The organism is Bradyrhizobium genosp. SA-4 str. CB756, from assembly GCF_000473125.1.
In the GTDB taxonomy this organism is placed as follows: Bacteria; Pseudomonadota; Alphaproteobacteria; order Rhizobiales; family Xanthobacteraceae; genus Bradyrhizobium; species Bradyrhizobium arachidis.
This window is the reverse complement of record NZ_KI421499.1, coordinates 2,477,413-2,590,832: the sequence shown is the minus strand read 5'-3', so window position 1 is coordinate 2,590,832 and position 113,420 is coordinate 2,477,413. Positions and strand designations below refer to the sequence as shown.

General features: G+C 63.6%; 104 protein-coding genes, 1 tRNA gene and 1 pseudogene (2 of these 106 only partly in view). 47 read left to right on the top strand and 59 right to left on the bottom strand.

Features of this window, described 5'->3' with window-relative positions:
- Window positions 1-57, top strand: the 3' portion of a protein-coding gene (locus tag BRAGE_RS0112760; RefSeq protein WP_027559583.1) for an MFS transporter. 1,188 nt of this gene lie to the left of the window's left edge; only the last 57 of its 1,245 coding nucleotides appear in the window; the start codon falls outside the window, past its left edge; its stop codon occupies window positions 55-57.
- 174 nt (window positions 58-231) lie between these two features.
- Here BRAGE_RS0112760 and BRAGE_RS0112755 read toward each other — a convergent pair whose 3' ends face one another.
- Entirely contained in the window at window positions 232-1,491 is a 1,260-nt protein-coding gene (locus tag BRAGE_RS0112755; protein WP_027559584.1) for an adenylate/guanylate cyclase domain-containing protein, read from the bottom strand.
- A gap of 177 nt (window positions 1,492-1,668) precedes the next feature.
- Here BRAGE_RS0112755 and BRAGE_RS0112750 point away from each other — a divergent pair, with 177 nt between their 5' ends.
- The gene (locus BRAGE_RS0112750) at window positions 1,669-2,823 is read left to right on the top strand and encodes an MFS transporter (RefSeq protein ID WP_027559585.1); all 1,155 of its coding nucleotides are present in this window, start codon (window positions 1,669-1,671) and stop codon (window positions 2,821-2,823) included.
- On the opposite strand, the gene BRAGE_RS0112745 is transcribed toward BRAGE_RS0112750, so the two are convergent.
- The 3 genes from BRAGE_RS0112745 to dmeF all read right to left on the bottom strand — a co-directional run bounded on the left by BRAGE_RS0112745 (window position 2,820) and on the right by dmeF (window position 5,660).
- Window positions 2,820-3,698, bottom strand: a complete 879-nt coding sequence (locus BRAGE_RS0112745; RefSeq protein WP_027559586.1) for a DMT family transporter — start codon at window positions 3,696-3,698, stop codon at window positions 2,820-2,822. The two genes, BRAGE_RS0112750 and BRAGE_RS0112745, sit on opposite strands and share 4 nt — an antisense overlap.
- A gap of 84 nt (window positions 3,699-3,782) precedes the next feature.
- Entirely contained in the window at window positions 3,783-4,604 is an 822-nt protein-coding gene (locus tag BRAGE_RS0112740) for an N-acyl homoserine lactonase family protein (protein ID WP_027559587.1), read from the bottom strand.
- A gap of 90 nt (window positions 4,605-4,694) precedes the next feature.
- Window positions 4,695-5,660 carry a CDF family Co(II)/Ni(II) efflux transporter DmeF gene (gene dmeF / locus BRAGE_RS0112735; RefSeq protein ID WP_027559588.1) on the bottom strand — a complete coding sequence of 322 codons (966 nt, stop codon included), beginning with the start codon at window positions 5,658-5,660 and terminating at the stop codon, window positions 4,695-4,697.
- Window positions 5,661-5,858: 198 nt separating this feature from the next.
- On the opposite strand from dmeF, the gene BRAGE_RS0112730 reads away from it, so the two are divergent.
- From BRAGE_RS0112730 to BRAGE_RS54505, 4 genes are all read left to right on the top strand, one after another.
- Window positions 5,859-6,677, top strand: a complete 819-nt coding sequence (locus tag BRAGE_RS0112730; protein WP_027559589.1) for a chromate resistance protein ChrB domain-containing protein — start codon at window positions 5,859-5,861, stop codon at window positions 6,675-6,677.
- Window positions 6,677-8,062 (top strand): chromate efflux transporter, encoded by a 1,386-nt coding sequence (chrA, locus tag BRAGE_RS0112725; protein ID WP_027559590.1) that lies wholly within the window; start codon window positions 6,677-6,679, stop codon window positions 8,060-8,062. The genes BRAGE_RS0112730 and chrA overlap by 1 nt, the downstream gene beginning before the upstream one ends.
- A gap of 271 nt (window positions 8,063-8,333) precedes the next feature.
- Entirely contained in the window at window positions 8,334-9,674 is a 1,341-nt protein-coding gene (locus BRAGE_RS0112720; RefSeq protein ID WP_027559591.1) for a TAXI family TRAP transporter solute-binding subunit, read from the top strand.
- A 392-nt stretch (window positions 9,675-10,066) separates the two neighbouring features.
- On the top strand, window positions 10,067-10,552 hold the full coding sequence (locus BRAGE_RS54505; RefSeq protein WP_156950856.1) for a hypothetical protein: 486 nt from the start codon (window positions 10,067-10,069) through the stop codon (window positions 10,550-10,552).
- A 1,011-nt stretch (window positions 10,553-11,563) separates the two neighbouring features.
- Here the strand turns inward: BRAGE_RS54505 and BRAGE_RS0112710 are convergent.
- From BRAGE_RS0112710 to rpoZ, 14 genes are all read right to left on the bottom strand, one after another.
- Window positions 11,564-13,108, bottom strand: coding sequence for a GMC family oxidoreductase (locus BRAGE_RS0112710; RefSeq protein WP_027559593.1), 1,545 nt, complete (start codon window positions 13,106-13,108; stop codon window positions 11,564-11,566).
- Window positions 13,109-13,112: 4 nt separating this feature from the next.
- Window positions 13,113-13,301 carry a hypothetical protein gene (locus tag BRAGE_RS56790; protein WP_231164041.1) on the bottom strand — a complete coding sequence of 63 codons (189 nt, stop codon included), beginning with the start codon at window positions 13,299-13,301 and terminating at the stop codon, window positions 13,113-13,115.
- Window positions 13,301-14,659 carry an ABC transporter substrate-binding protein gene (locus BRAGE_RS48500; RefSeq protein ID WP_231164042.1) on the bottom strand — a complete coding sequence of 453 codons (1,359 nt, stop codon included), beginning with the start codon at window positions 14,657-14,659 and terminating at the stop codon, window positions 13,301-13,303. Before BRAGE_RS48500 ends, BRAGE_RS56790 begins: the two co-directional genes overlap by 1 nt.
- A 255-nt stretch (window positions 14,660-14,914) precedes the next feature.
- Window positions 14,915-17,173, bottom strand: coding sequence for a DNA topoisomerase IV subunit A (parC, locus tag BRAGE_RS0112700; protein WP_027559594.1), 2,259 nt, complete (start codon window positions 17,171-17,173; stop codon window positions 14,915-14,917).
- Between the two features lie 61 nt (window positions 17,174-17,234).
- Entirely contained in the window at window positions 17,235-17,510 is a 276-nt protein-coding gene (locus tag BRAGE_RS0112695; protein WP_027559595.1) for a hypothetical protein, read from the bottom strand.
- Window positions 17,511-17,612: 102 nt separating this feature from the next.
- Window positions 17,613-18,365 (bottom strand): DNA repair protein RecO, encoded by a 753-nt coding sequence (gene recO, locus BRAGE_RS0112690; protein ID WP_027559596.1) that lies wholly within the window; start codon window positions 18,363-18,365, stop codon window positions 17,613-17,615.
- Between the two features lie 138 nt (window positions 18,366-18,503).
- Window positions 18,504-18,884, bottom strand: coding sequence for a hypothetical protein (locus BRAGE_RS0112685; RefSeq protein WP_027559597.1), 381 nt, complete (start codon window positions 18,882-18,884; stop codon window positions 18,504-18,506).
- 21 nt (window positions 18,885-18,905) lie between these two features.
- Window positions 18,906-19,832 carry a GTPase Era gene (era, locus tag BRAGE_RS0112680; protein ID WP_027559598.1) on the bottom strand — a complete coding sequence of 309 codons (927 nt, stop codon included), beginning with the start codon at window positions 19,830-19,832 and terminating at the stop codon, window positions 18,906-18,908.
- The gene (gene rnc, locus BRAGE_RS0112675; RefSeq protein WP_027559599.1) at window positions 19,822-20,649 is read right to left on the bottom strand and encodes a ribonuclease III; all 828 of its coding nucleotides are present in this window, start codon (window positions 20,647-20,649) and stop codon (window positions 19,822-19,824) included. Before rnc ends, era begins: the two co-directional genes overlap by 11 nt.
- Window positions 20,646-21,419: a signal peptidase I gene (gene lepB, locus BRAGE_RS0112670; protein ID WP_027559600.1), complete on the bottom strand. Its 774-nt coding sequence runs from the start codon at window positions 21,417-21,419 to the stop codon at window positions 20,646-20,648. The genes rnc and lepB overlap by 4 nt, the downstream gene beginning before the upstream one ends.
- Window positions 21,420-21,667: 248 nt before the next feature.
- Entirely contained in the window at window positions 21,668-22,087 is a 420-nt protein-coding gene (acpS, locus tag BRAGE_RS0112665) for a holo-ACP synthase (protein WP_027559601.1), read from the bottom strand.
- Complete coding sequence (locus tag BRAGE_RS0112660) at window positions 22,084-22,836, bottom strand: pyridoxine 5'-phosphate synthase (RefSeq protein WP_027559602.1); 753 nt, start codon at window positions 22,834-22,836, stop codon at window positions 22,084-22,086. Before BRAGE_RS0112660 ends, acpS begins: the two co-directional genes overlap by 4 nt.
- 108 nt (window positions 22,837-22,944) lie before the next feature.
- Entirely contained in the window at window positions 22,945-25,230 is a 2,286-nt protein-coding gene (locus BRAGE_RS0112655) for a RelA/SpoT family protein (protein ID WP_027559603.1), read from the bottom strand.
- Window positions 25,231-25,437: 207 nt separating this feature from the next.
- Window positions 25,438-25,830 carry a DNA-directed RNA polymerase subunit omega gene (rpoZ, locus tag BRAGE_RS0112650; RefSeq protein WP_008133017.1) on the bottom strand — a complete coding sequence of 131 codons (393 nt, stop codon included), beginning with the start codon at window positions 25,828-25,830 and terminating at the stop codon, window positions 25,438-25,440.
- Window positions 25,831-26,158: 328 nt separating this feature from the next.
- Between rpoZ and BRAGE_RS0112645 the strand changes: the two genes are divergently transcribed.
- Both BRAGE_RS0112645 and BRAGE_RS0112640 read left to right on the top strand, forming a co-directional pair.
- A complete protein-coding gene (locus BRAGE_RS0112645; RefSeq protein WP_018644573.1) occupies window positions 26,159-26,806 on the top strand; it encodes an NYN domain-containing protein in 648 nt (215 codons plus the stop codon).
- Window positions 26,787-27,461 (top strand): uracil-DNA glycosylase, encoded by a 675-nt coding sequence (locus BRAGE_RS0112640; protein ID WP_027559604.1) that lies wholly within the window; start codon window positions 26,787-26,789, stop codon window positions 27,459-27,461. The genes BRAGE_RS0112645 and BRAGE_RS0112640 overlap by 20 nt, the downstream gene beginning before the upstream one ends.
- A gap of 3 nt (window positions 27,462-27,464) precedes the next feature.
- On the opposite strand, the gene BRAGE_RS0112635 is transcribed toward BRAGE_RS0112640, so the two are convergent.
- From BRAGE_RS0112635 to dapA, 4 genes are all read right to left on the bottom strand, one after another.
- Entirely contained in the window at window positions 27,465-28,046 is a 582-nt protein-coding gene (locus BRAGE_RS0112635; protein ID WP_027559605.1) for a peroxiredoxin, read from the bottom strand.
- Window positions 28,047-28,075: 29 nt separating this feature from the next.
- On the bottom strand, window positions 28,076-28,549 hold the full coding sequence (gene smpB, locus BRAGE_RS0112630; RefSeq protein ID WP_024341117.1) for an SsrA-binding protein SmpB: 474 nt from the start codon (window positions 28,547-28,549) through the stop codon (window positions 28,076-28,078).
- A 71-nt stretch (window positions 28,550-28,620) separates the two neighbouring features.
- On the bottom strand, window positions 28,621-29,034 hold the full coding sequence (mscL, locus tag BRAGE_RS0112625) for a large conductance mechanosensitive channel protein MscL (RefSeq protein WP_027559606.1): 414 nt from the start codon (window positions 29,032-29,034) through the stop codon (window positions 28,621-28,623).
- A gap of 54 nt (window positions 29,035-29,088) precedes the next feature.
- Window positions 29,089-29,979 (bottom strand): 4-hydroxy-tetrahydrodipicolinate synthase, encoded by an 891-nt coding sequence (gene dapA / locus BRAGE_RS0112620; protein WP_027559607.1) that lies wholly within the window; start codon window positions 29,977-29,979, stop codon window positions 29,089-29,091.
- 229 nt (window positions 29,980-30,208) lie between these two features.
- On the opposite strand from dapA, the gene BRAGE_RS0112615 reads away from it, so the two are divergent.
- Window positions 30,209-32,689: a lytic transglycosylase domain-containing protein gene (locus tag BRAGE_RS0112615; RefSeq protein WP_027559608.1), complete on the top strand. Its 2,481-nt coding sequence runs from the start codon at window positions 30,209-30,211 to the stop codon at window positions 32,687-32,689.
- Window positions 32,690-33,276: 587 nt separating this feature from the next.
- On the opposite strand, the gene BRAGE_RS0112605 is transcribed toward BRAGE_RS0112615, so the two are convergent.
- From BRAGE_RS0112605 to BRAGE_RS0112595, 4 genes are all read right to left on the bottom strand, one after another.
- On the bottom strand, window positions 33,277-34,875 hold the full coding sequence (locus BRAGE_RS0112605; RefSeq protein ID WP_027559609.1) for a porin: 1,599 nt from the start codon (window positions 34,873-34,875) through the stop codon (window positions 33,277-33,279).
- A 768-nt stretch (window positions 34,876-35,643) separates the two neighbouring features.
- Window positions 35,644-36,165, bottom strand: coding sequence for a hypothetical protein (locus tag BRAGE_RS51650; protein ID WP_231164043.1), 522 nt, complete (start codon window positions 36,163-36,165; stop codon window positions 35,644-35,646).
- Window positions 36,105-37,424, bottom strand: a complete 1,320-nt coding sequence (locus BRAGE_RS48495) for a tetratricopeptide repeat protein (protein ID WP_231164383.1) — start codon at window positions 37,422-37,424, stop codon at window positions 36,105-36,107. Before BRAGE_RS48495 ends, BRAGE_RS51650 begins: the two co-directional genes overlap by 61 nt.
- Window positions 37,393-38,079, bottom strand: a complete 687-nt coding sequence (locus BRAGE_RS0112595; RefSeq protein ID WP_027559610.1) for a tetratricopeptide repeat protein — start codon at window positions 38,077-38,079, stop codon at window positions 37,393-37,395. Before BRAGE_RS0112595 ends, BRAGE_RS48495 begins: the two co-directional genes overlap by 32 nt.
- A 580-nt stretch (window positions 38,080-38,659) precedes the next feature.
- Here BRAGE_RS0112595 and BRAGE_RS0112590 point away from each other — a divergent pair.
- Window positions 38,660-38,752: transfer RNA gene (locus BRAGE_RS0112590), tRNA-Ser, on the top strand.
- A gap of 134 nt (window positions 38,753-38,886) precedes the next feature.
- On the opposite strand, the gene BRAGE_RS0112585 is transcribed toward BRAGE_RS0112590, so the two are convergent.
- From BRAGE_RS0112585 to BRAGE_RS0112530, 10 genes are all read right to left on the bottom strand, one after another.
- Entirely contained in the window at window positions 38,887-39,108 is a 222-nt protein-coding gene (locus tag BRAGE_RS0112585) for a hypothetical protein (protein WP_028146272.1), read from the bottom strand.
- 93 nt (window positions 39,109-39,201) lie between these two features.
- A complete protein-coding gene (locus BRAGE_RS0112580) occupies window positions 39,202-39,468 on the bottom strand; it encodes a hypothetical protein (RefSeq protein ID WP_027559612.1) in 267 nt (88 codons plus the stop codon).
- 1,518 nt (window positions 39,469-40,986) lie between these two features.
- The gene (gene gatB / locus BRAGE_RS0112565) at window positions 40,987-42,471 is read right to left on the bottom strand and encodes an Asp-tRNA(Asn)/Glu-tRNA(Gln) amidotransferase subunit GatB (RefSeq protein ID WP_027559614.1); all 1,485 of its coding nucleotides are present in this window, start codon (window positions 42,469-42,471) and stop codon (window positions 40,987-40,989) included.
- Entirely contained in the window at window positions 42,468-43,352 is an 885-nt protein-coding gene (locus BRAGE_RS0112560) for an FkbM family methyltransferase (protein ID WP_027559615.1), read from the bottom strand. The genes gatB and BRAGE_RS0112560 overlap by 4 nt, the downstream gene beginning before the upstream one ends.
- Window positions 43,349-43,654, bottom strand: coding sequence for a hypothetical protein (locus tag BRAGE_RS0112555; RefSeq protein WP_027559616.1), 306 nt, complete (start codon window positions 43,652-43,654; stop codon window positions 43,349-43,351). Before BRAGE_RS0112555 ends, BRAGE_RS0112560 begins: the two co-directional genes overlap by 4 nt.
- Window positions 43,645-45,120 carry an Asp-tRNA(Asn)/Glu-tRNA(Gln) amidotransferase subunit GatA gene (gene gatA / locus BRAGE_RS0112550; protein ID WP_027559617.1) on the bottom strand — a complete coding sequence of 492 codons (1,476 nt, stop codon included), beginning with the start codon at window positions 45,118-45,120 and terminating at the stop codon, window positions 43,645-43,647. Before gatA ends, BRAGE_RS0112555 begins: the two co-directional genes overlap by 10 nt.
- Entirely contained in the window at window positions 45,117-45,329 is a 213-nt protein-coding gene (locus BRAGE_RS0112545; RefSeq protein ID WP_027559618.1) for a hypothetical protein, read from the bottom strand. Before BRAGE_RS0112545 ends, gatA begins: the two co-directional genes overlap by 4 nt.
- Before the next feature lie 78 nt (window positions 45,330-45,407).
- Window positions 45,408-45,695 carry an Asp-tRNA(Asn)/Glu-tRNA(Gln) amidotransferase subunit GatC gene (gene gatC, locus BRAGE_RS0112540; protein WP_007611211.1) on the bottom strand — a complete coding sequence of 96 codons (288 nt, stop codon included), beginning with the start codon at window positions 45,693-45,695 and terminating at the stop codon, window positions 45,408-45,410.
- 77 nt (window positions 45,696-45,772) lie between these two features.
- A complete protein-coding gene (locus BRAGE_RS0112535) occupies window positions 45,773-46,849 on the bottom strand; it encodes an NAD(P)H-dependent flavin oxidoreductase (RefSeq protein WP_027559619.1) in 1,077 nt (358 codons plus the stop codon).
- Between the two features lie 22 nt (window positions 46,850-46,871).
- A complete protein-coding gene (locus tag BRAGE_RS0112530; protein WP_027559620.1) occupies window positions 46,872-47,876 on the bottom strand; it encodes an NAD(P)H-dependent flavin oxidoreductase in 1,005 nt (334 codons plus the stop codon).
- A gap of 98 nt (window positions 47,877-47,974) precedes the next feature.
- Between BRAGE_RS0112530 and BRAGE_RS0112525 the strand changes: the two genes are divergently transcribed.
- Both BRAGE_RS0112525 and BRAGE_RS0112520 read left to right on the top strand, forming a co-directional pair.
- Entirely contained in the window at window positions 47,975-48,865 is an 891-nt protein-coding gene (locus BRAGE_RS0112525) for a LysR family transcriptional regulator (RefSeq protein ID WP_027559621.1), read from the top strand.
- A gap of 201 nt (window positions 48,866-49,066) precedes the next feature.
- The gene (locus BRAGE_RS0112520) at window positions 49,067-50,002 is read left to right on the top strand and encodes a cyclase family protein (RefSeq protein WP_027559622.1); all 936 of its coding nucleotides are present in this window, start codon (window positions 49,067-49,069) and stop codon (window positions 50,000-50,002) included.
- A gap of 79 nt (window positions 50,003-50,081) precedes the next feature.
- On the opposite strand, the gene BRAGE_RS0112515 is transcribed toward BRAGE_RS0112520, so the two are convergent.
- Complete coding sequence (locus BRAGE_RS0112515; protein ID WP_027559623.1) at window positions 50,082-50,297, bottom strand: hypothetical protein; 216 nt, start codon at window positions 50,295-50,297, stop codon at window positions 50,082-50,084.
- Window positions 50,298-50,344: 47 nt separating this feature from the next.
- Here BRAGE_RS0112515 and ruvX point away from each other — a divergent pair, with 47 nt between their 5' ends.
- Window positions 50,345-50,830 (top strand): Holliday junction resolvase RuvX, encoded by a 486-nt coding sequence (ruvX, locus tag BRAGE_RS0112510; RefSeq protein WP_027559624.1) that lies wholly within the window; start codon window positions 50,345-50,347, stop codon window positions 50,828-50,830.
- Window positions 50,831-50,834: 4 nt separating this feature from the next.
- The gene (locus BRAGE_RS0112505) at window positions 50,835-51,758 is read left to right on the top strand and encodes an AEC family transporter (protein ID WP_027559625.1); all 924 of its coding nucleotides are present in this window, start codon (window positions 50,835-50,837) and stop codon (window positions 51,756-51,758) included.
- On the opposite strand, the gene BRAGE_RS0112500 is transcribed toward BRAGE_RS0112505, so the two are convergent.
- The 3 genes from BRAGE_RS0112500 to BRAGE_RS0112490 form a co-directional block, all read right to left on the bottom strand.
- The gene (locus BRAGE_RS0112500) at window positions 51,755-52,519 is read right to left on the bottom strand and encodes a CPBP family intramembrane glutamic endopeptidase (protein WP_027559626.1); all 765 of its coding nucleotides are present in this window, start codon (window positions 52,517-52,519) and stop codon (window positions 51,755-51,757) included. The two genes, BRAGE_RS0112505 and BRAGE_RS0112500, sit on opposite strands and share 4 nt — an antisense overlap.
- A 91-nt stretch (window positions 52,520-52,610) precedes the next feature.
- A complete protein-coding gene (locus BRAGE_RS0112495; RefSeq protein ID WP_027559627.1) occupies window positions 52,611-54,254 on the bottom strand; it encodes an acyl-CoA dehydrogenase family protein in 1,644 nt (547 codons plus the stop codon).
- A gap of 20 nt (window positions 54,255-54,274) precedes the next feature.
- Window positions 54,275-55,033 carry a M15 family metallopeptidase gene (locus tag BRAGE_RS0112490; protein ID WP_027559628.1) on the bottom strand — a complete coding sequence of 253 codons (759 nt, stop codon included), beginning with the start codon at window positions 55,031-55,033 and terminating at the stop codon, window positions 54,275-54,277.
- Between the two features lie 180 nt (window positions 55,034-55,213).
- Between BRAGE_RS0112490 and BRAGE_RS0112485 the strand changes: the two genes are divergently transcribed.
- The 4 genes from BRAGE_RS0112485 to BRAGE_RS0112470 all read left to right on the top strand — a co-directional run bounded on the left by BRAGE_RS0112485 (window position 55,214) and on the right by BRAGE_RS0112470 (window position 59,529).
- On the top strand, window positions 55,214-56,161 hold the full coding sequence (locus BRAGE_RS0112485) for an aspartate carbamoyltransferase catalytic subunit (RefSeq protein WP_027559629.1): 948 nt from the start codon (window positions 55,214-55,216) through the stop codon (window positions 56,159-56,161).
- A 5-nt stretch (window positions 56,162-56,166) separates the two neighbouring features.
- Entirely contained in the window at window positions 56,167-57,468 is a 1,302-nt protein-coding gene (locus BRAGE_RS0112480; RefSeq protein ID WP_027559630.1) for a dihydroorotase, read from the top strand.
- A gap of 32 nt (window positions 57,469-57,500) precedes the next feature.
- On the top strand, window positions 57,501-58,097 hold the full coding sequence (gene plsY, locus BRAGE_RS0112475) for a glycerol-3-phosphate 1-O-acyltransferase PlsY (protein WP_027559631.1): 597 nt from the start codon (window positions 57,501-57,503) through the stop codon (window positions 58,095-58,097).
- Between the two features lie 232 nt (window positions 58,098-58,329).
- The gene (locus BRAGE_RS0112470) at window positions 58,330-59,529 is read left to right on the top strand and encodes a patatin-like phospholipase family protein (RefSeq protein WP_028146271.1); all 1,200 of its coding nucleotides are present in this window, start codon (window positions 58,330-58,332) and stop codon (window positions 59,527-59,529) included.
- On the opposite strand, the gene BRAGE_RS0112465 is transcribed toward BRAGE_RS0112470, so the two are convergent.
- Window positions 59,521-60,765 (bottom strand): amidase, encoded by a 1,245-nt coding sequence (locus BRAGE_RS0112465; RefSeq protein ID WP_027559633.1) that lies wholly within the window; start codon window positions 60,763-60,765, stop codon window positions 59,521-59,523. The genes BRAGE_RS0112470 and BRAGE_RS0112465 overlap by 9 nt on opposite strands.
- A 116-nt stretch (window positions 60,766-60,881) precedes the next feature.
- Between BRAGE_RS0112465 and dprA the strand changes: the two genes are divergently transcribed.
- Complete coding sequence (gene dprA, locus BRAGE_RS0112460) at window positions 60,882-62,000, top strand: DNA-processing protein DprA (RefSeq protein WP_028146270.1); 1,119 nt, start codon at window positions 60,882-60,884, stop codon at window positions 61,998-62,000.
- Here the strand turns inward: dprA and BRAGE_RS0112455 are convergent.
- Complete coding sequence (locus BRAGE_RS0112455; RefSeq protein ID WP_027559635.1) at window positions 61,997-62,410, bottom strand: winged helix-turn-helix transcriptional regulator; 414 nt, start codon at window positions 62,408-62,410, stop codon at window positions 61,997-61,999. The genes dprA and BRAGE_RS0112455 overlap by 4 nt on opposite strands.
- 83 nt (window positions 62,411-62,493) lie before the next feature.
- Between BRAGE_RS0112455 and BRAGE_RS0112450 the strand changes: the two genes are divergently transcribed.
- Window positions 62,494-63,102 carry an FMN-dependent NADH-azoreductase gene (locus tag BRAGE_RS0112450; RefSeq protein ID WP_027559636.1) on the top strand — a complete coding sequence of 203 codons (609 nt, stop codon included), beginning with the start codon at window positions 62,494-62,496 and terminating at the stop codon, window positions 63,100-63,102.
- Between the two features lie 55 nt (window positions 63,103-63,157).
- Here the strand turns inward: BRAGE_RS0112450 and BRAGE_RS0112445 are convergent, their stop codons facing one another.
- Both BRAGE_RS0112445 and BRAGE_RS0112440 read right to left on the bottom strand, forming a co-directional pair.
- Complete coding sequence (locus BRAGE_RS0112445; RefSeq protein WP_027559637.1) at window positions 63,158-63,340, bottom strand: hypothetical protein; 183 nt, start codon at window positions 63,338-63,340, stop codon at window positions 63,158-63,160.
- Between the two features lie 176 nt (window positions 63,341-63,516).
- Window positions 63,517-64,290 (bottom strand): glucose 1-dehydrogenase, encoded by a 774-nt coding sequence (locus tag BRAGE_RS0112440; protein ID WP_027559638.1) that lies wholly within the window; start codon window positions 64,288-64,290, stop codon window positions 63,517-63,519.
- Between the two features lie 122 nt (window positions 64,291-64,412).
- Between BRAGE_RS0112440 and BRAGE_RS0112435 the strand changes: the two genes are divergently transcribed.
- On the top strand, window positions 64,413-64,880 hold the full coding sequence (locus BRAGE_RS0112435) for a winged helix-turn-helix transcriptional regulator (RefSeq protein WP_027559639.1): 468 nt from the start codon (window positions 64,413-64,415) through the stop codon (window positions 64,878-64,880).
- Between the two features lie 108 nt (window positions 64,881-64,988).
- Window positions 64,989-65,543 carry a flavodoxin family protein gene (locus BRAGE_RS0112430; RefSeq protein ID WP_027559640.1) on the top strand — a complete coding sequence of 185 codons (555 nt, stop codon included), beginning with the start codon at window positions 64,989-64,991 and terminating at the stop codon, window positions 65,541-65,543.
- A 276-nt stretch (window positions 65,544-65,819) separates the two neighbouring features.
- Here BRAGE_RS0112430 and BRAGE_RS0112425 read toward each other — a convergent pair whose 3' ends face one another.
- The gene (locus BRAGE_RS0112425; protein WP_027559641.1) at window positions 65,820-66,059 is read right to left on the bottom strand and encodes a hypothetical protein; all 240 of its coding nucleotides are present in this window, start codon (window positions 66,057-66,059) and stop codon (window positions 65,820-65,822) included.
- A gap of 226 nt (window positions 66,060-66,285) precedes the next feature.
- Here BRAGE_RS0112425 and topA point away from each other — a divergent pair, with 226 nt between their 5' ends.
- The 7 genes from topA to rpmG all read left to right on the top strand — a co-directional run bounded on the left by topA (window position 66,286) and on the right by rpmG (window position 75,882).
- Complete coding sequence (topA, locus tag BRAGE_RS0112420) at window positions 66,286-69,045, top strand: type I DNA topoisomerase (RefSeq protein ID WP_027559642.1); 2,760 nt, start codon at window positions 66,286-66,288, stop codon at window positions 69,043-69,045.
- Window positions 69,046-69,064: 19 nt separating this feature from the next.
- A complete protein-coding gene (rnr, locus tag BRAGE_RS0112415) occupies window positions 69,065-71,410 on the top strand; it encodes a ribonuclease R (RefSeq protein WP_027559643.1) in 2,346 nt (781 codons plus the stop codon).
- Window positions 71,404-71,844 (top strand): DUF983 domain-containing protein, encoded by a 441-nt coding sequence (locus BRAGE_RS0112410; protein ID WP_027559644.1) that lies wholly within the window; start codon window positions 71,404-71,406, stop codon window positions 71,842-71,844. Before rnr ends, BRAGE_RS0112410 begins: the two co-directional genes overlap by 7 nt.
- A 31-nt stretch (window positions 71,845-71,875) precedes the next feature.
- Complete coding sequence (locus tag BRAGE_RS0112405) at window positions 71,876-72,640, top strand: NUDIX hydrolase (RefSeq protein WP_027559645.1); 765 nt, start codon at window positions 71,876-71,878, stop codon at window positions 72,638-72,640.
- A 17-nt stretch (window positions 72,641-72,657) separates the two neighbouring features.
- Entirely contained in the window at window positions 72,658-73,995 is a 1,338-nt protein-coding gene (locus BRAGE_RS0112400; RefSeq protein ID WP_028146269.1) for an amidohydrolase, read from the top strand.
- 186 nt (window positions 73,996-74,181) lie between these two features.
- Window positions 74,182-75,507 (top strand): LLM class flavin-dependent oxidoreductase, encoded by a 1,326-nt coding sequence (locus BRAGE_RS0112395; protein ID WP_027559647.1) that lies wholly within the window; start codon window positions 74,182-74,184, stop codon window positions 75,505-75,507.
- A 207-nt stretch (window positions 75,508-75,714) separates the two neighbouring features.
- Window positions 75,715-75,882, top strand: a complete 168-nt coding sequence (gene rpmG, locus BRAGE_RS0112390; protein WP_007603295.1) for a 50S ribosomal protein L33 — start codon at window positions 75,715-75,717, stop codon at window positions 75,880-75,882.
- 72 nt (window positions 75,883-75,954) lie between these two features.
- Here rpmG and BRAGE_RS48490 read toward each other — a convergent pair whose 3' ends face one another.
- Complete coding sequence (locus tag BRAGE_RS48490) at window positions 75,955-77,604, bottom strand: winged helix-turn-helix domain-containing tetratricopeptide repeat protein (protein WP_084334339.1); 1,650 nt, start codon at window positions 77,602-77,604, stop codon at window positions 75,955-75,957.
- A 416-nt stretch (window positions 77,605-78,020) separates the two neighbouring features.
- Here BRAGE_RS48490 and BRAGE_RS54490 point away from each other — a divergent pair, with 416 nt between their 5' ends.
- Together BRAGE_RS54490 and BRAGE_RS0112375 are read left to right on the top strand one after the other, a co-directional pair.
- Window positions 78,021-78,245 carry a hypothetical protein gene (locus BRAGE_RS54490; RefSeq protein WP_141263023.1) on the top strand — a complete coding sequence of 75 codons (225 nt, stop codon included), beginning with the start codon at window positions 78,021-78,023 and terminating at the stop codon, window positions 78,243-78,245.
- A 1,758-nt stretch (window positions 78,246-80,003) separates the two neighbouring features.
- The gene (locus BRAGE_RS0112375; RefSeq protein ID WP_027559648.1) at window positions 80,004-81,251 is read left to right on the top strand and encodes an acyltransferase family protein; all 1,248 of its coding nucleotides are present in this window, start codon (window positions 80,004-80,006) and stop codon (window positions 81,249-81,251) included.
- 285 nt (window positions 81,252-81,536) lie between these two features.
- On the opposite strand, the gene BRAGE_RS51645 is transcribed toward BRAGE_RS0112375, so the two are convergent.
- Window positions 81,537-85,979, bottom strand: coding sequence for a LuxR C-terminal-related transcriptional regulator (locus BRAGE_RS51645; protein WP_084560409.1), 4,443 nt, complete (start codon window positions 85,977-85,979; stop codon window positions 81,537-81,539).
- A 152-nt stretch (window positions 85,980-86,131) separates the two neighbouring features.
- Here BRAGE_RS51645 and BRAGE_RS0112365 point away from each other — a divergent pair, with 152 nt between their 5' ends.
- From BRAGE_RS0112365 to BRAGE_RS0112355, 3 genes are all read left to right on the top strand, one after another.
- Window positions 86,132-86,464: a nuclear transport factor 2 family protein gene (locus BRAGE_RS0112365; protein WP_027559649.1), complete on the top strand. Its 333-nt coding sequence runs from the start codon at window positions 86,132-86,134 to the stop codon at window positions 86,462-86,464.
- Between the two features lie 231 nt (window positions 86,465-86,695).
- Window positions 86,696-88,297, top strand: a complete 1,602-nt coding sequence (locus tag BRAGE_RS0112360) for a hypothetical protein (protein ID WP_027559650.1) — start codon at window positions 86,696-86,698, stop codon at window positions 88,295-88,297.
- A 43-nt stretch (window positions 88,298-88,340) separates the two neighbouring features.
- The gene (locus BRAGE_RS0112355) at window positions 88,341-88,907 is read left to right on the top strand and encodes a hypothetical protein (RefSeq protein WP_027559651.1); all 567 of its coding nucleotides are present in this window, start codon (window positions 88,341-88,343) and stop codon (window positions 88,905-88,907) included.
- A 125-nt stretch (window positions 88,908-89,032) separates the two neighbouring features.
- On the opposite strand, the gene BRAGE_RS0112350 is transcribed toward BRAGE_RS0112355, so the two are convergent.
- A complete protein-coding gene (locus BRAGE_RS0112350; RefSeq protein ID WP_027559652.1) occupies window positions 89,033-90,586 on the bottom strand; it encodes a winged helix-turn-helix domain-containing tetratricopeptide repeat protein in 1,554 nt (517 codons plus the stop codon).
- A gap of 224 nt (window positions 90,587-90,810) precedes the next feature.
- On the opposite strand from BRAGE_RS0112350, the gene BRAGE_RS48480 reads away from it, so the two are divergent.
- Complete coding sequence (locus tag BRAGE_RS48480; RefSeq protein WP_063617177.1) at window positions 90,811-91,128, top strand: DUF1127 domain-containing protein; 318 nt, start codon at window positions 90,811-90,813, stop codon at window positions 91,126-91,128.
- Between the two features lie 11 nt (window positions 91,129-91,139).
- Entirely contained in the window at window positions 91,140-91,961 is an 822-nt protein-coding gene (locus BRAGE_RS0112340) for a phosphotransferase (RefSeq protein ID WP_027559653.1), read from the top strand.
- Window positions 91,962-92,036: 75 nt separating this feature from the next.
- Here BRAGE_RS0112340 and BRAGE_RS0112335 read toward each other — a convergent pair whose 3' ends face one another.
- Complete coding sequence (locus BRAGE_RS0112335; protein WP_084334341.1) at window positions 92,037-92,936, bottom strand: alpha/beta fold hydrolase; 900 nt, start codon at window positions 92,934-92,936, stop codon at window positions 92,037-92,039.
- A gap of 202 nt (window positions 92,937-93,138) precedes the next feature.
- On the opposite strand from BRAGE_RS0112335, the gene BRAGE_RS0112330 reads away from it, so the two are divergent.
- The 3 genes from BRAGE_RS0112330 to BRAGE_RS48475 all read left to right on the top strand — a co-directional run bounded on the left by BRAGE_RS0112330 (window position 93,139) and on the right by BRAGE_RS48475 (window position 96,277).
- Window positions 93,139-93,411 (top strand): hypothetical protein, encoded by a 273-nt coding sequence (locus BRAGE_RS0112330; protein WP_027559655.1) that lies wholly within the window; start codon window positions 93,139-93,141, stop codon window positions 93,409-93,411.
- Window positions 93,412-93,635: 224 nt separating this feature from the next.
- Window positions 93,636-94,760 carry an amidinotransferase gene (locus tag BRAGE_RS0112325; protein WP_231164044.1) on the top strand — a complete coding sequence of 375 codons (1,125 nt, stop codon included), beginning with the start codon at window positions 93,636-93,638 and terminating at the stop codon, window positions 94,758-94,760.
- Between the two features lie 239 nt (window positions 94,761-94,999).
- Entirely contained in the window at window positions 95,000-96,277 is a 1,278-nt protein-coding gene (locus BRAGE_RS48475) for a complex I NDUFA9 subunit family protein (protein ID WP_231164045.1), read from the top strand.
- 223 nt (window positions 96,278-96,500) lie between these two features.
- Here BRAGE_RS48475 and BRAGE_RS54485 read toward each other — a convergent pair whose 3' ends face one another.
- Window positions 96,501-96,677: a hypothetical protein gene (locus BRAGE_RS54485; protein ID WP_156950851.1), complete on the bottom strand. Its 177-nt coding sequence runs from the start codon at window positions 96,675-96,677 to the stop codon at window positions 96,501-96,503.
- A 500-nt stretch (window positions 96,678-97,177) separates the two neighbouring features.
- Here BRAGE_RS54485 and BRAGE_RS0112315 point away from each other — a divergent pair, with 500 nt between their 5' ends.
- From BRAGE_RS0112315 to BRAGE_RS0112305, 3 genes and pseudogenes are all read left to right on the top strand, one after another.
- On the top strand, window positions 97,178-98,758 hold the full coding sequence (locus BRAGE_RS0112315) for a glycosyl hydrolase family 17 protein (RefSeq protein ID WP_027559657.1): 1,581 nt from the start codon (window positions 97,178-97,180) through the stop codon (window positions 98,756-98,758).
- A 214-nt stretch (window positions 98,759-98,972) separates the two neighbouring features.
- A pseudogene (locus tag BRAGE_RS52710) lies at window positions 98,973-99,201 on the top strand (transposase); the annotation flags it as partial.
- 180 nt (window positions 99,202-99,381) lie between these two features.
- Complete coding sequence (locus BRAGE_RS0112305) at window positions 99,382-101,190, top strand: adenylate/guanylate cyclase domain-containing protein (protein WP_027559658.1); 1,809 nt, start codon at window positions 99,382-99,384, stop codon at window positions 101,188-101,190.
- A gap of 36 nt (window positions 101,191-101,226) precedes the next feature.
- Here the strand turns inward: BRAGE_RS0112305 and BRAGE_RS0112300 are convergent, their stop codons facing one another.
- From BRAGE_RS0112300 to BRAGE_RS0112280, 5 genes are all read right to left on the bottom strand, one after another.
- Window positions 101,227-101,661, bottom strand: a complete 435-nt coding sequence (locus BRAGE_RS0112300; RefSeq protein ID WP_141263020.1) for a hypothetical protein — start codon at window positions 101,659-101,661, stop codon at window positions 101,227-101,229.
- Between the two features lie 227 nt (window positions 101,662-101,888).
- Window positions 101,889-102,827 (bottom strand): hypothetical protein, encoded by a 939-nt coding sequence (locus BRAGE_RS0112295; RefSeq protein WP_027559660.1) that lies wholly within the window; start codon window positions 102,825-102,827, stop codon window positions 101,889-101,891.
- A 441-nt stretch (window positions 102,828-103,268) separates the two neighbouring features.
- Window positions 103,269-104,183, bottom strand: coding sequence for an alpha/beta fold hydrolase (locus BRAGE_RS48465; protein ID WP_159073925.1), 915 nt, complete (start codon window positions 104,181-104,183; stop codon window positions 103,269-103,271).
- Window positions 104,184-104,758: 575 nt separating this feature from the next.
- Window positions 104,759-105,247 (bottom strand): hypothetical protein, encoded by a 489-nt coding sequence (locus tag BRAGE_RS0112285; protein WP_027559661.1) that lies wholly within the window; start codon window positions 105,245-105,247, stop codon window positions 104,759-104,761.
- A 75-nt stretch (window positions 105,248-105,322) separates the two neighbouring features.
- Window positions 105,323-105,778, bottom strand: coding sequence for a cupin domain-containing protein (locus BRAGE_RS0112280; RefSeq protein ID WP_028146267.1), 456 nt, complete (start codon window positions 105,776-105,778; stop codon window positions 105,323-105,325).
- A 651-nt stretch (window positions 105,779-106,429) separates the two neighbouring features.
- Between BRAGE_RS0112280 and BRAGE_RS0112275 the strand changes: the two genes are divergently transcribed.
- The gene (locus tag BRAGE_RS0112275) at window positions 106,430-106,783 is read left to right on the top strand and encodes a hypothetical protein (protein WP_141263017.1); all 354 of its coding nucleotides are present in this window, start codon (window positions 106,430-106,432) and stop codon (window positions 106,781-106,783) included.
- A gap of 97 nt (window positions 106,784-106,880) precedes the next feature.
- On the opposite strand, the gene BRAGE_RS0112270 is transcribed toward BRAGE_RS0112275, so the two are convergent.
- Complete coding sequence (locus BRAGE_RS0112270; RefSeq protein ID WP_027559664.1) at window positions 106,881-108,119, bottom strand: MFS transporter; 1,239 nt, start codon at window positions 108,117-108,119, stop codon at window positions 106,881-106,883.
- A 129-nt stretch (window positions 108,120-108,248) separates the two neighbouring features.
- Between BRAGE_RS0112270 and BRAGE_RS0112265 the strand changes: the two genes are divergently transcribed.
- Window positions 108,249-108,854 (top strand): TetR/AcrR family transcriptional regulator, encoded by a 606-nt coding sequence (locus tag BRAGE_RS0112265; protein WP_027559665.1) that lies wholly within the window; start codon window positions 108,249-108,251, stop codon window positions 108,852-108,854.
- Window positions 108,855-109,190: 336 nt separating this feature from the next.
- On the opposite strand, the gene BRAGE_RS0112260 is transcribed toward BRAGE_RS0112265, so the two are convergent.
- Window positions 109,191-110,564 carry a PleD family two-component system response regulator gene (locus tag BRAGE_RS0112260; protein WP_027559666.1) on the bottom strand — a complete coding sequence of 458 codons (1,374 nt, stop codon included), beginning with the start codon at window positions 110,562-110,564 and terminating at the stop codon, window positions 109,191-109,193.
- A 14-nt stretch (window positions 110,565-110,578) separates the two neighbouring features.
- Window positions 110,579-110,944 (bottom strand): response regulator, encoded by a 366-nt coding sequence (locus BRAGE_RS0112255; protein ID WP_008566616.1) that lies wholly within the window; start codon window positions 110,942-110,944, stop codon window positions 110,579-110,581.
- A gap of 238 nt (window positions 110,945-111,182) precedes the next feature.
- On the opposite strand from BRAGE_RS0112255, the gene BRAGE_RS0112250 reads away from it, so the two are divergent.
- Window positions 111,183-111,494 (top strand): DUF3572 domain-containing protein, encoded by a 312-nt coding sequence (locus BRAGE_RS0112250; RefSeq protein WP_027559667.1) that lies wholly within the window; start codon window positions 111,183-111,185, stop codon window positions 111,492-111,494.
- The gene (locus BRAGE_RS0112245; protein ID WP_027559668.1) at window positions 111,491-112,780 is read left to right on the top strand and encodes a DNA polymerase IV; all 1,290 of its coding nucleotides are present in this window, start codon (window positions 111,491-111,493) and stop codon (window positions 112,778-112,780) included. The genes BRAGE_RS0112250 and BRAGE_RS0112245 overlap by 4 nt, the downstream gene beginning before the upstream one ends.
- 16 nt (window positions 112,781-112,796) lie before the next feature.
- Here BRAGE_RS0112245 and BRAGE_RS55820 read toward each other — a convergent pair whose 3' ends face one another.
- Window positions 112,797-112,952: a hypothetical protein gene (locus BRAGE_RS55820; RefSeq protein WP_167336498.1), complete on the bottom strand. Its 156-nt coding sequence runs from the start codon at window positions 112,950-112,952 to the stop codon at window positions 112,797-112,799.
- A 200-nt stretch (window positions 112,953-113,152) separates the two neighbouring features.
- Between BRAGE_RS55820 and BRAGE_RS0112235 the strand changes: the two genes are divergently transcribed.
- A protein-coding gene (locus BRAGE_RS0112235) for an ACT domain-containing protein (protein WP_027559669.1) crosses the window boundary here: on the top strand, window positions 113,153-113,420 show its 5' portion. Its footprint extends 140 nt past the window's final position; only the first 268 of its 408 coding nucleotides appear in the window; it begins with the start codon at window positions 113,153-113,155; the stop codon falls past the right edge of the window.

The window sequence follows — 113,420 nt, the reverse complement described above, 5'->3', positions numbered from 1 at the left end:
GTGGCGCTGGATCGGCAGCCGAGCATGGTGGGAGATGAGGTGGCCGCGCGGTGCTAGGACGTCGCCGGTGCAACAATCTCGATCGTCGTCCCCGCGAACGCGGGGACCCATAATCACAGGGAGAAGTTTGACGGAGGCTCTCAGTTACAGAGCCATTTGTTGGAACTAGCACCGTTCGCGTTTGATAGGTCACGCGTTATGGGTCCCTGCTTTCGCAGGGACGACAGAGAGCTAATTCGCCAGGTACCGCTCGTAACTCCCAGCCACCGGCTCGCTCGCATCGACTTCCGGATCGAGCGTGTAGAGATCCTGCGCGCGGCCGATGCCGCGCAGGGCGTATCGGCCAGTGGAGACGAGGTAGCGCCGGCCCGCGGCGTCGAGGCCCTTGTAGAATTCCGCTGAAGCCAGCAGCTCGCGGTCGACCGAGCGGCTCATCGAGGCGATGCGGCTGACCTCGTTCACGGTGGGGCCGACCACGGTGAAGTCGAGCCGGTCCTCGCTGCCGATATTGCCGTAGAAGACCTCGCCGACATGCAGGCCGATATAGGCCGACGTGGTGGGACGGCCGTCGGCGGTGCGACGCACGTTCAGCGCCGCGACATTCTTGCGAAAGAGGTGCTCGGCCCGGAGCGCCGCGCGGCGCGCATCCGCCATGTCCTCGCCGGTGAACATCGCGAGCACGCCGTCGCCGATCAGCTTCAGGACGTCGCCGCCGGCGTCATGGATCGCGTCGATCACGGCCTGAGCGTAGTCGTTGAGGAACGGGATGATCTCATCCGGACCAATGCTCTCGCTGATCCCGGTCGAGCCGCGCAAATCCGAATACCACAGCACGGCGTTGATGCGCTCGGTGACGCCGCGCGAGATGCGTCCGCGCAAGACCTGTTCGGAGGCATCGCGGCCGAGATAGACCCGCCCGAGCGTGCGTGCGATGTCGACCTGCTGCGCCGACTTGATCGCGAGCCCCAGCACCGGCACGAGATCGCGCAGGGCCTCCAACCCCTGTTCGCCAAAGCCTTCCGCGCGGCGCGTGGTCCAGCAAGAATAAAGGCAGTCCATCAGGCCGAGCGCGCCGTTCTCGCCGAAGCGATGCACGAAGGCGAGATAGTGCTTGTGGCCCTTCTCGGCGAGCTCGCCGATCTGCGAGAAATCCATCGAGGGGGCATCGGCGAGATCGATCACCATCTCGTCGTGGCCCTGCTCGAGCATGTGGAAGAACACCGAGCGGCGCCAGCTCCTGGCCGCGTCGCCCTCGGCGGTCGAGCCGTATTCGAAGGCGTCGCTCTCGTTGCTGGGGCGGTCGCTCCAGCGAAAGCCGCGGCCCTCGTAGATCGGATGCAGCGTGTCGATGACGACCATCCCGCGCGACAGTTCCAGGCCCTCCGCGCGACAGCGCTCGCAGAAGCCGCGGAGCAGGTCGATTTCGGGCAGGCCGGTGAGCCCCTGGCCGGTCAGCCAGTTCATCAGCGCAAGGCGGGAGGTGAGTTGCATACGCCATTATGGCGTGCATTCGTGACGAGCGAAAGGCGGAAACCACGCGCAGTCCGTGCGCAAGGCTCCCGTCCCTTGCAGGTCGAACATGCCGCTGCCGTGGTTGACGCGCGCGCGAGGCGGGCGGCAAATGCCTCACATGATGATTTCGTCGGCCAGAATCGGAAGTGCGCGAGGATGAGCCAGCGCCAGCTTCCGATCATCCTGGCGCTTGGCACCACGCAGACCCTGGCCTGGGCCTCCAGCTATTATCTGCCGGCGCTGCTCGCCGATCCCATGGCGCGCGACCTCGGCGTCTCCTCCAACTGGGTCTTCGGCGCTTTCTCGGCCTCGCTGGTGATCTCAGCCATGCTCGGCCCGCGCATCGGGCGGCAGATCGATCTGGTCGGCGGACGGCAGGTGCTGTCGGCCTCCAACCTGACCATCGCCGCCGGCCTCGTCCTGCTCGGCCTCTCGCAATCGGTCGCGGTGATGGCGTTCGCCTGGCTCGTGCTCGGCATCGGCATGGCGATGGGACTTTACGACGCAGCCTTCGCCGCGCTCGGCCGCATCTACGGCACGGAAGCCCGCGGCTCGATCACCGGCATCACGCTGATGGCGGGCTTCGCCTCCACCGTCGGCTGGCCTCTCACCGCCTGGGGCCTCGCCCATATCGGCTGGCGCGAGACCTGTTTTGCCTGGGCCGCCGCCAACATCCTGATCGGCCTTCCCCTCAACTTCTTCATGCTGCCGTCGATCAAGGGCGCGAGGCAGGCGGCCGCGACTGCGGAAAAGCCGCATGTGCCGCTCGACCGCACCATGATCCTGCTCGCCTTCGTCTTCGCCGCGGCCTGGACCGTCACCGGTGCGATGGCCGTGCATTTCCCGCGCATCGTGGAAGCAACCGGCGCGACGCATGTCGAGGCGATCGCGGCCGGTGCGCTGATCGGTCCGGCCCAGGTGGCCGCGCGCGTCCTCGAAGCCGGCTTCCTAAGCCGTTTCCATCCGCTGTGGTCGACGCGGCTTGCCTGCCTCACCCATCCGATCGGAGCGGCCGTGGTGGCCATCTTCGGAGGCGCCGCCGCAAGCGCCTTTGCGCTGCTCCACGGCTCGGGCAACGGCATCCTGACGATTGCCCGCGGCACGCTGCCGCTGTCGATCTTCGGCCCCAAGGACTTCGGCTACCGCCTCGGCATCATCGGGGCTCCGGCGCGGATGGCGCAGGCGGTGGCGCCGCTGGCCTTTGGCCTCTTGATCGACGTCATGGGCGCCAAGGTGCTGATCGTTTCCTCCGCGCTCAGCCTGTCGGCACTGGCGGCGTTGTTCCTGATCCGCGCCGCGCCCCGGAGCTAGGCTTTCTTCGCCTCGCTGGTCGCGATCCAGATGCCGGTGAACACGGCGATCAGCCCGACCAGAAGATTGGGCGTGATCGGCTCGCCGATCAGCAGCGCCGCCAGCAATGCAGCGGCGATCGGATTGACTGTCATGGTATTGGCGACCCGGGTCGGCGTCGCCCGCGCCAGCGCCATGACCCAGAGGATGAAGGCGAGCGCGCCGCCGCCGATCCCCAGATAGATGCCGGCGATCCACTGTCCCGTCGTGAAGTGATCGAGTGCTGCAAAACTGCCCTTCACAAGGCCTGCCAGCACCAGCACGAGGGCGCCCGCGCCCATGCCGACCGTGAGAAAGCCGAGCGCGCTGGAGCGTTGCATCAGCGGCCGTGACAGCACGTTGTAGAATGCCATGCAGAACACCGCCCCGGTCATGATCAACTCGCCGCGCCAGGCCCCCGGCGGGCTCTGCGCGAGGCCCGCGGCCAAGGCCGCTGTCACGCCGAGCACGGCGATGGCAACGCCCGTGATCTTGCGCACCGTCAGCCGCTCCACGCCCAGGATCGCACCGACCACCATGGTGTGGAGCGGCAGCGTCGCCAGCGCCAGGCTGGCGCGGGCGGCGGTCGTATAGGACACCGCGATGTTGTAGAGGATGAAGAACAGGCCGAAGAAGCAGATGCCGAGCAGCGCCACGGAAGGCCAATCGGCGCGCGGCGGCCAGCGCACACGGAGCACAAGCGCACACGGCAGGAGGCAGAGAAAGCCGATGCCCCAGCGCAGGATCGCAAGCAGGATGGGATCGGCCCCGCCGACCAGATAGCGTGTGATCGCCGCGGCGGTGCCGCCGATGCTGCTCGAGACAAGCGCGATCGCAACCCCAAACCACTCGCCCACGCTTCGTCTCCTGTTTCGGAGCTTCGCGGAGGCGGCTAGCACATTCCTGCTGCCAACGTCATGGCAGCAGGAGCGTGGCGCACGTCAGTCGTAAAACTCCGGCGCCATCTTCTGACCGTCGCGCTGGACCTTGTCGTGGTTGATCCAGAGCTGCGCCTTCTCCTTGTCGAGCGTGTCGGCGATCTTCTGCATCGAGGCCGCGCTCATCTCCTTGTTGGCGTTCATGCTGGGGACGCGGCGGTTGTCCCAATTGTCTTTGAAATGGACGGCGTCGCCGGAGAGCACCACCGCGCCGGTCTTCGGCAGCCTCACCAGCAGCGACTGATGTCCCGGCGTATGACCGGGTGTCGACAGAATGGTCACGCTGCCGTCGCCGAACACATCCTTGTCGCCCGTCAGCACCTCGACGGGATGCGACGGCTTGAACCGCGGCTCGTTGTTGGCGCCGGGCCAGTCATATTCAGCCTTCTGGACGTAGAGCGTCGCCTGCGGGAACAGCTCGACATTGCCGATATGGTCGGGATGCGTGTGCGAGACCGCCATCGCCTTGATGTCGTCAGGCTTGAGGCCGAGCTGTTCGAGCTGCGCAGCAAGCGTCTTCGGCCGACGCCAGGTCACGGCCTTGGGATCGGCAGGCGCAAGGCCGTTCGGCATGGCCGCAACGGAGTCTGCGATGCCGGTGTCCCACAGGAACCAGCCCTTGGCGTGCTTGATCAGATAGCAGCTGTCGACGAAGTCCATCGACTTGCCTTCGTTGAGGCCGGGCGTCCAGCGCGAGATGTCGCCGGCTGTGCCCTCGCCGCAATTGAGGACGTAGAGCTTTTCGACGCCGGTCTGCGCGACAGCTGCCTGGCTTGACAAGGCGAGCGTGGCAACGACGAGAGCGAGCTTGAGTCTGGGCATCATCCTTGGTCCCTCCTTGGCAAGCGCCCTGCAGGGGCTGCGACCGAGGATCAACCCCGGCCGCACCGCTGAATTCCGCTCGCGCGGATCACGTCAATGTGGGCAGGTCTCGACCTCGACCGTGATGTGGCTGAGCCGCTTCAACCCGGCGAGCCGCTTCTTGTAGACGGCCGGCTGCTTCGGCTTGTCCGACACCAGCGAGACCAGCACGGCGCAATGGCCGGGGCCGACCTGCCAGAGATGCAGGTCGGTGACGCGGTCCTCGCCGACCTCCATGCGCGCGCGGATCACCCGCTCCAGCTTCTCATCGGCGCGCACGTCGAGCAGCACCGCCCCTGACGACTTGATCAGACCGAAGGCCCAGCTCGCGATCACGACGCTGCCGATCAGGCCGACGGCCGGATCGGCCCAGACCCATCCTGAATACATCGCGACCACCAGCGCGCCGATGGCCAGCACGGAGGTTGCGGCATCCGCCATGACGTGGACATAGGCAGCGCGGAGGTTGTTGTCGTGATGAGGGTGGTGATGATGATCATGATCGTCGTGGTCATGATGCGCATGGCTGTGGCCATGATCATGGCCGTGATGATGGTGATCATGGCTGTCGCGCAGCAGCCACGCGCTGGCGAGGTTGACGCAAAGGCCGAGCGCGGCGACCGCAATCGCTTCGCCGTAGACGATCGGCACCGGCGTGATCAGCCGCAGCACGCTCTCATAGGCGATCTCGACCGCGATCAATCCCAGGATGATCGCGCTGGCGAAGGCGGCGAGATCGCCGAACTTGCCGGTGCCGAAGGTGAAATGCGCATTGCCGAGGTGCCGGCGCGCGAAACGATAGGCGAAGGCAGCAATGCCGAGCGCCGCCGCATGCGTACCCATGTGCCAGCCGTCGGCGAGCAGCGCCATCGAGCCGAACAGCGAGCCGGCGACGATCTCGCCGACCATCATGACCAGCGTCAGGACGACCACGAACCAGGTGCGCCGCTCGTTCTCGTCGTGTTTTTCTCCGAGGAAGGCGTGGTCGTGGGTCCACTGTTCAATGGAGTGGGAATGCATCGAATTCTCCAGACAATTCAGCTCAGTCAGTCAGCAATATAGACCGGCAGACAGCAATTTTCTAAGGCCCAATCGCCTCGCGCATTGACAGTTCCGTTTAGTTTAGCTGTAATCAGCCTATGGGGATTGAGCGATCTCCCCACGAGGCGACATGCCCAAGTATCGCGTCCCGTTCGGTTCCTACGAGGACGCATCAACATGTCTACTTTCACGACCATATCGTCCGACAAATTGGCGCGCCTGATTGGCACGGCCAATGCTCCTGTCCTGATCGATGTCCGCACCGAGGAGGATTTCGCCGCCGACCGGCGGCTGATCCCAGGCTCGATCAAGCTCAGCCACGAGACTGTTGCGGAATGGGGCGGCGAATTTGCCGGCCGCTCCGCCATCGTCTCCTGCCTGCGCGGCGCCAAGCTCGCACAGGGCACAGCGGCTTGGCTGAGGCAGCTCGGCGCTGACGCCGAAACCCTGGAAGACGGCTTCGAAGGCTGGAAAGCGGCCAAGCTGCCACTGCTCGACACGCGGAAACTGCCGCCGCGCGACGCCAAAGGACGCACCGTCTGGGTGACGCGGGCACGGCCGAAGATCGACCGCATCGCCTGCCCCTGGCTGATCCGGCGCTTCGTCGATCCCAATGCGGTGTTCCTCTATGTGGCGCCGTCCGAGGTGGTCGCCGTCGGCGAGCGCTTCAATGCCGCCCCGTTCGACATCGAGAACGTGTTCTGGAGCCACCGCGGCGAGCTCTGCACCTTCGATGTGATGATCGAGGAGTTCGGCATCGCCACGCCGCCGCTGCTCCGGCTCGCAACCATGGTGCGCGGCGCTGACACCGCGCGGCCGGACCTGGCGCCGGAGGCCCCGGGCCTGCTCGCCGCCTCGCTCGGGCTGTCGCGGATGTATGACGACGACCTCGAACAACTCGAGGCCGGCATGCTGCTCTACGACGCCTTCTACCGCTGGTGCCGCGACGCCACGGCCGAGACCCACAATTGGCCGACCAACAAGGTGAAGGCGTAATGGACACCCGCGCCAAGCAGACGGGAGCTGATGCCGGTCACGGCATCAGCTTCAACGAGGCCTTCCGCGTCTGGCTGCGCGTCGCGTCCTTGAGTTTTGGCGGCCCCGCGGGCCAGATCGCGGTGATGCACCGCATCCTGGTCGAGGAGAAGAACTGGATTTCCGAGGGACGTTTCCTGCATGCGCTGAACTACTGCATGCTGCTGCCGGGACCGGAGGCCCAGCAGCTCGCGACCTATGTCGGCTGGCTCTTGCATCGCACCGCCGGCGGGTTGATGGCGGGCGGACTGTTCATCCTGCCCGGCATCATCGCCATCATGGGCCTCAGCTACGTCTATGCTGCCTTCGGCAATGTCAGCTTCGTCGAGGCGCTGTTCTTCGGCCTGAAAGCCGCCGTCCTCGCCATCGTCGTCGAGGCCGTGGTGCGCGTCGGCAGGCGCGCGCTGAAGAACCGCATCATGATCGCGCTCGCGGCCGCGGCCTTCATCGCGATCTTCTTCTTCGCGGTCCCCTTCCCGATCATCATCATTGCCGCGGGCCTGATCGGCTATATCGGGGCACGAGCCGGCCGGCCCGAATTCGCTCCGGCCGCGCACGGCCACGGTGGCAGCACCGCCGCGATCGACAGCATGCTCGGCGAGGCCGTACCCGAGCATGTGCGGCCCGACACCGGACGCGCAATCCGGACCGGCGCGGTGTGGCTGGCGCTCTGGCTGGTGCCGGTGATCGCGCTGCTTCTGATCCTTGGCGAGGCCAACGTGTTCAGCCAGATCGCGCTGTTCTTCTCCAAAATGGCGCTGGTGACTTTCGGCGGCGCCTATGCGGTGCTGGCTTACGTCGCCCAGCAGGCGGTCGAGCACTATCACTGGCTGAAGCCGCACGAGATGCTCGACGGTCTCGGCATGGCCGAGACAACGCCGGGCCCGCTGATCATGGTGCTCCAGTTCGTCGGCTTCATGGCTGCCTATCGCGATCCGAGCGGGCTGTCGCCGATATTAGCTGCGACCCTCGGCGGATTGCTCGCGACCTGGGTCACTTTCACGCCCTGCTTCCTCTGGATCTTCGTCGGCGCCCCCTACATCGAGCGCCTGCGCGGCAACACCGGCCTCGCCGGCGCGCTCGGTGCGATCACCGCGGCGGTCGTCGGCGTCATCCTCAACCTCTCGATCTGGTTCGCGCTGCACACGCTGTTCCGCGAGACCGTGCCGGTGCACGCCTTCCCACTGGATTTCGACATGCCGGTGCTGAAGAGCGTCGACATTCCCGCACTCGTGCTGTCGATCGCAGCTGCGACCGCGATCTTCCGCTTCAAGCTGGGAATGCTCACGGTGCTGGCGGGCAGTTGCGCCGTAGGCGTGGCGCTGCGGCTGGCCGGGGTGATCTAGTCGGATAATCATCGGGTTCTTCGCATCCGATTGCTGCCGAAGGGCGCCGGCCGCACAGGGACTATTGGCTGTTCTGTCCGCCCTTCGCGCCCGCGGCTTGGCTTTTGATCTAGATCAAAAGCATCAAGCGAGCCGGGACAAGATTTACTTGGAGCGGGCGCAATCGATACGGCTCTCGCGCGCCTTGGTTCGCGGCCGGGGGACGCGCCCGACAATTGGGCGCGTCTCAGGCAACAAGGTCTTGCGTCGAGCGCAAAAGGCCGCAGGCACCATGGATCATTCGTCGCGAATCCGCTTAGCCGGCGCCAATCTGCCGAGATGGCTTCGGCTCCTCATCCTACTGATGCTGGCGTTGCTGGTCGGGGGTACGAGCCTGTATGCTTACCGCTGGTACGTCCGGCCCGTGACACTTTCGATCGCAGTCGGCTCGTTCGACGGCGATGCCACCAAAATCGTATCGGCGCTCGCGAGCAGGCTCGCCGTCAACAACGCGCCGGTGCGGCTGAAGGTGGTTGAGACCACCGGCCCAATCGAGTCTGCCGATGCGTTTTCGTCTGGAAAGACAGACCTTGCAGTCGTCCGAGGAGATGTCGGCGACCTTTCCCAGGCACAGGCGATCGTCGTGCTGGCGCAGGCCGTGGCGATGCTTGTCGCACCGCCGGGCTCTCCACTCACGGACATGGCCGACCTCAAGCGCATGACAGTGGGGGTCGTCGCGGGCGACACCAATCAGAAGATCGTCAGCGTGCTGAGAAAGGCATATGACCTCGATCGCTCCAATGTTGTATTCAAGACTGTCGCACTCGATCAGGTCCGTCGAGCCTTTGAAACCAAAGAGATACGTGCCGCACTGTTCGTGATACCGCTTAGCGACAAGTACCTGTCTCTGGTGCGTGGGCTATTCCCACAAAGTGCGAAGACCGCTCCGGTCCTGATCCCGATCGAAAACGCGGGGGCGATTGCTGAGAAAGAGCGCGCTTACGAAAGCTTCGACATCCCGAAGGGTACTTTGCGCGGATCGCCCCCCGTTCCCGAAGACGACGTCACCACGTTGCAGGTTTCCTTCTATTTGATCGGCAGGAAGAGCCTTGGGAACGATTTGATTGCCAACTTCACTCAGGCGCTGACGACCGCTCGCAGAGATGTCTTGCCCGAAATGCCGATCCTCGCGCAGTTCAAGGCGCCGGATATCGAGGCAGGCGCCTATCTTCCTGTTCATCCTGGCGCCGCTGAGTTCTACAACGGGAACCAGCAAACCTTCCTGGACAAATGGAGCAACGCCATCTTCCTCGCGCCAATGGGGCTCGGGGCGCTTGCCACCGTGCTCACGGCGGCCTGGCACTTTTTGCGATCTGGCGACCTCAAGCCGAAAGAACCGGCGCTGGATTCGCTCTATGCACTGGCGCGACGAATAAGACTCGCCCGAAACGAAACGGAACTGTTGGAGATCGAGAACGAGATCGACAAGGTTCTATCTGCCCAGCGCACCCAGGTCAGCGAAGATGAGGCCGGCCTCGATACAGCCACGCTGAATGTAGCGGCCCATCGTCTCGAAAATCTGATACATGATCGCCGGATCGCGCTCGCAGCGCCAAATCCCGGGGACCGCTAAGAGAACATTTTGCTGGCACGCAGCGCGAGAGTCCGGCAGCATCCGCCCACCGAGGCTCGTCGTCACGCGAGACGCGACGAGCCTCGCGAGAGCCCGCTAATAGCAGGGCGGATACGGCGCGTATCCGCATGCCCGGCGATAGTTATACGCGCCATAAGCCGCAGCCCCCGCCGCTGCCGCACCATAATAGGCGCGGCGGTGCACTCTGCGGTTGACCCCAGCTACGCTCATCGGTGTAAGAGGCCTTCCGACTCGCGCTTGCGCTTCGTCAACGGCAACGGACGGCCCTTCCGCCACCGAGTAACGGAGCGACAACGGAGCTGCCGCGAAGAGTGCGGTGGTCACGATCAGACCAAGTAGCTTGGCATTTCTTGTCATGTCATTTTCTCCGCATGGACTCACTGGCAGACGTCAGGCCGGCGCACACGAAAGTCGAAACGGCAATCAGCACACGCTTCAACACATCCATCGTTTCCCTTATGAGAATGATGTCTGCTCTGCCCGGCAAGTTACTTCGGGGCGGCTCCAACCGTGCCGGTTGTGCTACCGGCGCTTCCCGTCGTGGTGCCGCCGAGACGGTTCTCACGGCGATCCTCGCGTGCGTCGCGCCGATCTTCACGGCGATCCTGCCGGGCATCGCGTCGGTCTTCCCGGCGATCGCGTCGCCCTTCACGCCGATCCTGACGCCGTTCCATGCCGGCCGTCTGGGCTTCTGCCTCCGTCGGCGTCAATGTCGAAGGAAGCGCGATCAGCCCAAACGCTGTCGCCCATCCGAGAGAAGAAAGAGCATTTCGCCGAGAAATCATCTGATCCTCCTCTGCAATAGCTCTGCCCTTTTTAATTCTTCACTCCAGGCTGGACGCTTCGGCTTGATCTAGATCAGTATCCTTGCGTGCATTACGCGATCGATGGTCATTCAGCAGCCTTGACCTAACTTGCGGATTCGATGCATTGGAGCGGTACAAGTGGTGCGAGCTTCTCTTCTGCTCTGGGTCAGAGCCCTCGCAGATGACCAAAGGGAGCAGCTTCCGCTCTGCCTTCATGAGCTGCCTTGGCGAGCGCCCGCGCCGCTTTGCTGCATCAAAGCATCTTCGCGCACATCACTCCGTCACTATCCCGGGAACACAGCTCCGGCCGCTGTCGGCCTGGCCGTCGAAAGGTAGATAAGCCCCGGGGCCTCGGCCCCCACACGGCTCCCCATCCGTCGGGCAAAACAGTCGCAACGGGCCCGGCTCATGGCTCGTCAAGCCCGCCCCTCACAAATATTCCACTTTACCGAATTTCGGATTTATCGTACAAACGAAACACCCTGGCCCGAGACAAGGGGCGGATCGCGATCGTCACGAACCGCGGGCTGGGCAGCGATGGACGCGACGGCGTCGGGCGCGATCGGCATTGCAGGGCGGCTTCGCTGTGAGCAATCGCTTCGCGCGTACGACACGACGCCGACAGCGTCTTCGTATGGCTTCGGGTGTGAGCACGCGCCAGCCCTCGAAGGTCCCAGCGAAGACGTGCGCGGACGGAGAAGTCGTGTGGTCCTGACGCCCGGGGTCTGTGCGTCAAGTCTTGCGGTGATGCGACGATCCGACCGGACACGCGCATCAGCCATCCGCAAGGCGACGGGGGCAATAGTGCATCGCTCCCCGAGGAGAGCACGAAGGACACCGTTAAAACCATTCGCGCAGGGAAGGCCGGGCGATCCGGCGAACCTGTGGTCCACCCCGTGTGCATTTTTCGTAGCGCACGGATCTGCGGGTGCCAGCCGGCGCTCGGCCTTCCCTGCGCCCTTGTCTCTACGAGGGCGTTGCGACGGAGCAGACCTCGGGCGAAAACGCGCCGCGAGAAGGCGAACGTTCGCCCGCTGTTTGAAACGTGTAGCGGAGTTAATCCTACCGCATCATCATTCGCGCGATCGCCTCGCCGATCACCACCGTCGTGAAGTGGGTATTGGCGCGGCAGTCGGACGGCATGATCGAAGCGTCGGCGACGCGCAGGCCGCTGATTCCTTTCACCGTGCCATCGGGATTGACCACGCCATCGCCGTCGCCAGCGCCGCTCATGCGGCAAGTGCCAGCGGCGTGCTGGATGTCGCCGGTCTCTCGTCGCAGCAGCGCATCGAGCTCGTGATCGGGCAGGCTGGCTGCCTGCGGCAGCGTCAGGTCGGTGTCGGTCAGCCTGATCCAGTCGGCGATGCCCGATAGCGCCGGCTGCGAGGTGATCACGGCAAGACGCCTCACCGCGTCCATCATCCGCAGCATGTCGCGCGGATCGGCCAGCATGTTCTCCTCGACGATGGGATCGATGGATGGGTCGGTCGAGGCCAGCTTGAGCGTGCCGCGCGAATAGGCGTTGAACAGCCCGGCGCCGATCGCGCCGGGCACGCCGATGCCGCGATGGTTGAACGCGATCAGGATCATGTCGCGCTTGCCGCCATTGGCGAGGCCCGAGGAATACGTCACGCAGCAATTGGTGTGGCGGGTGTCCGGGTCGGTGGGCCGCAGGTTTTCGTGGAGCTGGATGGTGGCGCGAAACAGCGGGTGGTCGAAGAAGTGGCGGCCGACCGGCAGGTCACGCTCGACCGCGATCCCCATCGCCTTCAGCTCCTCGGCCGGCCCGATGCCCGAGCGCAGCAGGATCGCCGGGCTGTGGATGGCGCCGGCGCACAGCACGATCTGGCGCGCGCTGATCTCCTGGGTGCCCTGCCCTTCGAAATGGACACGGAGGCCGGTTGCCCTTCCGTCGCTGATCAGAACGCGATCGACCAGCGCGTGCCCGCGGATCTCCAGATTGGCGCGGCCGCGTGCGGGCTCTAGATACCCCTCGTTGGTGGTGATGCGGCGCAAGTTGCGGCTGTTGATGGGATAGCAGGCGACGCCCTCGCCGTCAGGACCGTTGAGGTCGGCGCACCAGGGATAGCCGCTCGCCAGCGCGGCGTCGCGCAAGCCCCGGTCGATCGGGCCCCACTTCTCGGGCGGCGCACGATAGACCGGCAGCGGTCCGCCGCGTCCGTGGCCTGCGGTGTCGCCGAACTCAAGATCGTCCTCGATCACGGAGAACAGCGGCATCACCTCTTTCGCCGACCAGCCTGTGCAGCCATTGGCCGCCCATTCGTCGAACGCATCGGCAACCCCGCGGATGGCGATCTGGCCGTTCATCATCGATGAACCACCGAGCCCCTTGCCGCGCCAGTAGAAGCGCGGCTCCTGCCCCGCCACACGGCGCGTCAGGAGATCAGGCCATTGCCATTTCTCCTGAAACTCGCGCTTGTGGATGATCGGGATGGGATTTGGCGTCCTCACCTCCCAGGGCGCCTCGTCGGCGCGCCAGTCGAGGCCCGCCTCTAACAGCAGGACGCGCCGCGCCGGATCCTCGGAGAGCCTGGCCGCCACGGCGGCGCCGGCGGAGCCGCCGCCGACGACAATGACATCGTACATCGCGTTACTTCTCAACGTTCCAGAACACGGGGATGGCGGACGGGATCAGGTTGCGCCACTCGGCACGATAGGCCGCCGGCTGGGCGAACTGGCCCCACGGAATCGCCGGCGCCTGATCGTACATGACGGCCTGGATCTCGGAAGCGATCTTCTTGCGATCCTCCTCGGCCGGCGCCTTGGCGAAGGCTTCCATCAGAGGGGTGATGCGCGCGTCGCATTGCCAGCCGGTGAAGTCGGCGCAATTGAAAGCGACCATGACGTTGGTGAGCGGCGAGCCCAGGTCGTAGCGCCGGCGTGGACGCCGTAGACGCTCCAGCCCTCCTTCTTGGCGCGGCGCGCCAGCACGCTGGCCCAGTCCATCACCTGCAGGTCGACATTGAACCCTGCCTGCTTGAGCCGCTCGGCCAGAACCTGCGCCGAGACGCGCGGGGCTTCGAGATCGTTGGCTTCCATGACGACGACGGGCTCGCCGGCATATTTGGTCGCTTTCAGCGCAGCCTTCGCCGCTTCGATCGACGGCTTGGCGGCGGCTTCAATGCCGGCCTTGCTCTCGTATGTGGTGCCGCAGGTGAAGTAGGTCGCGCAAGGCGTGGCATATTTGGCGTCGAGCCCGAGCGCATCCAGCACTTCGCGTTGATCGACCAGCTTCCACAGCACGCGCCGGATGGCGGGATCGTCGAACGGCTTGGAGGCGGCGTTGAGGCGATAGGCGCCCGCGAACATGTTGCCGCCGGTGAAATTGACAAGCTTGACGCGGGAGCTCTTCTCGAGCTGCGGCAGCAGATCGAACGGCGCGTATTGCATGAAGTCGACCTCGCCGGCCTGCAGCGCCGAGGCGGCGGTCGCACCATCGGGAATGACGCGGATCTCGAGCGTATCGATGTTGACGCGCTTGCCGCCGGCGAGGAAGTCGGCGGGCTCGGCGCGCGGCACATAGTCGGCAAACTTCTTCAGGATCATGCGGTCACCGGTGCGGTGATCGGCCTTGCTGTAGACGAACGGGCCGGAGCCGATGATCTCGGTGATGCGCTGGTCGCCGGGCGTTTTCGCAATGCGCTCGGGCATCATGAAGGCGACCGGGCTGACGGGATTGCCGAGCGCGTCAATGACGAGGCCGGACGGCTCCTTCAGCGTCAGTACGAAGGTCTTTGCGTCCGTCGGCTCGAGCGAGGCCGTGATCGCAAGGATGCGGCGGCCGAGCGCGCTGCGCGTGCCCCAGCGGCGCAGCGAGGCCACGCAGTCGGCCGCCGTCACCGGCTGGCCGTCATGCCATTTCAGGCCATCGCGCAGCGTGAACGTATAGGTCAGGCCATCGGACGAGACCTTCCAGTCCTGGACCATCTGCGGCTTGATCTCGCCCTTGGAGTCCTTCGCGAACAGCGTGTCGAACACCATGTAGCCGAACGTGCGCGAAATATAGGCCGTGGAGAAATGCGGATCGAGCGTGACGATCTCCGCTTCGAGCACAGCGACGAGATTGCCCGCCGCATGCGCCGGCGCCACCAGCGCAAGTCCGAGCAGCGCCGGAATAAAGGCCTTCAGTTTGAACATTGGTGGTTTCTTGCCTTTTGACTGAAACGTTTGCAGTCGCCAGCAAAAAGCAATGTTCGTGCCCATACGGCGGAAGCACGTATGCGCTCACGACTATCTGCCACGCGTTTGCGGGCTAAATGCTCGCTGTCGTCGCCCGGCTTGACCGGGCGACCCAATATTCCGAGACCGGCGTGATCGAACCGAGCGCTGCGGCGTACCGGATGCCGCGCCGCCTCGCGGCATGACACCAGTGGTGTGGCGACGGCCTGCGCCCTACCCGATCCCCCTGCCGAACTTGTTCGACTTCGGGAAGCCCTTCGGCGGTAGGCGGCCGGCATCGGCGCGGGTGCCTTGCCATTCGGCGAGATCTTTCATGCTCGCGCTGAACTCGCGCCCCGCAGAATCCTTCCAGGTCAAGCCCGCCTTGGCGTCGAACACGGCAATATCCGAGAGACCGCCATCCTTGTACTTCTGCAGGCGCACGCCGCGGCCGCGGGCCATCTCCGGCACCTGCTCGAGCGGGAACACGAGCATCTTGCGGTTGTCGCCGATGACCGCGACGGTGTCGCCGAGCACTTCGGTGATCGCGCGCGCCTCGTTCGGCATGTCGACGTTGAGGACCTGCTTGCCCTTCTTCGTCGTGCCGACGCAGTCGTCCTCGTTGACGACGAAGCCCTGGCCCTCGTGGCTGGCGACCAGGAATTTGCGTCCGCCCTTGTTGACGAACAGCGCGACGGGCGCGGCCTCCTGCTCGAGATCGATGAACAGGCGGATCGGCTCGCCGTGACCGCGGCCGCCGGGCAGCTTCGCGACATCGAGCGAATAGAATTTGCCGTTGGTGGCAAACAACAGCAGCTTCGAGGTCGTCTCGGCGAAGAAGGCGAAGCCGAGCTTGTCGTCCTGCTTGAAGGCGAGCCCCGAGAGATCCTCGACATGGCCCTTCATGGTGCGGATCCAGCCCTTGTCGGAGACGACGACCGTCACCGGTTCGCGTTCGACGAGGGCCTCCTCCATCGCGGCGAGATCGTGCTCGGGCGCATCGGCGAAGGTGGTGCGGCGCTTGCCGAGCGGCGTCTTCGGCCCGAACATGTCGCGGACCTTGCCGACCTGCTCGCCGACCTTCTTCCATTGCTCGGCTTCCGAGGCGAGCACCGCGTTGATGCCCTTGAGCTCGGCGCGGAGGTTCTTGTCCTCGGTGCGGATCTCCATCTCCTCGAGCTTGCGCAAGGAGCGCAGGCGCATGTTGAGGATGGCTTCAGCCTGCACCTCGGTGAGCTTGAACGCCTTGATCAACGCCGGCTTCGGTTCATCCTCGGTGCGGATGATCTTGATCACCTTGTCGATGTTCAGATAGGCGATCAGGAAGCCGCCGAGGACCTCCAAGCGGTGCTCGATCTGCGCCTTGCGGTAGTTGCTGCGGCGGATCAGCACGTCGCGCAAATGGTCGAGCCATTCGCGCAAGCACTCGGCGAGTCCCACCACCTTCGGGATTTTGCCCTTGATCAGGACGTTCAGGTTCAGCGGAATCTTGTTTTCGAGCTCGGTGAGCCGGAACAGCGATTCCATCATCAACGCGGGATCGACGTTCTTCGACTTCGGCTCGATCACGATGCGGACGTCTTCGGCCGACTCGTCCCTGATGTCGCCGACCAGCGGCAGCTTCTTCTGGTCCAGCAGCTCGGCGACCTTCTCGATCAGGCGCGACTTCTGCACCAGGAACGGAATCTCGGTGACGACGACGACCCAGGTGCCGCGCGCGCCCTCTTCGTGCGACCACCTGGCGCGGACGCGGAACGAGCCGCGGCCGGTCGTGTAGGCTTCAGCGATCGCCTGCTTGGAATCGACGCAGATGCCGCCAGTCGGGAAATCCGGGCCCTTGACCCATTTCAAGAGCGCCTTGGACTTCGCGTCAGGCTTCTCGATCAGATGCAGCGCGGCGTCGCACAGCTCGGCGGCGTTGTGCGGCGGGATCGAGGTCGCCATGCCGACCGCGATGCCTTGCGCGCCGTTGGCGAGCAGGTTCGGGAAGCCGCCGGGCAGCACGACCGGCTCTTTCGACTGGCCGTCGTAGTTGGCGCGGAATTCGACGCCGTCCTCGTCGATGCCCTCGAGCAGAAGCCGCGCGACGTCGGTCATGCGCGCTTCGGTGTAGCGGTAGGCGGCGGGGTTATCGCCGTCGATATTGCCGAAATTGCCCTGGCCGTCGACCAGCGGGTAGCGCGAGGAGAAATCCTGCGCGAGACGCACCATGGCATCGTAAATGGCCTGGTCGCCATGCGGATGGAACGAGCCCATCACGTCGCCGACGATTTTGGCGGACTTCTTGAAGGCCGTGCCGGGGTCGAGGCGGAGCAGGCGCATGCCGTAGAGGATGCGCCGGTGCACCGGCTTCAGGCCGTCGCGCGCGTCCGGCAGCGCGCGATGCATGATGGTGGAGAGCGCATAAGCGAGATAGCGCTCTTCGAGCGCCTCACGCAGCGGCACCTCGTGAATTTCGGCCGGTTCTTCCGGCGGAACGATTCGCTTTCCCATGCCGCCCGGTTAAACCGTGGAAGCGAATCGGGCAAGGATCGAATGGTTCCTTGTGGGCAGCCTATTGCCCAGCCCAGCCGGCGGTCACGGGCGGGGTCGTGGTCTTAGCCGGGGCTGGCACGTTGGTCAGGCAGCGGCGGGCGGCCTCGATCTCGGCTTCCGTGGCACCATGGGATCGCGCCCATGTCTCTGCGGCTGCAGCAGAATATTTGGCCACATAGTACCGGACGACGGTGCAGGAGGCGCGCCGAAACACGCCCGGCTGCGGTTCGCCGGCCGTTGCTTCAGGCGCGAGCGCGACCAGCGCCGCAGACAAGGCAAATCCCCTGATCAACATTTAGGCTGTCCCCGTTGTGGAACCCTGCGAGACGGAACTCGATCGGGGCGATTTGGTTCCGTGAGAACCCATGTCGAAGGGTAAGCCTGCCTCCCGCTTCGCTCATGGCGCCGGAATTGCCGCCTTCGCCTGCTGCCGCATCAGGGCGTTGATGAAGCCCGCGCGCGCGTCGGAATGGCCCTGCCCGCGCGGCTCCAGCACATGGCGCAGCAGGAACAGGCCGGTGAGGCGGAAGCCGTCCTGAAGGTCCTGCTCGGTGAGCTCGCTCGCGGCTTCGCCGTGGCGCAGGAACGGCGGCAGGCGCAGCAGCCGGTAGCGCCACGGCTCGCCCGCGCCGCGCGATACTGCGCCGCCGGATTTGGGCGAGACGTAGATCAGGTCCGTGGTCTCCCCCGTCACCGCGCAATTCTCCAGCGCCAGCCCGAAGCCGAGCTCAGCGAGCATCGCCAGCTCGAAATGAATGAGATGCACGGCGGCGCTGCCGATGTCGTCGAAATCGTCGAGCGAATGCTCGAGCAGCGCAAAGATATCCTCGTGCGGGTCGCGCTCCGGCAGCAGCCGCGCGATCGAGGCGAGATGAGTGACGCCATAGACCCCATGGGACGATCCGAGCAGCGTGGCCGCGCGCAGCTTCAGACCCTCGATCGCATAGGTTCCGAGATGCTCGTCGAGCCGCGCCCGCCACACCGCGCTGACGCTGTTGCCGGGCTGCAAGAGCGGCCGCAGCCGCGAGCTGGCGCCGCCGCGCACGAGCCCGAGATGCCGGCCGTGCGCGCGGGTCAAGAGCTCGACAATGGCGCTGGACTCGCCATGCCGCCGCACGCCCAGCACGATGCCTTCGTCGGTCCATTCCATGGAGGAAGTCTAGCGCATTTCGGGAGGCCGTAGGGTGGGCAAAGCGAAGCGTGCCCACCATTTTGATCTACGGCGCGATGATGGTGGGCACGGCGCGCAAGAGCGCGCCTTTGCCCACCCTACGGCACTGCGCGAGAGTCACGCGTTGAACCAGCCCTGCGCGTCGCCGGTGAAGGAGAAATACAGTCCGATCGCCGTCAGCGCGCAGGAGACGATCTCGATGGCGCTGTCGAGCTCCATGCCCTTCTCGCCGATGATCTGGCCGAGCGAGATCACCGAGAGAACGAGTGCTGCCGCCAGCACCCAGCGCGGCCAGTTCTTGCGCCAACGCGCCGCCAGCCAGACGAAATAGACCAGCAGCAAGATCATCACGCCGGCGAGCAGGGTCGCCGTCATGATCATCTGCTCGGTCATCTCGGCATTGGGCGTGCGGTCCTGCACCGCGACCGACAAGGCATCCAGCATCAGTGACGCATAGAGCAGCGCTTCGAAGCGCCGGACATTGCTGGGCACGCTCATCAGATACCGATCTTTTCTTGGTTATTCTTTGGGAAAGTCCAGGCCCATCTCGCGGTAGCGATCGGGATCGTCGCCCCAGTTCTCGCGCACCTTGACGAACAGGAACAGATGCACCGGCACGTCCAGGATCTGCATCAGCTCTTTGCGCGAGTCCGCGCCGATCGACTTGATGGTGGCGCCGCCCTTGCCGAGCACGATCTTGCGCTGGCTCTCGCGCTCGACGAAGATCGTCTGTTCGATGCGCACCGAATGGTCCTTGCGCTCCTCCCACTTGTCGGTCTCGACCGTGGACTGGTAGGGCAATTCCTGGTGCAACTTCTGATAGATCTTTTCGCGCGTGATCTCGGCCGCCAACTGCCGCATCGGCGCGTCCGACATCTGGTCCTCGGGGTAGAGGAACGGACCCGGAGGCACCATCTCGGCGAGCGTCGTGCGGATGTCGTCGACGCCGTCGCCCGAGATCGCCGCGATCATGAAGGTCTTGGCAAACTTCATCCGCTCGTTGGCGGCCTGCGCCAGCGCCAAAAGCTTCTCGCGCTGGACCAGGTCGACCTTGTTGATCACGAGGATCTTGTCGTGATTGACGCTTGCCGCCTTGGCGAGGATCGCCTCGGCCTCCTCGTCGATGCCGGTCTTGGCATCGAGCAGCACGCAGACGAGATCGGCGTCATGCGCCCCGCTCCAGGCGGTCGAGACCATGGCGCGATCGAGCCGGCGCTTGGGCGAGAAGATACCGGGCGTGTCGACCAGGATGATCTGCGCGTTGTTCTCGATGACAATGCCGCGGATCAGCGCGCGCGTGGTCTGCACCTTGCGCGAGACGATCGTCACCTTGGCGCCGACCAGCGCATTGACCAGCGTGGACTTGCCGACATTGGGCGCGCCGATCAGCGCGACGAAGCCGCAGCGCGTCGCGGTCGGCGCCTCGCCGCTTGCTTCAGCCGTCATTGCCGCCGCCAACGCCTTCGCGTTCGATCATGACCGAGGCCGCCACCTTCTCTGCCGCACGCTTGCTGCCGCCGACGCCTTCGGCCGACGCCAGTCCGGGCAGGTCGACGGCGACGCGGAATTGCGGATCGTGATGCGGGCCGGTGCGCTCGACCTCGCGATAAACCGGCGTCGGCAGTCCCTTGCCCTGCGCCCATTCCTGCAGCACGGTCTTGGGATCGCGCAAGGGCCGCCGCGGCTTGTGCATGCGCTCGGTCCAGTTGCGCTTGACGAACTCGGCCGCCGCCGCATGACCACCGTCGAGGAAGATGGCGCCGATCACGGCTTCGCAGATGTCACCCAAGATGGATTTGCGCAGCCGCGCATCGGCGCTGGATCCGACTGACCCCAGCTTGATGTCGTCGAGCAGGCCAAGCGATTTTGCGACATCGGCGCAGCTCTCCTTGCGCACGAGCTCGGCGAGCCGCTTGGACAGCTCGCCTTCATCGGCGTTCGGGAAGGCGTGATAGAGCATGTCGGAGACGACGAGGCCGAGCACGTGGTCGCCGAGGAATTCCAGCCGCTGATAGCTGTCGCCGCGCTTGCGTCCCGACTTGAGCGCCGAGACATGCGTGATCGCCTGCATCAACAGGTTCGGGTCAGTGAAGCCGTGGCCGATGCGCGCCTCGAGCGCCGCGTTGGCATCCGCCTTGGCCTTGTCCTTCTTGCTGCTCCGCGCCCGCTTCTTCTTGGCAGGCGTCTTCGTCGCAGCTTCGCCCTCGGGAGCGGCTTGCGCCTCGATCGATTGGGTCGCGATGTCCTTGGCTTCGTCTTTCATCGGACGATTTTGAAGAAGCGATTCCAGCGCACCGACCACGGCCAGCGCCAGAACATCCAGGCATGCTCGCCTTGGCCGATCGAGAAGAAGATCATCTGGGCGCGGCCGATCAGGTTCTCCTGCGGCACGTAACCCACCGCCGACTGCACGCGGCTGTCGGTCGAGTTGTCGCGATTATCGCCCATCATGAAGAAATGGCCGGGCGGCACGGTGTAGACACTGGTGCTGTCGTAGAAGCCGTTGTCGACGCAATCGAGGGTCTCGTAGGAGACGCCGTTCGGCAGCACTTCCTTCCAGCGCTTCACCCGTGCCGTCGTGACCCGCTCCGTGTCGGACGAGCTGCAAGGATCTTCGCCGACGAAGTCGCTCAGCCGTTCGCGCTGCACCGGGACGTCGTTGATGTAGAGCAGCCCGTCCTTCATCTGGATGCGGTCGCCGGGAAGGCCGATCACGCGCTTGATGTAGTCGGTGGAGTCTTCCCTCGGCAGGCGAAACACGACGACGTCGCCGCGGTTCGGGTCCGCGCCCCAGATTCGTCCCGAGAACAGCGGCGGCGAGAACGGGATCGAGTAGTGGCTATAGCCGTAGGAATATTTCGAGACGAACAGGTAATCGCCGACCAGCAGCGTCGCCTTCATCGAGCCGGACGGGATGTTGAAGGGCTGGAACAGGAAGGTGCGGATCACCAGCGCGATCAGGAGAGCATGGATCACGACCCGGATCGTTTCGCCGACGCCGCTCTCAGTTTTCGTTCCCGAAGTCACGCTCATTGCTCTCTCAATTCCGGCCGGCGGTCACAGAGCGCCCTCCTCCCGCGAACAGCCCATCGCTCGCAGCCCAAGGAGATTGTCCTGATTCTGATAATGAGGGCCAATTCCGGCGTAAAGCCGAATTCGCCCAGCCTGATTTGCGTCCGCGAACTTTTAGACGGTTGTCGGAGGCCACGCAATCAAGGATCGCATCAAAATCGCATAAGATATTGATTTTTAATATGAATTATAAAATGGGCGCGGAACGGTCAGGGCTTGACCAGCGGGACAGCCGAAATGACGACGAAGGCCTGGGCGAGCGGCCAGTCGTCGGTGATCGACAGGTCGATTCTTGCCTCGAATCCCTCCGGCGTCAGGGCCTCGAGCCGGGCCAGCGCGCCGCCGGTCAGCTGCATGGTCGGCCGCCCGCCCGGCAGGTTGACCACCCCCATGTCGCGCCACCACACGCCGCGCCTGATACCGGTGCCGAGCGCCTTCGAGCAGGCCTCCTTGGCCGCGAAGCGCTTGGCGTAGGTCGCCACCACCATCCTCTCGCTCTTGGCGCGCCGCTCCGCCTTGGCCCGCTCGGCCGCGGTAAAGATGCGGTCGAGGAAGCGCTCGCCGTGGCGCTCGATCACCTTGGCCACGCGGGTGATGTCGATCAGGTCGGAGCCGATGCCGATGATCATGCCCGGCTCCGGCCGCGATCCATCGCCGCGCGCATGCTGCGCACCGTCTCGGCGAGGCCGACGAACAGCGCCTCGCCGATCATGTAGTAGCCGATATTGAGCTCCATGATCTCCGGCAAGGCAGCGATCTTCTCCGCCGTCGCATAGTCGAGACCGTGGCCGGCGTGAACCTCGAGCCCGGCTTGTTTTGCGAGCTTCGCCCCCGCCACGATCCGCTGCCATTCGGCTTCCGCCTTGTCGGTGTGGCCGTCGACGACGGCGTCGCACCAGGCGCCGGTGTGGATCTCGATCACGGGCGCACGCAGCCGCGCCGCCATCTCGATCTGGGCAGGATCGGCGGCGATGAACAGCGAGACGCGGATGCCGGTATCGTTCAGCCGCGCGATATAGGGCGCGAGCGCATTGTGCTGGCCGACCACATCAAGCCCGCCTTCGGTCGTCACCTCCTGGCGGCGCTCGGGCACCAGGCACACCGCGTGCGGCTTGGTGGCGAGCGAGATGCGCATCATGTCGTCGGTCGCCGCCATCTCGAAATTCAGCGGCTTGGAGATCCCGGCCTTCAGCCGCGCCATGTCCTCGTCACGGATGTGCCGGCGATCTTCGCGCAAATGCGCGGTGATGCCGTCGGCGCCGGCCTCGATCGCCAGCAGCGCGGCGCGCACCGGATCGGGATGGCGGCCGCCGCGCGCATTACGGACGGTCGCGACATGGTCGATATTGACGCCGAGGCGGAGCGGAGATGCGGGCATTTCAGGACTCACGAAGTGACATTTCTCAACCCGTCATGCGCGGGCTCGACCCGCGCATCCATCTTCTTTGAAGAGATGGGTTGCCGGGTCAAGCCCGGCAACGACGAGTCATCCATTAACACGTTCGACTTTGGCAACGACCGCCTTGGCACGGAGCTGGGCCAGGATCGCGCTCAGATGCTTGAGGTCGTAGACTTCGAGATCGATCGTCGTTTCCGTGAAATCGGGCGAGCGGCGCTGCATGCTGATATTGTCGATGTTGCCGTCGTGCTCGGCGATCACGGTCGCGATCTGCGCCAGCGCGCCGGGCTCGTTGACGTTCTCGACCTTGATGCGGGCCGGGAAGCGCTGCGGCGCGGTGTCCTCGATGTCCCAGCGGACGTCCAGCCAGCGCTCCGGCTCCTCCTCGAAATCCTTCAGCGCGGGCGCCTGGATCGGATAGATCGTGATGCCCTCGCCCGGCGTGACGATGCCGACGATGCGGTCGCCTGGCACGGCGCCGCCGTTTGGCGCGAACTTCACCGGCAGGTCGGAATTGATGCCGCGGATCGGGATCGCGACCGGGCTGCGCGGCGGCTCGGACGATTTGTCCTTGAGCTTGGCGGCAAGGCCCTTCTTGACGCCGTAGCGTGCGACGCGCTCCTCCTTGTAGTCGGGGTACATCGCGCGCGCGACGTTGGAGGCCTTGATCTCGCCGCGGCCGACGGCCGCCATGACGTCCTCGATCGAGGTGCGCGCCAGCCGCGGCAGCGCGCCCTTGAGCTTGTCGTCGGCATATTCGATCTTGGCGCGCTCAAACAGGCGCTCGACGATGCGGCGGCCGAGACCGGCATATTGATCGCGCACGGCGGTGCGCGTGGCGCGGCGGATCGCGGCGCGCGCCTTGCCGGTGACCGCGAGCGTCTCCCAGGCCGATGGCGGCGCCGATTGCGCTTCCGAGGTCAGCACCTCGACCTCGTCGCCGTTCTGGAGCTCCGAGGACAGCGGCGCGAACTTGCCGTTGATCTTGCACCCCACAGCGCTGTTGCCGACGTCGGTGTGCACCGCATAGGCGAAGTCGATCACGTTGGCATGGCGCGGCAGCGCGATCAGCTTGCCCTTGGGGGTGAAGCAGAACACCTGGTCGTGGAACAGCTCGAGCTTGGTGTGCTCAAGGAATTCTTCCGGATTGGCACTCTCCGAGAGGATGCCGATGGTGTGGCGCAGCCAGGCGAACGCGTTGGACTCGCGCTTGAGGAACTCGGTCGGCGAACCGACGCCCTCCTTGTAGAACACGTGCGCGGCGATGCCGCGCTCGGCGATCTGGTCCATCGCCTCGGTGCGGATCTGGAGCTCGACGCGCTGGTTGCCGGGCCCGATCACGGTGGTGTGGATCGAGCGGTAGTCGTTCTGCTTCGGCGTCGAGATGTAGTCCTTGAAGCGTCCCGGCACGACCGGCCAGGTGGTGTGTACGATGCCGAGCGCGCGATAGCAGGACTCGATGTCGTTGACGACGAGGCGAAAGCCGAAGATGTCGGACAATTGCTCGAAGCCGACCGACTTGCGCTCCATCTTGGTCCAGATCGAGAATGGCTTCTTGCGCCGGCCATAGACCCGCGCCCCCAAGCCGCGATGGCGCAGATTGTTGGAGAGCTGGTCCTCGATCTCGCCGATCAGATTGCGGTTGCGCTCGGCCAGCGCGTCCAGCCGCTGCATCACGACCGAATAGGCTTCGGGATCGAGGGTGCGGAACGACAAGTCCTCCAGCTCCTCGCGCATCTCCTGCATGCCCATGCGCCCGGCGAGCGGCGCATAGATGTCGAGCGTCTCCTCGGCGATGCGGCGGCGCGATTCGGTCGGCACGAAATCGAGCGTGCGCATGTTGTGCAGGCGGTCGGCGAGCTTCACCAGCAGCACGCGGACATCGTCGGCGATCGCGAGCAACAATTTGCGCAGGTTCTCGGCCTGCTTGGCCTCGCGCGACACCAGCTCCAGCCGCTTCAGCTTGGTCAGGCCCTCGACCAGCGCGCCGATCTCCGGGCCGAAGATCTGGTCGATCTCGGCCCGCGTCGCCTCGGTGTCCTCGATCGTGTCGTGCAGCAGCGCGGCGACGATGGTGGCGTCGTCGAGCTTGAGGTCGGTGAGGATCGCCGCCACTTCGAGCGGGTGCGAGAAGTAGGGATCGCCCGAGGCGCGGGTCTGCGAGCCATGCGCCTTCATGGCGTAGACATAGGCGCGGTTCAGCAGGTCTTCGTTGGTGTTGGGATTGTAGGACCTGACGCGCTCGACGAGGTCATATTGACGCATCATGCGCGCGCGGGGCTTGGCTGGACGGGCCACCGGCGCAGTCGGGGCCACGGCAACCGATTCGGTTGCGGCCAGCATCTGCGTTGGTCTGCGGCGCCGATACACCATGCCATCCTGCCTTCGAACGGACCACGAGAGCCCGTTGTATACATCTTAGCTCCGATCCCGCGCGCGTCCCGATCAATTCGAGGACAGGCCGCGGCGCGAACCGGCAACGCTATGGTAACCACGAAAACGCCAACAAAAGCAAAGGCCCGAACAACGGTTCGGGCCTTTGATAAGATCACAAGAAGTCGATGACTGCGATGGGACGATCTACTCGTCTTCCTCGGGCTGCTCCTCAGGCGGCGCGAGGCCTTCGAGACCCTTCAGGAGCTCCTCTTCGGTCATTCGTTCGACGGCAACTTCGGTATCGTCCGCATCGACGCTGGCGCCGGCGGAACCGATCAGCGGCACGGTGTCCGGCTCGGGCTCGTCGACCTCGACGAACTTCTGGAGCGAGTGCACCAGCTCCTCGCGGAGGTCCTCCGGCGAGATGGTCGTGTCGGCAATTTCGCGCAAAGACACAACAGGGTTCTTGTCGTTATCGCGATCAACCGTTAGTTGTGAACCGGACGAAATCATGCGGGCACGGTGGGCCGCCAGCAGGACCAGGTCAAACCGGTTGTCGACCTTGTCGATACAATCTTCTACGGTGACGCGAGCCATGGACTGTCGCTCCGTTGTGGGTGGGACGAAATATGTGGATGATCGGGGCTAGTTATAGGGGCCGGGGCGGTTTCGCAAGGCCAAATTGTGATTTGGCCTCGCCAAACGGCTCTGCTACCCCCACATTGGGGCTGGGTCGAGTGATTTTCCGGGCTGTCGGACGGGGCAGCGCCGGGTGTATGCACGATCGCCATAACTATACCTTGATTGCCCCGACTTCTCCGGATTTGCGGTTTCGACGGGCTTCGGCAGCACTTTAGAAGTGCGCGGCGTGCTGCCGCCGCGCCAACAATAAACGATCAATCACGAACACTACGCGAGCAACTGAATGTCACCTTCCCCTACCAACAAGATCGCGCTCTTCATCGATGGGGCCAATCTCTATGCCACCGCGAAAACCCTGGGCTTCGACATCGATTACAAGCGCCTGCTGAAGGAGTTTCAGAGCCGCGGGACGCTGCTGCGGGCGTTCTACTACACCGCCATCATCGAGGATCAGGAATATTCCTCGATCCGTCCGCTGATCGACTGGCTGGATTACAACGGCTACACCGTCGTCACCAAGGCGACCAAGGAATTCATCGACGCCTCCGGCCGCCGCAAGGTCAAGGGCAACATGGACATCGAGCTCGCGGTGGATGCCATGGAGCTCGCCGAGCACATCGACCAGATGGTGCTGTTCTCTGGTGACGGCGACTTCCGCTCCCTGGTCGAGGCCGTCCAGCGCCGCGGCGTGCGGGTCACCGTGGTCTCCACCATCGCCAGCCAGCCGCCGATGATCGCCGACGAGCTGCGCCGCCAGGCCGACGTCTTCACCGACCTCGTCGAGCTCCAGTCCAAGCTCGGCCGCGACCCGTCCGAACGCCCCGCCCCGCGTGACCGCGGCGAGCGTGGCGAGGGACGCCACCACGCCCCGCAATTCCTCCAGCGCGCAACCACGATGGCGCCGAGGGGCGATGACGACTTCGAGGAGTGAGGCGGCCCGGTCGAGCCGCCAGCCTCTCACCGTCGTCCCCAACCGTGATTGTCCGCTCTGTCCGCGCTTGGTCGCCTTTCGCGAGGCGAACCGGGCGCGCGAGCCGTTATGGCACAACGCGCCGGTCCCGCCCTTCGGCGACATCAAGGCGCGCCTGCTGATCGTCGGCCTCGCCCCGGGAATGCAGGGCGCCAACCGCACCGGCCGCCCCTTCACCGGCGACTATGCCGGCGACCTGCTCTACGCCACGCTGCTCGAATACGGCTTTGCCAAGGGCAGCTATCAGGCCCGTCCCGATGACGGTCTCAAGCTGATCGACTGCCGGATCGCCAATGCCGTGCATTGCGTTCCGCCGCAGAACAAGCCGCTGCCGGTTGAGATCAACACCTGCCGCCAGTTTCTCGCCGCCAACCTCGCGACCATGCCGAACCTGCGCGCGATCGTCGCGCTCGGACGGATTGCGCACGACACCGTGCTCAAGCCGCTGAGTCTGAAAGGCTCGCAGGCCCCGTTCGGCCACGGCGCCGTGCATCAGGCCGGCGCGCTCAGGCTCTACGACAGCTATCACTGCTCGCGCTACAACACGAACACCGGCGTGCTGACGCCTGACATGTTCCGGTCCGTGTTCGCGAAGGTGAAGGCGGATCTCGACTAACCACTATCCCTTGGCGGGATGCGCCTTCAGCCAGTCGAGCACGTCGCCGGCGTTCCGGTCGGGCGGGAACACCGGATAGAACACGTGCGTGATGCGGGCATCGTCGATGATCAGCGCGAGGCGCTTGATCAGCGTCAGCCCTGCGACCTCCATGGTCGGCAGCTTCAGGGCGCGCGTGAGCGCCAGTTTCTCGTCCGAGAGCACGGGGAACGGCAGATGCAGCCGCGAGGCCATCTCGGTCTGGTATTCGTTGCTCTGGGTCGAGAGGCCGAACACTTGCGAGGCGCCGGCCGCCTTCAGCTCGGCGAACAGATCGCGGAAAGCGCAGGTCTGCGGCGTGCAGCCGCGTGCGCCCGGGATCATGTCCCAATCGTCGACCAGCGCGATCTTGCCGGGCTCGCCGGTGCGCGGATAGGCGAACACCACGGTTCGGCCTGACAGCGCCGACAACGTCACTGACGTATCGTCGGTCGCGAGCAGGGTGATCGCCGGCAGCGTCATGCCCGTGAGGTGCGCAGCGCCGCCGTCATCGGCCGGCGCGGGAATTTGGCTCCAATCGACCTCGAGCAGGTTCTTCTGAGACATCCCGTCCTCTTGCCGCTATCCCTTTGACGCTATCCCCTCGCCCGCATCAGGCGGCCCTTTTCGCGGCTCCAGTCGCGCTTCTTCTCGCTCTCGCGCTTGTCGTGCAGCTTCTTGCCCTTTGCAACCGCGAGCTGCAATTTGGCCCGTCCGCGCTCGTTGAAGTAAAGCTTGAGCGGGATCAGCGTCATGCCCTCGCGATCGACCGCGCCCATCAGCTTGTTGATCTGCCTGCGATGCAGCAGCAGCTTTCGCGGCCGCTTCGGCTCGTGGTTGAAGCGGTTGCCCTGGAGATATTCGGGAATGGTGGCGTTGATCAGCCAGATCTCGCCGTTCTTCGAGTCCGCGTAGGACTCGGCGATCGTGCTCTTGCCGTTGCGGATCGACTTCACCTCGGTGCCGGTCAGCGCAATGCCCGCTTCGATCGTGTCCTCGATCGCATAGTTGAAGCGGGCCTTGCGATTTTCCGCCATGACCTTGATCGGACGTTCGTTCTTATCGGCCATGCGAGTGAAACCTGGAGTCAAACCTGATCGAGATGGGCAGCAAAGCTAACAGTTTGGGTGAAGTGCGTGCGTCACTTCTTGAGGAGATCGCGGATCTCGGTCAGCAGCACGACCTCTTCCGCCGGCTTCGGCGGCTCCGCGGGCTTGGTCTCTTCCTTGCGCTTTAACGTGTTCATGGCGCGGATCACCAGGAACAGCACGAAGGCGATGATGATGAAGTTGATCGTCAGCGTCAGGAAGCTACCGTAAGCAAGGACCGCGCCTTGCTTTTTCGCATCCGCTAAGTTGGTGGCGGTCACGGTCTTCGACAAGGGGACGAAGTAGTTCGAGAAGTCGAGGCCGCCGGTCGCCGCACCAATGATTGGCATGATGATGTCGCCGACCAGCGACGTGACGATGGCGCCGAAGGCCGCACCGATGATGACGCCGACCGCGAGGTCGACGACGTTGCCCTTCATGGCGAATTCGCGGAACTCCTTGAGCATCTGCCTGCCCTTTTCGTCGGCGCTCATGGACGGCTCCCCCGAATTGTCACCGCGTCAATTGATCAGGCCGGCATGCACCATGGCGCTGCGCACCGCGGCGCGGGTCGGTTCGGAGACCGGAACCATCGGCAGCCGCAGCGTCTCGTCGAACTTGCCGAGCAGCGACATCGCGTACTTGATCGGCGCCGGATTGCTCTCGATGAACAGGTTGTTGTGCAGCGGCATCAGCTTGTCGTGGATCGCGAGCGCTGCCTTGGTGTCGCCCTTCTGCCAGGCGGCGTGGAACTCCGCGCACAGGCGCGGCGCGACGTTCGAGGTCACCGAGATGCAGCCGTGGCCGCCATGGGCCATGTAGCCGAGGATGGTGGCATCCTCGCCCGAGAGCTGGTTGAAATCCTCTCCCATCGCCGCGCGCTGCTGCGACACGCGCACCATGCTGGCGGTTGCGTCCTTGACGCCTGCAATGTTCTTCAGCTCCCACAGCCGCTTCATGGTGTCGACCGACATGTCGATCACCGAGCGCGGCGGAATGTTGTAGATGATGATCGGAATCCCGATCGCGTCGTTGATCGCCTTAAAGTGCTGGTAGAGGCCTTCCTGGGTCGGCTTGTTGTAGTAGGGCGTGACGACCAGCACGGCGTCCGCGCCCGCCTTCTCGGCGTGCTGGGAGAGCTCGATCGCCTCCTTGGTCGAGTTGGAGCCGGCGCCCGCAACGACGGGCACGCGGCCCTTGGCTTCAGCGATGCACCATTCGACCACCTTCTTGTGCTCGTCATGGTTCAGCGTCGGGCTCTCGCCGGTGGTGCCGACCGGGACGAGGCCGTTGGTGCCCTCGGAGATCTGCCAGTTGACCAGCGAGCGGAACGCCGCCTCATCCAGCGAGCCGTTCTTGAACGGCGTGACCAAGGCGGTGAACGACCCCCGGAATTTCGTCTTGGCTGCCATGGACTTCCTCCGTACGCGGCGATCTCTTGAGAGCAAGCCCCATACATATCGGGTCTATCCCGCCGGTAAAAGACCTGCTTCCGCGGGACGCACCGTTTAGGCCGCGATTTTGCCGCGGTGCTGGTGCAAATCGGGCGGAGGTAAGCGGCTGTTGGTATTTTGTCCGCATATTCAATCAAATACAGCTAGATCTTGAGCCAACTGACTGATTCGGGGGCGACGAAACGCCGTGATCTCCCTTCCGCCTGCCACGTGGCGATCCATTGGCCTGGTTCTGTGCCTGACGGCAGGGCTGTCGGTCGGCTGCGCCGCCCTCGCCAAGTCCAATGAGACGGCCACGGACGGAACCAAGGACACCGCCAAGGACACTGCTAAGCCCGCCGCCAAGGACAGCCCGAAGGCACCTGCCAAAGGACCAGACAAGGGAACCGGCAAGGACAGTTCGAAGGACACAGCCAAGGGCGCGAGCAAGGGCGCGGCGAACACCCCTGCCAAGGATGCCGCGAAGAAGCCGACCAAGGATGCAGGCAAGAGCGCCGGCAAGGAACCTGCGAAAGACAAGCCCAAGGACAAGCTCAAGGACAAGCCCAAGCCTGCCGCTGCAGCTGCGCCCGCACCGAAATCGACGCCGACCGCCGGCACCTCGTCGCCCAAAGCCGCACCCGCGCCGGCCGCGACAGCCACGATCAGGCCGACTGCCCCCGCGCCCGTCAAACCGATCGCTGCGCCCGTGCTTGCTCCTGCGACGCGCCAGCATGCCGCGCCGCGCAAGCCGGTGACGCCGGCCGCGGTCGCTGCGACCTCCTCGACGTCGCAAGCCGACAAGGACACGCTGGAGACCGTCATCGAGCTCGTGCGCAAGCGCAAGGCGGGCGATGCCACCAATTACGCCGCCTCCATCTCCGACCCTGTCGCGCGAAAGCTCGCGGAATGGGTCATCCTGCGCAGCGAGGACAATGGCGCGAGCGTCGAGCGCTACCGCGCCTTCCTCTCCGCCAATCCGAGCTGGCCGTCGCAGACTTTCCTGCGCCGCCGCCTCGAGGCCGCGATGTGGGACGACAGGCGCGACGATTCCGTTGCCTGGTCCTGGTTCGAGAACGAGTCGCCGATCTCCGCCAAGGGCCGCTTCACGCTCGCCAAGGCGATGCTGGCGCGTGGCGATCGGGCCAATGCCGAGCGGCTGGTGCGCGAGGCCTGGCGCAGCGATCCGATGTCGGAGGAGACCGAGAACAACGCGCTCGACCAGTTCGGCGCGCTGGTGACGCCGGGCGATCAGAAGGCGCGGATGGATACGCTGCTCTACGGCAGCGAGAACGAGGCCGCGATGCGCGCGGCCAAGCGCCTCGGCGCCGGTTATGTCGCGCTGGCCAAGGCCCGCATCGCCGCTGTCAAGAAAGCACCGAACGCACGCGCGCTGCTCGACGCCGTGCCGCGCGAGCTGCACAACGATCCCGGCTTCATCTTCAGCAAGATCCAGCTTCTGCGCCGCGAGGAGAAGTTTGCGGAAGCCGCCCAGCTGATGCTGTCGGCACCGAAGGACCCGGGCCGGCTCTACAATCTCGACGAATGGTGGATCGAGCGGCGCCTCCTGTCACGCAAGATGATCGACACCGAGGAATTCCGCAGCGCCTATCTGATTGCGCGCGATGCGGCCCTGCCCTCGCGCGACATCTACAAGACCGAGCAGGAGTTCACCGCGGGCTGGATCGCGCTGCGCTTCCTCAACGACCCCACGACCGCCGCCCAGCATTTCGCCCGCATTGGCGTCGGCAGCGTCAATCCGACCACGCTGGCGCGCGCCGGCTATTGGCAGGGCCGCGCCGCGGAGGCCGCGGGCCGTCAACAGGAGGCGCGCAACGCCTATGCCCGCGCGGCCGAGCAATCGACCAGCTATTACGGCCAGCTCGCACGCGCCAAGCTCGGCCTGCCCCAGATCGAGCTCAACAGCCAGCCGCGCGGCCGCGGCGCCGAGCGGCTGGAGATCGTGCGCGCCGCGCAGCTGCTCTACGAACTCGACGAGCGCGAGCTCGCCGTGCCTCTGCTCGCCGACATGGGCGAGAACGGCGATCCCGAAGCGCTCGCGGGCCTGGGCGAGCTCACCCAGCGCTACAGCGACGCGCGCGGCATGCTTCTGCTCGGCAAGGCCGCGCTCAACCGCGGCCTGCCGTTCGATTTCTACGCTTATCCCGTCAACGGCATTCCGCACTTCACGCCGATCGGCCCCGAGGTCGAGCGCAGCATCGTCTACGCGATCGCGCGGCAGGAGAGCGCGTTCAACCCGTCGGTGGTCTCGCCGGCGCAGGCCTATGGGCTGATGCAGGTGACGCCGGACGCCGCACGCTATGTCTGCAAGCGGCACGGGGCGACCTACGATCTGGCGCGGCTGAAGAACGATTCGGTCTACAACGCCACGCTCGGCTCGGCCGAGCTCGGCGGCCTGCTCGAGGATTATCGCGGCTCCTACATCATGACCTTTGCCGCCTACAATGCCGGCCGCGGCAGCGTGAAGAAGTGGATCGACCGTTACGGCGATCCGCGCGACCCCAAGGTGGACGCGGTCGACTGGGTCGAGCTGATTCCGTTTTCCGAGACGCGCAACTACGTGCAGCGGATCATGGAGAACCTTCAGGTCTACCGCGCCCGCTTCGGCGGCGGCACGCGGTTGCAGATCGAGGCCGATTTGCGCCGCGGCACCGGCAGCGTCGAATAGCGCCCCCTTCCCTTGAGGGGAAGCACGCCAACGTCAATCACTATCTCTGTCTGGATTGAGTAAGACGCTCCACGCGCGCTCTGGTAGCATCGCCTCCGGGACAGAAATCAGCTGTCCCAAGCAACAAGAAAAGGAGGAAGCGATGAAGACGTTGGCCGTGTCCGCTCTTGCCGTTGTCTCCATGTCGATCGGCCCGTTGAGCGCCGCCCCGATCAAAGTCGCAGCCCAAACCGGCAACGGCCCCTGGGTCGGATGCTCCCTGTCGGGTGCCGCAGTTCCAGAACTGCAGAAACGTTCTGGGCTTCAAGACCTTCTACGAATGCCAAAGCAACAGGATGGAGCGAGGCTGGACCAGTGTTGAGAGCTCCTATTACTGCCGAGCTCTCGATCTGAAATGACGACGCTTGCCGTTCGGAACGTCTGAGGCCGCCTCACCTGGCGGCTTCTTTCGTAGGAGGCAGTGTCTTCACAACATTGCCGCACGCTCACCCGCAGCGCTCGCCCTGCACTCGCCCAAGAAAAGACCGTCAAAAGAAAAGCCCCGGCGGTTTCCCGCCGGGGCTCTCTGTCAGGTCGTTAGACCGAACTTACCAGTTGCGCTGAGCGCGGAGGAGCAGAACGAGCGAGTTCTGGTCCTTGACCTCGTAGGTCGCAGCCGGCTTGGCGGGAACAGCGGCCAGCCCCGCCGCAATTGTACCTGTGTACTTCTGGTCGATGTTGGTCCAGGCCAAGTCGGCCGAGAACGTCAGGTTCTTGACCGGGGTCCAGCGGGTGATGATACCCACCTGCCCGACGTTGAAGTCGGGGTTACAACCCGTAAGACCAGGTTGCCCGACGGTGAGCAGGCCACCAGCGCCGCAGAGGAAGGTCTTGGCCCCCGAGCCGAACTGCGCCTGAGCGTAGGCACCGTAGATCGCGGTGTTCCAGTAGGGATCCCAGTTGTGCGTGTAAGCACCGCGGAAGCCCCAGGTCTTGATCGTCTCCTGCTGGCCACCCGTGACGTACACGGTGTCCGGAGCGGTGACAGCCGCGAGGCTGCCGTAAGCGCCGGCGAGGCCCGAGCTGCCGTACATCACATACGTGCTGCCCGCGAGGTTCTGGAAGTTGTAGCGGGTCGCACCGTCGGTGTAGACGGCCGACACGTTGATCACGTCACCCGCACCGGTCGGGATGTTCTTGATCGACAGAGCGAGCTGAACCGCCCAGCCCCACTTGTCGTCGGGGTGACCAGTGACTTCGGACGTGCCGTAGTAACCGACGTGGTTGTCATGCGCAGCGACCGACGCCTGGAACATGCCCCAAGCCTGGTCGACACGAACCATACCGACGAGGTTCGGCGACCTGCTGCCGCCGATGGCATTGCTGCCGACAGCACCGCCGAAAATGCCAGCCGCAGTTGCGCCAGTCAGGTTGATGTTACCAGCCTGATAGTACTGGGTGGCGTCTTCAGCCGAGAAGGCTGCCGTCACGCCCTGACCGAAGTCAGCGGTGTAGGTGAACTGGTTGACACCGGTGACCGTGCCCGAGCCACCGACGAGACCGTCGAAGTTGTTGCCGGGATAGTTGGTCCAGGGCGCGTCGAACTGCGACACCGCCTTACCCATGGTGAAGCCGGCGAACTGGATGAAGGCATAGTACACGCCGAGCGAACCGCCCGAGGTGTTGCCGTCGGTCTGGTTGACCGCGCCACCGCCCGAGCCGAACAGAGCCGGAGCAGCTGCACCGACCGGGGTATTAATGCCTAGCGTGCCGCTGTACTGGGTGCCACCGGTCGCGCTGCCGGTGCCGACGTAGTTGCCGGTGGTCCAGGAGAACACGCCGTCGAAGAAGGTACGGACAACGCCGTACTCGGTCGCGGTGCGCGTGTCGATGTTGAGGTCTTCACGAGCGCGCATCGTGTAGTAGTTCGTCAGACGGTTGCGTGCACCGTTGGCGCCCTGGGTCGAGACGTTCTGGTTCAGGGTGAAGTCCGAGTTGGTGCCCAGCGCGACTTCGGCGCGCAGGTAACCACCCAGCTTGATGCAGGTGTCAGTGCCCGGGATGTAGTAGAATCCGGCACCGTACAGGGAGCAGATCTTCACGTATTCGACCGCCTTGGCCTTCACGGGCAGATCAGCCGCCTGCGCTCCGCCCACGGCGATCAGACCCGCCGCTGAGCCGAGCAAAAGGCTCTTAACCAACTTCATGTTAAACCTCCAAGTTGCTCTTCAGGGAAGGTCACTGACCGGACGGCCAATGCCCCAACCCCCTCTAAATCACCGCTTTCGGCTCCTTCGCGCCTTCGGACACACCCGCATGAACGCGAGGGACTTAAGCGAATGACCTAAACGGGACGACCTCGGGATGCCCCCCTCCGTCGCTCGGTCACAATTACCGAACGACCTTGCACACACAACAAGAGAACGCACCGAAACGGGCATATGCAGCGCGTTTCCCGGAGAGTGTTGCACAAATAACACGCAGATGTGATCGCGACGGCTTCTGCAAGTCATTGTTTTTATTGATATTTTTTTAACCGGTTCCGTTTGCCCTCGAAATTCCTCACCTGAGGCGGCGCGCGCGGAACAACGCGACTTCGCGGTTACGACGCCGTCGAATCGTGGAATCGGCAGGGGACTCAAGGCGGGACACGGTCGGCCGCGAACTGGGCATGGCACGGCCGAGACAGCAGCCGCCCAAAGGGCGCCAGTCACCAGCAGATGGACATTCATATAAGTGGCTCGAGGCGATGCTGGGCTAACAGGCGGCCCGCCGAAACGGCCGGCATCCAGGCAACGCCCTCTCCTTACCGTCAGCGTCCTCGAAGCCCGCCCCGGCAGCGGGGAACCCAGATCGGCCATTCGCGTGAGCAATGGCCGGCGTACGCCGGCTTGCTCATCCAAGCGCCTGAATTTCGATAGGCTCCGGCGGCAATCCGGCCTGGTGTCTTTGATACATCGCCTCGTAGGACGCCTCTAAATGCTTGGTATAGACGCGTCGAACAGCGATGTTTTCGCGCGGTTTTCTCGCAGCCGGTCGCGAATGAGCTGAAGCCGTTGCTTGTCGAGCGCCGGCTCGATCGCGAGCGCCTCATAGCCCTCGCGTGTCCGCGTGATCAGTTCAGGTAGGCCCGCGGCGTCAAGCAAGCTCGCGGCGACGCGGCCTGCGAAACCATTTCCGATTTGCGTCAGGACCGGCAGACCGGCCCACAACGCATCGCTGGCCGTCGTATGCGCGTTGTATGGCAGCGTATCCAGGAACAAGTCGGCAAGGCGATGGCGCGCCAGATGCTCCGATGACGATGGAAGACGCCTTGCAAACACCAGGCGATCTGGATCGATACCGCGGCGTCCCGCTTCCTTTCTCAGGTTGGATCTTGCGTTTTCCGCCATGTCGGACAACCACAACACCGACTGGTCCACGCGCTTGAGGATATTCATCCAGCTTCCGAAGACGGATGGATTGATCTTGTAGGCATTGTTGAAGCCACAAAACACCGTCCATTCCGGCCGCAGACCGTGATCGGCCCTGTCGCAGGTGATCTGGTCGACGGCCTGCCCCCTGACATCGCGCGGCATGAAACTGCCGGGCAGCGCACGACCTTCTCTTCGAAGAACCGGTCGTTCGATTCCGGCACCACGACGCGATCAGCGATGATGTAATGCGAGAGGTCCTTGCTCCCCAACGTTCCCGCGAATCCGAGGTAATTGACGACGATCGGCGCCGGGCCGGAGGCAAACAGGGACAGCCTGGCATTCTGCGTATGCCCGGCGAGATCGACGAGGATGTCGATCTGCGCATCGTTGATCGCCTGCAGGATGTCACTGTCGGTCTTGTGCTGACAATCGAGGAAGCGGTGGAAGGAGCCTTCCAGCCGCTTGCGCAGATCGCTGTCATCTCCCGGGCCAATCGAAAAGGCGTAGGTCTCGAAGCGATGGGTGTCGTGGCTCTCGAAAATGCCGGCGGTCATGTAGCCAACCGGGTGCTCGCGCAAATCGGGGGACACATATCCGACCCGGATCTTGTCGTGGCTGCTGGTCTCTGCTCTCGAACTCGGCTTGGAGATATGCGGAAGCTTTGCGGCGACCCAGGCTCTGGCGCATCGCAGATGATCGTCAGGAGAATCCGTCAAGGACAGCAACGCAAAGGGAGAGCTGTTGGCCTTCCCCGCCCGGATTGCTCCTGTCAGATGACCGATCTCCTCATCGAGATCATCCCAGTTGCACAGGTTCATCTTGGCATAGAGGCGCAGCCCCTCGATGCCCTCGTGGTCGGGCTTGATCGATACGGCCTTGTCATAGGCGGCAAGAGCCTCGTCGAAGCGCCTCAGATCGGTGAAGACATTGCCCCGACCGATCCAGGCTCCTTCCAGGTCGGGCTGGATCGAGAGCGCCTTGTCAAACGCAGCAAGGGCATCCTCATAACACTTGAGAGCCCACGCGACGTTGCCTCGGCCAAGCCATGCTTCGGCGAGGTCAGGCTTGATCGACAGGGCCCGCTCATACGCTGCAGACGCGTCATCGTAGCGCTTGAGCTCGGTAAGAACGTTGCCCCGGCCAAGCCACGCCTCCGCCAGATCAGGCCTGATCGAGAGCGCCTTGTCATACGCCGCGAATGCTGCGTCGTAGCGCTTCAGATCGCAGCAAACATTGCCGCGGCCAAGCCACGCGCCCTCCAGATCCGGCTTGATCGACACCGCCTTGTCGTAGGCGGCAAGCGCGTCGTCATTGGCGCTTGAGATCGGCCATGACGTCACCTCGGCCAATCCATGCATCCCCGAAGGCGGGCTTGTGCGACAGCGCCTTGCCGTAGGTCGCAAATGCTTCGTCATGGCGCTTGAGGTTCCGCAAGGCATTGCCGCGGCCGAGCCAGGCATTCTCGAGATCAGGCTTGATTGCCAGCGCCTTGTCGTAGGCGACGAGAGTGCCTTCGTAGCGTGTCAGCTTCTCGAGGCAGTTGCCCTTGCTCACATAGGCATCGGCGAAGTTCGGATTGTAGGCGATCGCCTTGTCGAATTGATCGATCGCATTCGAATAGTCTCTCGCAAACTCGGCGAGGATCGAGCCCCGGTTGTGATACGAAAGAGGATTGCGCGGATTCACCGCCAAGGCGCGCGAAAAATAGGTCAGCGCCTCCTGGGGGCGATTCAGGGATCTGAGCACATAACCATAGTTGCTGAGCGCTTCGTCGTTGCTTCCATTCAGGGCGACCGCCGCCCTGAGATGGACCTCGGCCTCCGGGAACCGCCCTTGGACGAGCTTCACCACACCCAAGAGATGTTCGACCTCGAAAATGTTCCTGGAGGATTTCGCGATCTGGTGCAGTATTCTTTCCGCTTTGACCAGATCGTTGGCGTAAAAGGCCTCGACAGCACGTCGAAATTTGGCCTGCAGTTCATTCGCTAAGCCCATTCCTCCCTCGGATCATCCGCTCAATCATAACAACCGCTCCGGTGAAGGCATAGCAACCGGCCGGGCCGGCGCTCGTCCAGTCCAATTGGCAAGGCGCGTCGTCCTCGCGTCGTCGACCTCTCAGCCAACAGCTTGCGCCGCGCAACCGGAACCTGACTAAGAAGCTGCCTGTACACGCTCCCGAGCACCGTTGCACTTGTCAGAGGTGGAGCTTTCCCGGTCCCTTGCTCTGCGCGGGCCTGCCCTGATGCACAACAGTCCTTCGGGTCAGCAGCTCGGGCCTCGAAGGCGAAAGAGTGAAGCGGGGCAATGCCCATGGCCGACTAGGCACCCCAATGAAATTTTGCGAATAAAATCAAATCCTTGCCTCTATCAAAGACGATTGAAGGTGAGAAATCGCCCTGCGCCAGGCGCCAAACGCTCTGTTCAGCATCCGTTCTTTTGAACGCCTATCCTCAGCCCGTGGGCAGCCATTCTAATGGCTCATCCCGACCGCTACGACATCGCTGGGAATAATCGAGCGCAAACACGCCCTTCCAAATTGACCGTGCCTACAAAATCGATACATAAGGCTCGCACCGGAGAGGTGGCCGAGTGGCTGAAGGCAACGCTTTGCTAAAGCGTCATACGGTCTCAAGCTGTATCGAGGGTTCGAATCCCTCCCTCTCCGCCATCCACCAGCAGAATCTAGCCCGGCTCGGTTCTTTCACCTGAAGAGCTCGTGGCGCCGGCGCAGAAAGCTTGGCGCAAGGATGCGCGCGGCTGAGCTCAGCCGATTCGCGTTCTCTTATATATGTGTGCCCACACCTAGGTGCCGGATCGCCAGATCCGCCAATGCGAGGGCGCGATCAGCACCGCCTCGCCGGCCCAGACATTGAACCAGACGCCGGCTCTGCGCCGGCAGGGAAAGGTGAGCGGCAAAATGCCGGTCTTGTGCGGCCGTCCGAGTTCCAGATCGCAATCGTCGGGCGCGATCTGAATCGGCAGCCAGTGACCCGTGACCGAGTCATTCTTGTCGGGGTTGTTCATGCCGTACGAGTTCTGAAGCGGCGGCACGATGCTGGGCTTGATTCAGCGCAACCAAATCGCCCGTGAGAACACGGGCCGGCTGCGATGCCCGGCTCAGTGAGCCGAAACCCACGCCCTCGCATCGCGCTGGGCGGCCGCGATCTCGGCATCCGACATCTGGCCCGCGACTTCCTGGCGCAGCGCCACGGCGTCCTTGCGGCCCTTCAGCGCGGCGAGATTGAACCATTTGTGCGCGGCGACGAGATCGACGAGGCCGGAGCGGCCGCTCGCCCAATAGATCCCGCGCTCGAACAGCACGTCCGACAGCGCGCTCGCATCGATCGGCGTCGCGGTCTCGATATCGAAAGTACCCTGAAACATAACGCATCCCCTTTTTGTTATGCCGCCTCGTTCCCCCGAGCGCGGCTCCCGTCCAACTCTGATGTGCATGACCCTTCCCGGGATCGTGCACTGTTCAACTCATCCCCAATGCCGTTTGCCGGCTTGTTGAAGGCGATGATGGCGGGCAAATTTGAATGGCAGTTTAAGTATCGCGATGAAGCAGACGTAAACGCGAGCGCGCGCCATCCGCGCGCTGAATTCAAGAAGTCCCCGTTTTGCAGGCACTTCTGCGATTCGTCAGATTCGGTTTACCTTGGGATTTTGGGACATCGATAACCATCGCGCGCAGTGGCGCGCGTGCTGCGGTTACAATTTGTGGGAGCGGATCGCTGGAAAGGCGCGGGTCACCGCCGCGTGCGGCGGCACCGGCGCCCGTCATCCCGACCGGCGCAGATCGAGGCGCGAGAATCGATCGCAGTGGCTTTGCACCGAGCCCGCGCGAAGGCCGTCGCAGCGACAGCTCGCCGCAGCCCTCACCCGCCCCAAAGGCAGTGCGGCCATGCAGTGCGGCCGAGGCAGCGCGACGACGTCGCGGTCAGATCAGCAATGTGAGGGAAAGGGAATGCCGGCAATACCCCGGCCTCAACAGAACGAGGGCGTCGGCGAACACGTCAGGATCAGATTTCACGTTGGCCCGAAGGGCGCTTGTGAAATTGCGGAGCCCCTTACGGAGAACCGCACCGAACGAAGAAAACTTGTTTCTTCTGCCGGATCGTCAAGGAGAACGATCCGACCGTTGACCTGATGTCTCGCCGACACCCTCTATCGTCGACCAGAACCTCTGGGAGGCGCTGATGACGTGCCGGCCGCTTTAAGAGCCGGCAACTTCAGAAGCGAAGTTACTTCTTCTTCTTCGCGACCTTGCGGGTCTTCTTCGCAGTCTTCTTCACTGCGCTCTTCGCCTTCTTCGCCTTCTTCGCTTTCTTGGCCATGTTGCCCTCCGATGTGTGAGATGGCTTTAATCGCTGCGCGCATTCGGGGATCGAATGCACTCACCCCGAATACACCAACACGACGAAAAAAACATCTTCTGACTTAAGGAAGTGTTGACGGCGCAGTGCGCGTGCGCCAGCCCCGCCTGATTTGCCGGCGCGCAGAGACACGTGTCCGCAATCGCAAATGCTTCGCGCAGCATCGACGTCGACGAGCGCAGCGATTGCAAGAAAACCCTATGCAGCAAGTAATATTCTGCGCATGCACATCACGCGTGATCGGTGCGATGATGCGCGCTGCAACGCGCGCGATCGCGTCGCAGGGCAGAGTCGCGGACTCTGAGTCGCGATTTTTGGCAACGAAATTATTTTCATGCTTAACGGCGGGAGCGCTCGTCAGAGCGTGCGCAAGCCGCCGTTTTGCGCGAATCGCGCGGGCCGCGATTCGGCGGCGCTGCGCGCCCTTGAGCGGATGATGATTGCCGTCGACGACGCGCGCGAGCGTCGCATCGCAAGGTGAAGCGAGGTGACGAAGCATGTCGTCACCTCGTTCGAGCGCGTGAGGCTAGACGCCGAGCTTGGACTTGAGCAGGTCGTTGACGCTCTGCGGGTTGGCCTTGCCGCCGGACGCCTTCATCACCTGACCGACGAACCAGCCGAGCGACTGCGGCTTGTCCTTGACCTGCGCGGCCTTGTCGGGATTGGCCGCGATGATGTCGTCGACAACCTTTTCGATCGCCGAAAGATCCGTCACCTGCTTCATGCCGCGGCTTTCCACCAGCGCACGGGGATCGCCGCCCTCCTGCCAGACAATCTCGAACAGATCCTTGGCGATCTTGCCGGAGATCGTGCCCTCGCCGATCAGGTCGATGATCCCAGAGAGCTGCTCGGCGCCAACCGGAGAGCCCGCAATATCCCGCCCCTCCTTGTTGAGGCGGCCGAACAGCTCATTAATCACCCAATTCGCCGCCATCTTGCCGTCGCGCGCGCGGTTGGCGAGCTTGTCGAGCACCGTCTCGTAGAACACCGCGCTCTCACGCTCGGCGACCAGCACGCTCGCGTCATAGGCCGACAGGCCAAAGTCTGCGACAAAGCGCGCCTTCTTCTGGTCCGGCAGCTCCGGCAGCTTCGCCTTCAGCTCGTCGACGAACTCCTGGCCGAACTCAAGCGGCAGCAGGTCGGGATCGGGGAAGTAGCGGTAGTCGTGCGCCTCTTCCTTGGACCGCAACGACTGCGTTTCGCCCTTGTTGGGGTCGAACCGACGCGTCTCCTGCGCGATCACGCCGCCATCCTCGATGATCTCGATCTGGCGCCGCGCCTCGTACTCGATCGCCTGGCCAATGAAATTGATCGAGTTCATGTTCTTGATCTCGCAGCGCGTGCCGAGCGGCCCGCCGGGCTTGCGCACGGAGACGTTGACGTCGGCGCGCAGGTTTCCCTTCTCCATGTCACCGTCGCAGGTGCCGAGATAGCGCATGATCGAGCGCAGCTTGGCCACATAGGCCTTGGCCTGCTCGGCGTCGCGGATGTCCGGCTTTGAGACAATCTCCATCAGCGCCACGCCGCAGCGGTTGAAATCGATGAAGGACAGCGACGGCGACTGGTCGTGCAGCATCTTGCCGGGGTCCTGCTCCAGATGCAGCCGCTCGATGCCAACGGTAGCGGTCCTGCCGCCCTCGAGCTCGACGATCACCTCGCCCTCGCCGACGATCGGCGACTTGTACTGGCTGATCTGGTAGCCCTGCGGCAGGTCCGGATAGAAATAGTTTTTCCGGTCGAACACCGAACGCAGATTGATCTTTGCGTTGAGACCGAGCCCGGTCCGGACAGCCTGCCTGACGCATTCCTCGTTGATCACGGGCAGCATCCCCGGCATCGCGACGTCCACGAGCGACACGTGGCTGTTCGGTTCACCGCCGAAGGCAGTGGACGCGCCCGAGAACAGTTTCGCGTTCGAGGTCACCTGGGCATGGATCTCCATGCCGATGACCATCTCCCAATCGCCGGTTGAGCCTTTGAGGAGCTTGTGGGAAGTGGCAGGTGCGTTCATGGCATAACTCGTTTGTTGGCTGCGCGCCGGTCGCTTGCTTCGAGAAGCCCGTTCAGCGACTGAAACACGTCGGCCGGCCGGCGTTGCGCGATCTCGCCGCGGCCCATCACCTCGATCTCTCCGAACAGCGCGTCGACCTCCGGCGAAGACGCAAACACGAAGCCGTCGAACGAGGTGCTCTGCTCTTCGAAATCGCTGGAGATCTCGACACGGTAGCCGTGCGCCTTGAGGCGATCGACGACGTCGTAGTGGAGGGCCTGCGAATGAGTTGCAACGAAGAGATAATCGACGCGGCGCTTGCTCAGCACGCTCTCCGCGCCCTGCAACATCTCGACCTCGAAAGCCTGGATATCGGCATGCAGGATGTCGAGGCGCTTGATCTTCCGGTCCCGGAAAAAGGCGTCGACCTCGAACTTGCCGGTGCCGACGAAGGCCTTGATGAACTCGCCCTTCAGTCCGTTGCGCGCGAAATTGTCCTGACCGGTCTTGAGGCAAGCGGGGTCGGGCTCGACCAGGATGACCTCTGCCTTGGGCCGCGTCCTGTTCAGCCACATGGAATAATGGCTCCAATAGGCGCCGAGCTCGATCATCGCCGGCGCCTCGCCGAGCCGCTTCAGCAACTCCTGGAAGACGTATTCCTCCAGCGGCTCGTGGACGCCGCGATTGATGATGAGCACACTGCTGAAGGGGCCGTAATACGCCCCCGGCCCGATGCCCGGGACCTTCAGGCCGTTATGTAGATAAACCTGGTCGCCATCGATGAGACCGGCCATCGGGACGCGCTCGATCAGGAGGTTGAGCGGATCGGAAACGATCTCGCGAAAGCGGCCGAACAGGTCCTCCGGCTTCGCCTTGGCTCCCTTGAAACCTAGCTCGCTCATGTCCGCGCACTCCCACCCAGCGCAACGGCGATGCGCTGCCATTCTGCTTCGAGCGAGTCCATTGCCACGGGCTGGCCGGCCTGGCGATACCAGTAGCCGGCGTTGCCGAGATCGCCTTCGACGCGGTGCAAGTACGCATGAACCCAGGCCGCCTCGCGGCTGCTCTCGTCCTGAACGATCTTGTGCGCCTGGTCCCAGTCGCCCTTCGCCGCCCACCAGAGACCCGTGAGCGGCGCGCTCAGCTCCGGCGCGGGCGCCGCGCCGTCGAGGCTCGCGATGAAATCAGCGACATTCACCACCACCTCGCGGGCGTGAAGCGGCCGGCGGCCTGCTCGATCACCTCGCCGAGCGAGAACAGCGTCTCCTCGTCGAACGGGCGGCCGATCAGCTGCAACCCGAGCGGCAGACCCTGCGAGTCCTTGCCGGCGGGCACGGCGATGCCCGGCAGGCCCGCCATGTTCACGGTCACCGTGAAGATGTCGTTGAGATACATCTCGACGGGGTCGGCGCCGCCCTTCTCGCCGATGCCGAAGGCGGCCGACGGCGTCGCCGGCGTCAGGATCGCGTCGACGCCCTTGGCAAAGCAATCCTCAAAATCCTTCTTGATCAGCGTGCGCACTTTCTGGGCGCGCAAATAATAGGCGTCGTAATAGCCGGCCGACAGCACATAGGTGCCGATCATGACGCGGCGGCGTACCTCCGCGCCAAAACCTCCGGCGCGGGTGTTCTCGTAGAGCTCTGTGATGTTCTTAGCTTGCTCGCGCAGGCCGTAGCGAACGCCGTCATAGCGCGCGAGGTTGGAGGAGGCTTCCGCGGGGGCCACGATGTAATAGGCCGGCAGCGCGTATTTGGTGTGCGGCAGCGATATCTCGACGAGCTCTGCCCCCGCGGCTTTCAGCCAGGCCGCGCCCGCTTCCCAAAGTTTCTCGATTTCGGCCGGCATGCCGTCGAGACGATACTCCCTGGGGATGCCGATCTTCATGCCCTTCACGGACTTGCCGATCGCGGCCTCGTAGTCCGGCACCGGGATGTCGACCGAGGTCGTGTCCTTCGGATCGTGGCCGGCCATCGAGCGCAGCAGCATCGCGGCATCGCGCGTTGTGCGCGCGATCGGACCTGCCTGGTCGAGCGAGGAGGCAAAGGCGACGATGCCCCAGCGCGAGCAGCGGCCATAGGTCGGCTTGATGCCGACAGTTGCGGTGAACGCCGCCGGCTGGCGGATCGAGCCGCCGGTGTCGGTCGCGGTCGCGCCCATGCAGAGCAGCGCCGCCACGGCCGAGGCCGAGCCGCCGGACGAGCCACCCGGCACCAGCGTCGTGTTGCTTCCCTCGCGCCGCCAGGGATTGCCGACGGGACCGAAGCACGAGGTCTCGTTCGCCGAGCCCATGGCAAACTCGTCATTGTTGAGCTTGCCGAGCATCACCGCGCCGTCGCGCCAGAGCTGCGAGGTCACGGTGGACTCATAGGTCGGCACGAAATTGCCGAGGATTTTTGAGCAAGCCGTGGTGCGCACGCCCTTGGTCGCGAACAGGTCCTTGATGCCGAGCGGGATGCCCGCGAGTGGGCCCGCATCACCGTTGGCGAGCTTTGCGTCCGCCTCGCGCGCCATGCTGCGCGCCTGGTCCGGCGTCTCCATCACGAAGGCGTTGAGCACGCGCGCGGCTTCGATCGCGTTCAGATGCGCGTCGGTCAGTTCGAGCGACGTGAAAGTCTTGTCGGCGAGACCCTTGCGGGCCTCGGCGAGCGTCAGCGATGTCAAATCGGTCATTTATTGATCGGGCTGCAGAAGAACGGAGACAGGGTCTTGTCGTTGGCCGGGTCGTCTTTTTTGGTGGCCGCATTGGCGGCGGCCTCGAGCTCATCGAGCACGGCATTGACGGCGACATTGGGATCGGCAGCCTTGCCCTGCCGCTCCATCTTGTCGAGGTAGTTCATGTAGGCCTGATAGGCCTTCTCATCGTCGCAAAGCAGGCACATCGGACCACGTCCTGAGACTCTTTATTTGACGCGTTTTCTTCACGCGAACCGGGCTCCACTTCGCTCGAAAACGCTATGCTACTCGACGACCTTCGGCACCAGGAAGAAATGCCCCTCGGTCGCGGGCGCGTTGGCAACGATATCGTCGGCGATCTCGCCGTCATTGACCACGTCCTGCCGCTTCTTCATCTGCATCGGGGTGACCGAGGTCATCGGCTCCACGCCCTCGACATTGACCTCCGAGAGCTGCTCGACAAAGGCGAGCATGGCATTGAGCTCGCCCTGAAGATGCGGAACCTCGCCCTCGGAAACCGCAATGCGCGCCAGATGCGCGATGCGGCGGACGGTAGCGGCGTCGACGGACATTATATAAGGCCTCTCACGGCAAAACCTATGTGCCGTATAGCAGAGGCCGCTTTTGCGCCGCAACCGGCCCTGGCGCCCTATCCAGCCACCGCTTTTAGGCGGGCCAAGGCCGATTTGGCGAGATCCCGGGTCAATTCGGCCGCAGGGACCTCGCGGCCGAGGGCGACGGCCTGGCCGGCCCAGAGATTGGTGAAATCCACCCTGCCCTGCTTTTCGGCAGCCGTCTTGAGCGGCCCGAGCGCCGTCGCGGCATGGGGGAACGGCGGCGCATCCGGCGAGATCGGACCGGCTTCGCGCATCAGGCGGTTCTGCACACCGCGCGCCGGGCGCCCGGTCATGACATTGGTGATGACGGTGGAATCGTCCCGCGCTTCAGCGAGCGCCTTGCGCCCGCCTGCGCTGACCTTGGATTCCGGACAGCGCAGATAGGCGCTGCCGATCTGCACGCCGGATGCCCCGAGTGCGAAGGCTGCGGCAATGCCGCGCCCGTCGGCGATGCCGCCGGCCGCGATGACAGGCACCTTCACGGCATCGGCGACCTGCGGCACCAGCGCAAATGTGCCGGGCTGCTCGGCGATCTTGTCGGTCAGGAACATGCCGCGATGGCCGCCCGCCTCGGCGCCTTGCGCGATCACGGCATCGACGCCGCGCTGTTCCAGCCAGACCGCTTCCTTCACCGTCGTCGCGGAGGAGATGACGAGGCAACCAGCCGCCTTGACGCGCTTGAGCAGCGCGGACTCCGGCAGGCCGAAATGGAAGCTGACGACCTCCGGCTTCAGCTCTTCGACGACCTCGCAGAACGCGGCGTCGAACGGCGCGCGGTTCGCAGCGGCGACCGGCGCCGCCGGATCGAGCCCGTGCTCGGTGTAATAACCCATGAGCCGCTGCTTCCAGCGCGCTTCGGCCTCGGGCGTGAGATCGACCGGCGTGTGGCAGAAGAAGTTCATGTTCAGCGGCGCCTTCACCCGCTGGCGGATGATGTGGACCTGCTCGCGCGCCTTTTCCGGCGACAGCAGCGCACTCGGCAGCGACCCCAGCCCGCCGCCTTGTGCCACGGCGATCACCAGCTCCGCATCCATCACGCCGGCCATCGGCGCCAGCACGATCGGGAATTCGGTCTTGAAGAGGTCGATCAGTCGACGGTCAGGCCACATGGTTGTTCTCTCTCGTTGGTCCTTACCCTCCCCTGGAGGGGGAAGAATTCTGTGCCGCGACTATTGAATTGCGCCGCCCAGCGAGCAGCTGCTCCGCCTCCACCGCAATCCGCTCGACGATCTCGGCCGCCGGTGAAATATCATGGATCAGTCCGACCGCTTCGCCCGCGATGACGGCGGCGACATCAAAATTCCCGGAGGCTTTCGCCGCGGCATACTCCGCCGCGACTGCGGCGACATTCTGCATCAGCTCGACCTCGCGACCGATCCAGCGCCTGGCGTGATCGTTGACCAGACACCGTCCCGTGAACGGCGCCGGCCAGACATTGTTGCGGGAGAGATCGAAGATGATGCCGCGTACGGTCGAGCCGCTGTTCGCCGCGCAGATGCGCCGCTTGGCTTCCTCGGCACCATCGGCCTCCTGGCTCGCATAGAACCGCGTACCGAGCAGCACGCCGCTCGCGCCCAGCATCATCATCGCAGCGAGCCCGCGTCCATCGGCGATGCCGCCGGCCGCCACCACGGGCACGCGGCCCGCGGCGAGATCGACGATTGCGGGCACGAGATCGACGGTGGTGCGGGAGGCACCATGACCGCCCGCCTCCGTCCCCTGCGCGATCACGATGTCGGCGCCGGCATCGAGCGCCTGCCGCGCCATCGCTTCGTCCTGCACCTGGCAGATCAGACGCGCGCCTGATGACTTGATCCTGCGTGCGAACGGCGCGGGATCGCCAAACGATAACATGATCGCGGATGGCTTTGCGGCAAGCGCGACATCGAGAAGCTCCGGCCGTTTCGCGAGGCTCCAGGTGATGAAGCCGATGCCGAACGGTGCCGACAGTCGCGCGAGCTTCGCCGTCTCCTGCTCCAGCCACGCCCGCTCGCCATAGCCGCCGCCGAGAATGCCGAAGCCGCCGGCGCGGCTCACGGCCGTCACCAGACGGCTGCCGGCGACGATGTCCATCGGCGCCAGCAGGATGGGATGCCTGATCTCCAGCAGCGTGGTCAGCGAGGTCGTCATTGGCACGGCGCTTCCTCCGATCTGGACAGCAAGACTAGGGCCGACTAGCATTCTCGAAAAATGAATTGTTGCGAACGTAGCCATCTCGAAAGCGAAACGACGCCATGGAACTCAGCGACATCCAGACCTTCGCCGCGGTCGCTCGCGCCGGAGGCATCACCCGCGCCGCGGAAGAGCTGAACACCGTGCAGTCCAACGTCACCCAGCGCGTGAAGGCCCTGGAGGCGGAGATCGGCACGGCGCTGTTCGAGCGCCACAGCCGCGGCATGACGCTGACCGGCGCCGGCAAGCGCCTCCTGCCCTATGCACAACGGATGGCGGCGCTGTCGCGCGAAGCGCTGCTCGCCGCCCGCGACGACGGCGAGCCGAAAGGGCCGCTGGCGATCGGCTCGATGGAGACGACGGCAGCGGTGCGCTTGCCGCCGCTGCTGGCTGATTTCCACCGCCGCTTTCCAGCCGTGCGGCTCTCCTTGCGCACCGCGACCACGGCCGACCTCGTCGCCGGCGTGCTCGAAGGCGCGCTCGACGGCGCCTTCGTCGCAGGTCCCATCGCGCATGCCGACCTCACGACGACCAGCGCGTTCCGCGAAGAGCTGGTGCTGGTCAGCGCGCGGCGCTGGGCCTCGCTTGCCGAGCTGCGCGCCGGCACGCCGGAGTCGGGTCCCACCGCGCTGGTGTTCCGCACCGGCTGCACCTATCGTCAGCGGCTAGAGCAGGTGTTCGTCGAGTTCGGCTGGCCGTCGGCCGCACGCTTCGAACTCGGCACGCTCGACGGAATGATCGGCTGTGTCGCCGCCGACATGGGCGTGACGCTGTTGCCGCGGGCGGTCGTCGAACGCAGCGCGATGAACGGCAGCGTGTCGATCCACGCGCTCAGCGCCGCGCATGCGCGGGTCGAGACGCTCTTCGTCCAGCGCCGCGCTGGGCATCAATACAGCGCGCTCCAAGGCTTCATCGCCTGCCTGAAGAAGGACGACGACGTCATCGCGGCCTGACGCGGCGCGAACGTTCCACGCGACGAAATTCGTCACAAATCCATCGCGCTTGAATCAATCCGCGCTGCGTTCAGCCGCCGCATCGCAGCACATCGAAAAGCTTTGAAGCCCGCGATCATTCTACGTTAGGATGAGCGACTGGCCAGCGCGAAACCATAATCGAAGCCAAAACATCGGCAAGAAACACTGGGAGGACTATCGATGCGCAATACGCTCGTGTTGTGCTGCGTCGCCGCGTTGTCGGCGATATCAGGGACTGCAAGCGCTCAGGACTGGACCAAATCGAAATGGGGGCCCAACGACGAGATCGGCGCCGCCAACTACATGACGCCCGACCTGGTGGTAAAGGCAGCCTCGCTGGTGAAGACCGGCAAGACCTACGCCCTCGGCATCCCCGTCACGCCGCAGACGCCGGCCTATCCGCCGCGCACCTTCAAGCTCACCATCGTGCAGCCGGGACAGGCCGGCAGCCCGGGTCTCGGTCCCAACAAGGCCACCTACAATGACGACATCCTCGACACGTGGGTCGGCATCGGCAGCCAGCTCGACGGTCTCGGCCATCTCGGCGTCGAGCACGTCTATTACAACGGCAACAAGCTCGCCGATTTCGCCGACCCGAACGGGCTGAAGAAGCTCGGCATCGAGAAGGTGCCGCCGATGGTCACCCGCGGCGTGCTGCTCGACATGGCCGCCTACTTCAAGACCGACGTGGTGAAGGAAGGTACCGCCTTCAACGTCAAGGAGATCGAGGAAGCTGCCAAGCAGCAGAACGTCGAGATCCGCCAGGGCGACGTCGTCATCTTCCACACCGGCTGGCTCAGCCTGATCGGCAAGGACGACAAGCGCTACTCGGCGGGCGAGCCCGGCCTCGGCGTCGAAGGCGCGAAGTATCTCACCGGCAAGGGCGTCGTCGCCATCGGCGCCGATACCTGGGCGCTCGAGGTGCTGCCGTTCGAGTCCAAGAACGTGTTCGAGGTGCATCAGATCCTGCTCGCGATGAACGGAACCTACATCCTCGAGAACATGGACACCGCGGCGCTTGCGCGGGACAAGGGCTATGAGTTCCTGTTCGTGCTGGGCCAGCCGCGCTGGACCGGCGGCGTGCAGGCGATGATCAACCCGATCGCGATCCGCTGATCTCGATTGCGATCCGCTGATCCAAGACCCGGGCGAGGATCCGCCTGCCATCAGGCAGGCCCCTCGCCCGATCCCTCCATCACCGCGGCCTGAGATTCCAGCGTCGCAGCGCGACGACGGCCCAGATCGCCTCGACCAGGCCGAACGGCCAGGCGCCCTGGAGAAAGCCGTAGGCCGAGCCGAGCGCGCAGGAGCCGGCGAACAGCAGCACGTACCAGTGGCTGCGGTCCTCCAGGGCATAGCAGACCAGCATCGCCGTCACGGCAAACAGGCCGAATAGTGTCAGTGCGTCCATCGTCGAGGGTTCACTCGGAAGCGTTGCGCGTGATATGCGCTAAATCCATGCCGGCTCTTATCCTGCCTCTCGTCGATGCTGCAACCCACTGGCCCGAACGCGGCGCGCTGGTCGGACTTGATCTGGGCACCAAAACCATCGGCGTGGCCGTGTCCGACCCGGACCGGCGGCTGGCGACCGGCGTCGAGACCATCCAGCGCAAGCAGTTCAAGCAGGACGCCGCCCGGCTGCTCGCGATCGCCGCCGAGCGCAAGGCGGCCGGCTTCGTGCTCGGCCTGCCCATCAACATGGACGGCAGCGAGGGCCCGCGCGCGCAATCGACCCGCGCCTTCGCCCGCAACCTCGCCGGCCTGACCGCCCTTCCCATCGGCCTCTGGGACGAGCGGCTGTCGACCGCCGCGGTCGAGCGCGAGCTGATCGGCATGGATGTCAGCCGCGCCAAGCGCGCCGAGGTGATCGACGAGCACGCCGCGATCTTCATCCTGCAAGGCGCGCTCGACCGCCTCGCGAACTTGCGCAACGGAGCCGGCTGACCCCATGGCCGTCGTGATCGCGGCGCTGCTGCCGGTCTTCATCCTCATCGTGTTGGGCGTCGTGCTGAAACGCACGTTGATGCGGCTCGACACGCAATGGCACGGGCTGGAGCGGCTGACCTATTTCGTGCTGTTTCCGATGCTGCTGATCCAGACGCTGGTGAAGGCGGACCTGTCGAAAGTGCCGGTCGCCGGCGTCGGCGGCGCGCTCTTGCTGTCGGCGCTCGCGATGTCGCTGCTGTGCCTGGCGCTCCGCCCGGCCCTGTCGCGGCTCGACATCGACGGCCCGGCCTTCACCTCGATCTTCCAGGGCGCAACGCGCTGGCAGACCTATGTCGCGCTGTCCGTCTCCGCCAATATGTTCGGCGATGTCGGGCTGGCGCTGGCTTCCGTGGCGATGGTCGCGATCATCCCCCTGGTCAACGTCTTCAGCGTCGCCGTGCTCGCGCATTATGCCGCGCCGGAAAAGCAGTCCGCGCGTGCGATCGTCATGACGGTGATCCGCAATCCCCTGATCTGGGCCTGCGTCATCGGCCTCGTCATCAACGTCATCCATTTGCCGCTGCCGAAAATCTGGCACGAGGTGGCCGATGCGCTCGGCCGCTCCTCGCTCGCCATCGGCCTGCTTGTGACCGGCGCGGGATTGCAGCTCAGCGGCCTGCTCCGCCCGAGCATGGGCGCGAGTATCGGCGTGGCGTTCAAGCTGGTGCTGATGCCCGTGCTCGCGCTGGTGCTCGCCGCCTGGTTCGGGTTGACAGGCAACAGCCTTGCGATCGTCGCGATCTGCGCGGCGGTGCCGACATCGCCCAGCGCCTATGTGTTGGCCCGCCAGATGGGCGGCGATGCGCCGCTGCTGGCGCAGATCATCACACTACAGACGATCCTGGCCGCAATCACGATGCCGGTCACGATCGCGCTGGTTGCCTAGCTCCCCAGCCACATCGTCAGCACCACCGCGGTCAGATTGTTCAGCGCATGCAGGATGATCGTGAGCCAGAGCGAGTTCGCGCGATAGCGCATGTAGCCGAACCACAGGCCGATGCTGAAGACCTCGGCGAGGAAGTACATGTCGTATTGCAGATGGACGATCGTCCACACCAGCGACGACAGGACGATCGCGCCTGATACGCGCAGGAAGCTCGCCGACCAGCCGCGGAACAGAAAGCCGCGCGCCAGCACTTCCTCCGACATCGGCGCCGCCACGCTGAAGGCGATCAGCAGCATGAGTGCCGCGCCCTTGTCGCGGCCGGATTTCAACAGATCGGTCATGAAGCCCGGCGTCGCCTCGCGGCCGAGCGATCGCGACACGACCTCCCAGGCCAGCACGATCAGGACGAGACCGACCGCGCCGAACAGCAGCTGCCTCCAGGACGGCCAATAGAGCGCGAGGTAGTCGGTGAACGACGCCTTCTTGATGCGGATGGCAAGCCACACCGCCGCCAGCGTCGCCGGCAGCCCCATGATCACCGAGAGCGCCAGCGCATGGGGCTCGTGACCGATCGACTGGAGCGAGGCGAGGTCCATCGGCAGGCCACGCAGCACCACCAGCAAAACGATAGCGCCGATCTGCCCGACGAACATCGCGACGAAGATGAGGAGGCCCCACAGCGCCGTGCCCCAGAACTTCCAGACGCGCGGCGGCGCGGGCGTCTCGATCAGCGGCGGATGGTCGGGATTGAGGGAGTCCATCAGAGGGCTTTCGTTGGGTAACGCAAACTATCAAGAGATCGTCATGCCCGGGTCAGGCCCAGCCATGACGTTGTGGAGAGACCGCGCCCACTCACGGCAGCGCCCTCGCGAGCAGCGCGCGGACGTCGCCGCTGTCCAGCTCGACCGCGCCGTACATGCTGGCGTGATTGGCCGCGAGGCGTGTGGCGGCGAAGAGTTCGGCGTGGCGCGACGAGACGCCGTTAAGCGCGGCCGCAGCCGCAAGCAGCGCGAGCTTCTCGACCGCGAGCCGCGCAACGCGCTCGCCGTCGGCACGGCGGAACGTCTTGCCGATGAAGGTGGCGGCCTCGCCTGCCCCGGGCAAATCTTTCGCCTCGGCCGCGAGCGATTGCATCACCGCCATTGCCGCCTCCGGCTCGCGCGAGAGCGCGCGGAGCACGTCGAGGCACATCACGTTGCCGGAACCTTCCCAGATCGCGTTGACCGGCGACTCCCGGTAATGCCGCGCCAGGATGCCGTCCTCGACATAGCCGTTGCCGCCGAGGCACTCCATGGCTTCATAGAGGAAGCTTGGCGCGCTCTTGCACGTCCAGTATTTGATCGCGGGCGTCAGCAGCCGCATGTACGCGGCCTCCGCCGCATCGTGCGGCGTGCGGTCGAAGGCGCGGCAGAGCCGCATCACCAGCGCCGTGCTCGCCTCGACATGCAGCGCCATGTCCGAGAGCACGGCCTGCATCAGCGGCTGGTCGGCCAGATGCTTCTGGAACACGCTGCGGTGACGGGCGTGATGCAGCGCATGTGCGAGCCCCGAGCGCATCAGGCCGACCGAGGCAATCGCGCAATCCTGCCGCGTCAGCTGCACCATCTGGATGATGGTGCGAATGCCCTTGCCCTCCTCGCCGACCCGTTCCGCATAAGCGCCGACGAACTCGACCTCGGAAGACGCATTGGAACGGTTGCCGAGCTTGTCCTTCAGCCGCTGGAACTGGATCGCGTTGACTGATCCATCCGGCGCAAAGCGCGGCATGAAGAAACAGGTGAGCCCGGCATCTGCCTGCGCCAGCACCAGGAACGCATCGCACATCGGCGCCGACATGAACCATTTGTGGCCGGTGATGCGATAGGCGTCTCCGTCGCGCTCCGCGCGCGTCATGTTGGCGCGCACGTCGGTGCCGCCCTGCTTCTCGGTCATACCCATGCCGAGGGTCATGCCGCGCTTCTCCGACCACGGCACGAAGCGCGGATCGTAGCTCTTGGTCGACAGCACCGGCATCACACGCGCGAGCAGATCGGGCTGCATCGCCAGCGCGCCGACCGAGGCGCGCGTCATCGTGATCGGGCAGAGATGGCCGGTCTCGACCTGCGCGGCCATATAGAATTTTGCCGCACGGATGACCTCGGCAGCATCGCCCGCCGGCTTGCCGTCGGCCGTCCACGTCGAATTGTGCACGCCGGCGTGCGCACTGTGCGCCATCAGCTCGTGATAAACAGGATGAAACTCGACCTGGTCGCGCCTGTTGCCTTTGGCGTCGAAGGTCCGCAGCTTCGGCGTGTTCTCGTTCGCCGCGCGCCCGCGATCGGCCATCGCCGCCGAGCCCCAATGCTTGCCGAACTCGGACAGCTCCCGCTCCGCCACAGCGCCGCCATTGGCCTTCACGGCTTCCACCAGCGGCCGGTCGACGGCGAACAGATCGACGTCCTCGAACGGCGGCGACTGGTTGAAGACCTCATGGGTCGCAAAGCTGGGCTGGGTCATCTTGCGTCCTCGGCGCGGATTCAGTTCCGCCGCGGCTGGATCGGGAAATCATAGGCCGCCCCGCCCGCCCCCGGCAGGGAAAAATGCCACCACTCCTTCGAATAGTTCACAAAGCCTTGCCTCGCCATCGCAGCCACCAGCCGCTTGCGCCAGGCGCGCTGATCGGCCGTGATCGACGGTGCCGCGGTATGGCCTTTCGCGTCGGTGCAGTCATAGCCGGTGCCCATGTCGACGCTGCCTTCCGGCAGCCGCGCCACGACCGGCGCCGTGCAATCCGCATAGGTCTTGGACGGATCGATTCTTGCGGAATTGTCGGCCTTGAGATCGACCAAAGTGAGGTCGAGCGCCGCACCGGTGGAATGCTGCGAGCGGCTCGCGATGTAGCCGAGCCGGAACAGCTCGGTCTTCGGGATCTTCGGATTGTAGCGCCGCTCGGCGGCGGTCTCGTTGCCGTTCTGCGACCACTTCACCATGTCGAGCGAGGCCCGCGCCGGCCGGTAGCAGTCGAACATCTTCAGCGAAAGGTTTTGCGCCGCCAGCTCCGCTTGAACCGCCTTCAGTCGCAGCCCGACCTCGCGCTTTACCACGCATTCGCCGGCGCCGTAGCCGGCAAGCGGACGGCCGACGAAATTATTGGCGGTGGCGTAGCGGATATCCTGGATGATGCTGGGATCGACGTCGCGGAGATAGACGAAGCCGCCGGGGAGCGATTGGGCGTGGGTGGGTGAGATTGAGGCGATCGCGACAAATGAAATCAAAGACGTTCTGATCAAGCGCATTCGCTCTCCCCTGTCATTCCGGGGCGGCTCGACGAGCCGAACCCGGAATCTCGAGATTCCGGGTCTGGCGCTTGCGCGCCATCCTGGAATGACTTCGCGACCGACAGATCAGGGGATAACTCCCGTCCCGCCGATTGGCCCTTGCCCACCCCGCCATCCCCGCCTATAGCTCTGCTTTTAATGACATCGAAATCGACCTTCGTCCTCGGCCACCGGCATTTGCTGGGCATCGAGGGCCTTTCCGCGGCCGACATCACCGGCCTGCTCGACCTGTCCGAAGAATATGTCGAGCTCAACCGCCAGGTTGACAAGAAGCGCACCGTCCTGCGTGGACGGACGCAAGTAAACCTCTTCTTCGAGGCCTCCACCCGGACCCAGTCCTCGTTCGAGCTCGCGGGCAAGCGGCTCGGCGCGGACGTCATGAACATGTCGGTGTCCTCCTCGTCCATCAAGAAGGGCGAGACGCTGGTCGACACCGCGATGACGCTGAACGCCATGCACCCTGATATCCTGGTGGTGCGCCATCACGCCTCCGGCGCGGTGGAACTGCTGGCGCGCAAGGTCGACGGTTCCGTGATCAATGCCGGCGACGGCGCGCATGAGCATCCGACCCAGGCGCTGCTCGACGCGCTCACCATCCGCCGCAACAAGGGCCGGATCGAGGGGCTCGTGATCGCCATCTGCGGCGACGTGCTGCATTCGCGCGTCGCCCGCTCCAACATCATCCTGCTCAACGCCATGGGCGCCCGCGTCCGCGTCGTCGGCCCCTCAACGCTCTTGCCGCCCGGCATCGAGCGGATGGGCGTCGAGGTCGCGCGCGACATGCGCGAGGGCCTCAACGGCGCCGACATCGTGATGATGCTGCGGCTCCAGCGCGAGCGCATGAACGGCTCCTTCGTGCCGTCGTCCTCCGAATATTTCCATTACTTCGGGCTCGACCAGAAGAAGCTCGCCTACGCCAAACCGGACGCGCTCGTGATGCATCCAGGTCCCATGAACCGCGGCGTCGAGATCGACACTGCGGTTGCCGATGGCGCGCAGTCCCTGATCCGCGAACAGGTCGAGATGGGCGTCGCCGTGCGCATGGCGGTGCTGGAAGCGCTCGCCCGCAACTTGCCGAACGCGTGATGCCGATGCTGACCGACCGCCGCCCCGTCCTGCTCGCCAACGCCCGCGTCGTCGACCCCAGCCGCGACTTCGACGGCGTCGGCGACGTCCTCATTGCCGACGGCATCATCCGCGAGACCCGCCGCGGCATTGGCGCGGCCGGCGTCCCCGAGGGTACCGACATCGTCAACTGCTCCGGCAAGATCGTCGCGCCCGGCCTGATCGACATGCGCGCCTTCGTCGGCGAGCCCGGCTTCAGCCACCGCGAGACCTTTGCCTCCGCGAGCCAGGCGGCCGCGACCGGCGGCATCACCACCATCATCTGCCAGCCCGACACCTCTCCGGTGATCGACAATTCGGCGACCGTCGACTTCGTGATGCGCCGCGCCCGCGACACCGCGATCGTCAACATCCAGCCGATGGCGGCGCTGACCAAGGGCATGCGCGGCGAGGAGATGACCGAGTTCGGCCTGCTCAAAGCCGCCGGCGCGGTCGCGTTCAGCGACGGCGACCGGAGCGTGACCAATTCGCAGGTGATGCGCCGCGCGCTGACCTACGCCCGCGACTTCGACGCGCTGATCGTGCACCACACCGAGGACCCCAACCTCGTCGGCGAAGGCGTCATGAACGAAGGCGAGTTCGCCTCGCGGCTCGGCCTGATGGGCATCCCGAAGGCAGCCGAAGCGGTGATGCTGGAGCGCGACATGCGCCTCGTCGCGCTCACCGGCGGCCGCTATCACGCGGCATCGCTGACCTGCATCGACTCGCTCGAGATCCTGAAGCGCGCCCGCGACGCCGGCCTCGCCGTCAGCGCCTCGGTGTCGATCAACCACCTTGCGCTGAACGAGAACGACATCGGCCCCTACCGCTCCTTCCTGAAGCTGTCACCGCCGCTGCGCACCGAGGACGACCGCCGCGCGCTGGTGGAGGCGATGGCCTCAGGCCTCGTCGACGTCATCATGTCCGACCACAATCCGCAGGACGTCGAGGTCAAGCGCCTGCCGTTCGCGGAAGCCGCACCCGGCGCCGTCGGCCTGGAGACCATGCTGCCCGCAGGTCTTCGGCTCGTGCACAATGGCGAGATGGAACTGGCGACGCTGATCCGGGCGATGTCGACCCGGCCCGCCGATCTGCTTGGCCTCCCAGGCGGAACCCTGCGCACGGGCGCCCCGGCCGACCTCATCGTGATCGATCCGGATACGCCCTGGATCGTCGATCCCGCCGATCTCAAATCGCCCTGCAAGAACACCCCGTTCGACGAGGCCCGCTTTACAGGCCGCGTGGTGCGCACCATTGTCGGCGGACGGACGGTGTACGAGCATGTCTGACGTGCGCAGCTGCGGCCAGGAACTTTGCAACCATGGGGCTTGAAGCATTTCTGCCGGTGGCCTTCGTCATCGGCTATCTTCTTGGCTCGATCCCGTTCGGGCTGATCCTGACCAGGCTCGCCGGGACACAGGATATCCGCTCGATCGGCTCCGGCAGCATCGGCGCCACCAACGTGCTGCGCACGGGACGTAAGAGCCTTGCCGCCGGCACCCTGCTGTTCGACGCGCTCAAGGGCACCGTCGCGGTCGTGATCGCCGGCTACATCGCAGGGCCCAATGCCGCGATGGTGGCCGGGCTCGGCGCCTTCCTCGGCCATCTCTTCCCGGTCTGGCTCAAGTTCAAGGGCGGCAAGGGCGTCGCCGTCTATATCGGCATCCTGCTCGGCCTGTTCTGGCCGGCCGCACTGGTGTTCTGCCTGCTTTGGCTCGCGACCGCCTTCACCACCCGCTATTCTTCGCTCTCGGCCCTGGTGGCGTCCTTCATCACGCCGATATTCCTGTGGTGGTTCGGCCACCTCGCGCTCGCCTCGCTGTTCGCGGTGCTGACGCTGCTCTTGTTCTATGCGCACCGCGAGAACATCAAGCGGTTGCAAGCGGGCAAGGAAAGCCGGATCGGAGAAAAGGCCTAGAGCATGATCCGGACCCGAAGGGCCGCGTGAGCGCAAAGCGTGCAGCGGTTTTCCGTAGAGATCATGCTCACACTATAATCAACATCCGGAAAAAGTACGGATACCGCCGCACCACCTCCGCATTATATGCCAAATTCTGTTCGCAACTCCGAAGCTGCTCGCGGCCGGAGTGGCGAACGAGTTCCAGGCCTGTCATGCTGACAGATAAGATGGCGTTACGCGGTTGCTCAGAATGAGCGAGAAGATTGACGGCACGCATGACGGGGTCGGTTTGCGAGGTGCTTCCAGCACCGCGGCAAGCCGGCTGCTCTCGATGACCAATATCTGGTCCGATGCGCCCTTGCCGCCCCCTGAGCCCGAGCCGGCACCTGTCCCTCCACCACCGCCGCCTGCTCCCGTCGCGAAAGCCGTCGCTGCAGTCGAGGTCACGACCGCGGCCGCACCCGTCGTGCGCGATCAGGTCCGCTCCGAACAATGGCCGCCCCGAAAACTGTCGCTGGCGCTTCAAGGCGGCGGCACCTTTGCGGCGTTCACCTGGGGCGTGCTGGAGCGACTCCTGGAAGAGCCGTCCATCGCATTCGACACCGTCAGCGGCGCCAGCGCCGGCGCCATCAATGCGCTCCTGCTCGCCACTGGCCTTGCCGAAGGCGGACGCGAAGGCGCCCGTTCACGGCTGAACCGGTTCTGGGTCCGCCTGATGCACGAGGCCTCGTTCCGCTCGCTGATGCTGGTCGGTGGCTTCTCGCCGGCGGGAAGCTCGGTCGCGTTCGGCCCGACGCTGCGCTCGGGCCAGTTCGACCCGTTCGACCTTGATCCGCTGCGGCAGGCGCTGTCGCGCGACATCAATTTCGCCATCTTGCGCGATGCGGCCTGCCCAAAGCTCTTGATCGCAGCGACCCGAATCCGCGACGGCCAGCAGCAGGTCTTCCGCAACGAGGCAATCACCGCCGACGTCGCGCTGGCCTCGACCTGTCCGCCCCTGGTTCATTGTGCCGTCGAGATCGACGGCGAGGCCTATTGGGACGGCGGTTTTGGTGGCAACCCGCCGCTGGTGCGGCTGGGGCAGGAATCGGCGACGTCCGACCTGCTGCTGGTCCAAGTCACGCCGGCGCGCGACAGCTACGTGCCGATCACGCTCGCCGCGATCGACCGCCGGCTCGACCAGATCGCCGCCAACGCCGCGCTCAATGCCGAGATCGCCGCGATCGCATGGGCGCAATCGCACACAACACCTGCGCTGCGGCTCTCCCGGATCGCGGCCGAAGATTCCGTTGATGGCCTCGCGCAGCGCTCATCGACCGATCTCGGCCGCGGCTTCATCCGCACGCTGCACCGGAGCGGCCGTGAGGCCGCCGAGCGCTGGCTCGGACAGGACGCGACAGGCGCCGAAGCCCAACGCACCCTTTCCGTCGCAGAACCTGCGCTAGCCTGATTTCACCAGCGCGTTCTCCAGGAACCACGCTGCGGCCAGCGCGCCCGGGTCGTTGCCGAAACGCGCGATCACCTGCACGCCGATCGGCAGGCCACCCGCCTTCAGCACCGGCACGTTGACGCAAGGATTGCCCATCAGCGTCCAGAGCCGGTTGTAACGGGGATCGCCCGTGGTCGCGAGCTCCTTGGCCGGCGGCGTGCCCGGCGCCGAATAGGTCAGCAGCACATCGACGCCCTCGAACAATTCGCCGAGCTCGCGGCGGCCGCGGCGGCTGATCCGCCTGGCCTCGTCATAGTCCTTTGGCGTCAGCCCGACCGACGCATCGAGGCTGGCGCGCAGCATCGGCGCGATCTCGTCGTGGCGCTCGGAAAATTCCCAGGCGAGCGCGCGATGCGCCTCGAACTCCTGGATCACCGGATGGATGCGCCAGGCCTCCTGCACCGCTTCAGGTAGGTCGATGTTGTGCACGCTGGCGCCGGCCTTCTCGGCCGCCTTGATCGCGGCCTGCAAGCCCTCTTCGGCGGCCGGCTCGACGGCGCCCGCGAACTCCTGCCTGACCACGCCGATACGCGGCGACTTCGCCGGCACGATGTCCGAGAACTCGTTGCGGCCCGTCATGGCGAGCAGTCCGCGCGCAAGGTCCTCCGCGCGCGCACCGAACAGGCCGACCGTGTCCAGCGCCCACGAATAGCACTTCACGCCGACCGTCGGCAGCATCCGGAACGACGGCTTGATCGCGGCCGTGCCGCAATAGGCCGCGGGCCGGATCACCGAGCCGCCGGTCTGGGTGCCCAGCGCCAGCGGGATCATGCCGGCGCCGACGGCTGCCGCCGAGCCGGAGGACGAGCCGCCCGGCGAATGGCCGAGATTGTGCGGATTGAGCGTCGGCGTCGGATCGCGCGAGGCAAACGCGGTCGTCGTGGTCTTGCCGATGATGGTGGCGCCTGCCCGCTTCAGCATCATCACCACAGGCGCGTCCGAGCGCGGCTGCCAGCCGCGATAGATCTCCGAGCCCATCTCGGTCGGGAAATTGGCGGTGTCGATGATGTCCTTGATCCCGACCGCGATACCGCGCAGCGGGCCGGAGGCTTGCGCCTTCGCGGCCTTGTCGTAGCGGACGAAGGCGCGGACGTCCTTCTCCTTGCTCTCGATCGCCGCGAGCGACTGGGCGATGGCGGCGTCGGACGAAAGCTCCCCCGCTTCGATGCGGCGCTGGAGGTCGGCGAGTGAGATCATGGCAAAATCCTTCTTATTGGGATCGCTTTTAGCATCGGGGCGAGGTCGCGCAAGCGCACGTCGCTGTTGCGCAACGCCCTCAGGTTGTTCCATGCTGTTCCCACAAGGAGATGGGCGTGGACGCCATCAATCCCAGCGTGGAGCTGACTGAAGCCGAGCGGACTGACCGCCTGCGGCTGATCCGCTCCGACAATGTCGGGCCGCGCACCTTCCGTTCGCTGGTCGATCATTTCGGCAGTGCGCGCGCCGCGCTGGAGCGGCTGCCTGATCTGGCGCGCCGCGGCGGGGCGCAGCGGTCGGGACGCATCTGCAGCGCGGATGAGGCAAAGGCCGAGCTCGCCGCGAGCCGCAAATTCGGCATTGCCTGGCTCCCGCCCGGCGAGGACGGCTATCCGGCGCGGCTGGCGATGATCGACGATGCACCGCCTCTGCTCGCCGTGCGCGGCGATGACGCAAGCTTGATGCGTCCGATGATAGCCATCGTCGGCTCGCGCAACTCGTCCGGTGCAGGTCTGAAATTCGCCGGCCAGCTTGCGCGCGAGCTCGGCGAAGCCGGCTTCATCATCATCTCGGGGCTCGCGCGCGGCGTCGACCAGGCCGCGCACCGCGCGAGCGTCGAGAGCGGCACGATCGCCGTGCTCGCCGGCGGCCATGACCGCATCTATCCGCCCGAGCATGGCGACCTACTCACGGCGATCCTCGACCAGAGCGGCGCAGCGATCTCGGAGATGCCACTCGGTCACGAGCCGCGCGCCCGCGACTTTCCCCGTCGCAACCGGCTGATCTCGGGCGCCGCGCTCGGCGTGATCGTGGTGGAGGCGGCGCACCGCTCGGGCTCGCTGATCACCGCGCGCATGGCGGCCGAACAGGGCCGCGAGGTGTTCGCCGTCCCCGGCTCGCCGCTCGATCCGCGTGCCGCCGGCACCAACGATTTGATCAAGCAGGGCGCAACCCTCGTCACCGAGGCTGCCGACATCATCAACGCGGTTCAGCCGATCATGGAGCGGCCGCTGATGAGTCCTGCGAGCGAGCCGGACAGCGAGCCGTTCGAGAGCGATCCACAAGGCCATGACCGCGACCAGATCACCGGCCTGCTCGGCCCTGCCCCAATCTCGATCGACGATCTCGTCCGGATGTCCGGCGCCTCGCCCGCGATCGTGCGGACCGTGCTGCTGGAGCTCGAGCTCGCCGGCCGCCTCGAGCGCCATGGGGGTGGTCTCGTTTCGCTTCTTTAGTCGCCGTCGTTGCGCCGATCGAACTGCCTACGCGCAGCCTCGATCTGCATCAGATGGTCCATGGCCCACTGTCCGAGCGCCTTCACCGGCTGCTGCAGCCCGCGGCCGAGATCGGTCAGCTCGTAATCGACGCGCGGCGGAATGGTCGGAAAGATCGTGCGCGTGACGAGGCCGTCGCGCTCAAGGCCACGCAAGGTCAATGTCAGCATCCGCTGCGAGATGCCGCTGATCATGCGCTTCAGTTCATTGAAGCGCTTTGGCCCGTCGCTCAGGTTCATGATGACGAACACGCTCCATTTGTCGCCGACCCGGGACAGGACCGACGCCACGCCACGGCAGTCGGCATGGTCGGGATGCGGCCGCGGCGGCGCAGGCAAATCGGTGTGCGCAGGTTTCAATGATGTGCCCATGGCTCAAAAAAGTGCGTTCTTGCGGGGATTTTGACAGTCACTCATGTAGTCCGGGTTACAAATCTATACCATGGGTGACCCCAATGAAACTCCTCCATATCGACTCCAGCGTCCTCGGCCCCCACTCTGTCTCCAGGCAGGTTTCCGCCGCCATCGTCGACCGGCTCCGGCAGGCGACGCCTTCGCTCGACATCGCCTATCGCGACCTGACCCAGACCCCGCTCGCCCACCTCTCCGGCTCGCACCTCGCGGCCGCGCAAGGCGCGCCGGCGCCGGCGGAACTCGGACCCGACCTTGCCGCGAGCGCGGCGGTGCTGAACGAGTTCCTCGACGCCGACATCGTCGTGATCGGCGCGCCCATGTACAATTTCACCATTCCGAGCCAGCTCAAGGCCTGGATCGACCGCGTCCTCGTTGCTGGGAAGACCTTCAAATATGACGCCAACGGCCCGCAGGGCCTTGCCGGCAGCAAGCGCGTGATCGTGGCGATCTCTCGCGGCGGCTATTACGGTCCGGGCACCCCGGCCGCCTCGCTGGAGCATCTCGAAACCTATTTGCGCGGTGTGTTCGCCTTCATGGGCATCACGAGCCCCGAATTCATCGTTGCCGATGGCATCCAGGTTGGCCCCGAGCATCGCGAGAAGGCGCTCGCCGGCGCGCTTGCGGCGGCCACCAGCCTGCGCGCGGCGTAAGGCTCACGCCGACAACAGCCGCTGCCGGCCTTTCGGCGGCGGCTGACAGATCGACCTAAAACCAGGCGCCCTGGATTCCCAGGATGACGGCGACAAGCGAGATGAACAGCCCGATGCCCGAGAACAGAGCCACCCCGATGAATTCGGACGTGTCGGAGCGCTTGGTGGAGATGCTGGAACGTTCGGTGTAAATACGCGGTGCTGAAATCGACGAAAAAATGCGAGCTGCCTTTGGCATCACGGGCTCCTTTGAAATGAGTCTTATGACCCCCGCCCGTAGAAAGGTCTTGGCAGCGTGCGCCAAGGTTCAACGCCTCACATAAGGTTCAACAAATACATTCCTCCAGATGTAGGAACCGGCCGGCGCAACCGCGTGCGACGAGCGCCGACCGATTCGATTTTCATCGAGATTGATCAACCACGATAGATCGGCGCGCCGCTCGGCGAGGCCACTGCGCCGCCGTCGACGAAGATCTCCTGGCCCTGGATGTGCGCGGCATCATCGGAGGCGAGGAACAGCACCGTCTTCGAAATGTGATCTGGTTCACCAATGCGCCCCAGCGGCGTCGACAGCGCAATGCGCTTCTCGAATGCTTTCTCCGCTTCAGGCGTTGCGATTGCCGCGCCCCAGATCGGCGTGCGGATCGCGCCCGGCGCAACGACGTTGACGCGGATGCCGCGCGGCGACAGTTCCGACGCCATGATGCGCGCCATCGCGCGCACGCCGGCCTTGGCGGCGCCATAGGCGGAGTAGCCGGGAATGCCCAGCACGGAGATCACCGAGCCGTTGAGGATGATCGAGGCGTTGTCGTTGAGATAAGGCAGCGCCGACTGCACGGTGAAAAACACGCCGGTGAGGTTCGTGCTGATGACCTTCTCGAACACCTCGAGCGTCGCCGAACCCAGCGGCGTGCCGCCGGGAATGCCGGCATTGGCGAACACGATGTCGAACTTGCCGAACTTGTCGGCGCCCTTCTTGATCGCGGCTTCCGTCGCGGCGACGTCGGTGGCATCGGCGACGAGCGCAAGCGCGTTCGGGCCAAGCTCTTTTGCTGCGGCCTCCAGCGTCTCCTTGTTGCGCCCGGTGATGACCACCTTCGCACCCTCGGCCACGAACAGCTTTGCCGTCGCAAGTCCGATGCCGCTATTGCCGCCAGTAATGAGTGCCGTCTTGTTCTTCAGTCTCACGCTCGCCTCCAGTGGTTGCATAATGAAACTACGTTGCCATCTAGGGCATATGGTTTTATGATGCAACCACACAAGCACGTGATCAGCGCCGAAATCGTGCGAACGCGACAGGACGACAGACCATGGTCAAACGAACCAGCTTTGCGGGGGATGCCTGCCCGATCGCACGGTCGCTGGAGGCGATCGGCGACTGGTGGTCGCTGCTGATCATCCGCGAGGCGCTGTTCGGCCTGCGCCGCTTCGGCGAATTTCAGCGCAAGCTCGGCATGGCCAAGAACATCTTGTCGGTGCGGCTACAGTCGCTGGTCGACCACGGCATTCTCGCCACCGCCCCCGCCTCCGACGGCAGCGCCTATCAAGAGTATGTGCTGACGCCGAAGGGCCGCGGCGTCTTCCCGGTTCTCGTGGCGCTGCGCCAATGGAGCGAGGAGTTCGACGACCATCCCGAAGAGATCGCAACCATCCTGGTCGACCGCGAGAAGGGCCGCCCGGTGAAGAAGCTCGAAATGCGCGCCGAGGACGGCCGCCTGCTCAGCCCCGCGGACACCACGCTGAAGCCGCGGCCGGCGCCGCGAAGGCGCTCGGCGTAATGATGGCAAACTGCAACGCTTCGCTAAGCTCGTAATGACCATGCGGAGGGGCTTGTACAAAATACGGTCAGCGTCAAAGATGCCTGAATACCGCAACGCGGCACCGCCATGCCTCTGCTCGCCATCGTCTATTTCTCCATCACCGGCACCACCGAGAAGCTCGCGCATGCGGTGGCGCGTGGAGCGGATGGCATAGCGGACGTCGCGCTTTGTCGCATCACGGGCGACGACATCGTGTCAGGCCGCTTCCAGAATGAAAGCCTATTTGAAACGATCGACCACGCCAGCGCAGTTGCATTTGGTAGCCCGACCTACATGGGCGGAGCCGCGGCTCAATTCAAAGCCTTCGCCGACGCTTCAAGTGACCGCTGGAGCCAGCACCGTTGGACCAACAAGATCGCAGGCGGCTTCACGACGGGTGCCTGCGCGAGCGGCGATCAACTGCACACGCTGACCTACTTTTCCATTCTGGCTGCTCAGCACGGCATGCTCTGGTGCGGACTGGATATCCCGGGTGGGGAGGATCCGGGTGGTCGCAATCGGTTGGGCAGCCAACTCGGCCTAGCGACACACCTCATCGACGACGACTTGCCGCCGAGCGACCTCAGCACGGCCGAGTATCTCGGCCGAAGACTGGCCAAAATGGCAAGCCGCAACTGCTAGCCGCACCGTCATTGCGAGGAGCCCTTGCGACGAAGCAATCCAGACTGCCGGCCGCGGAAAGACTTCTGGATTGCTTCGCTGTGCTCGCAATGACGGGGTTAGAGCAGCGCCCCGTATCTCTCTCCGTCACCCTGAGGTGCTCGCCTCTTCGGCGAGCCTCGAAGGGCGACGGCCCTGCTGCAGCGGCGGGGCCGCTCATCCTTCGAGGCTCCCGGCGCGATGCTCCGCATCGTGCCGCTCGCACCTCAGGATGACGGGGCCGCAAGTGAGCCACCCTCACGACAGCTTGCGCTTGCTCCGCAGGCGCAAATGCTCGTCGGCCTCCAGCTTGGTCATCCCCAGGAGATAATGCAGCACGTCGAGCTTGTGGCGCTCGGCGAGCTTGCGCAAAGCGCCGGCCTGCTCGGAGATGAAGGCGACCGCCTCATCGGCCCCGCCTTCCCCCGGCTCCTCGTTGCGCGTGCGTGTCGGCGCGCGCGATGCGGCGCGCGCCCGTTTCCGTCCCGGCTTCGTCACCCGACCCCACCCCGAATCCATGCCCCGGAGGAACTTTACGCCGATCCCGCGCAACTCCAAGGTGGTATTTTGCAACTTTCTCGATATGAAACTTTTCCCATTTGGAACCCTCTCAACACCCCTCGATTTGACAGCGAGGGCCTCACCACCCATGTTCGGATCGAAACGGCCGACCCGAGTCCTTTCGTTTTCGGCCTAAGATTTTCCCGTAAGTTACTGGAACTACATGAATATCGTCATTGTGGAGTCGCCGGCGAAAGCCAAGACGATCAACAAGTATCTGGGCTCGTCCTACGAGGTTCTGGCCTCGTTCGGCCATGTCCGCGACCTGCCCGCGAAGAACGGCTCCGTCGATCCCGACGCCAATTTCAAGATGATCTGGGAGGTCGACCCCAAGGCGGCCGGCCGGCTCAACGATATCGCCAAATCCCTGAAGGGCGCCGACCGCCTGATTCTCGCCACCGACCCTGATCGCGAGGGCGAGGCCATCTCCTGGCACGTGCTGGAGGTGATGAAGGAGAAGCGCGCGCTGAAGGATCAGAAGATCGAGCGCGTGGTGTTCAACGCCATCACCAAGCAGGCGGTCTCGGAGGCGATGAAGAACCCGCGCGAGATCGACGGCGCGCTGGTCGACGCCTATATGGCGCGCCGCGCGCTGGACTATCTCGTCGGCTTCACCCTCTCCCCCGTGCTGTGGCGCAAGCTGCCGGGCGCCCGCTCGGCCGGCCGCGTGCAGTCGGTGGCGCTGCGCCTCGTCTGCGACCGCGAGCTCGAGATCGAGAAATTCGTGCCGCGCGAGTACTGGTCGCTGATCGCGACCCTGCTCACCCCGCGCGGCGACGCCTTCGAGGCGCGCCTCGTCGGCGCCGACGGCAAGAAGATCCAGCGTCTCGACATCGGCACCGGCGCGGAAGCCGAGGACTTCAAGAAGGCGCTGGAACTGGCGAGCTACGCCGTCACCGCGGTCGATGCCAAGCCGGCCCGGCGCAATCCGCAGGCGCCCTTCACTACCTCGACGCTGCAGCAGGAAGCCAGCCGCAAATACGGCTTTGCGCCGGCGCACACCATGCGCATCGCCCAGCGCCTCTATGAAGGCATCGACATCGGCGGCGAGACCACCGGACTCATTACTTATATGCGTACCGACGGCGTGCAGATCGCCCCGGAGGCGATCACCCAGGCGCGCAAGGTGATCGGCGAGGATTACGGCAACGCCTACGTGCCGGATGCCCCGCGCCAGTACCAGGCCAAGGCCAAGAACGCCCAGGAAGCGCACGAAGCGATCCGCCCGACCGACCTCTCCCGCCGCCCCGACAGCATGAGCCGCAAGCTCGATGCCGACCAGGCCAGGCTCTATGAGCTGATCTGGAAGCGCACCATTGCCAGCCAGATGGAATCGGCCGAGCTGGAGCGCACCACGGTCGACATCACGGCGAAGGCTGGCGGCCGCACGCTGGAGCTGCGCGCCACCGGCCAGGTCGTCAAGTTCGACGGCTTCCTCGCACTGTACCAGGAAGGCCGCGACGACGAGGAGGACGAAGACTCCCGCCGCCTGCCGGCGATGAGCCCGAACGACGCGCTGAAGCGGCAGTCGCTCGCCGTCACCCAGCATTTCACCGAGCCGCCGCCGCGGTTCTCGGAAGCATCGCTCGTCAAGCGCATGGAAGAGCTCGGCATCGGCCGGCCCTCGACCTATGCCTCGATCCTCCAGGTCCTGAAAGACCGCGGCTACGTCAAGCTGGAGAAGAAGCGCCTGCACGGCGAGGACAAGGGCCGCGTCGTGGTCGCCTTCCTCGAAAGCTTCTTCGCCCGCTACGTCGAATACGACTTCACGGCCAGCCTCGAAGAGCAGCTCGACCGCATCTCCAACAACGAGATCTCCTGGCAGCAGGTGCTGAAGGATTTCTGGACCGGCTTCATCGGCGCCGTCGACGATATCAAGGATCTGCGCGTCGCGCAGGTACTCGACGTGCTCGACGACATGCTGGGCCAGCACATCTATCCGCCTCGCGCGGACGGTGGCGATATCAGGCAGTGCCCGAGCTGCGGCAGCGGCCGGCTGAACCTGAAGGCTGGCAAGTTCGGCGCCTTCGTCGGCTGCTCGAACTATCCGGAATGCCGCTACACCCGTCAGCTCGCCGCCGACAGCGAGACCACCGCCGACCGTTCGCTCGGCCAGGATCCCGATACGGGCCGCGATGTCTGGGTCAAGGCTGGCCGCTTCGGCCCCTATATCCAGCTCGGCGAGCAGAAGGATTATGAGGAAGGCGAGAAGCCGAAGCGCGCCGGCATCCCGAAGGGCACCTCGCCCGGCGATGTCGACCTCGAGCTTGCGCTGAAGCTGTTGTCGCTGCCGCGCGAGATCGGCAAGCATCCGGAAACCGGCCAGCCGATCACGGCCGGCCTCGGCCGCTTCGGGCCGTTCGTGAAGCACGAGAAGACCTATGCCAGTCTCGAGAGCGGCGACGAGGTCTTCGACATCGGCCTCAACCGCGCGGTCACGCTGATTGCCGAGAAGGTCGCCAAGGGCCCGAGCCGGCGCTTCGGCGCCGATCCCGGCAAGGCGATCGGCGATCACCCGACGCTCGGCACGATCACCGTGAAGAGCGGCCGTTACGGTGCCTATGTCACCGCAGGCGGCATCAACGCGACGATCCCGGCCGAGATCGAGAAGGACGCGATCACGCTGCCGCAGGCAATCGCTCTGATCGACGAGCGCGCCGCCAAGGGCGGCGGCAAGGCGAAAGCCAAGAAGGCGGCCAAGCCGGCTAAGGCCAAGAAGACCATAGAGAAGACCACAGAGAAGGCCACGGACGGCGAGGACGCCGCGCCGAAGAAGAAGCCGGCCGCGAAGAAAGCCGCGGCCAAATCGAAAACCGAATCCACCAGCAAGGCGCGCGCTGCCGTGTCGTCGACCGCCAAAACGTCGCCGACCAAGACCGCCGCCGCCAAGGCTCCGGCCAAGAAGAGTGCCGGCAAGACTTAGATCAAGAATTAGAGGTTAAGTGAAACGGAAGCATGACCATGGCTTTCCCGACAGGCAAGCCATCGTCGCCTTCATCAAGGCAAATCACGGAAAGGTCGGAACCCGCGAAATTGCGCGCGAGTTCGACCTGAAGAACGCCGATCGCGTCGAGCTCAAGCGCATGCTGCGCGAGCTCGCCGACGACGGGATCATCAAGAAAAAACGCCACACTGTGTCCGAGCCGGACGCGCTCCCGCCGACGCTGCTCGCCGACATCACGGGGCGCGACTCCGACGGCGAGCTGATCGCCTCCCCCGCCGAATGGGACGAGGTCGAGAGCGGCGAGCCGCCCAAAATCATCATCGAGATGCCGCGCCGGGCCAAGCCCGGCACCGCCGCCGGTGTCGGCGACCGCGCGCTGCTGCGCGTCGAACGCAACGACGAGGACGAAGACCCGGCCTATCGCGGCCGCATCATCAAGGTCATCGACAAGGCCAAGAGCCGCATCCTCGGCGTGTTTCGGAGCCTTCCCGAGGGCGGCGGACGGCTCGTCCCCGTCGACAAGAAGTTCGCCGACCGCGAGCTGAATATCGCCAGGACCGATACATCAGGCGCGCAGGATGGCGACCTCGTCAGCGTCGACATCGTCCGCACCCGCGGCTTTGGCCTCGCCTCCGGCCGGGTCAAGGAGAAGCTCGGCTCGGTCAAATCCGAGAAGGCGATCAGCCTGATCGCGATCTACGCCCACGAGATCCCGCTGCAGTTCTCCTCCGCCGCCGAGCGCGAGGCGGAAGCCGCCGAGCCCGCAAATCTGAAGGGCCGCGAGGACTGGCGCGACATCCCACTCGTCACCATCGATCCGCCCGACGCCAAGGATCACGACGACGCGGTGCATGCGCAAGCCGACGAGGATCCCAACAACAAGGGCGGCTTCATCGTCAACGTCGCGATTGCCGATGTCAGCTTCTACGTCCAGCCGGGCACCGCGCTCGACCGCGACGCGCTCGACCGCGGCAACTCGGTCTATTTCCCCGATCGCGTCGTGCCGATGCTGCCCGAGCGCATCTCCAACAATCTCTGCTCGTTGGTGCCGGGCGAGCCGCGCGGCGCGCTCGCGGTGCGGATGGTGATCGGCCCCGATGGCCGCAAGCGCTCGCACAGTTTTCATCGCATCCTGATGCGCTCGGCGGCGAAGCTGAACTATGCACAGGCGCAGGCCGCGATCGACGGCCGCACCGATGACACCACCGGCCCTCTGCTCGATCCGATCCTGAGGCCGCTCTACGCCGCTTACGCCTGTGCCAAGCGCGCGCGCGACGAGCGCGATCCGCTCAATCTCGATCTGCCCGAGCGCAAGATCCTGCTCAAGAGCGACGGCACGGTCGACCGCGTCGTCGTGCCCGAGCGTCTCGATGCGCACAAGCTGATCGAGGAGTTCATGATCCTCGCCAACGTCGCAGCGGCCGAGATGCTGGAGAAGAAATCGCTCCCGCTGATCTACCGCGTCCATGACGAGCCGACGCTGGAGAAGGTGCACGCGCTCGCGGAGTTCCTGGAGACGCTCGACGTCCCCTTCACCAAATCAGGCGCGTTGCGCCCCACCCTGTTCAACCGCGTGCTGGCCCAGCTCGAAGGCCACGACTATTACCCGCTGGTGAGCGAGGTGGTGCTGCGCGCCCAGGCGCAGGCGGAATATTCCTCGGAGAATTACGGTCATTTCGGCCTGAATTTGCGCCGCTACGCGCATTTCACCTCGCCGATCCGCCGCTACGCCGACCTCGTCGTGCACCGTGCGCTGGTCCGCGCGCTCGGCCTTGGCGAAGGCGCCCTGCCCGACAGCGAGACGCCGGAAAGTCTCGGCGAGGTCGCCGCGCATATTTCACTGACCGAGCGCCGCGCGATGAAGGCGGAGCGCGAGACCGTGGATCGCCTGATCGCGCATCACCTCGCCGACCGCATCGGCGCCAGCTTCCAGGGCCGAGTCTCCGGCGTCACCCGCGCCGGCCTGTTCGTGAAGCTCTCCGAGACCGGCGCCGATGGCCTGATCCCGATCCGATCCCTCGGCACGGAATATTTCAACTATGACGAGGGCCGTCACGCGCTGGTCGGCACGCGCAGCGGCACCATGTACCAGCTCGGTGACGTCGTCGATGTCCGCCTGATCGAAGCGGCCCCCATCGCAGGCGCGCTGCGGTTCGAGCTGCTGTCCTCGGACAGCGAGAGCAGCCCACGCGAGCGCCGGCCGTTCCGCGCCCAGCGCAAATCCGCCAAGGCGCATCCGGGACGCAGCCCGGAGAGAAAACGCAAGCCGGAGAAGCAAAAGTCCGGCAAGGGCAAGAAGCAGAGAAAGAACAAGGGTAAGAGCAAGAAGGGCAGCGCGTGGTGACGATGAGCACGGCCCCAAAAATCTGGACGCGCGAGACCGGTCTCGTCGAGAAGCGCGACGTCTGGACCGCGATGAAGCGCGGCTTTCGCAGCCGCTGCCCGCGCTGCGGTCAGGGCAAGCTGTTCCGCGCCTTCCTGAAGACCGCGGACAATTGCAGCGCCTGCGGCCTCGACTTCACGCCGCACCGCGCCGACGATCTGCCCGCCTATCTCGTCATCGTCATCGTCGGCCACGTCACGGTGCCGGCGATTCTCTGGATCGAGACCAATTACACGACGCCGGTCTGGCTCACCTTCGTGGCCTATCTGCCCTTCACGTTCTTTGCTTCGCTCGGGCTGCTCCAGCCGGTCAAGGGAGCTGTGGTCGGCTTGCAATGGGCTCTGCGCATGCACGGGTTTGACGAGAACCCGCCGGATGGTATTCCGCCGGTGTAAGCAATAAGCAAAAAACGCTCTGGGTGAGGACATGACGGATATTTCGCAGGCCGAAGACAAGGCCAAGATCCACGAGGGCAAGGAAGCTGACCATCATCCTTATTTCCGCCCGAAGGACGCCGCGACGCTGATCCTGGTCGATCGCAGCGGCGCCATTCCAAAAGTGCTGGTCGGCAAGCGCCACGACAAGGTGGTGTTCATGCCCGGAAAATTCGTGTTCCCCGGCGGCCGCGTCGACAAGGACGATCACCGCGTGCCGTGTGCTGCGCCGATCACCGCGGAGCTGGAAGCCAATCTCGCCAAGGGCAGCCCGAAGACGCCGGCCTCGCGCGCGAAATCGCTGGCGATCGCCGCGATCCGCGAAGCCTGCGAGGAGACCGGCCTCTGCCTCGGGCGCAAGGTCGAGGGCAAGGCCAGGCTCGAAGGTCCGTGGAAGCCGTTCGCGGATGCAGGCCTGCTGCCCGATCCCTCCAGCCTGTTCTTGATCGCGCGCGCGATCACCCCGCCCGGCCGCGTCAAGCGCTTCGATACGCGCTTCTTCACCGCCGATGCCTCCGCGATCACCCACCGCGTCGAGGGCGTCATCCACGCCGATGCGGAGCTGGTCGAGCTGGTCTGGGTCGAGCTCGGCTCGAAGCCGCTCGCCGAACTGCATCCGATGACGCGCAACGTGCTCAACGAGCTCGATACCCGCCTTGCCACCGGCCCGCTCCGGCACGATGCGCCGGTGCCGTTCTTCCATTTCTATGGCGGCAAGATGCAACGAGATGTGCTAGGTGAAGGAAAGGGCGCTTAAACGACTGGGAGGGTCGGATGACGCGGTTCGCAAGGCCTCTGCTCGCTTCCGTCGCGTTGTGCAGCCTGCTCTCGTTGCCTGCCCATGCAGAGCTCGACGTCGCCAGATTGAAGCAGACGATCGAGACCTCCTTCGAGAGCGACTATCCGAAGCTCGATGCGCTCTACAAGGACATCCACGCCCATCCCGAGATCGCCTTCCAGGAAGAGAAGACCGCGGCGAAACTCGCCGCCGAGATGCGCGCGATCGGTTTCGAGGTCACCGAGCGCGTCGGCAAGACCGGTCTTGTTGCCATCTACAGGAACGGCGACGGCCCCACCATCATGGTTCGCACCGAGCTCGATGCGCTGCCGATGGAAGAGAAGACCGGCCTGCCCTATGCCAGCCGCGACAAGCAGATCTGGCAGGGCCGCGAGACCTTCGTCGCCCATAGCTGCGGCCATGACATCCACATGGCGAGCTGGGTCGGCACGGCGAAGACCCTGGTCGGCATCAAGGACCAGTGGCGCGGTACGCTGATGTTCATCGCGCAGCCCGCGGAGGAAGAGGTCGCGGGCGCAAGGGCGATGATCGACGATGGCCTGTTCATCCGCTTTCCGAAGCCCGATGTGGGATTTGCCCTGCACGACAGCAGTGGAGCCTACGGCTCGGTGACCTACAGGGTCGGGGTGGGATCGTCGAATGTCGACGGTCTCTTCATCAGATTTATCGGCCGCGGCGGCCATGGTGCGGTACCGCAGGCGACCATCGATCCCGTGATGATGGCATCCCGCTTCGTCGTCGACGTGCAGAGCGTGATCAGCCGTGAGAAGGACCCGACCGAATTCGGCCTTGTCACCATCGGCGCGATCCACGCCGGCACCGCCGGCAACATCATTCCCGACGAGGCCAGGGTGATCGGCACGATCCGCAGCTTCAAGCCGCAGGTGCGCGCCAGGATGCTGGCCGGGATCGAGCGCACGGCGAAGGCGGTGGCGGTGATGGCGGATGCGCCCGCGCCCGAAATCCATCTCGACGAAGGCACCAAGGCTGTGGTGAACGATGCCGCCGTCGTCGGCCAGGCCGAGCGGGTGCTGAAAGCGGCCTTCGGCGACAAGTTCAACGTCACCCCTGCGAACACGACCAGCGAAGACTATTCGGAATATGTCAACGCCGGCGTGCCTTCGATGTTCTTCAACATCGGCGTCTATGAGCCGGACCGCGTCGCGGCCGCGCGTAACGGCAGNGGCCCGCCGCTTCCCGGCAACCACTCGCCGCAATTCGCCCCGGTGCCGAAACCGACCATCCAGACCGGCGTCACCGCGATGACGCTCGCCGTGCTGAGCGCCTTCGATCAAAGGGCGCGGGGACAGTAGTCCCCCCTCGCCGTCAGTGTCTGCGGTTTGATGGATTCCGGGCGCGCCGCTTCGCCGGGCTTCGGAATGACGCGAACGTGCTGAGAGTTGATCGAAAAACGAAAAATTCTTCCCAGCCCTCCCAATGGCAGAGTTCTGCCGCGTCCCTATGTCTTTGCGAACGACACCCAGAACGGATACGGGGCGATGGCACAACGGCAACTCAAGCTTGGCGCGTTCATGCGCCCGATCAGCATCCACACCGGCGCCTGGCGCTATCCCGGGGCCTGGCCCGACGCCAACTTCAACTTCGGCCACATCAAGACGCTGATCCAAAAGCTCGAGGCCGGCAAATTCGACGCCTTCTTCATGGCCGATCACTTGGCCGTCTTGAACATGCCGATCAATGCGCTCAAGCGCAGCCACACCGTGACCTCGTTCGAGCCGTTCACGCTGCTGTCGGCGCTCTCCGCCGTCACCGAACGGATCGGCCTGATCGCGACAGGCTCGACCACGTTTGACGAGCCCTATCACGTCGCCCGCCGCTTCGCCTCGCTCGACCATCTCAGCGGCGGCCGCGCGGGCTGGAACATCGTCACCACCTCGAACCCGGACGCGGCGCTGAATTTCGGCCTCGACGACCACATGGAGCATGCCGAGCGCTACAAGCGCGCCCGCGAGTTCTACGACGTCGTCACGGGCCTGTGGGATTCCTTCGCCGACGACGCCTTCGTACGCGATGTGGAATCCGGCCTGTTCTTCGATCCCGCCAAGATGCACACGCTCGACCACAACGGCAAATATCTGAAGGTGCGCGGTCCCCTCAACATCGCCCGCCCGGTGCAGGGCTGGCCGGTGATCGTGCAGGCCGGCGCGTCGGAAGACGGCAGGCAGCTCGCGGCCGAAACCGCGGAAGCCGTGTTCACCGGCGGCGGCAGCCTCGCCGACGGACAGAAGCTCTATGCGGACATCAAGGGCCGCATGGAGAAGGTCGGGCGCGACCCCGAGCACCTCAAGATCCTGCCCGGCGCCTTCGTTGTGGTCGGCGACAGCGTCGATGAAGCCAAGGAGAAGCGCGCCCTGCTCGACAGCCGCGTGCATTACGACAGCGCCATCGCTTCGCTCTCGGTTATCCTCGGCACCGATGCGTCAGGTTTCGATCCCGATGGGCCCCTGCCCGAGATCCCCGAGACCAACGCCAGCAAGAGCGGCCGTCAGCGCATGGTCGATCTCGCCACCCGCGAAAAGCTCACCGTGCGCCAGCTCGCCCAGCGCGTCGGCGGCTATGGCGGGCTGTCGTTCGTCGGCACGGCGAAAACCATCGCCGATCAGATGGAGGAATGGCTGGTCGGGCGCGGCTCCGACGGCTTCAACATCATGTTCCCGTTCCTGCCCGCGGGCCTGGACGATTTCGTCGACAAGGTGGTCCCGGAGCTCCAGCGCCGCGGGATTTTCCGGAAAGAGTATGAAGGGGCCACTTTGAGAGAGAATCTCGGCCTTCCGCGGCCGAAAAACCGCTTCTTTGAGGCCTGATGGGCCCGATTTGAGTGGTTTTTGGCCCTAGAGCCGCGTTCCGGGCTCTAGCTCTTTGTTTTTGACGCGTTTTCTTGACGCGAACCGGTGCCCGCTTCGCTCGAAAACGCTCCGAAACCTTGACTTCCCCCGGTTTCTGGCTAGGTTGCCGGCCAACGCGGGCCGTTTGGCCGGCTCCAGATTCCCCAATTTTCTGAGGTTCAGAACATGGCCAAAGCGGTCACCATCAAGGTCAAGCTCGTGTCCTCGGCTGACACCGGCTTCTACTACGTCGCCAAGAAGAATTCGCGCACCATGACCGACAAGCTGGTCAAGAAGAAGTATGACCCGGTCGCGCGCAAGCACGTCGAATTCCGCGAAGCCAAGATCAAGTAAGATCGCGGAGGCTGAAGACTTTTGCGGGGCCCTTTCGGGCCCCGTTTTATTTTGCCACGCGCGTTGCTTCCCTCAACTGCCCGCGATGCCGGCGACAGCCAGTCCTTCGGCGAAACGATCGATGAAGCCTTGGTCGTTGCAAAAGAACAGCTCCTGCCGCGCTGTCTGCGTTGTGTAATCCGTCTTGCGTTGCAGAAGCTCGGCAGCTGCAGCGTTGGCCTGGGCTTTTTCGTCGAGACGGCCAAGGGACGCAGCCAACGTCGCGAAAGCCCGATACGTGGCATTGGGTTGCCTCGTCGCCCTTCGAGCAAATTCCACGGCAATATCGTACTCACCAAGGGAAAAATGCGTCCACGAACGTACGTGGTGAAAGCTCCACAGATGGCTGTCGCGCGGACTGAGCATTGTCGCCCGATCGAGCAGCGCTTCTGCTTCGAGCTCCCGCCCGCACCACAGCAGATTGAAGCCTTGTGCAAAATATCCTTGCGCGAAACTTGGGTTGAGCTCCAAAGACGTGTCGATGGCAGCGAGCGCTTCGTCGTTCTGGCGGGTCAAACACAGTGCTCTTCCGAGGGCGCAATGGCAAAAGCAATCGAGCTCGTCGAGCGTCACGGCGAGACGTGCCTGGCGCAACGCCGTTTCCAGTCGCGCTGGCCGATCCCTGGGATCATCATAAAGCGAGCGCTGAATATTGACGTAGCTGAGCGCGCCATGCCCACGTGCGAACTTGGGATCTGCTGCGATCGCGCGCTGGAAATAGTCCTCGGCTGAATCGAATCCGGGTGTGGTAAATCGCCAAAGATTCCACAGGCCGCGCTGGTAGCAATCCCACGCGTCGAGGCTTTCCGGCGCCTTGCGCGCGGCGAGTTGCTGCTCCACTTTCGACAATTCAGGTTCGATGGTGGCCGCGATCTGCTTTGCCATCTCCTCCTGGATATCGAAGATATTCTCGAGTTGAAGTTCGTATTTGTCGGACCAAAGCTGCATCCCGTCCGCGGCCCGGGTTAGCTCCGCCGTGATCCTCACCTTATCGCGGCTCTTGCGAACGCTGCCGGACATCACATAGCTGACGCCCAGCTGCGCGCCGACATCGCGTGCGTCAACGATCCGTCCCTGGAATCCGATCGTCGAGTGGCGCGAGATCACGGAAAGCCAGCGGTTTCGGGCAAGAAGCCGGATGATGTCTTCCGTCAATCCGTAGCTGAAATAGTCATTCTCGGGGTCACTCGACATGTTCGCGAACGGAAGCACCGCGATGAACGATCGTGAATTGGCTTCTGCCTTCACCGCTTCCGAGACGACGTCGTCGAGATGCGACACGTCGGTGGAAATCGACGCTTGTCGGCGAACGTCGGTGGCCGCGCCGTGGTGCGGAGCGAGTCGGATTGCGTCGGCATCAGCCCCCTCGATCGCCTGGACCTGAGCGACAAACCGGAAGCCACGCCGATGCAGCGTCCTGATGAAAAGCTGCTCTGTTCCGTTGTCGCCGAGCACGCGCCGGGCGCCATTGATGCGGCTGGAGAACGCGGCCTCGGAGATGATCCGGCCATTCCAGACGATGTCGATCAACTCATCCTTGCTCACAACCCGATCATGGTTGCGCACCAAATGAACGATGAGATCGAAGACTTGAGGCTCAATGTGGACGGGCGCACCTTCACGTCGAAGCTCTTGCTGGCTCAGGTCGACCTCAAAACCCGAAAATCGGTATTTTGTTACCATCACCCGCTTCCCTACCGAGGCTCGCCTCCCGTTTCGCGTCGTGGTCGAGTCTGCAATTCAGGAAAAACAAACGTCTCCCGAAGAACTCCGCCAAGCGTGAGGGATCAGTCGAGTTTAGAGACCGGTCAATCATCGTTCAACCGGAGATGCCACATGATCCGGGCACCTGATTTTCATCTCTACCGACAGTCCGCCAGATGGTTTGCGGTTGTAACCCATCGCGGCTCATTGCGGGCACTCGCATCCCTCCCGCCGGCGACGACGCCGACCATGAGGAAGAAGATACTGCGGCTGGCTGCGCGGCTCAGGCGATTGTTCAATGCAGGCGCTACGGCGGCAATCGCTCGTCAGGCCGCTTTGGCCGCCCGGCAGGCGCGGGATGATCCCCGAGCCTGATTTTGCTGCAGTGGCAGCCGATGCCTGCGGTCGTCTGGAACATCGGATCTCCTGTTTGTGCTGCGACCGCGATGACGGGCGGCGTTTTAGGCTGGCTTATCGTGCTCTACAGCACCTTCCTGATCAGCCATTTTGAGCTGTTCGGATTGACGCAGGTGATCACCCGCTTTGCCGGGCATCGCGCTGGCTTTTTGAGCGAACAGGTCGCTGGTGGATTATTGAGCGGACATCTTCGCAACCCTTGATTGCGCAATCCCGAACGTATGCTAGCGTGCACTCACCGGGCGGCATTTCCGGCCCGGGTTCGGGAAGGACATGGTCATGAGATCATCATTAAGCCTTGTCGTGCCTTCAACCATCGCGGCCTTGTCAACTGTCTTGCTGTGCGCTCCGGCAGCGTCACAAATTCCAACAGGCTCCGGCGCCACTCTTCCTCCTGTTACGGTCGACGCGCCGAAGCAGGCGGCAAGGCCGCATCGACAGGAGCCAACGGCAAGCGCCGGGGCGTCATCACGTCGCACTGCGTCAACTGCTCAAAGGTCAACGTCAGGCACTCGCACGCCTTCGTATGCGCCGGGTTCTGTGATGGGGAGGATTGCCAGCCTCGAGGCACGGGCCAGCAGTTGCAACGGTGGCTGTGCATCAAGCTTCCCAAGCGGCAAGGAGCCCTGGATTGGATGTAGCGAGTCGGGCGGCAACATCGACTATGGACCTTTCTCGCCAACGTGCCGAGACACCATCACCCATGCATCCTACGAGAATTGCGTCGAGACGAAGGTGTTCCTGGGTGAGCATCGAAACAAGGCCCACTGGATTTGCAGCAGCCTGCAGGCCGGCAACAGGTTTAAGGTCGCCGATCTCAAGCGTCCGGGACGTCGCTAGTCCGTAGCTCCAGCAAGCTGCAGACGCGTCGAATTCTGCGAATCCGGGATTAGGCAGGTCGCACGGTGCTGAAAGACTTTTGCGGGCCCGATGGGCCCGCTTTATTTCTGTCCCGTCGCCTCAGCGATGTCGCCTGATCGAGCGGTACGCCGAAGCCTGGCGAGCCGCCCGGCATTTCACCGGCGAGCATCGCGCCGGCTTTTTGAGCGACAATTCGATGGTGAACTATTGAGCTGACATCCTCGCAACCCTCGATTGCGCAATCCCAAATGTATGTTAGCGTGCACTTACCGGGCGGCATTTCCGGCCCGGGTTCGGGAAGGACATGGTCATGAGATTGTCATCAAGCCTTGTCGTGCCTTCAACCGTCGCTGCCTTGTCTACGATCCTGCTATGCGCTCCGGCAGCGTCACAAATTCCAACAGGCTCCGGCGCCACGCTTCCTCCTGTTACGGTCGACGCGCCGAAGCAGGCGGCAAGGCCGCATAGGCAGGAGCCAACGGCATCCACGGGGCAGTCATCGCGCCGGACTGCGTCAACCGCCCAAAGAACGTCTTCAGTCGCACGGACGCCTTCGTATGCGCCGGGTTCTGTGATGGGGAGGATTGCCAGCCTCGAGGCACGCGCCAGCAGTTGCAACGGTGGCTGTGCATCAAGCTTCCCACACGGCAAAGAGCCCTGGGTTGGATGCAGCGAGTCGGGCGGCGGCCTGAACTATGGACCTTTCTCGCCGACGTGCCGAGACACCATCACCCATACATCCTACGAGAATTGCGTCGAGACGAAGGTGTTCCTGGGCGAGTTTCGCAACAGAGCCCACTGGTTTTGCAGCAGCCTGCAGGCCGGCAACAGGTTCAAGGTCGCAGAGCTCAAGCGGCCGGGACGTCGCTAGTCCACACCTCTCTCAGACTTGATCACAAGGCAGCACGGCGTCCGCAGAACATCCTCAGCGGACGCTTGCGACCGCGCGCCCCGCGCCGGCTCCGACACTGGAGCGAGTGGCTGCGGCGGCCGGTTCAGCAACAGCAGCGCCGGCCGACCAAGTGTGACCCACCTCAAAGAACGTCATGAAGGGATTCAATATCTCCAGCGGGATTGTTGCATGAACCTGGTCCATTCCCGTGAAAAGCCATTTGCCGTTGCTGGATCCGCTGCGCTTCGCAGCCGCGCTCGGAGTTGCCATTTTTCACCAGATGTTCTGGTCCTGGGCCTGGGCTTCGATCGGCGTCCCAGGCTTCGAGCGCACCGTCGCCGCCGACGTGCTGTACCCGTCCGCCGCGCCCTTCACATGGTTCGGCTGGGTCGGCGTCGAGATCTTCTTCGTCATCTCCGGTTTCGTCATCGCGAACTCGGCGAGCCAGTCTTCGCCGGGCGCGTTTCTGCTTGGCCGCGCACTCAGGCTCTATCCCGCGGTCTGGATATGCGCCACCGCGACCTTCCTCGTGCTGCTTCTGTTCGGGAGTGGACCGGCATCCGAACTCATCCTGCCTTACATCCATGCCATGCTGATGGTGCCGAAGGGCGTCACAGGTCAATGGCTCGACGAGGTCTACTGGACGCTAGCCGCCGAGACGGCGTTTTATGGCCTCGTGTTTTGCGCGATGCTCACGAAGAGGATCACCCTGCGGCACCTCACCTTCGGTCTCACTATCTACAGCGCAGTGTTCAACGCCGTCGCGCTGCTCGTGCTGTCGAGCATGACACCGTCCGATCTGCCCTATCTGATCATTCTGATGTTTCGGGTGCCGTGCGCGGCATTCCTGTTGACCCACGGCTGCTTCTTTGCGCTGGGGATCTGGCTGTTCATTTCCGCGAACAGGCAATTGACGGCGCTCGAGCTGGCCGCCATTGCCGTCGCCTGTCTTTCAGGCGCCGCAGAGATCTACTTCTTCGCCTCGTTCTTCCTGACGTCCATACCCGCCATCGCGGATCAATCAGCCCTTGTGCCGATCATGGTCTGGGCGGCTGCGGTGCTCCTGATTGCCCGTGCCGCGAACCGGAGCAGGCGCTCTGCGGGCACCACTTCCCCTGAAGCACCGGCTTACTTGAGAACGCTCGGACTGATCACCTATCCGCTCTATCTCACCCACAACGTCATTGGCTCGGCGATCATTCGTACGCTGGTCGAGGCCGGCCTGGATGCCACCGCGGCCGTATGGATCGCGCTGGGCATGCTGGTCCTGGTCTGCTGGTTCATTTGCGCGAAGGTCGAGCCGGCCGTCAGATCCGCGCTGGTGCAAACGCTCTCGCATTTTGGCAAGCTGCCCCAAAGGCAGCCCGCATTCAGACCCCCGGCGTTGGCGCGCGGACTGCGCCTTCCCCTGACCGTCTCCGTGAAGGCGACCGTCATGGCGTCGTGGCCGCGATAGGCGTCTGCCGCTCGAGCGAGGAGCAGTCCTCGTTCCTGCCTGCCCGATCGCGAAGCTCTTGCTGATCGTTGCCAAAGCGCAGCGGATTACGCAGGCTTTGGTTGCACTTGCGCTGTCACCAACACGCTTCCCGGCATGGGCGTACGCCGCCAGGAATTCATCGAAGCTGGGGAGTGCACTCTGGGTGAAGATTGAGAAAGGCTCGTAATGTAATCCGCCCCTTCACATCCCATCAACCGATCTGCGCTGAAGTACTGGATCCTGATTCAAAGACATCTTCCAGATTTAAACCAGAAGGTCATGATGCGCAGGTACAATGGCGTGATGCGGACCACCATTGCCGTGGTTGTTCGCGTGTTCGTCCGGTGCAATCGCGACCATTTTGGCGATCGCCTCGAGGTCCGCTTGCTGACCGGGCGGAACGTGTTGATCGAGCGGGTCATCAAGTTTCTTAGGCGCGACGATCGCAACGAGAGTGGATGGAGCTGCCTCGCTATCGAAGCGGAACACCTGTTCTTGATCTGCACCGCCTGTCACGGCTGCGGCTTTGGCCGGCTGCGCGTCGTCAGATGCGATTGCAGCAGATTGCGCAGGGTGTTGCGAGTTGCCGCGTTCGGCGTTACCACCGGTTGCGACGCTCGGATCGACGATGTCGGCTGCTTCCAGTGTGTTCGCGGCGGTTGAGTGCCCCGAATTGCCGTGGTCCACGGCGGCCGTTTCTGCCGTCTTCACTGCCGCTGCCGCGCTCGCAGGGTCGGAAGCCGGAGCATGTTGCTCGGCCCCATTGCCGACGCCGTTGCCCGGCTTGGAGTCGGATTGGCTCGGCTCCGTTGCTACCGCCTTTGCAGGCCCAGGCTCCGAAGCGTGCTGCGAGTTACCGCGTCCGGCGTTGCCGCCGGTTGCGACGCTCGGATCGACGATCTCGGCTGCTTGCGGTGCGTTTGCAGGGGTTGCGTGCAGATCGTGCTCCGCGTTGCCGTGTTCCACGGCGACCGGTTCTGCCGTCTTCACTGCTCCTGCCGCCCCCGCAACGTCCGAGGCCGGATCGTGATGCTCCGCGCCATTGCTGACGCCGTTGCCCGGCTTGGAGTCAGCTTCAGTCGACTCCGTGGCTGCCGCCTTTGCAGCCCCTGGCTCCGACGTGTGCTGCGAGTTGCCGTGGCCCGCGCCGGCGGCCGTCACGACGGTCGGATCGATCTCGCTTGCGTCAGGCGCGTTTGCGGAGCTTGAGTGCCCCGAGTTGCCATGTTCGACACCGCTTGTTTCGGCCTTCTTCGCTGCCCCTCGCGCAACGTCCGAAGCCGCAGTGTGATGCTCGGCCCCATTGCCCGGCTTGGAGTCAGCTTCAGTCGATTCCGTCGCTGCCGCCTTTGCAGAGCCCTTCTCCGAATCGTGCTGCGAGTTGCCGTGGCCCGCGCCGGCGGCCGTCACGACGGTCGGATCGATCTCGCTTGCGTCAGGCGCGTTTGTGGAGCTTGAGTGCCCCGAGTTGTCATGTTCGACGCCGCTTGAGTCTGCCTTCTTCGCTAACCCTCGCGGAACGTCCGAAGCCGCAGCGTGATGCTCGGCACCCTTGTCCGACTTGACGCCAGCCTCAGTCGATTCCGTGGCTGCTGCCTTTGCCGCCCCCTTCTCCGAAGTGTGCTGCGAGTGGCCATGGCCCGCAGTGGCGGCAATTGCGACGGCCGGATCGATCTCGGCTGCGTCCGACGCCGTTGCAGAGTTTGAGTGCCCCGAGTTGCCATGTTCGACGCCGCTTGAGTCTGCCTTCTTCGCTAACCCTCGCGGAACGTCCGAAGCCGCAGCGTGATGCTCGGCGCTATGGCCGCCCCCATTGCCCGGCTTGACGCCAGCCTCAGTCGATTCCGTGGCTGCCGCCTTTGCAGATCCCTTCTCCGAAGCGTGCTGCGAGTTACCATGGCCCGCGCTGGCGGTCTTAGCAACGCCCGGATCGTTCTCGGCTACGTCCGGCGCCTTTGCAGAGTGCCCCGAGTTGCCATGTTCGACGCCGCTTGAGTCTGCCTTCTTCGCTAACCCTCGCGGAACGTCCGAAGCCGCAGCGTGATGCTCGGCGTTATGGCCGACCCCTTTGCCCGGCTTGACGCCAGCCTCAGTCGATTCCGTGGCTGCCGCCTTTGCAGACCCCTTCTCCGAAGCGTGCTGCGAGTTGCCGTGTTCCGCGCTGTCGGTCTTTGCGACGTCCGGAACGTTCTCGGCTGCGTCAGTCGCATCTGTCGATTTTGAGTGCCGCGAGTTGCCGTGTTCAGCTCCGCTTGATTCTGCCTTCTTCGCTAACCCTGGCGGAACGTCCGAAGCCGCAGCGTCATCCTCGGCGCCATTGTCGACGTCATTGCCCGATTTGGAGTCAGCTTCAGTCGCTTCCGGGGCCGCCGCCTGTGCAGGTGCTGGCTCCGAAGTGTGCTGCGAGTTACCGCGGTCCGCGCTGTCGGCTACTGCAACGCCCGGTTGGACGGTCACGTTCAACCCCGGCGACGAAACGCCGGTGTCCGCATTGATCGGACCACTGTTCGATGTGACGTTTCCAACCGCCGGAGCCGCCGCGCTATGAGCATGCACGATCGATGATACGCGAACCGGTTCGGCAGATGCACCATTGCTTTCTGCCGTTGCTTCCGCCGACTCGCCCGTGGAGGTTCTGAACCTTGCCGTTCCCTCTGGGCCGGTCCGAGTGTGCGCGAACTGGAACATCGAGCCGCGGTCGGCCAGCATGGCCCAAACTCCAGCCGTCCCGAGCGTGCTCTCGCTCGCCTCGATGCGGGCCTCGGCACTGTCCTTGCTCAGAACAGCCTCATCGATGGCGCTTGCCGATGTCAGCGCTTCTTCGAGCTTCTCCAAGGTGATGGCGACAGGTGCGCCGTCTCGCTGGTCGACGACATCCGATTCCGCGACGGACACAATCCCCTGCAGATGGATTTCCAGCAGGCTGCGATCCCCGATATCAAGGACATGATCGGTCGGATTCACGTAGACGATCGTTTCATTGCTTGCGGCGTCGTAGATCCAGGCGAGGGTATGTGGCGGTATGGACTTGCTCGCTGCGGTCATATGCAGGCACGCAAGCGCTCCGAAAGCCGCAAGATTGATCCTGCCCGACCCGGAAGCGAAATCGAAGGCGGATTGAGACGAGGTAGAATTGGAATCGGTCGAGGAGCGATGAACAACGTTTCCATCAACGCTGCCGCCGCCCATTAATTGACCGCGGCTTTGTCCGTCAACACTGGCATCGTGACCGGCGTCGACCAGGCCAACAGGTTTCTGGAGTGAATCACCCTCGGCACCGTGACTCACGCCAGGACTCACTTGGATCCGAGCGTCTTCTGCAGCGACGCTTTCGTTTCCAGTGGTCACATGCGCGGAAGACAGGCGGGCATCGTGCGAAGGCAGGCCCGGGGCCGAGTTGTCGACATGATTGGCGTCGACATGAGGGATCGCGGCCAGTTTTGTGGTCGCATTCTCTCCGGCGACGGAAACGAAGCTCTCGATCGACGCCTGACCCAGCTCATGCGCCTGCACGGCGTGATGGGGATCGTGCAGTGCGTAGATCAACGCACCGGCGAGAGTGGCGAAGGTGCCATACCCTCCCGGAATCGACATCGGATTGGAAGCAAGCCGGGGGAAATGATGATCCGCGGTCAGGTCACCGGCCATCTGCGTGTCGCTGGTTGCTCGCTGCAGAGGCGCAGGAAGATGCGGCGCGCCCGATCCAACAGGGCCGTCGATTTTCGACGGCTTCGAGTCCGCAGATTGCTCGGCTGCGCGCAGCGCTTCCATTGCCGCCGGCGCGTTCGCGACCTGGCTCAGCTTGGCCAAAAAGTCTCTCTGGCTGAGCAGGTGCGTCTCACCGGCTTCCCAGACGATGAGGTGCCGCAGAATGGCTTTTTTCCAGGGCTCATATTTCCAAGGCTCATAGTGCTCGTGCCCGGCGTGCTCTCCCGCGTGGCCGATGCTGTCGTCATCCGGAAGCGTATCGTTCGCTTCCGACGCCTTGAGTTCGTCCGCAATGGCGATCGCCAGAAAAGCCAGCGCGAGCGTGCCGAAGCCGGAGGGATGCTTCAACAACGCGAGGGCCGCGAGCACGGTCCTGTTGGTGACCTCGAGCTTCTGAAAAATATTGTACAGGTGTACTTTGACGGTCCCTGGTGAAACCTTTAGCGCGCGCGCGATCTCCTTGTTCGACATTCCTTCTGACACCAGTCGAACGATTTGACGTTCGCGGTGCGTCAATAGCTCCAGCTTCGTTTCGATTTTGCCGGCGCCGACGGCATGCTTGCCGGTTGGCGAGAGATCGAAATGCTCGGGCGACACACCATGCTTCGTCAACAGCCGCAGCAGTCGCAGCATGGTGTCGGGGGAGACGTATTTCGAAATTGCGCTGCAGGCGCCGGCAGCAATCGCGGCGGCTAGTTCGTGGTTGGCTTCGCCCTCGGTAAAGAACACCAGGCGCGTTGGAACAGTCTCGGCCTTCGTAATCGCCAGGATCTCGGTGACCGTCAGGTCCGGCAGGGTGTCGGCAATCAGCGCGACGTCGGGTGTCAATTTCCTGATGGCTTCGAGACCGCTTGTCGCATCGCGGCATGATGCGACAACGTCGAAGTCCTGCTGTGCTCCGAGTATCGATTTCAGCCCCTGTAGAACGATCGGCTGTCGATCGACGATCACAATCCGGTTGCGCTGAAATATGCCTTGGTTCGCAGACACGTCTAACATGGACACTGCCTCGGCCCGGCCATCTATGTACTTCGGCATATGGCCGAGACCGGGCGAGATATTAAAATACAATTAATCGAACGAAGAAAGAGGCTTAGGGGGTTAACGTTACATTGGAACCGCGAGCTTTGAGGGCATTTGGGCGAGAAAATATGTCATTTGACCCGATGGCGGCTGCGATTGACTGGCTCGATGCCTACCGTGCCGGCGATATCGAGGCGATCCTGGACATGCATGCCGAAGATGCCGTGGTTCATTGCGGCTGCGGCTGCGCCGTCAGAACCATTACGAGCCGTGAGGCGCTTCGTGCCTATTGGATCGATCGCCTCCGAGAGCACCCGGCAGGCAAGTTGGACGATCTCAATCCCTCGCACACCGACGGGACCATTATCTCCTACCTCACCAATGCCGGTGTCATGAGCGCGCTTTTTGCCTTTGACGCCGCCGGAAGGATCAAGGAACTGAGCTGCAATCCCTCACATTAGCCCTGTGGCGTGATCCAAGCCCGCTTCGGCTGCGATCGCGCGCGCTGAGAGCCAGACAGGCGTGCTTCCCTAACGCAAATCCGCCCGCGTCCTATTGACTCGCATCGCGAATGGGCAAATCCTTCCAGCAACGCAATTTGCCATTGTCGATCTCAGAGTTACGAAATTCGGCGCCCGGCTTTTATCGGCGCCATCTGACCAAATTTTTTCGAAACAGAAGCGGAGGGGCCGATGCGTGCGCTCGCCTTGAGAACAGTCTCTCTTCTCGCCCTCGCTACCCTCGGCTCGATCTCCGCCTCGCCTGCCGCACGCGCGGAGGACGGGACCGACGAGCAGTTTGGCAAGGTTCATTTCCAGACCACCTGCAACGAGGTGGCGCAGCGGCGCTTTGACCGCGGGATGCGCTATCAGCACTCGTTCTGGTACCGGCCCGCGAAAGAGATCTTCGAGGAGACGTTGCAGGCCGATCCGGAATGCGCGATCGCCTATTGGGGCATTGCCCTCAGCCTGCTGTACAATCCGCATTTCCCCGCGCCGAAGGAAAACCTCGCCCAGGGCCTCGCCGCGCTGCAGAAGGCCAAGGCACTCGGCGCCAAGAGCGAACGCGAACGCGACTATATCGACGCGCTGCTGGCCTTCTATTCGGGCGACGACAAGACGACGTTTGGCCAACGCGCGCAGGCCTATCTCAAGGCGACCGAAGCCGTCGCCGCGCGCTATCCCGATGATGACGAGGCGCAGATCGCCTACGCCATCACGCTGAATGTCACGGCCTCACCGAACGACAAGACCTATGCCAACCAGCTCAAGGGCGCGGCCATCCTGGAGCCGATCTTCAAGCGGCAGCCGCGGCACCCCGGCGTCGCGCATTACCTGATCCACCTCTACGACTATCCGGCGATAGCAGCGCAGGGTCTCGACGCCGCCAAGCGCTATTCCGAGATCGCGCCGGCGGCGCCGCACGCTCTGCATATGCCCTCGCACATCTTCACACGCGTCGGCTACTGGAACGAATCCATCGACGCCAATAGCCGTTCAGCCAAGGCTGCCAAGGAGGGCAAGGACCCCAGCGAGCAGCTGCATGCCGACGACTATATGGTCTACGCCCTGCTCCAGCTTGCGCAGGACAGCCGAGCCCGCGACGTCATCGCGGACATGGTTGCGACCACGGGCTATGCGCCGGCCGTCCGCGCCGGTCCCTACGCGATAGCGGCGAGCCAGGCGCGCTATATGGTCGAACGCGGCGATTGGCAGGGCGCTGCCGCGCTGAAGGTCGAGCCGAGCCGGTTTGCCTATGTCGATGCGATCACCTATTTCGCCCGCGCCCTCGGCGCCGCGCGCTCCGGCAATGCCGACGCAGCGACGCCGGACATCGCCAAGCTGGCGGAGTTGCGGGACAAGCTGCAGCAGGACAAGGACGCCTATTGGGCCGAGATCGTCGACATTCAGCGGCAGGTCGCCACGGCCTGGCAACTCAATGCCCAGGGAAAACAGGCGGAGGCGTTGGAGGCGATGCGCCTTGCCGCCGATGCCGAGGACAAGACCGAAAAGTCCATCGTGACGCCGGGACCGCTCGCCCCGGCACGCGAGCTCTACGGAACCATGCTGCTCGAACGCGGCATGGCGGCAGAGGCATTGGCCGCGTTCGAAAGCACCATGCGCAAGGAGCCGAACCGCTTTGGCGCGACGATTGGCGCCGCTCACGCCGCCGAGAAAGCGGGTGATGCCGCCAAGGCACGCCAGTACTACGCAAAGGTCGTCGACATGGCACGAAATGGCGACTCCTCGCGGGAGGACCTCGCGGCCGCACGAAAGTTCATGGCTCAGAATTAGCAATTCATGGCTCGCAATTAGCAAAAGTGCCGCGGCGGCTTCCATGCGCCTGACAAGCAAATTCGTCGCGATCAGCGCAGCCACCCTCCTGCTCTGCGCAGCCGCGGCGATCTGGATATCGCGATCCGGCGATCCGGCACGCGCAACGGCAGCATCGGGCGAGATCCGCCCGGTGTGGACGGAAACCGACTGGCCTTTCGCCGCAGATCCCTGGGGGAAAGGCAAGGCGTTCCGCTGCAAGGCCGCCGATTGCGGCGGCGAGGTCCTGCTCTACGTTCGCGCCAAGCTCGGGTTTTGCAACTGCGCCACCGGCGTCGCCGACGATGGCGACCTCGAGCAGATGGGCGACCTGGTGCTGATCGGCAAGGCAACGCCGACCGGTGCCGGTCGAGAGATCATCGTCGGCCCGATGCGCGGCCGCAGCCGGGCCTATCGCATCGAGGGAAATCCTAACACCGCGCTCTCACTCGCCTTCAATCAGCGCTGCGACATGGTGGCCGCGACGGCTGTGGTTGGACCGGGCGCGCCCGCGTCACTGGAGCCGGCGGTGCTGGCGTTCCTCAACAGCGAGCGCATGTTGAAATGGGCCGAGGTCGCGCTGGGGTTATAGCTGGTCCGCTCGCGGCCGGAAAACCGACGTTCAGGCGCTTGAGACGAATGACAATCAAGGGCCAACTCCGGACTGATGCGCCGCAGAAGAGTGCTGGTATTCGATCACCTCGTCTACATGTGAGGCTACTCGGGCAACCCCGCTTTGCGAAAACCCTCAATCATCAGCTTCGCATTTATTGGTAGCCGGCTCCGAGCGATCCACGCCGATATTGTAAAAGCGGGGTCGACCTCAAGCATACCGGCCGCCGCCTCACGGGCCTCAGCGTCACGCCCGAGATGGGCGAAAGCGGAGGCGAGACAGCGATATGGTCCTGGATAGGACGGATTCTGACGCAGGGCTTTCTTTCCTGCAACGATGGCCTCGTCAAAGCGACGAAGCTCAATAAAGGCATACCCCATCCCGGTTAACGCTGTGAATTGTTGCGGGTCCACCGGGCTCATTCGCATGGCGCGTTCAAAGCTCCGGATCGCTTCCTCCGGCTGCCCCGCAATCTTGTAGACCCAGCTTCTGCAGTTCCATGTGTGAGATGAATTTGAGTTGAGCGCGACCGCACGATCGGCCAGCTCAATTTCAGTTTCAAAATCGCCGACCAACAAAGCGGTGATCAATGCAGCAGTTGCTAACGTGTTTGGGTCATGATCGTCGAGGCTCAGTGCTAGGCGCATGAGCCGAACGGCTTCCTTGCGTTCGAATTGTGGGTCAGTCGCGTAGCTCCTAAGAACGTTTTCCATATGACAGGCACCTGCCAAAGCGGCCGCAGCCGCAAATCCTGGGTCAAGCTCCAGGGCGCGCTGGACCAGTCGAAGTGCCTCGACCAAGCTTTCGCGGGACGATCGGTCGGCTTGCTGTACAGCCTGGAGATAAAGATTATATGCGGTGAGGTCTTCCGGTCGCCGCCGCGTCGCCAGTGCAATTTCTGCTTGAAACAACTTCGGCTGAATAGCTGAGACAACGGCGAGCGTGACCTCGTCCTGCAACGCGAAAATATCTGTCATGTCACGCTCGAACCTATCCGCCCAAATGTGCGCGCCCGTGGCCGCTTCAATCAACTGGCACGTGATGCGAACCTTCCCCGAAGCCTTGCGCACGGCTCCCTCAAGCACATAGCGGACTCCAAGCCTGCGTCCGACCTCCTTGATATCGACGGCTTTGTCCTTGAAGGTGAAACTCGAATTGCGAGCGATCACGAACAACCATCTGAACCGCGACAGCGCGGTCGTGATCTCCTCAACCATCCCGTCCGCAAAGTATTCCTGCTCGGGATCGCCAGACATGTTCGCGAACGGCAGCACGGCGATGGAGGGCTTGTCGGGCACTGCAGGAGCGCTCTCGGGCGCATCGCCCGGGTCTGGGCCCGCAACGTCTCGCGCCTCCCGCACCTGTCCGACGAAGCGGAAGCCCTTGCGCGGCAGTGTCTTGATGAAGCGCTGTTCCTCGCCGGAATCGCCGATTGCACCCCGGGCGGCGTTCAGGCGGGTTGTCAGCGCCGCGTCAGATACGCTGCGCCCATTCCAAATGGCTTTGATGAGCTCGTCCTTGCTGACAACCCGCTCCCTGTTGCGGATCAGGTAATCGAGCAGGTCAAAAACCTGCGGTGCGATCGACACCGCTTCAGTCCCCCGATGCAGCTCGCGCCGGTCGGTATCGAATGCATATTCCTCGAAAAGATAGCGCAAGCTGCCGTTCCTTCTCGGGGTCGCCTCTGTACCAGCGCATCAAGAATATGCCGCCGGTAAGAGAAATGTAACCCGCCAGTTAAGCGCGCCCGCTCATCTTGCGGCAACTTCTGCCTAGAGCATGGTCCGGACCCGAAGGGCCGCGTTAGCGCAAAGTGCGCAGCGGTTTTCCGAAAAGATCATGCTCAAACAATAACCTAACAGTCCAGACAGGACACGCCCTGATGAGCACGATCCGCGGGACCACTGAGCTGGGAGCGTTAACCGCAAGGCGGCAGGTCTACAGTCCTCTCGAACCATATTGGGATGCGTTTCAGGAGTGGCGCAAACGCCAGACTCTACTGGCCAAGTTGTGCGCCCTGAGTGACAGGGAGCTGATGGATATCGGTATTGCGCGCAGCGAAATCGCCTACCTCGCCTCGCATCGAGGTTGCGATGCGCGCGGCGCCCTCTCCGGCGGACAAGCCACGACCATGGCTGGCAGCCAAGATGACGGGAGCGTTCTCTCTTGCCCGCCCGCGGCATTTGGTTGCGACCGGTAGGAGTACATGCGATGCGGGGATCCCTCGGGGAGAAGATCAACCAGGGCGGCACGGCGGACATCCACGCCTGGGCGCCAGGTCAGGTCGTAAAACTGTTCAGGAGAGGTTTCCCGCCGCGGGTCGGCCAGCAAGAGGCGCGGATGATCCAGGCAGTCTTCGTCGCCGGCGTGCCGGCGCCGGAGGTGTTGGGCGATGTGACGCTCGACGGACGCTTCGGCATCGTGCTCGGCCGCCTCGACGGACCGACACTGCTGCAGGTCACGCGCAGTGGCGCCGTGACGTTCGCCCAGGCGGGTGCGATCCTTGCATCCCTCGGCCTGTCCGTTCACAGAATGTCGCCGCCGCTGGAGGCCTTCCATCTGCGCAGCTGGATGGACAACGCCTTCAGGCTCTCGGGCGACATCGTGCCCAAGCACATCGCCTCAGGCATCCTCGCGCTGATCGACCGCCTGCAGCAGCCGGGGGACGGGCTGTGCCATGGCGACATCCATCCTGGCAACGTGATCATGACGGCGGACGGTCCGCGGCTGATCGACTGGACCTTTTCGATCCGCGCGCCTGCGGCCCTCGATCACGGGCTCACTCACATCAGCCTGACCGAGTTTGCCCTCGACGTCGCCGACAATCCGCAGCGGCCGCTTGCGGTCAATGCGGCCGCGCAATCCGAATACGCGCGGCTGTCCGGCAAGCCGGTAGCGGCGCTGAGGCAAGCGATGGAGACCTGGCTGCCGATCGCGATCGTCCGCTATTTCCTGCTCATGGGCGGGCCGACAAGCGAGCGATGGCAGCGGATGATGCAGCGCGCCGAAGCGGCCCTGCGCCCGCAAGGCTGAATTCTTCATCGCGCGCTTGGCCGTCGATGCGGCTGCACTCGGTGTCGGCTTCGGAACCAGAAGCCGACTTGCTGGCTAATGCTTCGCCATGAAGGCCAGGACGGCTTGATCGTAAGCGGCCGGATTCTCCCATGGCGCGGTGTGCGAGCTCGCAGCGATCTCGATTCTTTCGTTGTTCGGCAAGCAACGCTCCAATTGGTCGACGATTCGATGAAAAAATCGCGGGCTTCGTTCGGTCGCGGATAGGAGCGTCGGAGCCGCAATGGCCTTGGCCATGTCGCAGGTAAAGACCGGCCTTGGCCGCTTGGTCGTCGCATCCGCCTGATATGATGCAACGTTGTCCAAGTTCATCTTTTGATGGGCTTCGGAGCGACGTTCATATGCGCCCGGCCCGCCAACGCCATTGACGAACAGGGGAATGCCGCGTTGCACATCGCCGATTTTCAGGGCTTCTCTGGCGGGGGCGAGCGTTGCACCCAGCTCTTTCAACATGTCACTGCCGTCGGGCAGACCGTTCAGGATGCCAAGCGCAGGCGGTTCATTCACGGCGAGACTGACGACCATGTCGGGATGCGTTGCGGCGAAGAAAAGCGCCGCGTGGGCTCCGGATGAATGCGCCACGACCCTGGCTTTGGAATACCCCAGAGCGCGCACGAGACCTGCAAGGTCCTCACCATGCACATCGGCTGCAGCATCGGGTGTACCCTCCGGACTTGTCTGATTGGGATAGTTGTTTCGACGACTGTACGCGATCGCGCGATATCGGGCTGCGAATTTCGGAAGCTGCTCGCTCCACATCCGGTAGTCCTGCAGACCACCGTGGACGAATATGACGGGATCGCCTTGGCCCGCTTCAACGTAGGCGATTTCGTATCCGTTGGCGGAGATTCGCTTTACGTCGTCAGCCATGGCCAAACTGCTGGCTATCGCAGCAACTGCAAAGAGGACGGAGCCGACGACTTTTTGAAAAGACATTGTGGCATCGCAAATGCAATCATAGGGAGAAACATGTCTCTTCAGAAGCTTATACGCTTCTGGCCGGTTTGCCTCCTATGCGTCACAAGCGCCCATCAAAGCCAGCGCGACCGGTGTCCGCTATATCGACGGTAGCCGACACCATAATGGGCTGAACCTGGTTCGGCTCAGGACCAATAGGCGACATCGCAGGTGGCTTGCTATGAAGCTTCCGCCGAGCGCGGCGGCATTCGTAAGAGTGATGCTTATGACGGATCGTGAGAGGATGTTGCTGGTCGCCTTGGCTAAGATGGTGGAGCAATATTTTGGCCGGCTCGGCGACACTGTAGACAGCGGCGCTATGCAGGCAGGCGAGCATGCTATCAACGCTCTCGCTGTCTTTGGGCTAGTGGACTCGTCGGACAGTGGGCTCTTCGGCACATGGACGCCAGAAGGTAAACAATTCCTCCAAGAGTTCGTCGAGTGGCGCATCTGAGGTCTTCCGCAAATCAGGACACCCCATAATTCTACTTAGGACACGTCCCGCTCTCGCCAGATGTCTGTTTGGGGTCAAAAGCTGCCGTGGCGCACCATGCCGCGATTGGTCCGCTAAGGGCCAACAGGCGACATCAAGAATTTGCGATCGACCCGGCAACCGGCGGTCGGACCTCTGGAACTTCCGGGACCTGCGGCTGTTGTAGCACACAGAAGGCCGCATGCATGGACATGATCACGCGCGCTCGCGCTTCGGATGCCGTCCCATCGGACCGAGTTTCTCCGGTGAACTCACACAACGAGTGGGACACGCTGGAGGAAGTGATAGTCGGAAGGCTCGAGGGTGCGGGTATCCCGTCCGATCATTCGGTTGTCACCTGCAACGTCCCGGGAATGGCAGCGCGTGCCCAGTCGCTGTTCGCAGGCTTCCGTTACCCAAAGATCATGATCGAACCGGCGCAGCGTGAGCTTGATGGCTTTGTTGCGCTGCTACGGTCGCTGGACATCGTCGTGAGGCGGCCGGACGCCGTCGACCACAGAAAGCGCTTCAGCACGCCGGAATGGTCCTCGCGCGGCTTCTGCAATTCCTGCCCGCGTGACAGCATGCTCGTGATCGGCGACGAGATCATTGAAACCCCAATGGTTTGGCCCTGTCGCTACTTCGAGACGCACTCCTTTCGTCCGATTCTGAAGGATTATTTTCAACGTGGCGCGCGGTGGACGGGCGCGCCCAGACCGCAACTGACGGACGAACTGTTCGTCCCTGAATTTCGCGTCCCCAAAAGAGGCGAGCCGATCTCATACATCCTCACCGAATTCGAACCGGTCTTTGACGCCGCCGACTTCTTTCGCTGCGGGCGCGACCTGTTCGTGACTCGCAGCAACGTCACGAACGCGTCTGGTATTGAATGGCTGCGGCGCCACCTTGGCGACGGTTATCGCATCCATGAGATCGAGAGCCGCTGCCCCAATCCGATGCACATCGACACCACCATATTGCCGCTTGGGCCCGGCAAGATTCTGATCAATCCCGAATACATAGACGTCGACCGTCTTCCGGCCATCTTGAAAAGATGGGACATCCTCGTGGCCCCCGAGCCCGACCCGATAACCGATCCTATGCTCAGGATCACTTCGCTATGCGGTAAATGGCTCAACATGAACGTACTGATGGTGGACGAGAAGCGCGTCATCGTAGATCCACATCATACCGCAACGATGCGTGCGTTGGAGAATTGGGGATTCGAGCCGATTCCCTGCGAGTTCTTACACTATGCGGCATTTGGTGGCGCCTTCCATTGCGCCACGCTCGATGTCCGGCGGCGCGGCACGTTGGAGAGCTACTTTTGAGCCGACTTCTAACGGCCGGCGCCAAGTCGGCCCGGTCCAGATAAACCTTTGCCCATGGCATCCGGATGCTGGACACGATTGATATGGTATCAAATATCAGCCACCATTGCGGGCGATTGTTCCGGGCTCAGATGGCTTGGCGGCCGGGCCCTGTCGGCTCAGACAACAACTGACGCCCCCCGAGCCCGCGCCGACGCTTGGTTGCCTTGAGCTAGCGTCGCTACCAGCAGGGTTGCGCCATGCTGAAACACTTGCTCATTGAAGTCATTGGTCACGTTTCCGGTCTCAGCGACGCGCAGCTTGAACAAATTGAGCGGTCATTGCCAGCGACCAAGGCGCTGATCGATCTTCTCAATAAGGCACATCCGATCATCGAACAGGCACATGCGCTCTACATTGAAGCGCAGCCGCTGATCGATCAAGCCAGGATAGAGTTGCAAACGGTCGGCCCCGCAGCGCAAATTCTGATTGATGTGATTTCACATCATCTCAACAAAGGCAGTTCGCCGGCGGAGGCGGCTGAGGCAGTGCGCGCTGCGCTCGGCGGGTCAATAGAGAACGTCGCACAGGATCGTGGGATGGACCGGGGAATGAACCGCGTGACCGTGTTTGGGGGAACGGGCTTTGTTGGTCGTCGCGTTGTGCACCATTTGAGCGTCTCAACCGTTACGGTCCGCATAGCCTCGCGGCATCCTGTGCGGGTCGAGGGAGACAACGTAGAAAAGATCACAGCCGATGCACATGACGAGCGCTCTGTAGAGGCCGCCGTTATGGGTGCCGACGGCGTCGTCAACGCCATCAGCCTTTACGCCGAGCATGGAGGCGACACATTTCATTCGGTGCACGTCGAAGCGGCCGCCAGGATCGCTAGAGTGGCGCGGCGGGCCGGGATCAAACGGTTTGTGCACCTATCAGGAATAGGCGCTGACCCCGCATCGCCTTCGCCCTATATTCGCAACCGCGGTGAAGGCGAGGCGGCCGTGCAAGCCGCATTCCCTGGCGCAGTCGTTATCCGCCCGGCGGTAATGTTCGCAAAGGACGACGCCTTTCTCACGACAATTCTTTCGCTGCTTCGGATCCTGCCGGCTTATCCGCTGTTCGGCGACGGCAGGATGAGGCTTCAGCCGGTATACGTGGACGACGTCGCCGAGGCGATCGCACAAGTCCTGCGGCAAACGCAAAGACCGTACCCAATCTACGAACTGGCCGGCCCGCGTATTTACTCATACGAGGAGCTGTTGCGGACCATTGCGCGCACCGCTGGATTGCGGCCAATGCTGGTGCGAATACCCTTCGCTTTCTGGAGTGCAGCCGCGGGCCTCGCTGAGATCCTGCCGCACCCGCCGCTCACGCGCAATCAGGTTGAGCTTATGCAGATCGACACGACGGCCTCCGGCAGCCGGCCGGGATTTGGGCTAGTCGGAATTTCGCCGCGATCGCTCGAGGAAGAACTCAAGGCGATGCTCCAGCATGCAAACGAGGAAACTCAAAAGGCAAAGAAGGCTCGGACCAGGTAAGCGCCAGATTTTGTTACTATGTTGCGACGTGACTACTGATGTCGGGAAGTGGCTCGCCTCCGAGATCGCCCACTAGGCGCGATAGATCGATGGTCGGCCCAGGGCGTCACGAGGTGTAATACTCGCCGCCAGCAAATCACGTCGCCTCTATCTGCGGCGGGTGGTCGAAGTGCTTCTGTGGCGAGCCGATCCCGATTGGCTGCGAAGAGCGCATCCACACTGTTCACCGGGGGTATCGGCACCAGCTCGACGGCCCGATCTTCCAGCCCACGAAAAAACGCACGTTAAAAGAGATGTCGCGAGGATGCGGAAACAAGCAACCCAGGCGATAGATCCGCCCCGCTTTCTGGGCCAGCGCTGCGAGCGGCAACGCCACCATCGCGCCGCCGACAAGCGTCATGAAATCGCGCCGTCGCATTACGTCGCCCTCAAGGCCGAGCGACAGCCTAACATGTACTTCAAATCCCGCCGGTATCGTGCATCACAGCAATATGCGCGCTGATGTCGCAGATGGGTCAAAAGCTGCCGTGGCGCACGATGCCGCGATTGGTCCGCTAAGGGCCATGAGCCGACAACGGTGGCGCGCTTGAAACGCGGCTAGCGCGCTGAGCGCAGCTCGCGATGCCACGCGGGAATGATGGTCTGGCTTCGTTGAGATCTGCCGTCCAGTACTCCGATGTCTTTTTTGGGTCATAATGCGAAGAACTCAGAGTGAGAAAATCTCATGGCCATCGTTCGATATTGACTCGCCTCTTGCGGCACGGACGATCTGGCGGCAGATTTCACAGATCAAGTAGATACCGGCGGACGATGATTTCTGTTGTTGTCGGGTCACAACAGCATGCCGGTTGACCGACGATCTCTACGTTGGAGGGTCGATCTATCTCGCTTCGCACGCCTGTGGCGCTTCTCATCATATCCCTGGGTGCGATCGCCGCGGTGTGGTGGTGGCTGGCCATACCGATTGACTTGGCGCGCGCACCGATCGATCCGAATGCCAAACTGCAATGCATATCCTACGCGCCCTTCCGCAACAACCAAACGTCAGAGTCGCCGACACCAGTGCCGCGAGACCAGATCGCGGAAGATCTCGCGCAGCTTGTCAAAATAACCGACTGTATCCGTACCTATGCGACTGATCTTGGTCTCGATCAGATCCCCGAACTCGCGTCCAAGGTAGGGCTGAAAGTCATTCAGGGAATTTGGCTCGATAGGGACCGACAGAAGAACGCGACGCAGATATCCACGGGCATACGCCTCGCCCAGCAATATCCGGAAACCATCACCGCACTCGTGGTTGGCAACGAGGTTCTGTTGCATCGGAAGATGACGCCTTCCGACCTTGCTGCCTTGATCCGCTCGGTCAAGGCACAGGTGCCGGTCCCCGTCACCTATTCCGACGTCTGGGAGTACTGGCTGCGCTATCGGGAACTCGATGACGCCGTCGATTTCGTCACCGTTCATATCCTGCCATATTGGGAAAATGTCCCGGTCCCGGCGAAATCTGCCGCTGCTCACGTCGACGCCATCCGAAAGCAGATGGCGTTGGCGTTTCCGGGCAAGGAAATCCTGATCGGAGAAACAGGTTGGCCGAGCGAAGGGCGGATGCGCGGCTCGGCGCTACCGTCGCGCACCAATCAGGCGCGAGTGATCTCGGAGATCCTCGATCTTGCCCGGCGCGAGAATTTCCGCGTCAACCTGTTCGAGGCGTATGATGAATTGTGGAAGCATGAGTTCGAGGGCACCGTCGGCGGATCGTGGGGCTTATTCGATTCCGCGCAGCGCACGCTGAAATATCCGCCGGGCATCCCCGTCAGCAATTATCCGCTCTGGAAACTGCAAATGAGCAGCGGAATGGCGCTGGCGATCCTGGTGTTCGGGACTGCGTGGTTGAGCTCGCGCCGGAAGCCCTCGCAGCCTCGGCTCGCCTCATGGTTTGCGGTCGGAATATCGGCGACCACCGCCGGAGCCCTGTTTGGGGTGGCCGCTCAAAAGATGTTCTATGAAAGCTACGACGCGGGCAGCTGGCTTCTGTGGGGCGCACTTCTGGTGGCGGCAACTGCCTCGCCGCTATTTGGCGCTAATGCCCTGATCTCCGGGCGCGCACCGCCCACATTTCTGGAATTGCTGGGTCCGGAGGACTTCCGGACCCCATCGGGGCTGGCGATCATGCACGGATTGATCTTGATCGTAACCATCGTGATCGGCACGCAGACCGCGCTGGGCTTTATATTTGACCCGCGCGAGAAGGATTTTCCTTTTGCGGCCCTCACTATGGCGGCGGTCCCTTTCGCGGCTATGACTCAGCTCAATCGCCCCAAGAAAGGAATCCGCCCCATGGCGGAAGCGATATTTGCCGGCGTATTCTTGGTGGCGGCCATCTATGCAGCGCTTAGCGAAAGGCCGGATAATTGGCAGTCGCTGTGGACTTGTGCTGCCTATATCCTGCTTGCAGTTACGCTGTGGCGCGCGCGCGCTTGAGAAAACCTGGTCAGCCGACTTCCGTTTTGGGCCCAAAAGCTGACGCGGCGCGAGCGACACGATGACCGCATCGGGTCATTTCGACGGTTTCAGCTGAGATAGTCGGCTGGCTGATATCCGCTTCTACCCCCAAGCGTCCAACCGGGGCCTGCCCGGAAGCGTTGCGTCTGGCCAGACCCCTGTGATTCAAGCTTCCAAACTGGGGGCACGAATCATGCGCTACGAACTGGCCGATTATGAATGGATTGCCATCAAGCCCATGCTGCCGAACAAGCCGCGTGGCGTTCCTCGGGTTAACGACCGTCGTGTCCTCAATGGCATCTTCTGGGTCCCGCTCCGGAGCACCTTGGCGTGATCTGCCCGAGATGTTTGGTCCGTACACCACATGCTACAACCGCTTCGTGCTCGGAACCACACAGGCACTGCGCTGGTGCAAGCGAGGCAGTGAGCGCTTCAGCCGAGCGCCCATTTTAGTGGTTCGGCAAGCCGTAGCATCGGTCAGCGCGCCTGCCCTTTCTATCGATAAGCAACGAACACTCAGGTTAGGCGGTCGCCCGTCACAGCCGGTTTAGTTGCGCTCTGTTATCCGTTATACGGTGTGCCGTGGATTAGGTTTGCGAGCCATGGTGCAAGAGCGGCCAGTCCGGATCGAGCGCAGACTGTCGGCAATATTGGCCGCCGATGTGGTTGGTTATTCGCGGCTAATGCACGACAACGAAGAAATTACTCATACCAAACTTACGACGCTCCTGACGGAAGCTGTCGGCCCCGCGATTGCGGAGCATCGTGGCCGCATCGTGAAGAACACTGGCGATGGGTTCTTGGCAGAATTTCCGAGTGCGGTTGAAGCAGTCCGAGCTGCTGTACGATTCCAAATCCGAGTTGGAGAACTTACAATAGGAGACGCGGAAGACAGTCGCATAGCCTTCCGGGTGGGAGTCAACATTGGAGACGTAATCATCGAGCCCAATGACATATTCGGCGATGGCGTAAACATCGCGGCGCGGCTTGAGACGATCGCAGAGCCCGGCGGCATCTGCATCTCGTTGTCTGCGTATGATCACGTCCGAGGCAAAGTTGGCGTCGAGTTCGCCGACATGGGTGAGCAGAGCCTTAAAAACATTGCTCGCCCGGTCCGGGCCTTCTCTATCGTCTGGGAAGAGCAAAGCCCCGCGACCCACGGTATGCGCGCAAAGTGGGACACGGCTTCAGCGCCTCACCTTTCCATAGTAGTGCTTCCTTTTACGAACCTCAGCGGTGATCCGGAACAAGAGTACTTCGTGGATGGGGTGACCGAGGCCCTCACTACAGACTTATCGCGCATCGGTGGCGCGTTTGTGATTGCGCGCAACACCGCCTTCACGTTTAAGGGCAAAGCCCTGGACGTAAGGAAGCTGGGACGTGAGCTTAGCGTCCGTTATGTGCTCGAAGGTTCTTTGCAGCGAAGCGGCAACCGCCTCCGTGTGAACGTGCAGTTGGTCGACGCCAATACAGGCAATCACCTCTGGGCCGAACGCTTTGACAAGCCTGTTGCCGACCTCCTTGACATGCAGGATGAAATCGTATCGAGACTCGCTAACGAGCTTGATGCCGAACTTGTTGCCGCGGAGGCGCGGCGGGCCGAGTGTTCACTGCACCCAGACGCGATGGACTTGGTGTTCCAAGGCAGCAGCTGGTTCAACAAGGGGCAGACCCCCAATTGCCTGACACGAGCGCGCAGTTTTTTCGAGAGGGCCCTTGCGCTCGATTCCGAAAACATTGAGGCCATGGTCGGCTTGGCGCGGGTCGACACCTCAATAGGGGCTTCCTTTATAGCCGATGACCATTCAGCGCGGCTTGCTGCGGCGGAGACAACCATAATGAGGGTACTATCCCTCGCGCCAAACCACGCTTTGGCTCACTTGACCTTGGGCAACTCGCAAATATTTACGAAACGCGCAGTCCAAGGCATCGCGGAGTGCCAGCAGGCATTGGCGCTGGATCGCAATTTAGCCCGCGCTCATGCTCTCATCGGCTTGGCCAAGTTCTTCCTTGGTCGAGGCGCAGAAACCGAAGCTCACATAAACGAGGCGTTCCGCCTTTCTCCTCGCGACACCTATGCCGCTCGTTGGATGGGATATGTTGGCCTTGCCAAGGCGCAGCTCGGTGTCGATGACGAGGCGGTCATCTGGATGCGTCGGGGCCTCGATGCAAACCGCAACCATTCGTTCGCCCACTTCCCTCTCGGAGCAGTGCTTGCGTGGCTTGGCGAACTAGACCAGGCGCGCGCCACGGTACGAGCGGGACTTGCGCTTGATCCAAGCTTCACCATCTGTCGGTTTCGCGCTCACGTACCGAGCGACAATCCGATTTTTCTTGCTGTCCACGAACGCCTCGTTGAGGGAATGCGGCTGGCGGGGGTGCCGGAAACGGCCCCAACCTTGCTCGGCTAAGGGCCACACAAGCGGACGGCGCTACAGGGGGCACGCCTACCATCTGCTAGCGCGACGTACAAGCAGAACCACCACGCACATCGTCGCAATCGAAATGGCAAAGGACAGTGGCACTACCGGAAATGCACGCGACGAAGTTCCGCTCACAAACAGGTATTGCAGCGCAATCGCTATCAACTTCCAAATAAAGAACCAAAGTATCCCGATCCCAGCAGCAGCGATCAAGGTCGTGCCCGCGCCACAAGCTTTGTGGGTGGCGGGGTTTGCTTCGACCGGAGCCAATGCTTGTTCGCCGGTTAGGCTGTCAGTGGGTATCGGTGTTCGCAACAGTAAGAACGCCAATGCCGTGAAGATAGCTATGATCCCGACCGCTAGGGTTAGAAGTGCCAAACCCAATTTGCCGTCCTCCGTCGCTACTTCCAACACATATACCGGCAAATCAGCTTTTGGTTGTGTGTGCGGGCGCGTCAATCGATCGTGCCGCAGATGCTCAATTTTCTATAAACGGGTTCGTCCGCTTCGGGTCACAAGCGGGCTTCCTGGCACCGTCCACCTGTAGTCCGCTCGCGGCCGGAAAGCCGACGTTCAGGCGCTTAAGAGGAAAGGCAGCTTCGGGCCAGAAGCTGAGTTGCGAGGGGCGGCCGGTATTGGCGCAAAGCGGCCACTATGCAGCGAGCGCGCAGGAGGCGTTCGAGCGATTAGCCGCAGGCCCAGTCAAGCTTCATGTTCAAGAAGTCGAGCTGGCAATTTCCGGTGCCGAAATTGTAGCCACCGAGATATTCCGCGAATTCGAGATAGAACGGGCTGAAGCGCGGCGTCGCCTGGGTCGGGCGCATCGTGCCGCCGATATGATTGGGCGCATGGTCTTTGGTCCAGGCCTGGTCGAGATAGTTCTCGCCTTCGTAATAATAAGGCTGCTGATAGCCTGCGGCCTTGTCGCCGGTGAACGGATCTTGCGGCGCCTTGCCGGCGTTTGGATCGACCGCACGCGGCCGCCAGCGCAAGCCGCGGCTCCAGGCGAGCTTCGAGTCGGGCGCGCCGCCCAGAACCTTTGGCAAGTAGTGCTTTCGCGGATCCGTTGAGCCGATCAGCTCATCGAAGAAGGCGCGAGCGCCCCCAATCTCGAGCCACTTTGGCGCCGCGTGGCAGCTCAGGGCGCGCGCGGCCGCCGTGTCCGGCGGCCGGCACAGCGGACCATTGAGCTCTGACTCCGTCAAGAGAATGACGGCATAGTTGTCATCAAGGATGTCGATCATGCGGTGCAGCCGCGGATGGCTGTTTTGGACAGCGGTCCAAAACGGGAGATAGCGCGGGTCCGCGGGCGCAGCGGCCCCGGTCATGGTGGCGTGAATGGTCTCGTCCGGGCTCGTGCCGCCCTCGCTGTGCTCGTTGCAACAGCCGAAAAAACTCAGGCCCGTGACATCCGGACCGTGGCAGCGATAGTCCGGCGGCAAGCGCAGCGTAAGACCGTGGACAAGCGGATAGCCGGTGAGCGGATCGAGCGGCCATTGCTCGGCCGAGATGCCAGGCGGCAGCCCGAAGCACCAGCCATGGCTCTCCGGGCCAGGGCGCCCCTCCTCGTGCAGGAGCTCGAGGTTATAGGCTTGCGCCGGCAGGGCACAACTTGGCAGCGACATTCGCGTGTTTCCGTTGGTTGAGGCGGGCGCAATCCGGCTCGTTGCTCAAGCCGCCAGCGATTGTTCTCCGCGAGGATTGGTCGCACAAGGCGGCCGAAGCGTTCAGCCGAATTTTGAGCCGCCACGCCGCCGTTGTGAGCGAAGTCGTCATTTCCCACTTGATCGAGGTCGGCCTGGGGTCACAAGCGGGCTTCCTGGCACCGTCCACCTGTAGTCCGCTCGCGGCTGGAAAGCCGACGTTCAGGCGCTTAAGAGGAAAGGCAGCTAAGGGCCAAAAGGCGACATTGGATGCATCGTGACCCAATCGAGCCCGGCAAGGGCCCAACCTGCGGCACTATCAGTGCGAGGCGGCGCGCCGGAGCGCGGCCGCCCGGAAGCGCTCGATCGTCCGGCCGAGCTCCCGGAAAACGGCATCAACGATATTGAACGAGATGCAACAGTTCAGTGCTTTGCAATGAATGCAAGCACCGTATCATTGAAGGCTTGGGGGTTCTCAACCTCCATCTGATGAGATGCCGCCGGAATCGTTGCACGTTCGACGCTCGGCAGGCAGTGCTCCAGCATGTCGTCGACGAGACGGAACACCTTAGGGCTGAGCCCCCCGTCGACGAGCAATGTTGGCGCCTTCACCTTCTGCACGTCCTCGCATGTGGTGGGCGGGAAGAGGTCTCGCGATGAGGCTTCGCCTTTCAGTTCTTGAACATTGTCCATGACGCGCTTCAGAACGGGAGGTGGGATTTTCTCGTACGAACCATCGCCCAGTACGCCGTTCACAAATCGACGCACTCCTTCTTCGTCATTCCCCTGCTTGAATGCTTCGCTCGTAGCGATTGACCTCGTGATAATGGCGCTAAGAAGAGCATCTCCTTCAGGAGTCGTTTTCAGTAACGGCCATACGGGCGGTTCGCCCAGCGTCAGACTGCGAATGACCTCCGGGTGATCTCGTGCGACCAGGAACGCAATGAACGCCCCATACGAATGACCAACGAGATGAACCGGGGGTAGATTAAGTGCCTTGATGAATGCAGCCAGGTCTTTTGCATGTAGCGTGACGGAAAAATCCGTTGCAACTTTGGGCCATTCATTTGGATAGTGGTACCGACGACTGTACGAGATCAGTCGATATCCCTTCGAGAACGCCTCGAGCTGTCCATCCCACGTGCGGTAATCCTCCAGTGTGCCGTGCACCAACACCACTGGAGTTCCTTGCCCGAGCTCAATGTAATGGAGTGTGAGGCCATCAACTCCCACCTCTTTTGTTTTCATCTCCGAAGAAGACGCACCTTTCTGCTGCGCGAACGACGGACTCGCGACGAAGAACATGGCTGCTACCGATATGAGGACGATGTGTTTCAAGAGGAGCGTTCTCGGTTGCATATGACTCTCCTGGTGTTGTGAGACCTTTCTGCTTCGGTTTCGCTTAGTAAGCTGTGGTCTAATCCGCGATTCTCGGCGGTAAGGTGGGACTCTAGGAGTCGGATTACGCCCTATGAATCCGGTGGCTCGGGGTTCGAGTCCCCGTGGCCTATACGCGCGACGCGGCCAGAGTGGCCGATCAGGCGGGTCTGGTGGGCAGGGCGCCGGATCGGCAAGGGGCAATGAGGTGAGCCCACCGCTACCAATACTACCAGTTCAAACACACGCAGGGGGTGCACAAAACGTCACACCGTTCCCCAGGATCGCCTCGCGAGCGATTGCGCAGCTGACGGCTGGTCGACGTCGGCTCAGGGTCAAAGGCTGCCCTCGGCGTCTCCACGATAGCTTTCTGCTCAGCCCTCGGAAGCGGACTATGCGAGGCCAAGAGGGGAAGTCAGCCACGGGCCAACAGGCGACATTGAAGGCTTGGCTCGGACCAACAGAACCTCCCTCTCAACGCCTCGCGGTTGTTCCCGCGTCTCGAGCCTCCACCTCGGCTTATCGGAACGGCCTCGTTATTCGTTCACGCACAACTCGCCGCGAGCGTGCGAATCAAATCCGCCAGCCTGCCGACCGATGCCGGTGAGAAAAATGAGCCGACCGGTGGAGTTGCTGAATCGATCGGTTCCCTTGACGATCTTATCCAATTGGCTGAACGCCGGCGGCTCGGTTTCGTACACGCCAACAGTGCTGGTCGTGAATGTTCCCCCTTTTGCCGTGACTAGCACCGTTCCCGCGTAAGATTGCAGTGTTTTGGGCAACGAAGGCAGTCCAGCGGTTTCGGCCATCCCGTGCGCCGTGAAAAGCCACGTTGCGCCGTTTAGAGCGGGCTCGTTGCTCATGACTGTTCCGACAGTGCAAAGGTCGATCTGGCTTAAGCAACCTTCCTTGGTCATCTGAAGCGCAATTGTAGCCTCGAAGTTTCGGCACTGCGCGGGCTGTTGTGCGAAGCCGGCGCTTGTCGAAAGTGCAAGGATCAGGGTTGAAAGAAAGGCAGTCTTCATCAGGCCCTCCTACCTATGTGCACTTCTTACCCGCGAACCCAGAAAGCGAGCCTGGCGGCTGGTCCCTACCATCCGTTATTGCGTGCGACCCACTGTTTCCTTCGGGCATGCGGTTTGACTCACTGGGGTTACAGGCTGGTATTTTTTCTCGATGACAACGAATTGAATCGTGGTGTCTCCTACGTTTGCAAACTCGTGCCATGGGGTCGGAGGTACATCTAACAATGCGCCGGAAGTTACATTGATCTTACGCATTCCTTTCTCGTCCCGGATCTGTCCTTGGCCTCCGCTCACCACATAGCTTAGGTAACCCGGGTGTGAGTGGCAGACGTGCACAGCCCCCGGTTGGAACGTGCACCGGACCACGCTGACATTTGCGTCGTCAAAAAGCTTCTCGCAAGGTTTCTTGCCTTGCCACTCGACGGATAGCGCATCAGGCACGTCGTCGGCCTTTGCCATTTCGACGGCATTAAGGACACCGACCGCGCCGAGCGCGGCGATGCTCAAACCAATCTTGCTTGCAAGCGTCATGATACTCCTCCTCGTCTTTTCCAAAGGAGCCTCAGCGAACCGAGGGCGTTGCCTGCACAATCGAGCGCTATCCCGCGCCCGCGCGCATTGCGGATTGCCCACAAGTAGACCGGCGCAAAAGAATTGTCGGTTTAAGGAAGTGCGATGCCCGCCGAAGGCATTCCTTGCTGCATTCACCTCGAACGGAGACGTCGGCACGCCCCATCTCGAAAAGCAGCTCTAAAGAAGACTACAGCATCCCGCGCCGGCCCAAAAGTCCCTCTTATCGGCGAAGAGACGCCAAAAAAATCCGGTCCAAGCCATTGGCTCCGATGTCCGAGTTGGGTCATTCGCGTCGATCTGGCGGCGTTCTCGGCACGTCGGGTCTGGCTTCCACTGCTGAATACCGAGCGCGACCGCGATCTTCACCTTAGGGCCACAAGCGGTCTTCTCGCATCTCGCCAAAGCGAGTATCACTTTCTAACCGAACCATTAAGAGTGGAGGCGCAACCCTCCGGTTAGCCACTATGGTCACCCCACGATCGCATTCGCTGCTGATCTCGTTTCTCTTCGCCGTCTGTTGCGGAGCAGCGTCGAGTACTCCGCTGCTTGCAGCATCGACCGAGTTGCCTGTAGCGCTAGAGAGAAAATCGGAGTTGTTGGAGCTCCGATTTGGAGAGACCACAATTGCCTTTGAACCGGGTGCAATCCGAGCCGATCGTGCGTCAGCGGCTCTTCGTCAACTACACGCGTTCAGAAACTGAATTTCGGGATATCTCGCGACTTATGCCGCCATCCGGGCGGCCGCGGCTGGATCTATATCAATTCGATGCCACCGATCTGAAAGACTATTGGGGCGAGCAGATAACCTTCTACCGCCAGCCCCCGATGACTCACGTCAAGATACAGCTGACCCACGACGTGCAAATGCGTTTTGCAGCTACGGTCGAGCGATGCTTCTTCGAGTGCGGCGAGGCGACTATCAGGCACTTGATTTCATTCGTGAACAGCAAGGTCAAAAACTAGGAAAATGGCTAAGTCCGCAATGGGTCACAAGCGGCCATCACGTCCAAGCAGCGTGACGTCCGCCATCCAAGTTGACGAGAGTGACCACACCGTTCACCTACGCCGCCTTCAACACCGGCGCCGGCGGCTGCGACGGCCGGATCAGCGCGAAGGCGACCTGGATGATGCCGCCGGCAAGGCCGAGCGCCACGCCGATGCGCCAGGCCATGGTATAGGAGCCGAGCGCGTCGTAGAGGACCCCTCCTCCGTAAGCGCCGAGGAAGCTGCCGATCTGGTGGCTCATGAAGGCGAGGCCCTGGATCATCGCCTGCCAGCGCAGGCCGAACATCTCGGCGACCGCGCCCGCGACCAGCGGGCCAACGCCCATCCAGAGGAAGCCCATGATCGCGCCGAACAGCAGCGTCGAGAACGACGTCGCCGGCAGCATGAAGTACCAGGCGAGCGCGAGCGAGCGCAGGATGTAGATGCCGCCCAGCAGCGCCAGCTTGTTCCAGCGCTGGCCGGCCCAGCCGAAGAACAGCGAGCCCAGCACATTAAAGCCGCCGATCATGCCGAGCGTCTGCGCGCTGAGCATCGGATCGAGGCCGCAGATGGCGAGATAGGACGGCAGATGCGTGGTAAGGAAGACGAGCTGCATGCCGCAGACGAGATAGGCGCAGGTCATCACCACGAAGGGAGCATTTCCGAACGCCGCCTTTGTCACCGACGCGGCCGTGGCATCGCCGATGTCGTCGGCGGCCGGCTTCGGCAGCGGGATGGCGTCGATGCGGCCGGCATACCATGCCGCGGGGATCATCAGCACCGACATGATGACGAAGCCGGCAAGCCCGATGCGCCAGCCAAAGCCCTCGTTCAGCATCTGGCCGATCGGCGCCGACAGCAAGGCGCCGAGCGAGCCCGCGCCGGAGACGATGCCGAGCACGGTGGAGCGCACCGTTTCGGGCACCGCGCGCGCCGCCACCGACATCGCGATCGCCGCGGCGGTGCAGGCGAGCGAGGTGCCGATCAGCACACCGGCGCCGATCATGATGCTGACGAGCCCGTTCGCGATGGCCATCAGCGCGAGGCCGACGATATACATCAGCGCGCCAACGATCATGATGGGCCGGAAGCCGTAGCGCACCGTCATCGCGCCGGCGAGCGGCTGGAGGAAGCCCCAGGCGAGGTTCTGCACGGCCAGCGCCAGCGTGAAATCCGAGATCGAGATGTGGATGTCATGCGTCAACGGCTGCATGAAGATGCCCAGGCTCTGCCGCAGCCCCATGCTCAGCGTTAGCATGATCGAGGCGCCGATCAGGATGGGCAATGTCGGACGCAGGACCTGCAATAGGGGCATATCTTTCTCCCTCGTCGGCGCGGCGCACGCGCCGGCGTCTGCAATTCGCGATCATTTTGGTTACACAGACCTGTGTACTTAGGCTATAGAAGGCTGTTGCTGTCAAGCGAACAGGATGCGCGCTACCGCATGGCTCCCCTGCCCCCTCCACAGACGATGAAAGAGCGGATCCTTCAGACCGCCGACAAGCTGTTCTATCTGCAAGGCATTCGCGCCATCGGCGTCGACACCATCGCGGCCGAGGTCGGCATCTCCAAGCGCACGCTCTACAACCATTTCCCATCCAAGGACGCGCTGATCGCGGCCTATCTCGAGCGCCGCTTTGTAGCTCAGCGCCCCTCCGACAAGCCGCCGGCCGAGCAGATCCTCGCCACCTTCGATTCGCTGGAGCGGCGGTTTGCGGCCAAGGATTTTCGCGGCTGCCCGTTCGTGAATGCGGTGGCCGAGCTTGGGCCCGCGGATCGCGCGGTGAAGAAGATCGCGATCGCCTTCAAGGAAAGCCGCCGCGTGTGGTTTCGTGATCGCTTGACCGAGCTTGGTGTTGCCGACGCAGAGGCGCTGGCGACACAGCTCGTGCTGCTCGTCGATGGCTCCATCGCGCAGGACCTCGTCCGCGACGATCCCGCGATGGCCCGCGCCGCGAAGGAGGCGGCGAAGGTGTTGTTGCGGAACGCGGGGGTGGATGTCGGTGGGGATGCGAAGGCGGTGAAGCGAGGCAAGCCCGCGCCACAATAACAGCTGTCGTCCCGGACAAGCGAAGCGCCGATCCGGGACCCATACCCACAGGGCGCAATTTGACGAAGACTTGGAGTTACCAGCTCGCGCTATAACCCCTCCCTGGGGTTATGGGTCCCCGCGTTCGCGGGGACGACAGCTGAGGATGTGGCGACGACACCTGACTGCACGTCATCGCCACTTCGCGATGATGCCAACATGCCCCTGTTTTGCCCGACGAGTCAAGCAAAATTCCAAAAATCCGAATGCCGCTCTTCGTGACCGGCATCCCCTTGATCCGATCAGCTCCGGCTACTGTGCATGGGGTTGTTTTCGCGTTTTTATGCGCAGCCGGCCTCACGCCGCCTGCGACACTACGCGATTGCGGCCGTCGTGCTTGGCCCGATAGAGCGCGGTGTCGGCGCGCTTGAGGACGTCGGCGACCGCCTCGCCCTTCTGTTCCAGCGTGGTGAGGCCGATCGAGATCGTGACCTCGATGCGCTTGGTTCCCTTGTGGACGGCAAAGGGCTCGCCCGCAATCGAGCGGCGCAGTCGCTCGGCGACCATGCCGGCGACGTGCAGATCGGTCTCCGGCATCACGATGACGAACTCCTCGCCGCCGTAGCGGCAGGCAAGGTCGATGCCGCGGATCGACTTGCGGACGCGCACGGCAAACTCACGCAGCACGTCGTCGCCGGCGTCGTGGCCGTAATTGTCGTTGATCGACTTGAAGTAGTCGATGTCCAAAATCATCAGCGCGAGCGGCTTGCCGCGGATCGAGGCCTGCTCGGCGAGGGTCGCCAGATGACTCTCCATGTAGCGGCGATTGTGCAGGCCGGTGAGCGCATCGGTGATCGCCATCTCGATCGAGTTCTGCACGTTGTCGCGCAAATGATCGGTGTAGCGCCGGCGGCGGATCTGGGTGCGCACGCGCGCCAGCAGCTCGGTCTTGTCGATCGGGCGCAGCAGATAATCGTTGACGCCGATCTCGAGGCCGCGGAGCAGCCGCGTCGAGTTCTCGGGGTCGGCGATGGCCAGGATCGGCACGTGGCGCGTGCGCTCCAGCGAGCGCGCCTGGCTGCAGAGCCTGAGGCCATCGAAATTGTTGAGGTCGAGCGAGACGATCAGCAGGTCGTAATTGCCTTCGGCGGCGTGGAACAGCGCCTCCGTCGGATTGGGCTCGACGTCGATGGTGTGCTCGGCGGCGAGCGTCGTCGCCAGCCGCTCATAGGAGGACTGGCGGTCGTCGACGAGGAGAATGCGGCCGCCCTTCCCGGTGTCGGCCACGGCGCTGCGCTCGGGCGCCTGCATGCCGATCTCGAGCGAGGTGATGGCGCGCATGCGCAGCTCATCGGTCATCATCTTCAGCCGCGTCAGCGAGCGCACGCGCGCGATCAGCACGACGTCGGAGACGGGCTTTGTGAGGAAATCGTCGGCGCCAGCTTCCAGGCCGCGGTTGCGGTCGGCCGGGCTGTCGAGCGCGGTGACCATCACGACGGGAATGTGGTGCGTCGCCGGGTCGGTCTTGAGCCGGCGGCAGACTTCAAAGCCGTCCATATCAGGCATCATGACGTCGAGCAGGATGATGTCGCATTCGGCGCGCCGGGCCATCGCCAGCGCCTCGGTACCGTTCGAGGCGGTCATCACGTCGAAATATTCGGCGGACAGGCGGGCTTCGAGGAGTTTGACGTTGGCGGGAACGTCATCGACAACCAGGATACGCGCGGACACTGTGAACTCACTTCCTATCCGATAAAGCGCCGGACCGTCTCAATGAATTTGCCGACCGAGATCGGCTTGGACAAATAGGCTTCGCAGCCGCCCTCGCGGATGCGTTCTTCGTCGCCCTTCATCGCGAACGCCGTGACCGCGACGACGGGAATGGCACGCAGCTCCGGATCGTCCTTGATCCAGCGCGTCACCTCGAGGCCGGAGACCTGCGGCAGTTGGATATCCATCAGCACGAGGTCGGGCCGCATCTTGCGCACGAGGTCGAGCGCCTCGTAGCCGTTGCTGGTGCCGGAGGTCTGGTAGCCGTGCGCCTCCAACAGGTCGCGGAAGAGCTTCATGTTGAGCTCGTTGTCTTCCACGATCAGGACGGTCTTAGCCATCCCGCCCTCCTGTTTGGTCCGAGAGACCGATACATGTGACGCCTCAGGCGCCTCTTCCCGGCGCTTCGAAAACTGGATTCAAACTAGCCTCAGATTCGCTCTAGTTTCGTTAAACCCGAGGGCCCACTTTCTGCGATGTGGTTTCCAGTTGCTTGTCCCGGGCCGCAAGACTCAAGGCTGAGACTCGGGCATGATCCAAAGTAGACACCGAAAGTTAACGGAAAGGCAAATTGCGCCATTGAAAAAGCCTGTTCACAACCCCCGCGAAGTCGCTGAAATCGTTGCGATTCAGGCGCTGTCCTTCGTCGCCAGCGAGCCTGAGCGGCTGGGCCTGTTCCTGGCCGAGACAGGGGTCGGTCCGGAGACCCTGCGCAATGCCGCCTCAGACCCGAATTTCCTCCTCAGCGTGCTCGATTTCGTGCTGCGCGATGACGACACCGTGAAGGCCTTCGCCAAGGCCTCGGAACTGCACCCGACCAACGTTGCCGCGGCGCGGCAGGTCCTTGGCGACGCGCTCGGCGACCCCAATTGGGAGCGCGACGTGCCGTGACCGCTCCTGATACGGCCGAGCCCCGCTGCTTCTGCCGGGATTGTCTGGCCGATCTGGATATGGGCGTGCGGCGCTGTTCCGCCTGCGGTTCCCCCCGCCTCGTCCGCCACCGCGCACTGTCGGGCTTGACCATCGCCCATATCGACTGCGACGCCTTCTATGCGACGGTCGAGAAGCGCGACAATCCTGACATCGCCGACAAGCCCGTCATCATCGGCGGGGGAAAGCGCGGCGTCGTGTCGGCCGCCTGCTACATCGCGCGCACCTATGGGGTGCGCTCGGCGATGCCGATGTTCAAGGCGCTGGAGGCGTGCCCGCATGCGATCGTGATCCCGCCCGACATGGCCAAGTACGTCCGCGTCGGGCGCGAGGTGCGGCAGGCGATGCAGGCGCTGACGCCGCTGGTGGAGCCGCTCTCGATCGACGAGGCCTTCCTCGACCTCTCCGGCACCGAACGGGTGCACGGCATGATCCCGGCCAAGGTGCTGGCGCGCTTTGCCCGCAACGTCGAGCGCGACGTCGGCATCACCGTTTCCGTCGGGCTGTCCTGCAACAAGTTCCTCGCCAAGATCGCCTCCGATCTCGACAAGCCGCGCGGCTTTGCCGCGCTCGACCAGGAGGAAGCCCGCATCATGCTTGCGGAGAAGCCGGTCGGCTTCATCTTCGGCGTTGGACCGGCGACGCAGGAGCGCCTCGTGCAGCGCGGCTTCCGTATCATCGCCGATCTGCAGAAGGCCGACGAGATCGAGATGATGCGGCAATTTCCGAGCGACGGCCGCAGGCTGTGGCGGCTCGCGCGCGGCATCGACGACCGCCGCGTCGAGCCTGACCGCGGCGCCAAGACGATCTCCAGCGAGACCACCTTCGAGACCGACATCCGCGATTTCGCGAGCCTTGAGAAGATCCTGTGGCGGCTGTGCGAGAAGACATCGTCGCGCCTCAAGAGCAGCGAGCTCGCTGGCTCGACGGTGACCCTGAAACTGAAGACCGCCGATTTCCGCCAGCGCACCCGCTCGCAGTCGATCGCAGCCCCGACCCAGCTCGCCGCAAAGATCTTCTCGATCTGCCGCGAGATGCTGGCCAAAGAGATCGACGGCACCGCCTTCCGCCTGATGGGCGCCGGCGTCAGCGCACTGCGCGACGGCTCCCCCGCCGACGACACCGACATGCTCGACCGCCGCGCCGCCCATGCCGAGCGCGCCGTCGACAGTCTGCGCAAGAAATTCGGCAGCGCCGCAGTGATCCGGGGCATCGCCTATGACGGGCCGGAGAAGGCGCAGGAGTGATCGTGCCCTGCTCAACTCAGTCGCATTCGAAGATCCGTGCACCCGGATAGGCGCGCCTGGCATAGCGAACGACCAACTGCCGATCCTGAGTTTCCAGGAACGGCGTTCGGATCTGGCAAGACCCGACGATGAGGTGCCACAGGCCGTTGAGCTTCCGAATGACGACGTTCATTTGAGCCTTTCTCGCAGTGACCCGAGTGGACTCAAATTGTAAGAATCTCCCGCCGTCGCTCAATTGTACCAGCGTAAGATCAGGGTATGAGAAGGATTAGAGGGGATATACAAAGGTATGTTGCGTCTAGCTTTAGCGGCCGCTGGCGCCAACAGCTTCGCAGGGGTTCAAACGATCCTACCGGTTCGGAGGCTGGCACCGTGACAGGCGAACGCGATCTCGACGCGCTGCTGAGCAACATGAAGCCGGAGATCATGGACGGAATCTTCGTGTTCTGCACGCTTGCGCCAAGCGCGAGCATTCCGGCCACCATCAGCCCGATGCTGACGTTCCGCGAACGCGAAGGAACGACGCTGGTGATACTGCACGAGGACGCTGAACGTGCCGGACTACGCCACGAATTTCTCTCGCGCTTGATCACCCTGACAGTTCACTCCGCGCTCGATGCGGTGGGCTTTCTCGCGGCAA

Coding starts and splice junctions, on each gene's coding strand:
- BRAGE_RS54485 (WP_156950851.1), bottom strand. CDS start 96,677: ATGACGCTTGTCGGCGGCGCGATGGTGGCGTTGCCGCTCGCAGCGCTG.
- BRAGE_RS56790 (WP_231164041.1), bottom strand. CDS start 13,301: ATGGAAGCCTTCGCCAAGGCGCCGGCCGAGGAGGATCGCAAGAAGATC.
- BRAGE_RS0112505 (WP_027559625.1), top strand. CDS start 50,835: ATGGCCGTCGTGATCGCGGCGCTGCTGCCGGTCTTCATCCTCATCGTG.
- rpoZ (WP_008133017.1), bottom strand. CDS start 25,830: ATGGCTCGCGTCACCGTAGAAGATTGTATCGACAAGGTCGACAACCGG.
- BRAGE_RS0112305 (WP_027559658.1), top strand. CDS start 99,382: ATGGTGCAAGAGCGGCCAGTCCGGATCGAGCGCAGACTGTCGGCAATA.
- BRAGE_RS0112755 (WP_027559584.1), bottom strand. CDS start 1,491: ATGCAACTCACCTCCCGCCTTGCGCTGATGAACTGGCTGACCGGCCAG.
- BRAGE_RS0112360 (WP_027559650.1), top strand. CDS start 86,696: ATGCGTGCGCTCGCCTTGAGAACAGTCTCTCTTCTCGCCCTCGCTACC.
- BRAGE_RS0112265 (WP_027559665.1), top strand. CDS start 108,249: ATGGCTCCCCTGCCCCCTCCACAGACGATGAAAGAGCGGATCCTTCAG.
- BRAGE_RS0112395 (WP_027559647.1), top strand. CDS start 74,182: ATGGCACAACGGCAACTCAAGCTTGGCGCGTTCATGCGCCCGATCAGC.
- BRAGE_RS0112595 (WP_027559610.1), bottom strand. CDS start 38,079: ATGGGCTTAGCGAATGAACTGCAGGCCAAATTTCGACGTGCTGTCGAG.
- BRAGE_RS54505 (WP_156950856.1), top strand. CDS start 10,067: ATGGACTCACTGGCAGACGTCAGGCCGGCGCACACGAAAGTCGAAACG.
- BRAGE_RS0112270 (WP_027559664.1), bottom strand. CDS start 108,119: ATGCCCCTATTGCAGGTCCTGCGTCCGACATTGCCCATCCTGATCGGC.
- BRAGE_RS0112295 (WP_027559660.1), bottom strand. CDS start 102,827: ATGTCGCTGCCAAGTTGTGCCCTGCCGGCGCAAGCCTATAACCTCGAG.
- smpB (WP_024341117.1), bottom strand. CDS start 28,549: ATGGCCGATAAGAACGAACGTCCGATCAAGGTCATGGCGGAAAATCGC.
- BRAGE_RS0112640 (WP_027559604.1), top strand. CDS start 26,787: ATGACGACTTCGAGGAGTGAGGCGGCCCGGTCGAGCCGCCAGCCTCTC.
- BRAGE_RS0112560 (WP_027559615.1), bottom strand. CDS start 43,352: ATGAGCGAGCTAGGTTTCAAGGGAGCCAAGGCGAAGCCGGAGGACCTG.
- rpmG (WP_007603295.1), top strand. CDS start 75,715: ATGGCCAAAGCGGTCACCATCAAGGTCAAGCTCGTGTCCTCGGCTGAC.
- BRAGE_RS0112580 (WP_027559612.1), bottom strand. CDS start 39,468: ATGTTTCAGGGTACTTTCGATATCGAGACCGCGACGCCGATCGATGCG.
- BRAGE_RS0112605 (WP_027559609.1), bottom strand. CDS start 34,875: ATGAAGTTGGTTAAGAGCCTTTTGCTCGGCTCAGCGGCGGGTCTGATC.
- lepB (WP_027559600.1), bottom strand. CDS start 21,419: ATGAGCGTGACTTCGGGAACGAAAACTGAGAGCGGCGTCGGCGAAACG.
- BRAGE_RS0112485 (WP_027559629.1), top strand. CDS start 55,214: ATGACATCGAAATCGACCTTCGTCCTCGGCCACCGGCATTTGCTGGGC.
- BRAGE_RS0112490 (WP_027559628.1), bottom strand. CDS start 55,033: ATGCGCTTGATCAGAACGTCTTTGATTTCATTTGTCGCGATCGCCTCA.
- BRAGE_RS0112520 (WP_027559622.1), top strand. CDS start 49,067: ATGCGCAATACGCTCGTGTTGTGCTGCGTCGCCGCGTTGTCGGCGATA.
- BRAGE_RS0112545 (WP_027559618.1), bottom strand. CDS start 45,329: ATGTGCCTGCTTTGCGACGATGAGAAGGCCTATCAGGCCTACATGAAC.
- BRAGE_RS48480 (WP_063617177.1), top strand. CDS start 90,811: ATGAGCACGATCCGCGGGACCACTGAGCTGGGAGCGTTAACCGCAAGG.
- BRAGE_RS0112750 (WP_027559585.1), top strand. CDS start 1,669: ATGAGCCAGCGCCAGCTTCCGATCATCCTGGCGCTTGGCACCACGCAG.
- mscL (WP_027559606.1), bottom strand. CDS start 29,034: ATGCTCAAGGAGTTCCGCGAATTCGCCATGAAGGGCAACGTCGTCGAC.
- BRAGE_RS0112660 (WP_027559602.1), bottom strand. CDS start 22,836: ATGCCCGCATCTCCGCTCCGCCTCGGCGTCAATATCGACCATGTCGCG.
- ruvX (WP_027559624.1), top strand. CDS start 50,345: ATGCCGGCTCTTATCCTGCCTCTCGTCGATGCTGCAACCCACTGGCCC.
- era (WP_027559598.1), bottom strand. CDS start 19,832: ATGACGGCTGAAGCAAGCGGCGAGGCGCCGACCGCGACGCGCTGCGGC.
- BRAGE_RS48475 (WP_231164045.1), top strand. CDS start 95,000: ATGCTGAAACACTTGCTCATTGAAGTCATTGGTCACGTTTCCGGTCTC.
- BRAGE_RS0112495 (WP_027559627.1), bottom strand. CDS start 54,254: ATGACCCAGCCCAGCTTTGCGACCCATGAGGTCTTCAACCAGTCGCCG.
- dapA (WP_027559607.1), bottom strand. CDS start 29,979: ATGGCAGCCAAGACGAAATTCCGGGGGTCGTTCACCGCCTTGGTCACG.
- BRAGE_RS0112355 (WP_027559651.1), top strand. CDS start 88,341: ATGCGCCTGACAAGCAAATTCGTCGCGATCAGCGCAGCCACCCTCCTG.
- BRAGE_RS0112430 (WP_027559640.1), top strand. CDS start 64,989: ATGCCTCTGCTCGCCATCGTCTATTTCTCCATCACCGGCACCACCGAG.
- BRAGE_RS0112280 (WP_028146267.1), bottom strand. CDS start 105,778: ATGACGCTTGCAAGCAAGATTGGTTTGAGCATCGCCGCGCTCGGCGCG.
- BRAGE_RS48500 (WP_231164042.1), bottom strand. CDS start 14,659: ATGTTCAAACTGAAGGCCTTTATTCCGGCGCTGCTCGGACTTGCGCTG.
- topA (WP_027559642.1), top strand. CDS start 66,286: ATGAATATCGTCATTGTGGAGTCGCCGGCGAAAGCCAAGACGATCAAC.
- BRAGE_RS0112285 (WP_027559661.1), bottom strand. CDS start 105,247: ATGAAGACTGCCTTTCTTTCAACCCTGATCCTTGCACTTTCGACAAGC.
- dmeF (WP_027559588.1), bottom strand. CDS start 5,660: ATGCATTCCCACTCCATTGAACAGTGGACCCACGACCACGCCTTCCTC.
- BRAGE_RS0112405 (WP_027559645.1), top strand. CDS start 71,876: ATGACGGATATTTCGCAGGCCGAAGACAAGGCCAAGATCCACGAGGGC.
- gatB (WP_027559614.1), bottom strand. CDS start 42,471: ATGAACGCACCTGCCACTTCCCACAAGCTCCTCAAAGGCTCAACCGGC.
- BRAGE_RS54490 (WP_141263023.1), top strand. CDS start 78,021: ATGCCTGCGGTCGTCTGGAACATCGGATCTCCTGTTTGTGCTGCGACC.
- rnc (WP_027559599.1), bottom strand. CDS start 20,649: ATGAAAGACGAAGCCAAGGACATCGCGACCCAATCGATCGAGGCGCAA.
- gatA (WP_027559617.1), bottom strand. CDS start 45,120: ATGACCGATTTGACATCGCTGACGCTCGCCGAGGCCCGCAAGGGTCTC.
- BRAGE_RS0112340 (WP_027559653.1), top strand. CDS start 91,140: ATGCGGGGATCCCTCGGGGAGAAGATCAACCAGGGCGGCACGGCGGAC.
- BRAGE_RS0112325 (WP_231164044.1), top strand. CDS start 93,636: ATGGACATGATCACGCGCGCTCGCGCTTCGGATGCCGTCCCATCGGAC.
- BRAGE_RS0112365 (WP_027559649.1), top strand. CDS start 86,132: ATGTCATTTGACCCGATGGCGGCTGCGATTGACTGGCTCGATGCCTAC.
- BRAGE_RS0112730 (WP_027559589.1), top strand. CDS start 5,859: ATGTCTACTTTCACGACCATATCGTCCGACAAATTGGCGCGCCTGATT.
- chrA (WP_027559590.1), top strand. CDS start 6,677: ATGGACACCCGCGCCAAGCAGACGGGAGCTGATGCCGGTCACGGCATC.
- BRAGE_RS0112330 (WP_027559655.1), top strand. CDS start 93,139: ATGAAGCTTCCGCCGAGCGCGGCGGCATTCGTAAGAGTGATGCTTATG.
- BRAGE_RS0112455 (WP_027559635.1), bottom strand. CDS start 62,410: ATGGGCACATCATTGAAACCTGCGCACACCGATTTGCCTGCGCCGCCG.
- BRAGE_RS0112435 (WP_027559639.1), top strand. CDS start 64,413: ATGGTCAAACGAACCAGCTTTGCGGGGGATGCCTGCCCGATCGCACGG.
- BRAGE_RS0112720 (WP_027559591.1), top strand. CDS start 8,334: ATGGATCATTCGTCGCGAATCCGCTTAGCCGGCGCCAATCTGCCGAGA.
- BRAGE_RS0112585 (WP_028146272.1), bottom strand. CDS start 39,108: ATGAACAACCCCGACAAGAATGACTCGGTCACGGGTCACTGGCTGCCG.
- BRAGE_RS48490 (WP_084334339.1), bottom strand. CDS start 77,604: ATGGTAACAAAATACCGATTTTCGGGTTTTGAGGTCGACCTGAGCCAG.
- BRAGE_RS0112515 (WP_027559623.1), bottom strand. CDS start 50,297: ATGGACGCACTGACACTATTCGGCCTGTTTGCCGTGACGGCGATGCTG.
- BRAGE_RS0112255 (WP_008566616.1), bottom strand. CDS start 110,944: ATGGCTAAGACCGTCCTGATCGTGGAAGACAACGAGCTCAACATGAAG.
- BRAGE_RS0112655 (WP_027559603.1), bottom strand. CDS start 25,230: ATGGTGTATCGGCGCCGCAGACCAACGCAGATGCTGGCCGCAACCGAA.
- BRAGE_RS0112450 (WP_027559636.1), top strand. CDS start 62,494: ATGAAACTCCTCCATATCGACTCCAGCGTCCTCGGCCCCCACTCTGTC.
- BRAGE_RS0112525 (WP_027559621.1), top strand. CDS start 47,975: ATGGAACTCAGCGACATCCAGACCTTCGCCGCGGTCGCTCGCGCCGGA.
- BRAGE_RS0112500 (WP_027559626.1), bottom strand. CDS start 52,519: ATGGACTCCCTCAATCCCGACCATCCGCCGCTGATCGAGACGCCCGCG.
- BRAGE_RS0112470 (WP_028146271.1), top strand. CDS start 58,330: ATGAGCGAGAAGATTGACGGCACGCATGACGGGGTCGGTTTGCGAGGT.
- BRAGE_RS0112740 (WP_027559587.1), bottom strand. CDS start 4,604: ATGATGCCCAGACTCAAGCTCGCTCTCGTCGTTGCCACGCTCGCCTTG.
- BRAGE_RS0112465 (WP_027559633.1), bottom strand. CDS start 60,765: ATGATCTCACTCGCCGACCTCCAGCGCCGCATCGAAGCGGGGGAGCTT.
- acpS (WP_027559601.1), bottom strand. CDS start 22,087: ATGATCATCGGCATCGGCTCCGACCTGATCGACATCACCCGCGTGGCC.
- parC (WP_027559594.1), bottom strand. CDS start 17,173: ATGGGAAAGCGAATCGTTCCGCCGGAAGAACCGGCCGAAATTCACGAG.
- BRAGE_RS0112445 (WP_027559637.1), bottom strand. CDS start 63,340: ATGCCAAAGGCAGCTCGCATTTTTTCGTCGATTTCAGCACCGCGTATT.
- BRAGE_RS0112645 (WP_018644573.1), top strand. CDS start 26,159: ATGTCACCTTCCCCTACCAACAAGATCGCGCTCTTCATCGATGGGGCC.
- BRAGE_RS51645 (WP_084560409.1), bottom strand. CDS start 85,979: ATGTTAGACGTGTCTGCGAACCAAGGCATATTTCAGCGCAACCGGATT.
- BRAGE_RS0112480 (WP_027559630.1), top strand. CDS start 56,167: ATGCTGACCGACCGCCGCCCCGTCCTGCTCGCCAACGCCCGCGTCGTC.
- plsY (WP_027559631.1), top strand. CDS start 57,501: ATGGGGCTTGAAGCATTTCTGCCGGTGGCCTTCGTCATCGGCTATCTT.
- BRAGE_RS0112635 (WP_027559605.1), bottom strand. CDS start 28,046: ATGTCTCAGAAGAACCTGCTCGAGGTCGATTGGAGCCAAATTCCCGCG.
- BRAGE_RS0112535 (WP_027559619.1), bottom strand. CDS start 46,849: ATGTGGCCTGACCGTCGACTGATCGACCTCTTCAAGACCGAATTCCCG.
- BRAGE_RS55820 (WP_167336498.1), bottom strand. CDS start 112,952: ATGAACGTCGTCATTCGGAAGCTCAACGGCCTGTGGCACCTCATCGTC.
- BRAGE_RS0112685 (WP_027559597.1), bottom strand. CDS start 18,884: ATGAGCGTGCCCAGCAATGTCCGGCGCTTCGAAGCGCTGCTCTATGCG.
- BRAGE_RS0112710 (WP_027559593.1), bottom strand. CDS start 13,108: ATGTACGATGTCATTGTCGTCGGCGGCGGCTCCGCCGGCGCCGCCGTG.
- BRAGE_RS0112335 (WP_084334341.1), bottom strand. CDS start 92,936: ATGTCTTTTCAAAAAGTCGTCGGCTCCGTCCTCTTTGCAGTTGCTGCG.
- gatC (WP_007611211.1), bottom strand. CDS start 45,695: ATGTCCGTCGACGCCGCTACCGTCCGCCGCATCGCGCATCTGGCGCGC.
- recO (WP_027559596.1), bottom strand. CDS start 18,365: ATGGAATGGACCGACGAAGGCATCGTGCTGGGCGTGCGGCGGCATGGC.
- BRAGE_RS0112695 (WP_027559595.1), bottom strand. CDS start 17,510: ATGTTGATCAGGGGATTTGCCTTGTCTGCGGCGCTGGTCGCGCTCGCG.